This is a genomic window from Commensalibacter papalotli (ex Botero et al. 2024), from assembly GCF_947179115.1.
Classification (GTDB): Bacteria; Pseudomonadota; Alphaproteobacteria; order Acetobacterales; family Acetobacteraceae; genus Commensalibacter; species Commensalibacter papalotli.
The window spans coordinates 57,672-173,014 of record NZ_CAMXCI010000004.1; the positions used below are offsets into that span (position 1 = coordinate 57,672).

Consider the following 115,343-nt stretch of genomic DNA (forward strand, 5'->3'; position numbering starts at 1 on the left):
CTGGCCGTAGAATATCAAATATTCCCTTTTGATCAAGATATGATCAGACAATCCATAGAACAATGCTTCAAAGACTGGGTTAATCACAACCCCAATATGCAAGAACATGAAGAAAAACAAATGATCTTGCATATCAAACACTATCTTGAAACGCATGGAGCCAATCGCTTTATCGATATGACCTTTGCCGATACAGACAGAACTCCCCACCGCGTTGGGTATAAAAAGAAAAATACAAACAGCGTGTTCGATTATTTAATTCTTGCACAAAATTGGGAAAAGGAAGTTTGTAAGGGTTTTAATGCTAAGGAAATCGCAAAAGCATTAAAAAAACAAGATTTATTAGAATGTAAAGAAACGATGCGACCCAGCTATAAATTGACGATCCCAACGATGGGATTAACACGCATTTATCACATCAAAGCCAGTATAATGGAGTATGAATAAACTAATTTAAAACTAACAAAAACCACTGGGGAGCGTGGGGAGGCTGGGGAATTGGCAGAATACCGCCATTCATTCCCTCCCCAGTCAAAATATTCACTGGGGAGCACTGGGGAAGACAAATCAAAAAAATATCATTATAAATCAATATCTTGCAAACCTCTCCCCACGCTCCCCAGCTTCCCCAAGGAAAATAAAAGAAAAATTATTATATTCACTTCATAGTTAACAACTATTATTCAGAGTAATTTTTTTTGAATATAGAGCTTTTTTGAAGTGCTGCACCGTGTCTATCACCATGATCAATTAACCAATCAATGATCATTAAAATATTTTGAAGAGTATTACTATTTAACTCATCTTGTTGATCGAGATAATATTCGATCAAATCAGATATTCTTGCATAAATATTATACTTATCCCAATGTAAGTATTTATCCTCTTTAATTAGAGCTAATATTTGATTAACAAATTTCTCCACAGAGTAATATTCTTTTGCTTGAGAACAAAGATCAAGGAAATAATGTATAATTTGATTCACATGGCCTGCATTATGGATATAATAATCAATAATAGGTAAAAATCTTTCAAACTCTGACCATTGCCCATTCATATACCGCTTTGCTTGTAAATTCTTTTCTGTATGAGGGATAAACATCAAATATTGAGCGATATATGGCTTATAAAATCCACTCAGATTTTGAGGATACAAAGTATTTTTATTCAACTCTGGCAATTGTAAAAATCTATCTAAACATAATTTTATTATTTCATAAGCATTAGTATCTATCTTTGAAGAAAAATAAATATATTCTAAACTGTATGTCTGCAAAAACTCTTGATATATCTCCAAACTACTATCACTATACATTTTTAGATTCAAAATTGGCTCAATAAATCGCTCTTTTGTTTCATTAATGGGTAGTAATCCACATATATTCCCAATTAACGATCCTAAAGATTCCAATAAATCAGTTATATTTTGATCTATATTTTCTTGTGATAGCTTCCTTAACTCCTCATCAGTTGCCCAAGAAGGTTCAACCCTTTCAATTGCCCAAGTTAAAAGGTGATCAACAAATTCTAGAAATGGTTGTTTATAATGCATTAACATTAGCTCAACGGGTAGAGCTTGCAACAATTGTGCTATATTTTTATAATCCCAGTTCTTAGGATTTAATCTCCAATCAAAATCATTTTCTCTCCACTGTGATTCTCTATATCCTTCTGGTATTTTAATCCAAGGATTAGAAGGGTATGGAAGAGATAGAGATGGAATTAGACCATCACTGGATCGATAAAATCTTATGATTTTAATTAAATGTTTTTTATATAATTTTGTAGCATCTTTTTTATATTCTGCATGATATAATTTTATCATTAAATCATCTTCAGATAAAAGCAAAGATCCCCACAAAACGGCATATATTAATTTTGGATTATTTAATTTAAAACATTCCTGAACTGCTAAAATACGAATTGTATTTGTTGGATGATATAGAAAAGGAATTAAGGCGCTCAGTAAGTTATTATACGTTTGAACATCTTGATCATCGGTATGTTTTATCTCAGCTATTATTGCTCTAATTACATAGGATGTTACGTGGAAAGGAATGCCCCCTTGCCCTAAAGTATTAATTTCATATGCACTGATTGGATAGTGCCGTGCGTGTTGAATAACATCTTTTGCCCATTTTATTATCTTCTCTGAAAAACTCTCACGCGCGCAAAGAACATAAGATGCCAGGGCTGCAACTGCACTTTGCTTATTTGCCTGCTTAATATCACCATCTCCATATTGATTAAAAGTATTCTGAATGAAAAGGTCTGTATAATCAATTGTCTGAACATAATGAAATGCTGGATTATCAAATATATTTTCAATTATATTCAATGTTGAAAAATATTGATCTACTAAATTTAAAATAGTTACGCACAAAATATGATTGTTACTTTTTTGTATTTTCTCTTGATTTTCCTCTTTTTGTGCTTCTGGATTAATATAATGTATTAAAAATTGATCTTCTTTTTCTTGTAGTTTATAGTTATTCAAGTCTATAAAACTTGCATAATATTTTGTCTCAATTTCTAACTGCTGTTTACAATTCGTGTCTTCTTTTTGCTCTTCATAATCGAATAATAAATTATCTAATGAATATTGTAATCCTGCTATAATTTTTTGTTGGTAAGTAGAGACTATATATTTAGGTAACAAATTTTCTAACCAACGCTTATGACCTTGTTTATTGTAAAGTTGTTGAATAACTTCAACAACATTCGTAGGATTTTTATAAATAGGAAATGGTAAATATAATGGCGCTAACTGTGTTATATATCTATTTCGATCACAATTTAACAGTTTTACATTCGTTAACAAGGGTAACATATATTCTGAAACAACCTCTTTTTCCAAAGCTAGAACAGAAATAATACATAATATTGCTATTGATTGATGATTAGGTAGAATTTGTTTAACCAAATCATCAAAAGGCACCCCTTTCTCTAATTCTGCAAAAGCCCATTTCGCTAACATCATTAGCATCGAGGATATAAGACCATTTCCAGGTGAGTTAATATACCATTCATATTCATCCCCATTCCCCCAAAAACATTGTTTTCCCCAAGGGAAATCGAGTTCAATTGGGATAGGATGAACCTCTTTCATTTCCTGTATTTCTTTCCATGCAGTAATCGCATGGTTTAATAGTTCAGCAGTCAAAAATAGAGCTTTATCTGGTGCATATGTAAATAATGATGCAAAAGGTTCATACGTAATAGATGGTGGGAAATAGCCTTGCTGTTTTAAAGAAAGTTCTGTTTCAAAAGGATTAAGACCTCCTCTTCTAAAATACCGATCATAATAAGCATGATCTTGTTGTAATAACTCTGAAGGTAAGGGTTCTTTCAAATACGTCAAAGAAATCTCAACCAATAAATCAGGGCTTGTTTGTACTAAAATTTGAGAAAATTTAATTAACTCTTTAATAGTTTCATCTTGATCTATCCCTTTCTTAATCTGATCCTGCATATATTTTTCAATATAAGTTTTGTCATTATATGCCGCTATACAGATAAAGCTTATCAATGAATTTTTGAATTCTTTTGGATTTTTTATAGGTTTGTATTTTTCAATGTTTTTATAATTTTCTATCTCATCCAACCAATAAAAAACAACTCTGTAAATATTATCCAATATAGGATTTTTAATATTTAATAATAAATTCTGCCATATAGAGAATATCTTTAAAATATCGGGATATAGCCTTGCATTAATAGCAGATATATTTTGTAACAAATATTGTAAAAACCTACTCCAAAGATAAATATCAGAAGGAATGGCAATATCATAAGCTACATTTTGTTTGCCTAGTGCTGGATGTGGTCTTGTTTTATCCGCTTGAAACCATGTTAATAAATAGGAAAACAACTGGAAATTATTCGCATATAATATGCCTATATATTCTTTATGACTAACCAACCAAGCTGGGTCTCTAATCGGCCCAAGTAACCAACATCTTAACCACTGACTACGAACTTGTAAAAAACCTGTATTGTGTTTATGAGCAGAGTTTTCCCTTGCTAGCAATTCCTCAGCAAGAAAAATATCCACAAACGCTTTAATACCCGCCTCAGACGATAAAGATAGGTTTGTATCCTTAAACTTTTCTTTTACTGCATTTTTATTTATAAAATATTTGGAAAGATTAGTCTTCTTAAATTGTTCTAACTGTTTTCCCCAACATTCATTTTTAAAAGTATCTTGCGCCATCAACTCAATAACACGTGCGATTGCTGGAGGTTGATTGAATTCAATAATTTTGTCTAACCATTGACCTTTAAATTGCTGTAAAAAATAAAACAAAGACCATTCAAGAAATATATTATGAGAGAAATCAATTGTTCCATCTTTCTCGTTCTCTTTTATAATTTTATCTCTCACTAACCCATCAATATTTATATCATTTAATTGCGTTAATAAAATATCCTCACTCAGATTTTTAATTTTAATTTCAGCAATAATACGTAAGTTCTGTTGTCTATTTCTACGCTCCTGACCACTAGCATCATAACCTGCTCTATCCCACCAACATTCCATTAACTCTAATTCTGATCGAATAGTATTAGTTATTCCCATCTCTGCAACAATACGTATAAAAAATGGGCACCTTACTATTTGATTTACATCATATTTATTATCATTGGTATCATTGGTATCATTGGTATATAATAACTCACGAAGAGAGGGTAATTGCTTTACTAACTCTTCAGATTCATCATTATCAAAAACATCTAATGAAACGTCATCTCGCTGCTGATTTAATAAAAGATTACCAATCCACCGATTAGCTTCATCTATATTAATATCGCGAATAGTCGTCAGAATCTTCCAATCAGATAAACGATCACTTGCCAAAATCTGCCGAATAATATCAAGAACAACATTTCTATTTTCATTGGGAATTTGATCAATTCCATCAATAAACAAAATAGGTGTCCCACATGCTTTGATTTCTATTAAAAGCTCTTCTAAATCACAACAAGGAATTTGATGATGTTGAGCATATTGTGTCCAACTATTGCCTGACAACCGATCATATTTTAAAAAGAAAACACAACCTTGCTGCATATACTCTTCAATAAGTGTTTTAAGTAAAACTGACTTTCCCACACCTGGTGAACCTGTAATTTGAACAAGCCGATTATTTTTTAATTTGTTTTTAATATCAATGATATATTTTTCACGAGAAATAGTCACATTACCAATTGTATTCGTGATTGAACCAACCGCATCTCGCGTGATTTGCATAATCGCATTTATATGCGCTTTAAAGCATGGAGATTCAGTCAATTTATAGTGTTTAGATAACTCATTTATAAAAGACTTACGATCCTGCTTAACTGCAAAAGCTGCTTTTTTACGAATAAGATCAAAAAGAAATGAATATGAATTTTCATCATTAGGAATATGTTTTTTAAGCTCTTCTTGAATTCTTATACGATCTTGATCAGCATCATATTCAAAAACAATCAAATTCCGCAAAAACAGATAAACTGTTTCATTAGAAATCTGATCATCTATTTCCTTTAGAATAATAGTGATATCTTCACGAATTTTTTTTACATTTTTATTGGTATGACCCTTTGGTGCAAAGCGTTTTTCAAAATGAGCATACTCATTACTAGATTTAGCATAATCTATAAGGCTTTGAATATCTTGAAGGCCTGTGCCAGTAATATTTTTAGTTACCGCTCCGTATTTATCTAAATCCTGTTGAAAATTGTCTTGCTGAAATAATTCAAAAGAAGCTTGGATAATAAATCTGAAATCATCATTCGTTTCAGCACTGCTTATTCTTAATGTTTTCTTGACTTGAATACTGGTTGTCCCCACCCGATCAGATGCATCCCTCCATGTAATAACAAGATCATCCAATGGATTATCAAAACTACTTTGCTGAGTTGCCACATGGGTAACTTTACCATCACATCCCAATGCCTTTGTTTGTTGCAATAAAGCCAACAAATAAAGCACACCGATATCACTTTCATAATTAAAACCAGATCCAGATGTGTTTTCTGTGGGAGCTAACATGATAAAATCTAGTCCTTTATCTTATCCAAATGATTTGATAATCATATTACAATATCAAATCAAAATAATAAAACAAAGAATAGTTTATTATCCAATAACATAAGATGGGTTCTATGATGGGTCAATCTATTTTATATCATAAAATATATAATTAAATCAATATGTTAAATGATTTTAATGGTGTCCACGGCGGGATTCGAACCCACGGCCCCAGGATTCATCTCACTACGATTTTCATCGCCATTGTGCTTGGCACAATGTTTGTAAGCTGGACTGTCTCTTTACCCTAGGATAAAATCCCGTAGGCACCACCCGTACAGTCTCTACACCTTCCCTGTAAACAGGGCTTGGCTCGGGATTGGCATGGCAAGATCGCCGAAACGTTCCCCGAATTTGAGCGGATCCACTTTATCGTTTCCCTATAAAGCGCCCAATTAGTTTAGGAATCCTGTGCTCTATCCTGCTGAGCTACGCAGACACATTCTTTCTTGTAACCTGTCTTTATAAATTTGAAAAGAGCTTGCGTTCATCTAATGATATTTTTTTACCTTGAACATACCCAGAAACCGTTAACATAAAATGCTGACATAAAACCTCTGCGGGGGTTGCTGTTTGTTTACACAAATATTCCAGCTTTTGCACATAACGCAATAACAATGACAAGGATTGAGAATTCCAACTATCTAATGCTTTTAAAAAACTGTCCGTTCGTTTAAAAAAAACAGGGGGACTTAACTTAGAAATCGCTAGTTTTGCAGGTGTCCCTTCCTCTAATAAAAAACGAGCCTGTAATAAACGATCTGTGTGCTGTAATAAACTGCGCGTCAAAGCAATCATATTAACCCCTTCTTTAAGGGCTTTATTAAGGGCTTTGTCAGCGATTGCTGTTTGACCACTCATAACTGCATAAACAACATCATCAACAGAATATTCTCCAGCATCTCCAATTGCTTGCTGCACATGAATAAGAGTAATTTCTGAGTCTTGACCTACATATAACAGTAATTTTTCTATTTCATTACGAATAAGGGCCCTATCCGCTCCTAAAATCGCAACTAAATAACGAAAAGCATCTGATCCAATTCTCTTTTTTCCTAATAAAAAACGAACTGTCTCTTCCAAAGAGCGTCCAGTTTCTGCGTAACAAGGGATAGAAGCAATAAGCGGATGTTTTTCAGCTAAGATACGTAATGGTGATTTAGGGGACAGACTGCCAGCCTCGATAATAATTATAGAATCAAAGCTTGATGGATCAATAATATCCGTTGGGTATAGATTACAAAATAATTCTAAAGGCTTATTAAGACTATCTACAGCTTCTCTAACCCAAATAGCACGCTGTCCTCCCATTAAAGAAAGCGCTGTTGCCTCCTCTCTCAATCGTTCGTGACTCTCTTTATTTAGTACACAAATTTGAAAAGGATCATCTAAACGACCTGCAACTTTTTTAACAAGTTGGCTTGCTCTTTCACGAACCAAACCACTATTTTCACCATAAATCAAATAGACACGAAATTTTATAGGGCCTTGTAAAAGACTCATAATATTTCGTGCATCTATTTTCATAATAATAATCCAACACTATTAATTACCAGGTGCATCTTCTGGTTTCATATTATCCATACCTACAGGAATCATCGTATTTCGCCCCGTTGCCATCGCAGGGAAACCATCAGAACCAGCACTTTGCGTTGCAGCACCGTTTGTACCAGGATTCATACTTGGTAACATATAATTGGGCTTTGGTGTATCTGGTGTTGCTGCTTTGGTTTGATAAGTATCGTTATTTCTGAACCATGTTGCAACCTGTTGGGTTACTTCATCGGCTAAATTTTTAGCAACACGCGCTTGTGCTGTTTCGTCATTTAGACTTTGTGCAAAATATTGCTCGTACGTTACCGTATATCCGTCCATTGCCTGTGCATCACCTTGCGCAATAACAACGGGATTGATAGAAATGGTCTTTAGTGCCCAATGTGCCCTACCAATCATTCTTGCACGACCAGAAGAGTTATCATGATGAATATCAATTGCCTCTTCATTTAAGCTTGGAGAAACATCCAATTGGTACGTTTTAGGATCTTCGGGTCCTGCTCCAGCAAGATTTTGTTGCAATGATTGGCGCACTAGCTGTCCATAACGGTCAGACAATACAGGAACATAAATTTTCTGTAATTCGCTATTTACATCCAGATTAGCGCTTTTGCCATACATGGGTTTAAATCCACATCCTGACAACATCACTCCAATCCCTAACAATACGCCAGAGGTCTTTAATAATTGACTAATTCGTTTCATCCGCTTACCACAAAGTTAACGATTTTATTAGGAACATGAATGGTCTTAATAATAGTTTTCCCATCCAAGAATTTCGCAACTGCCTTTTCTGAACGTGCCAGCTCTATAACAGCATCTTTATCCATATCAGGAGCAACCTCAATCGTTGCCCTTAATTTCCCTTTGATTTGCACCGCAATGATAACCCGTGTTGCCGCCAACAATGCATCATCAGCTATTGGCCAAGGGGTTTGTGCAACCAATTCTTGAACACCAAGTAATCGCACCATATCTTCGGCCATATGCGGAACCAAAGGTCCAGATAATAGGCTTAACATATAAGCTGCTTCACGACGGGCAAAATCCATCCCGACTTCTTTGGCTTGCTTTTCAGCATCTGCAACTGCGTTTGTCAGCTCATGCAAGCGGGCAATCGCCACATTCATTGCAAACCCATCCAATGCCTCTGTCACAGCCACAATGGTGCGATGCGTCATACGACGCAAATCATCTGCGCTTTGTGCAATTTGCTCCGGCAAAGAAACATTAACTGGAACATCTTGTGCAATAATAGACACAACACGATATAGACGTTGCAAGAAACGAGAGGTTGCAACAGCGCCCTCTTCTGTCCATTCCATATCCCGTTCTGGTGGATTATCAGACAAAATAAACCAACGCGCGGTATCCGCACCAAAACGTTCTATGATCGCAGAAGGCGCAATCGTATTTTTCTTAGATTTGGACATTTTTTCAATACGTCCAACCATAACTGCTTCGCCAGTATCACGGGTTACAAAACCAGCATCTGTTTTTTTGATTTCATCAGGGGATAACCACTCACCCGCAGCATCTTTATAGCTTTCATGCATTACCATGCCTTGGGTAAACAATGCCTTGAAAGGCTCTTGCATTCCCACTTCATCAATGGTGTTTAAAGCACGGGTAAAAAAACGTGCATAAAGCAAATGAAGAATAGCATGTTCAATCCCACCGATATATTGATCGACTGGCATCCAGCGGTTTACCGCTTCATGATCAATTGGATCGGAGGAATGCGGTGCCGTAAAACGTGCAAAATACCAAGAACTGTCAACGAATGTATCACAGGTATCGGTTTCTCTTTGTGCCTTGCCATGACATTTTGGACAGTCAACATGCTTCCAGGTCGGATGATTATCCAAAGGGTTTCCAGACAAAGAAAAATCAACATCTTCTGGTAAAATCACTGGCAATTGATCTTCTGGAACAGGCACAACACCACAAGTTGGGCAGTGAATTACAGGAATTGGGCAGCCCCAATAACGTTGACGAGATAATCCCCAATCCCGTAAACGCCAATTAACAATCTTTTCACCAATGCCCATTTCTTCCAAACGTGCAATCACTGCTTTCTTGGCTTTGGCAATCGTCAAACCATTTAAGAAATCGGAATTAATTAATACACCATCACCCGCATGTGGCTTGTCTGTAACCACGAATTGTGTTGGATCTTCACCTTGCGGCATCACCACGGTTTTAAAAGCAAGGTTATATTTGCGGGCAAAATCAATATCACGTTGATCGCCTGATGGGCATCCGAAAACAGCACCTGTGCCATAATCCATCAACACAAAATTAGCAATCCAAACAGGGAATTTCTGATTAGGTATAAAAGGATGAATGACTTGCAAGCCTGTATCCACGCCTTTTTTCTCTGCCTTTTCGATAACTTCTTCAGAAGTACCCATGCGGTGGCATTCTGCTATAAACTGACCAAGTTTAGGGTTGCTTTTAGCCAATTTTGCAGCGATTGGATGATCAGGAGAAATCGCTAAAAACGCCATTCCAAATAACGTATCTGGTCGAGTGGTAAAGACTTCAACGGATTGTAAAGCTTCTTCGAAATCAGATGGTGCATGATCCAAAGTAAACAGAACTTTTGCGCCTTCTGAACGTCCTAACCAGCGCTCTTGCATGGTTTTAACGCGTTCTGGCCAATTATCTAATGTTTTTAAACCATCCAACAAAGGCTGGGCAAATTTGGTAATTTTAAAGAACCATTGAAAGAGTTGTTTCTTTTCAATTAACGCACCAGAACGCCAACCTCTTCCATCAATAACTTGCTCATTGGCCAGCACTGTTTGATCTTCTGGATCCCAATTAACCCAACTTTCACGGCGCTCCAACAAGCCTTCCTTCATCAAACGAAGAATTAATTTTTGCTGCTGTCCGTAATATTCAGGTTGGCATGTTGCAAATTCACGATCCCAATTCAACGAAAAGCCCAAACGTTTGAGCTCTGCTCGCATCGCAGCAATATTTTCCATTGTCCATTTTGCTGGTGATACACCACGGCTTTTTGCTGCATTTTCAGCAGGCAATCCAAAAGCATCCCATCCCATAGGATGTAAAACACTATATCCACGGGCACGCTTATACCGAGCAACCACGTCCCCCAGTGTGTAATTCCGCACATGGCCCATATGTAATTGCCCCGAAGGATATGGAAACATCTCTAGGACATAGTATTTGGGCAAATTAGGGTCAGGAACATTGGGAACGTCAAACAAGCGACGCTTTTCCCATTCTTGTTGCCAAAATGGTTCTGTGTGTTGGAAATTATACGAAAAAGAAGAAGAGTCGCTCATAATATTTTAATCAGTATCTGTTAATTATTTTTTATATTTATCGGCACGTAACTCACGCGCACGAACTTGGATCTTGCTGGTAATGTCTGAAGCTGTATTCGCTGTTACTGGCGCATCAACCCACTGACCATTTTCTTGAACTTGTCTATGAACAACAACGCTGATTGAATCAGAACGCAAGCGGCGATCTAAGATTGCACAAATAATCTGAAAACGTTCTTTGTTAGCAGGAACAGGTTGATACCAATCGGTTACAAGAGTTCCCCCTACTGCATCAGCAGACAAAAGAGGCATAAAAGATAATGTATCAACAGCACCTCGCCATAAATACGCATTTACACCACCTTGCAAGTTGTCATCACCCCCCACAGCAGAACGATCTACTCCCACTAAGCGTTGGTCTGGAAATGCCAAGTTGTCTTGTTTTTTATCTTTTGAACAAGCAACAAGGCCTAAAGACAAAGCACTTGCCACTAACAAAAGTCGAGAAAACGACAATGAGGATACAAAATTCATAGGTTATGGCCTCTCCACTATTACCAAATCAGTGATCTGACGTTGATGATTTTTACAAAAAACGTTACAATAATATTGCCGTTCGTTATACAGAATTTAAATCTTTTTTTAAATCTTTATTCTTTATAATATGAGTTTTTTGCTGTTAAAAAAAGTCTTTTTACTGTTTTACTGATCTGATCAGGGTGTAAATCATGTTTTTGAGCAACAGATTGGCAAGTTTGCAAATCTGGAATCACGGAAATAATTTTATTATCTAATAATTGCCCAACCTGAACTTTGATTTTCCCCCAAGGGCTTAATACCAACTCATCATAATGCGTTAATCCTTCGTAATGCTCTGTACGCCAATGCACTGTATGTAACGCTATTTGAGAGAATAAATGATGCCGTATAGAGGTCGCAAATTCAGGTAAAGAAACAATAACTAATTTATGTGTTACTTGATTCGTCGTAAAAATAGGCATTATATAAACAAGCTGCGCCTCTTTTTGGTAAAGTTCTTGCTGTAAAATCTCAATTTGTTCTGGTTGTAGATTTGTAAATTCTGCTTGAGTTATAACAACATTATTATCGATATTATGTTTTCTGCCGTCTGTTACGTGACCAATACATAGTCTTAAAAAATTAGGAAGATTATCATATTCTATTCTTCCTGCTCCATAACCAACACGGTCAATACATAATGGAGGGCACGGGGAAAAACAAACATTTAATGCTTTAATTAATGCTGCACAAGTAGAGGTTAATAACTCTTTTTGCGGACCAGAGGATATAATAGGAGTTTCATCACCCAACAATTGTAATGTCGCAGGCGTTGGTACTGGTAAAGAGCCTTGTGGGTATTTCAACATACCAGATCCTACATTTAAAGGAGACGCATACCATTGATCAATATTTAACCAATCGCACCCTGTACAACACAAAACCACTGTAACAACAGTATTTAAGGCTCTAATTTTATGAAAATAGATTTCCTCTATGGGTAAAGCACGCACCTGTGCCTCTGCCACCGCAAGATAAGTAAAACAATTAATAGCGAGATCTTTCGCTTTTTCAGATAGATTTGCGTTGGAGATCAATGCAATAATCGTACTCAGTAACTGCAAATCTTCAGGAGCAGAATATTTATCTACGAAAATTGGTAGCTCGTAATAAGGAATCGATTCCAAATCAGTATCTTTAGAAGTAAGACTGATATGAGCCTTGGTTGTTTCAATCCCATTGCGCTTAATACGCATTAAATCTAACCGTGCACCAACATCTAATGCTTGCAATGCATCGTGCAAAATTTCTTGTGGCACCCCAGCATCAACCAGAGCACCAATAAACCTGCTGCTGCTCATTCCTGCAAAACAATCTAGATAGCCAATCTTCACCGAATAATTCTTTCGTTACTTTAAATTAACAGTATTTTAATTACTTTAATGATATTAAAAAATCCACTTAGACAATTCAACAGTTCTTTACTAACGATTTATACCTTAGCTGAAAATCTTACTGCCCTTTCAAAAAATGAAAAGAGGATCTTAATTTTTTCCAAAATAAATCACGCTTTACCTTGGTAACTGCACCAAATTGGGGCTCTGGACAATTATAACCAAAATGGGTAGCAAAAGATACTACAGGACCGTTTTTCAAATAGAGATTATAAAGCGCTACAGATTTTGCATTCGCATACGAAGAATTTTTCCATAAACTTACTTGTGCATGCTCTTCAGCAGATTCATATGAATCTGAATTAGGATAATAATATATAGCAGGAGGAGAACCATAATTTGATGTATCTTGCATCCAACCATTAGCATGACATAAAATAGCTGCGTATGCCTGTGATTGATGAGGTATTAGACTGGCCGCATATAAAACATCTTGTGCGGCCAAATACCGATAATGAAAGCGATGATTAGGAATTGGCCAAGAAGCCCCTGTTCGAACTTGTTCTGTGGAAACGCTCCATGGTTTATTGTTAGAGTTATGCACAGGCCCCATCATTTGGCTGATACCATATGCATAATCACCTGGATTTTGATCTGGATAACCAGACGTTCCCATCAGCGCCATACCGTGGCGACGCAAAATTACTGCTGCTTTCCATGCTGCCTTGGCACGATCTGTTGCCCAAAAACTGCGACGCATATCCGTTGTTGCCTTAATATAATCGCGCTCTAGTTGAACATGCTGAGGTATCCCTTTACAATTAGCATCCGCTGAAGTGACAAAATAAGGAATAGCTTCTTGTATACGTCCAGCCCGCATTAATCTACGAGCAAGCAAATGGCGCAATGCCATAGAGCGTCCAGCTAAATTATATCCGTAATATTTATCAGTATCTTGATCGTAATAATTTTCATTGCTGACCTCTTGATCACATACAGCCTGTCTATCTCTGGGGACAGTCGTATGAATATTAACAAATCGCTTTAGCTCATCAGGCGTTAATACATTTTCAGCGAGATAAACGACATCTCCCCAATAACTATCTCGAACTGGCCATAATTCTTCCAAAGCTTGAACAAAATTACCTTGAGACAATGTTAAAACTGCACGTTCCCCTTGTACACGCTGTATATTATCTTTTCGTAAACTTCCGTCATTAAAATGAGCAATCGCTTGGTGGTAAAATTCTTGCCCTTTTTCTTTATCACCTTTTCTCAGGGCAATCTTGGCCAAAACCCAAGCATCAAGTGCCTTTTGATTCTTTTGCCAATCATACTGGGCAAAAACCTGTGCTTTATCCATATCATTATTTTGATATGCAAAAGCCCCCAAAGATCCCAAATCATCATAATGATTTTTCTGATCTATTCCAGCCTTTACAAAAGCTTGTAAGATATTTTGCGTTTGTTCTTTCGAATAAGTTCTATAGTCGATTTCATCCGTTAATACATAAGCCAACAAAATTTTACGTAACAAAGGATTATGAACAGCCTGATCTAACAATAATTTAGCATCAGGATTCTTGGGGTCACTCAACCCTTTTAGAATAATGACAATCGAACTTAAACCACTATTCTCACCCAGTTTAACTTGTTTTAAATATAGCTCTACTGCTCTTTGTAATTGTAATAAACTATCCTCTTTAACACCACCAACATTCCATAGTGTTATACCACCTGAATCATCTTTGGGATTATATGGCGTTGTTATTCGCTTGCCAATTTGATCAAGAATTACACCCGCAGCCTCTCCATAAGCAGCAATTCCAAGATGCAAAGGATCTGGCGCACCATTTGCAACTAAATATGCTGTACCATTAAAGGATTGCACCGCATCTTCAAAATGTCCTAACTCTTTTTCAATACGACCTAATGTGTATTTCGCACAAACTTGCTGTGCAGCATTTTTGTCATTATAAGCCAGCAGAGCAAAAGCTGAGCGTGCTTCTTCCCATTGTTTATCGTGAAATAGTGTTGCTGCCTTTTTATAAGCTTCGTCCGTATTAGGACAAGTCGTTTGTTCTGAAGCTAAAAGATTTACGTTATCAGCTGAAAACAGATTTTGCTTTTCTTGTGCAGTGACGACACCAAGATTTTTTATCTTTTGAGAAAAAGTATCCGTTGAGGGTAAATCTAATAATGTCTGCTTGCGATTATCCAATAACTGCCATGGGAAAAAAGGGCCACATGCAATTACCACCGTAGACGTCAATACAGTCAGCCCCACGCAATAACACAAAACCCTTACTGACTGCTTCATTTAACGATTGTCCTTATATCAAAAAATCTTACCTACCAAGAGCATAGTGACATAAAATAAGACGTGAATATAGTAACAATTAACAAGTATTAATTTCAATCAAGTTAACCTTTAAAATGCTGTTACTTAATCATATTAGATGATAGCTTAAATGCAAGAGCCGGTAATTCTACTCTTACTTGTGACACAAAGATAAATCTGTTTTTATTTCCCAAAACAGATATTACTGGGGGAATATTATCACCGATTTTACAGTATCTAAAGATAGTCATATCGCTATCTTGCACTATGAGTGAATCGCAAACCTCTTAAAATGATACTCTAAATGATGCCATATTAAACCCAGATAAATTGTTCATGATATTCAAGCTGATTAAATCTTAGTCAACTTAAATATACACAAATGAATATCCACTCATAAACTATTAATAGAACGCTCTCAATATCAGGGTTATAAACTGCCCTGATTAGCACTCATAACTTTTTGCAAAGCTATTGTTAAAAGCAAAACAATCACCATCAACAATGCTACAAATATAAATGCATGAGATAAAGAACTGTGATGTGCAATAAACCCAACCATCGCAGGTCCTGCTAAAATACCAATATATCCCAACGTAGAAACAGCAGGCACAGCAACCATTTGTGACATCGTCGTTTGTTTACCAATCTGATTAAACATCACAGGCACAATATTAGAACAACCAGCACCAATTAAAAAATACCCTGTTAATAATATAGATAAATCAATCCCTGTAATGACAAAGTAAAAGCCTAACAAAGCGATAATGCTACCTATGATAACAACACGCAAAGCTCCAAATTTATTGACAATATAATCACCTGTAAGCCTTCCCCCTGTCATTGCTGTTGCAAAGGCCGTAAAACCTATACCTCCCAAAGAATCTGAGATATGTTTTGAATCAACTAAATACACAGCACTCCAATCTAATGCCGTTCCCTCGACTAAAAAAACAACAAAACAAATAATCCCTAAAACCAAAACGATCCCTTTCGGAATAGCAAAAGCAGGCCCTTCAGCAGGATTGGCATAAGGTAAAAAATGTCGAAAGCTAATACCAAAAAGAAAAATAATAATAAATAAAATTAAAAAAGTTGAAGCAATAATATTAACGCCCAAGGCAAGAAACCCTGTCATTAATCCTGCCCCGACTATACCACCTAGACTAAACATGCCATGAAATCCAGACATTAAGGCTTTTTTTTCTTTTTTCTCTACAATAATGGCTTGAACATTAATGGCACAATCCGTCATGCCAACACCCACACCAAAAATTAACAAAAAGAACGCTAAAAGAATTGGATGAGAGATAAAAGACAAAAAGGGCGCAGCAACCACCATGATAATGGTTGAAACGATAATAACATTTTTACACCCATAACGAGATGTCAAAGGTCCTGCCATAGGCATTGAAATAATTGCCCCTGCGCCTAAACAAAGTAATAATGTTCCCAAGACAGCATCATTAATTCCCGTATTCATTTTTGCAAAAGGGACAATGACTGCCCACATAGCGGTAATCATCCCTGCAATCAAGAAAATAACACGGGTGGCAATTTTATCATTCATATAATGTTGAAGCATAACAACTATTCTTCTGTATTTAAGATCTGCAAAACATCTTGATGTAATTGTGCATTAGCACTGGCAATAATAGCACCACCTTGCTCTGGTCTATGTCCCTCAATTGTTGTTACAACTCCACCTGCATGTTCAATAATTGGAATAAGGGCTGCAATATCATGAGGTTGTAAAGAATACTCTACACAAATATCAATATGTCCAGCCGCCAACATCGCCATAGCATAACATTCACCACCGTAACGGGTCATTAAAACTTGTTTTTTAAGTAATCCAAAATTATTTTTTTGATAAATATCTACAGACTCAGGCGAGGTTGTATGTAAAATTGCTTGATTTAAAGGAACAGATTGTCTTGTTTTTATTTGTACCGTTCCTAAACGGCCTGCAAACCAAGATGCCTGTCCATCAGACCAAAATCGATCCCCTGTATAAGGTTGACTCATTATTCCCATGACGGCTTTACTATCATATAGCAACCCAATTAAACATCCCCATACTGGTAATCCACATAGAAAAGGTCGCGTCCCATCAATTGGATCAATAACCCACTCAAACAGGCTATCCCCCTGAGTTCTTCCAAATTCTTCACCCATAATAGAATGTTCTGGATATTGTTGAGAGATCGCTTGTCGTAGCAATTTCTCTGTATCACGGTCAATATTAGTCACAGGATCAAACCGAAATCCCTCTTTGACTTTGGTACTAATATCTATTGTTTGGTTATTTAAATATGATTGTAACGTTTTTTGTTCAGCAACTTTAGCCAAACCATGTAAAAATTCTGGGGATGGTAAGGCAATATTCATAATACCCTCTTATGGCTCATCGTTATGTACAGCAAAAAATATAAGCTGTTGTATTTCTGAACAATAACCAAAATAAAAACCAATTTCCATATAAAATAACGATTATTATTTATTTAAAAAAGCAATCCATTACCAATTTTATACAGTATATCTCTTTGATATTTACGAACTCGTTACTATCTTATTGATTCTTGTCGAACGGAATAAGGTCAAAATAAGGTTTCCCTTGGCGTGCAAAAGAAGGACTATAAAAAGGATCATTATCAAGTAATTTTCCCCATCTTTTCCGCATTACTTTCACTTCCTTTTCAAATCTAACTAATTTTTCCTTGGTATCATCTAACCCTCTACTGAGAGATTCATGGTGTTCAGCAACAAAATCTGGCGTGATAATGATTTTATATCCCAACTGCGTAATTTTTAAACATAAATCAATATCATTAAAAGCAACCTTCAATGTTTTAGCATCAAACCCACCAACTTCTTCAAATACCTTTCGAGGAACCAACATACATGCTGCTGTAACAGCTGATACTTGATGAGGAAGCCATGCACGAGCACCATACCCAGGGTAAAACTCTGATTCATGCGAAAAAGCATGACCTGCCACACCCATCCAACCTAAAACAACCCCACAATGTTGGATCATTCTATTTTGATATAAAAATTTTCCACCAACAGCACCAACATTAGCGTCAATGACCATTTCTCCAAGCATGGTATCTAACCATAACTCATCCTGTACAAATAAATCATTATTTAAAAAAACAATATAGTCAGATGATGTTCTTTTTACCGCTAAATTATTAATTTTTGAATAATTAAATGCATACGGATAATTGATAATTTTTACTTTCTCATTTTTAGAGATTTTCTCTAAATATAAAAGAGTTTCCTGTTCTTTAGAGTTATTGTTAACCAGAACAATTTGTATGTTATGCCGTTTAGTGTACTTTAAAACATGTTCAACACATTTTTGTGTAAAGTGAACCTGATCTTTAAACGGAATAATAATAGCAACAGACTGATTTGGTTCAACAGACGCTGTTATATGATACATACTATGTTTACCATAGCTATCCACCGTTGCCTTTACATTTAAACGGCTTAAATGATCAGATACAGCTTTAATTCCAGCACCTATAACATAAGGCTTTGTCTCTGTAGATGAGGCTGTTGAAGTCGCCGTTTTACGCCAATGATACAATATTTCAGGAACATGAACAATTTGATGGGGCTGCACCAGTTCAATACAACGCAAAAGAAAATCATGATCTTGTGCACCATTATATTGTGTATCTAAATAACCAACTTTCTGAACCAAAGTTCGACGAACCATTGTTAAATGGTTTATATAGTTACAACCTAATAAATATCGATAGTTCCATTCTGGTTTGAACATAGGATCTGATATAATCCCATCATCATCAATCTTATCTTCATCAGAATATAAAATATTTACTTGATTATGAGGGTCGAATGCCAACATTCTTTCTATAGCACAATCAACAAGCACATCATCATGATCAAAAAAAGCAATCCATTCACCTTGTGCTAGATCAAGACAAGCATTCGTTGCCTCAGATATTCCTCTATTTTTCTCAGCAATAATATATTTAACTCGTGAATCTTTTTTTGCTAATTTTTTAATCTCTGCAACAATAATACTATCCCCTCCACCATCATCACAAAGAATAAGCTCTATATTTTTATATGTCTGATTTAACACAGAGTAAACAGCTGCTTGGAAGTCCTTTAAAACTGGTCGATACACAGGACATACAACAGAAACTAACGGTCTTACTTTAAGTGGCGTAGTCTTAATTTTTTTGTGCAACTCTAAATGATGTTGATAAAACCAAGACGCATAGTTCAAAACAGTTCCACCGTCATAAGGGAGAACTTCTTCTACATTTCTTAAAGCATGTTGTATTGCTTCAGTTAGAATATTATCCTTTATTTTTATTTTCTCTAGGTGACGATCTATATCTTTGATCTTATTAGCAACAGAAACTATTTTGTCAATTTGATCATTCAGCGCAACACCAAATAAAGCAGGACTACCTGGTAGTTCAATCATTTCAGGTAATAAATAAAAACGATAAACTTTATCAGTTCCATCTCTTAACTCTGTAGGGATAGAATATGAAAACCCAGAATATAAATCTATACCATGAGCATCATATACATCTTTCCGAGGTTCATCGGCCAATACACTTGCGATCGGGCGATGACCTAAACAAATAAGAACATGACACTTTGTTTCAAAATTTGCGTAACTACAATCTCGTGCAATTGACACCCATCCCCTAAGATTACCATTAATAGGATCATCAACATGCCCAATAACCCGAGGTTGAAATGCTATTTCAAAAGGATGTTCTTTAACTTTTTTCCCATTTACATAAAATTTAATATAATAATCATGTTGATCACGAATCATTATGATATGTTTCTGACCATCAAGGTAATGCGTTGGTAACTTATAAGAAAAACCTACGAACTCTTTATTTATTTTAGATTTTTTAACATCTGAGCGAGATTTATTACATTGTAAAGAGCCAACCAACTTCCTATCAATATAAATAGACAAATTAACAGGCTCATCTACCAATACATCACAAGCCCATCCTTTTATTTCATTCGCATTAACTTCATCTAAAAAACATAATATATTAGATGAAATTTGAACTGGACCATCATAAGTAGATGGAATAGCTGAAAGAGGTTTATAATTTTGACCTAGTTGAGATAACTTGTCCCAAACTTTCTGTGCGGCATCATATGCTGTATAATCAAGGATATCATTTTGATCATAATCTTGAAAAATACTCCATTCTCTTACACTTCCCCCAGGCTGTTTTCTTGCAATACGCCGTTGCCAATGCTCTCTGCTACGAATAATATAATGATGAATACGCCATTTAGCCTGCAAAATAGCATTCGATGCCACAATCCCATCAGATGACCATTGAATAATTTTATTATCTAAATTAACAATAGGCTCTCCTACATCTACAAAATGAGGATTAACAACTTTTTTTGCAAAAGCTGTCTTGAAAAACATTTTAACATGTCTGTTAATGTTTTCCGTATCCGCTCCTCTTAAAGTATACGCTTCAAGAACTAAACGTTCCTTAGAATCCTCCAAATTAGAAGAACCAAAAGTCATCCAGTTTAATGCAAAACCTTTAGAGCCCGACATTTGATTCAAAAGGTCATTTAAATTCTCATCTTTAGGAGGAATTAGAAATTCATCAGCATCTAAAAAACACATCCATTCCGCAGAGTCACGATATTTTTTTATTGCATGAGTGTATGCTGCACCTTGTTTTGTAAGACCTTTAATAGGATGCATACCATCTTTCCATAAGACGTAATCTACAGGAAAATATCGACTGGCATATTTTATTATTTCAGATGTACGATCTGTTGATTCATTGTCATAAATAACAATTTTTTCAAAACCAATTAGAGCGTGATGACATATCCATTCAAGGATGTCATTTTCTTCATTTTTAACAATAAGAACTAGGAGACTTTGAAACATCAGAATTTTATCACAAACAGCTATTAGATAAGCGAATATAACTTTATACTAGGCCAATTCAGTAACATACTTTTGAAATTAAACCAAAACTAATCGTTAATAAACTTAATCAATACTCTTTTTTTCATTTACTTTTCCCACCAATCACTATAGTCACTTTAATGTTTAATACATATATCCTTTTTCACCAAGAACTGTTTCAATAACCAATTATAACTTATTCGTGTTTAATTAAACACTGGAAAGCGCTTTAAAAATTTTAGATTATTATTTCCTTAAAGGATCTAATAATTTTATTTCAGATAATTTTTGTTGATTAGCCACATCCCACATCACAATACGATCTGGTAAACCTCCCCCACTAAGAGATATTACCATCATTTGATCTGATTGTCGAAAGATTTGGGTAATATGCGTTCCATTCGGCTCTTGTAAAACACTTACAGGGCGCATCACCGAAGCGGGTACAGATGATGTCGGTATTGTCGACATTACAGTTGCTGGATGATCATTTTTATGAATAAGTCGACTGACAATAACGAAAATTAAAACTGTTGTTGCCACAACAATTAAAACCCCTAGAAAAATAACTAACGCTAACATTCCTTTATTTTTTTGTGTTAAAGGTTCTGTTGTCTGTTCTGGCAGCATATTCTTCACTTTTTTGGAACTTTCTTTATGTCTGATACAAATAATAAAACTGAGTCTTCTTTTGTAGCCCTAGTTGCAAGAGAAAACAATAATATCCGTCTTGATCGTTTCCTTGCTCAAACTTACCATGACTATTCTAGATCTCGCCTTAAATCGCTAATAGAGCAAGGACTGTGCCAACGCAATCATTTAATAGTACGTGATCCATCAACTTCAGTCAAAGAAAACGATCATATAGAATTACACATTCCTCAAGCTAAACCTTACGCTCTAGAAGCCCAAAAAATTGATTTAGACATTTTGTACGAAGATCACGATTTAATTGTTGTTAACAAATCCGCAGGCCTAGTCGTCCATCCTGCACCAGGCAATGAAGATGGAACCCTAGTTAACGCGCTTTTAGCACATTGTGGAGATACCCTTACAGGAATTGGTGGGGAAAAACGTCCAGGTATTGTGCATAGGTTGGACAAAGATACTTCAGGGATTATTGTCGTTGCCAAAACAGAGCAAGCTTTAACTAAATTATCAGAAGATTTCGCCAACAGAAATATTGACCGTTTATATCTTGCTTTGTGTTGGGGGATCTTAAGCCCCACCAAAGGCAGTATTGAAGGAAATATCGGCCGAGATCCATATGATCGCAAAAGAATGGCCGTGGTTAAAAGAGGTGGAAAATTTGCCAGAACACATTATAAAACCCTTCAACTTATTAATCCTGCTATCAGTTTAATCCAATGTAAACTCGACACAGGGCGGACTCATCAGATACGTGTTCACCTTTCAAAAGAAGGCCACCCTTTAATCGGTGATCCTGTTTATTTAAAACGCGTTCCAGCGATATCTAAACAGCTTTCGGATGAACAAAGAAATATTACGTTGGACTTTCCTCGACAAGCTCTACATGCAACCTTTTTAGGATTTTCCCATCCTATCACAGGGAAATATTTACAATTTGAAACGGAGTTACCTAAAGATATGCAAGATTTAATTAAAAATATAATTGTCAATATATAAAAATTCACAATTGAAAAAATTCATATTCCTTTTACATCTTATTTAATACCTAAATTCAACACGATATGACGATTCGTTCCATAGCGAATCGATTTAACACTTCGAATTCGTTATAAAACCCTTTAAAAATATTAATTTTTTTCGTTAATTTTTTATTAACAAAAACTTTACTTTATGCCATAAGCATATTTAAAATCTAACCTTACAGGGTGCAATTTATTAACAATCAATTTTATTGCATATTTAAATCGTTTTTCTCGATGAAAAGGCAACAAAAAAAGATGTTATTTTTTTGACAGGACCATTTTGGTCTGATATTAAATAGTTGTTAGGTAACAATCACCTAGCAACATAAAAGCAGCAAATAAAGCTGTATTATAAATAAGTATAAAGATCTACAAATCTATTTTGCAATAGCAGAATACAATATCATAAGGAGCATATGTTATGGTGTCGTCAATGTTAAAAATAAGTCCAGATACTAATCTTACTCAATATATGCAATATACACGTAAGTTTCCTCTATTAACTCTTGAGGAAGAATACAAATATGCAAAAAAATGGAAAGATGAAGGCGATATAGAAGCTGCACATCGTTTAGTTTCTGCTCATCTAAGATTAGTAATCAAAATTGCTGCTGGTTATAAAGGTTATGGTCTACCTTTGAACGAGTTGATCAGCGAAGGAAATATTGGGATGTTACAAGCAATACAACGCTTTGATCCTGAAAGAGGTTTTCGCTTTACAACTTACGCAATTTGGTGGATTAAGGCCGCTATACAAGAATACATCTTGCACAGCTGGTCTTTGGTTAAAATTGGCACAACAGCAACTCAAAAGAAGCTTTTCTTTAACCTACGTCGCGTTAAAAGTCAGATTAGAGCTTTGGGTGAAAATGATTTAGATCCAGAGCAACTTGAGGCAATTTCCAAAGCATTAGGCGTTGCCAAAGAAGAGGTTCAAAATATGAATCAACGCTTAAGCGCTCATGATCACAGTCTAAACACACCAATCGGTAATGACAGTGATTATGACGAGTGGCAAAGTATGTTAGTTGATGACAGTGTCAATCAAGAGGAGAGTTATGCTGAAGAACAAGAACTTTCAAATCGTAGAACACTTTTGCATCAAGCAATGCAATCTTTAAAACCCAGAGAACGTGAAATCTTGGTTGAAAGAAGACTAAAAGAAAAACCTGCAACGTTAGAGGAGTTGTCTCAAGTCTATAACATTTCAAGAGAGCGTATCAGACAAATCGAAGTCAGAGCTTTTGAAAAACTTCAAGAGGTAATACAAGCTTCTACTTTTTTTTCTGATAATAGTAGTAGCCATATCCAAAGACATGCTATTGCTTGACTGTAAACTTCACTTTTTACTTCAGACACTTATTAATATCAGAGGATTATATATAAATATAATCCTCTTTTTTTGTTATTTAATGTAAGATCATTGGTAAAAAAAATCGTAAAATTCCTGCTGACCCTATACCGACGACTAATGTTACTAAAAAAGAAAAACGCATCGCGGTAATAATTGTTAAAGTAACCGCGATTAAATCTGATAATTTTCCTGTTACAAAAATTGGGGCAATCAAAGAGATCATAACGCAACCAGGTAAAATTTCTAACACTCTCGTTAACTTGGGATAATCTTTATTCCTAAGTAAAAGGTACCCACTAATCCGTGTTAGGTATGTTACAAATCCCATACCAACAATCGTTAAAAACGAATGTTCATTAATCAGATTATTCAGCATGTTTTACCTCAAAAAAACGCGAGGGCATACATAATACCATAAGCAACCCTGTCATTGTTCCTGCGATAACATACCAGGCACCAGGCACCATTAAATGTACAATGCAAGCAACTAACAAACTACATATCCATGGAATTCCTCGACGCCATCCATTCCACATACCCCGTAATAGTACAATAAAAACTGCGGGAAAGGCCATATCAAACCCATATTGGGTTAAATCCCCCAATAATGGTCCCACAAACATTCCTAAGACTGCAGAAACAATCCAAGTTATATAAAAAGAAACAGCAATCGTAATATAAAAAGGATAACTAAATGGTTCTCTGTATCCTTCTTCCATCCGACGATAACTATCCTGCAAAGAAAGCGCCCATGTTTCATCGCAAAGCAGAAAGAACGATAATAACATTTTACGCACAGGCTGCCTGCGACAAATAGGGATCATTGTTGCTCCCATCAAAATATGACGGCAATTTACCAACAAAGTCATACAAACAATCAAAAGTAAAGGTGGTATTTGTTGCCACAGGCCAATAGCGACAAACTCAGACCCACCTGCAAAATTTAGCCCGCACATTAAAACCAGTTCTAATAAGCTCATCCCTTTAATTTTGGCTTGTGCCCCAAGCATCATCCCAAATGGAATAAAACTGATAATCAAAGGAATAGCTACTTTAAATGCCCTTACGCATTCTTTATATGTATGGTATTTTAATTTCTGTTGTGCAACAGAGGAAACTGACATTTCCTTTTCCTATTTTTAAAGTGAAGAAAAATCTTAGTCAGTTAAATTTAAGATGTAAACCAATTTCCTTTTATTTTAATAGACCTAACATTAATTTCCCCCATTCTGCCACATAACTTGGCGTAACCATTGTTGCCTGGGATCTTTATGATTGCGTTCATGCCACGCCATAATCTTGGTATATCCTTTTACTTCGATCGGGGGATCAATTAATATAATATTTTTGAAATTCTTAACAACCCGCTCTGGCGCCACAGCGATAAAATCGCTTTTTTCCAAAACACATGGCAATAATAAAAAACTGGTAACCGATAAAGCAACCTTTCGACTTAATCCTAATTGTTTTAATGCTTCATCCGTAACCCCGCAAAATTGTCCCCCATGATGAGATACCAATACATGCTCATAAGCACAAAAATTTTCTAAACTTATTTTGCCCAAGCTTACCAAGGGATGATCTTTTCTCATAACACAAACATAACGCTCTTGATATAAAACACGTTGGTATAAAAAATCAGATATATTTTCTGGAGACGTTAAAAGCACATCCAACTCTCCGCGCTCAAGCATTAACTGTACATCAAGTTGATGATAAGAAAGGAAAGCCACATTCACATGAGGCGCTTGTTGTTTTAAAGCCATAACAAAAGGAACTCCTGTAACCAGCATATCATTATCATTGGCGGCAATATTAAACGTCATTTCCATATCAACAGGATTAAACTGTGCTGGTTGCATTAACATATGAATATCTGATAAAATTTTCTTGATAGGCTCTGCCAAACTTAACGCACGATCCGTCGGCACCACTCCATGTGGCGCACGAATAAATAATGGATCCTTGAATTGCTCTCTTAATCGGCCTAACATAATACTGACCGCAGGTTGTGTAAGAGATAATGTCCTGGCTGCACGTGTGACATTACGCTCATCCAGCAACGCGTTCATAACTTTAAGCAAATTAAAATCCAAAGAACTGATATTATCCATTTTTATAATCTTTATATAAATTATTAATTATATTTATATCTAATTTATTCCTATGATGAAAACAATCAATCATTCTTAGATAAAGAGATTCAAATGACAAAATTATATAGTTTAAATACACCCTATCAAATCAAAGGGCTTTCTTTGAAAAACCGTGTTGTTATGCCTCCAATGTGCCAATATCAAGCTCAAAATGGTATTGCCAATCAATGGCACCATATTCATTATGCCTCTCGCGCAGTGGGAGGGGTTGGATTGATTATTGTTGAAATGACCAGCGTTGCTGAAAATGGAAGAATTTCCCCCTATTGCCTGGGATTATGGAACGATGCACAACGTGATGCATTCAAACCTATTATTGATGCAGTGCATGCACAAGATGCAAAGATCGCTATTCAAATTGCACATTCTGGACGCAAAGCTTTGGGTGAAAAAAATGTCGTATCTTCCTCGCCTATAATTTACGATGGCAGTGTCGATGCTGGTGAAGGAAAATGGGAGTATAAAACCCCAAAAGAACTTACAAAATCTGAAATATTAGACCTTGTACAAGCATTCCAAAATACTGCGAAACGCGCAATAGAGGCTGGGTTTGATGCCATTGAACTCCATGGGGCTCATGGATATTTAATTCACCAATTTCATTCTCCTAAAATGAATCTGCGTACAGATGAATATGGACAAGACAAATTTCTGTTTGGTAAGCAAATCATTAAAGCAGTTAAAGATATTATGCCTGCAGAGATGCCTTTAATCATTCGAATTTCTGCTCAAGAATTCAGTAAAAATGGGTATGATGTTACTTATGGTTGTAAAATCGCCAAAGAATATGTCGATGCTGGTATAGACGTGATACATGTGAGTGGCGGTGGAGATGGGCCACTTGATAACAATCATCGCCCCTCTTTTCATGCAGGTTATCAAGTGTATCTTGCCAAAGCAGTTAAACAAACGGTTAATGTTCCCGTTATTGCAGTTGGAAAACTAGAAGATCCTGAATTAGCAGATTACGTTCTAAATTCTGGTGATGCTGACCTGGTTGCTATTGGAAGAGGTTTATTAAAAGATCCTTATTGGGTTTTAAATACGCAATACAAGCATAACCCTCCGAATGAAGCCATTCAGTTTGTTCCAAAAGCTTATCAAACATCATTGTCTCTTGAACTGAATAAGAAATAAATTAATAAGGCCTTAGTTAGTCACTATGGGCATAAGGCCTTTTTACAGTATAATAAAATTACAATATGAAGAAATTAGTAACAACAAGCCAAATATACTAGTATATTTGGTAGCCTGATCAACCGATTGCTTACAAAAACAAAGGCTAATATGTTATAAAAACACGTTTGTTTAAAAATCAATTTATTTTGGTTTAATCAAAACGATGTCTAATATAAAACAGTTCATATTATTATAATTTACAAAAAAAAAGTCCAACTTTGAAATTGAACTCTTTTTAACAGGTAATATTTTAAAATTCATTAAGAATTAAAAGAATATTCTCCTTCAACTTCTTCATCAACTGGAAAGATAAAATCATATCCCAGATTGAAGAGGAATGTATAAACTAAATAGAACAATACAATAGTAATATCCATTAAAAAGGCTGAAATCAAACTGATTCCCAAATACCAAGCAACAATAGGAACAAGAGAGATCGTTAAGCCCGCTTCGAATAAAATCGCATGGAATACACGAATAACGATATTTTTTTGAGTTGTGCCGCGGAAGTAAAGTATCACTTTATCAAAAGATAAATTATAAACAAAATTCCAAATTGTAGAAGCCAAAGATGAAGCAATTGCGACAACACTCATCTCGGTAATAGGTTGGTTAAACAATAATACACCAACGGGTATAAACAAAAACAATCCAATTATCTCATAAACAACCGCATGCCGAACTCTATCTCGGAAGGTACGCATTTAAAAATACTCTTTTTTACATTATTAATTCTTACTTTTAACTAATCTTTTTATAGATTATAGTTTTACATCATTTAGGTTTAATTTTTTTTCTTCTTTTTACTTTGTTATTACTTAACCTAACTATATCTGCTTTATTTTTAGAAGTAAATAACAACAGATAACTCATAGTGCTTCAAATTTGAAACATAAGAGAGAATTATAACATTCAAGCGAATGACAATATATTTAATAACATTTAGAGATTCATGAATTTATATAATGATTTATATTAAAAAAATGCCTTAAATTCAAATATTATAAAACTGTAAAAGCATTTGTTATCGTGAAAATATTCAATTTTATTTTCAAAAAAAATCAATCCGCGGATTATATAAAATATATTAACAAATATATATAATTTATTTTAAAACGTTAAAAATAAATTATCATATAAAGATAATACAAAGAAATTCGCTATTTTTAAAACTTATAATTTCTTTTAAAAACAGACAGTTATATATCTTATATCGTATTCAAACTACATTTTTTGATGTATAAAATACTCTATAAGCATATTTCTTGAATTAAAAGTAATCACTTATTGTATTAATCAATTCCTTAAGATTAAGATCAATATATAATTTATTTTACCATAGATAAGACATTGCATTTTTAAATACAGAAACTTATCTGATTTTAAAAGATTGAATCACGATTATGGAAAAATCCAAGAACACCTCAAAAAAATGGTCTATGATCATTATTTTATCATCAATTACATCTGCCCTTGCTGGCTTTTTATTTGGATACGATACAGTAGTCATATCTGGAGCAGAATTAAAAATCCAAGCGCTTTGGAATTTAAGCCCACAATTACATGGTTTCGTCACAGCATCAGCATTATATGGTACTGTTGTCGGAGCATTGATTGGTATTTGGCCAGCCAATCATTTTGGTCGAAAAATTACACTTTTGATTATTGCCCTTATTTATGTCGTATCTTCATTAGGTACAGCATTCGCACCAGAAGTATATTCGTTTGTTTTTATGCGTTTTCTTGGGGGGCTAGCTATTGGTGCATCAACTGTGGTTGCACCACTTTATATTGCTGAAATTTCTCCACCACAATATCGTGGACGTTTGGCTGGAATGTTTCAATTAAACGTTGTTTTATCTATGGTTATCGCTTATATCGCCAATTCACTCATTGCTGGTATGGGGGAACATGATTGGCGTTGGATGCTTGGGATGGCTGCTATCCCTTCAATAATTTACACAATTTGTTGTTTATTTATTCCTGAAAGCCCAAGATGGTTAATTAGCATTAAAAATAACACCACAGAAGCAACATCTGTATTAAAACGTTTTTATCCAACAGAAACACCCGAACAAATTGAGAATATTGTTGCAACTATCAAAAATGAAACACAATCAAAATCATCTAATGAAAAATTCTGGAGTTGGCGTTTACATCTTCCTATTTTCTTAGCAATCTTAATTGCACTTTTTAATCAAGCTTCTGGTATTAATGCAGTGCTTTACTTTGCACCACGAATTTTTGAACTTACAGGTCTGGGTGAAAAAGCTGCACTTCTACAATCGATCGGCGTTGGTGTGACATTCCTTATTTTTACAGCGGTTGGAGTGGCATTAATCGATCGTTTAGGGAGGAAAACCCTGCTTTATATCGGTGGAGTTGGATATGTAATTTCACTTGCACTAATTGCTTGGGGATTTGCATATCAATATTACGTAATTATCCCTCCTTGTATTTTCTTGTTTATCGCCTCTCATGCTATTGGACAAGGCACGGTTATCTGGGTTCTTATTTCAGAGATTTTCCCCAATCAATTTCGTGCTCAAGGACAAGCTGTCGGCAGCTTTACCCATTGGTTATGTGCCGCTGTTATTACGACTGTTTTCCCAAGCCTAGTAACGAATTTCTCTCCAAGTTATGTCTTTATGTTCTTCTGTTTCATGATGATAATACAACTCTTTTGGATTAAATATATGGTTGTTGAAACCAAAGGAATACCTTTGGAAGAAGTACAAAAGAAACTCGGTATCATTTAAATTATTTACTTTAGCAACTTTTATTATCAGGCACGAAATTTAATTCGTGCCTTTTTTCATTTCGTTCAATAGAGGGAGGATATACTGGGCTCAAGGCTCTTAAAACAGAAAGTATATTTTCTTAAATTTAAAAAATCATTATATTATTATTTAGAAGCACTAGCTTGTATAATTTTTCTTTCTTTCACTGGAAAAATAAAATCATAAGCAATATTGAAAAAGAATGCATAAACTAGATAAAAAATAACAATACCCATATCCATAATAAATGCATCAAGAAAACTAATTTGCAAATACCATGCAATCCCTGGCAAAGTGACTAAGGTTAATCCTACTTCAAAAAGAATAGTATGTATCACTCTGATTTTTAGACTTTTTTTAACATAACCACGTAAAAATATTAAAGTTTTATCAAATCCAAGATTATAAATAAAATTCCAAATCGTAGCTGCCACAGAGGAAAAGATACCAATAACCCCCATATCAGTAACAGAGTGATTAAACACCCATACAGAGCACGGAATGAACAAAATCAAACCAACGACTTCAAACATTAGCGCGTGACGAACTCTGTCCCAAAAGGTACGCATAACCTCTTTTTTTCCTTAATCTTGATGATATTATTTACATTTATAGAGATAACCATATATGCTTTATTTTTAGATGTAAATACACATGAAAAATTGCTGGCGGTTCATTTATGAAACATATAAATTGGGATAACCTTAAAATATTAGTCATCGTAGCAAGGTCAAAGACCCTTAGACGCGCTGCACAAAAAACAGGAATTAGTCCCGCGACACTTGCTAGGCGTATTGATGATTTAGAACACGAGCTTGGTGTAAAACTGATTGAACGTGTTCAGGCAGGCTGTATCCCTACCCCAGCAGGCGAAGATATCATCAAATGGGCAAAGGAGATGGAAGAAATTTCCTTTGAAATTGAACGTGCTGTCGATCAACAAGATTTTCATGAGGTTGAAGGAACGGTCAGAATTAATGCCGATGAATTAATATCTTATTTTTTAACATCTAGATTTGCAGAATTTCATAAATTATATCCTAATATTGAGATTGAAATCATTACATCTCACCGTGCCTATAGCTTAACTCGATTGGAAGCTGACATCGGTATTCGAACTTTTCGACCAGAGCAAGGGGATCTGATTATCCAAAAAATCGGTACCTTATCTTATGGACTCTATTGTGGACAAAATTATTATAAAGAACATCAATCAATCATTGATAACCAAAATTGGAAAAAACTTGATTTTGTTGGTTTTGACGAAGTACGTTTACATTTTGAGACTGAAAAATGGCTGCGCTCATTACCAGATGCCCCGACGCCTTGGATGCGTTGCAGTTATGCCCTAGGAATCTTTGATGGGATTACTCATAATAATGGACTAGGTGTTTTAGATACTTTCGTCGGCACAGAAATTGCTGATCTTTTGCACCCTGTAATTCCACACATTCCTGAACTAGACCAAGAAATCTGGATTTCTGTCCATAGTGGCCTCAGATCCAGCGCCAGAATTAAAGCAGTAAAAAAATATATCAGCGATCTATTTATTAAAAAGTAATTTTTTTCTATTACATAAAAATAGTCATAAATATATCAAATATATTTCAAATAAAAGTTAATATATTGTTCTAAATTTAGAGGTGATTATGCCATTTCAAAAACTAAATCCTGCATCAGAATTGTATGACAAGTATAAAAAAAACACTACTCAATATAAAGATGATCTTAGTAATCTAAGAGAAACTGTTGCTGCTATTATTACCAAAAAACGTTTAGTATCCTATATGAACACGACAAAGTGGCTTAAACTTCAATCTGCAGTTCATCAACTATCTTTTCTTCCTGCCTATATTATAAAATCCATTACTGATAAAGAGAACAACCAAAATATAATCAAAGGACTTGAAAGACTAAAAAAAGAAGCACCATGGTGGCTTGGCGATTGGTCCAATTTTTACGAAGAAGGCATGCCACCTCTTTTTAATATCGAATGGATCAAAGTGCGTCCACAGCTTTCCATATCGAAAGGCGCATTAATTCAACCTGAAATCATAGATGAATCAGACTCTTTCAGAGTAATACTAAATGACCATTATATACCACATGAAGAAGCAAATCATATATTTACAATTTACGGTTACAAATAATTTTGATCTCCAATCAATACTTAATAACCTTATTCAACAACAAGAAAATCTTGAGCTCTTGGATTATTTCTCTATCTTTTGAATCATATCGTCTAACAAACTTACATCTATTTTCAGATCTTTATAAGACTTACTGCTGGGATTTGTAACCTCAATCGTTTGTTTTTCTTCAAAAGCTAGTTGTGCTTGATTCATATAAAATTCCAACACATGACCACTAATCTGATTACTTTCATCCAAGAAGTGAAAATGAAAACCTGGCACAGCAATACGACCAAAAATCTCGGGCGTCCAAAATCCAATTAATCTTCCTGCAATATATTGATGGGTATCTATTTTCTGTGATGCAGCAACCTCTTTTACATCTCTTACATGCCCTTCTGCTGAAGGATAAGGTCGCCTAAAAGTAACCTGTTCAAATACACCTTCTAAAGAAACTGCTAAAAAGATATTATCTGGCTGAGTAAAGCGTTTTAAATTTTCATAAATATTTTTATGGTGCACATGCTCAATCAAATATTCTTGCTCTGGCTTAAAATCAGTCAATTGAATAAAAGGCACTCTAGCTTCAAAATCTAATGTTTTCAATGTTTTTCCTGCTGTTGCTTCATAAGCCGTGCCATCAAATATCGTAAGCTCTCCATTCAAATCAGCGGAACAGCCCAACCCAAAATTACATCCACAACTGGCTTTAGAAAACGCTTGTTCCCCATGTAAATGTCCTGCCATTAAAGCACCGATAGTTGAGAATTGAACAATTTTACTCATCAGATATTCCTTTGACATTATCTTCTTTAATAGATTGATAATAAGATCCTATTGACCAAACACCAATAATTTTATCTGCGAATTCCTTGGCTGTCATGGGGGTAAGCTTATCCTTTGATGGTAAATAAAAATCCCATTTTCCTGTAATTACCCATTTAACACTATAAAATAAGAGATGTAAAATAAAGGATAAAAAACCCAGTACTATAAAAATGCCACCCCAAATCAAATAAAGGGGTACATGATACCAAATAATTGGTAAGTTAAAATCTTTATTATTATCAAAAGCATCACAAAGATTTCTTTTATTTAATCCCATCACTACGGCTACTTGAGCAATCATTTTTTTTGCTTGATAGCCATACACTGCATATCCTCCAACATTAACATATAACTCAGGAGAAAATTCTGCGCATTTTAAAGGTAAATATTTTTTTATTACAAAATAAATCTTATCGTAATAAGGCTGCTGTTCTGACTGTGGTAATGCATAAAATTCTTGTAATTGTGTTTGATATATTTTTACAATTTCAATGAATATATCCGCAAATTTTACAATGCTTAATGGTTCAGGATCATCACACTCAAAATAAGTCAAATAAGGAAACGTCAAATAGGTAATTTCATACGGCAAACCTATTGTCTTGCCTACTATTTGAATTAATTCTGGCGCACTTAACTCATTTAAATCATATCCGTTTTCATTTAATAAGCTCTCTACAGAGAATTGATATCCTGTATAATACTGTAAATAATCTTGGCATATTGTATAAATTTGAGTGCGTAATGTTGGCTGATGTGCTGATTTCATAGGAAAACCACAGTTAGTCATTCTTAATTTTACCATATATAAAGCCAGATAATATCCACATTCCCAAGATAAAAGAAAAATATATAAATAAACCTAACATCAACATAAAGCCAACCTCATAAATTGCTTCTGATGGGCGGGTTACAGTTCCAATATCTTGTATTCCAACCCACATCTTCATCTCATCTTCAGACAAATTATCCATATCCCGAAAACACTCATAGCACGTTGATAAAATCCAAAAGATAAATGGTATCTGAATTATTCCAGCACATCCTATCCCTAGCCCCTGTAAAACATAAAAAAAAGGATTCGCCTTAATTCCCATTTGTTTCAATGAGAAAAAATAAAACAAATTTATTTTTCTTTTAGAAAATTGATCCCTTTTAACAATAGCTACTTGACGAAAACATCCATATCTTATTATGGAAATCGATAATACTAACACCATAAAAAATAAGTATATAAAAATGGTAATAATACAAATTTCTGTTATCAAAAAATATCTATACTGATAAACAAGTAATCGAATAATCAGTGCCATCCATAACCATAAAATTAACGCAATACTCAGACGATTTAAACCAATTGAGATACGGTCTTCTTTTAATCCTAGTTTTCTAAGAAAATAATTCATTATTTTGTACACTATATAGATTAAATATAAAAAAAAAGGATAGCTCAAAAGCTATCCTTTCTAAAAGACATATTATTTTGATGATAAAATATTAAACTACGAAGTCATCAGACTTAATCGTATCTTCTCGCTCTGGACTGGTAGAGATAATGCTGACTTTAACCCCTGTGAGCTCTTCAATACGTTTAATATAGTTATTTGCAGCATCAGGTAGGCCATCACGGCTTCTGACCCCATATGTGCTTTGATCCCAACCAGGCATTGTTTCATAAACAGGTTTTAAACGTTTTTGAGCTTCCAGAGTATATGGAAAACGATTAATTTGCTTACCATCCAACTCGTATCCAACACAGATTTTAAGCTCTTTTAAACCGTCCAAAACGTCCAATTTCATAATGGCTAGACCATCCAAGCCACCCACTTGCACTGCACGTTTAACCAATACTGCATCAAACCACCCACAACGACGAGGGCGACCCGTTACAGTTCCAAATTCAAAGCCTTTTTCGCCCAAATATTGACCCACATCATCAAACAATTCTGTTGGGAAAGGCCCAGCGCCAACACGGGTTGTATAAGCTTTGGCAATCCCAAGTATATATCCCCCGGCACGAGGGCCTGTGCCACTGCCAACACCTGTTTGAGAAGGAACAGTATTAGAGCTGGTCACAAAAGGATAGGTTCCATGATCCACGTCAAGCATAATAGCCTGAGCACCTTCGAACAAAATAAATTTATTCTGTTCCAAAGCAGTAGCCAATATTTCAGGAACATGCGCCATAAAAGGTAATACTTTAGGGGCAATATCAGCCAAATATGCCAAAGTTTCCTCTTTGGTAAATGTTTTTTCACCCAAAGAAGCTAATAACGCATTGTGATGAGCAAGTAACTCGTCCAAACGCCAATCTAATGTTTCTGGTTCTGTTAAATCACATAAACGAATAGCACGGCGTGCTACTTTATCTTCATAAGCAGGACCAATGCCACGACCTGTTGTGCCAATCTTTCTGTCCCCTCTTGCTTTTTCACGAGCTTGATCCAATGCCACATGAGAAGGTAGAATCAAAGGGCAATTCTCAGCAACTTTTAAAAATTCAGGCGTAATTTCAATATTTTGATCTTTAAATCGTGCAATTTCATTCAACAATGCTTGAGGATCAACCACAACACCATTACCAATAATACTGGTCTTTTTACGTACAACGCCAGAAGGAAGCAAAGAAAGTTTATAACTTTCCCCGTCAATCACCAATGTATGCCCAGCGTTATGCCCACCTTGAAAACGCACCACAACATCCGCATGACTGGCAAGCCAATCAACAATCTTACCTTTTCCTTCATCACCCCATTGAGAGCCCACGATGGTAACACTGGACATAAAATTTTTCCTACTAAATATATTAAAAAGTTAAGTTAAACCAACAATAATGCAATATTTAAATTACTCAGCAACCGCTTGTAACTCTTTACCCTGCAAAATGTAATTACAATTTAAACGACAAGCTTCTGCTTGAGCATCCTCATCTGCCGTTAATCCCATAATCAGAATATACCCATCCTGACGCAGACTAGTTAACTCTTGTATTGTATGACCAAAGGGAACAAATACACGTTCACGTATATGTTCATCAAAATTAATTAATGGTAATAATAAATCTGGACGTAAAGTTAGCCCACAAGCTGGCTCACCATTATCGGATAAATAACGACCACCGCGCCCAACTTCACCACTAACCCCATTAATATAGACCGAAAAACATAATCCCGTATGATAGTTCCATCCACGAAACTCCACAGGATCAATCGTTAACTGCAAATCTGGATTATGCGCTTGCACGGCTTCTACTACTGTTAATAAACGATCAAATATTTGTTGTGCTTCTTGGGGTAAATCTAACCCTTTTAACATGTTAATTGCACGATCAGCAGGGCCTGCTGCTTGTAACATGGTTGTTAAAATACCAGACAAAGCGCCACCATATTTTTGAACAGCTGCCACATCTTTACGATCCAATGCACGCATCAAAATTTTAGTTTGCTGTTCATCAAAAGATTCTGTTTGAATAATCGTATTTGCCAATTGAGGCATCATTAAATCAATAGATATAGAAGGAAGAACATCTTCCATCGCTAATGCAGCGGCAATAATTGTAATAATTTCTGCATCAGCCTGAGGACTATCGACGCCAATAAGCTCTATTCCCGCCTGCAATATTTGTCTTGCAGCACTATGTTTTGCACCGCTAACCAATATACATGGCCCAGCATAAGAAAGACGCAATGGACGTGGAGAATTAATTAAACGTGTTGCTGCAATACGAGCAATTTGTGGCGTAATATCAGGACGTAACCCCATCATATAATGGGTTTCTGGGTCCATAACGCGAAATGTTTGTTCAGCAATCCCAGACCCTGCATTTGCCAAAAGGCTTTGTTCAAATTCTAACAAAGGAGGGCTGACACGTTCATATCCATAATCATTAAATGCACTCATGATCCATTGGACTAGACTGGCTTCTGCCTCTGCATCCGAAGGTAAAAGATCACAAAACCCTATTGGTAATAGAGCATTACTCATTTCCAAATCTTCAATCATAGAACCGTGCTTTACCCTTGCCTTATTAAACAATAACTTTTATTGATATTAGTATGTAGATTTAATAAAAGCAAATGCCCAATCCAGCCACGGCAATAATAATTTAATATCCGTCGTTTCAACCGTAGCACCACCCCAAATTCGCAAGCCCAAAGGTGCGTCTCGATAACTGGCCAAATCATAACCAGCCTTTTCGGTAGCAAGTAATTTCGTTATTTTTGAAAATACAATTTTTTGTTCTTTATCGTCTAATCCCACAAACCAAGGATCAACAATTTTTAAACATATTGAAGTATTAGAACGAAACTCTTCTTTACTGGCTAAAAACTCTACCCACGGTGCTTGAGCAACCCACTGAGAGATCTCTTTTAAATTTTGATCACAACGTTTTTTTAAACCTGGTAACCCACCCATAGATTGTGCCCAACGCAATCCATCAAGAGCATCCTCTACACACAACATAGAAGGCGTATTGATGGTATCACCTTCGAAGATTTTATCGTTTAATTTACCTTGCTTTAGAACCCGGAAAATCTTAGGTAATGGACGTAGCTGCTCGGTTTCTTCCAAACGCTTTACAGCCTTAGGAGACAACGCAATCATACCATGTGCGGCCTCTCCACCAAGGGCTTTTTGCCATGACCACGTTACCACATCTAACTTCTCCCATGGTAAATCCATAGCAAAAGCTGCCGAAGTTGCATCGCAAATAACTAAACCATCACGATGTTGAGGAATAAACTCATCATTCGGAATTTTAACCCCAGAGGTAGTCCCATTCCATACCATGACCACGTCATGTGCCCAGTTAATCTGTCTTAAATCAGGTAACTCACCATAATCAGCATGCAATATTCTTGCATCAGATAGTTTTAATTGCTTAACAACGTCTGTAACCCATTCAGCAGAAAAACTATCAAAAGAAAGCATATCTACAGGACGAGAACCCAAGATTGCCCATAATGCCAACTCTACTGCACCCGTATCAGAAGCAGGAACAATTCCGACTTTCCAATCTTTGGGAATCCCTAATATTTCAGAAGAAAGAGTAATAACCTCATTTAACTTTGCACGTCCCTCACCTGAACGATGAGAACGTCCTACTAGTGCATCTTGTAATGCACTAAGATTCCATCCTGGGCGTTTCGCACATGGACCAGAGGAAAAACAAGGGTTGTTCGGTTTTTGATTGGGTTTTGTAGGTAATGAAGACATCGGCATAAGGTTTCACAACATATGGTGCATATTTATATGCAATTTGGTGCGAAAGGGGGGATTTGAACCCCCACGCCTTGCGGCGGTCGATTTTGAGTCGACTACGTCTACCGTTCCGTCACTCTCGCTTTATATATGTTGTCTTAGCAGATATTCCTATCAAAAGACAATGTTCTTTTAAAAAAAAATAAGAAAAATTGCAAGGGATTTATTTTTAATTACTTATTATTTTTTTATGCAAACCAAAAATTAAACAAATCTTCAAATATAAGTTGGTTTGTAGCAATGGTTTATCCCCTAATTTACGTTAAAATCCTACAATTTAAGTAAATTAAATTAACATTCATTATTTTATTTTCTATTTGACTCTCTTTATTAAATTTGATCAGATAATACACATAAATAACATTCTATTTATTACTTAATGAATAGGCCCTATTAATAATATACATCTTAATTTGTTCATCATATTAATTAATATAGGGATTTGTTTTCTTTATAATAAAGCATTAGCTCAAATTTAAACAATAAGGATCAGATAAATGAAAGTAGCCGTTGGTGGCGATCATGCTGGTTTTACCCTTAGACAAGCGGTAATCCAAATTATAAAAGACCTAGGTCATACACCTGTCGATTTTGGATGTTATAGTCTGGAAGAAACGGATTTTCCTGGTTATGCTGAAAAAGCCTGTCAATCAATTATCAATAAAGAATGCGAAAGAGGCATTCTGGTTTGTGGATCTGGGGTTGGCGTCTCAATTGTTGCAAATAAAGTCCCCGGTATCCGAGCCTCTGTATGTCATGATTATTATCTGGCACATCAATCCGTAGAACATGATGATGTTAATGTCATGTGTTTCGGTGGTAAAGTGATAGGAGAATGGTTGGCTGCTGATTTAGTCAAAGCGTTTCTAGATGCAAAATTTAGTGATAACAAAGATATACGCAGACGCGTAACACAAATGAATGATATTGAAGCAAAATATAGCTCTAAAGAATAACAAATATCAACTTTGATATTTTAAACTGAATATTTTCTTCTTTCCATCAAAACAAATGCAAGTATACGTTTAGGTGGATAGAAGAGATTTGTATTTAAGTGCATATCATTAAATATAATTAAAATTGTGTATTCTTTTAATACTATTTTAAAAAATTCATAATATGAATTTATAAAATCTCGGTATATAGATTTTACGTGATATTTAACCCGCACTCATCTCATAAAAATCAACACGATGTTTAAAGAATTTCTCAACTTATATCTTTAACTACACATGAACCATTTTTTTGAGTTTTCTTTATATATATCATTTCATAAACTGCTTCTTATCAAAATCCATGAAATATAAAACAGTTTAGAAATAGTTTTATGACGTCATAATCTTGCAATATTCTAACTAAATTACGTATTAAACAATTTTCCCTGAAAATACACTAACGTTATTTGCACAAGACTTTCGATCTATAATTTTCACCTGTAATTTTAAAAGTATAAAATAAATATATTTTTAATATGTATTTTCAACTTAAAGTATAGTATAATAATATTATATACATACTTACAAGTTTAAAGTAAATATATATATCTACTTTTTAAAAACTAAATATATTTTTAATTATTATTTAATAATAAAAGGAATTTACAATGGAAACACTTTCCGATGCTGATATTTTCGTAAAAAATACAGCTAAAACAGTTGATAATTTATACTATCCTACTTTTCATGTTGCTGCAGAATCTGGTTGGATTAATGATCCAAATGGTTTGATTTATATCAATGGTTACTATCATTTTTTCTTTCAGCACTATCCATACAGTGCTGAATGGGGTCCCATGCATTGGGGACATGTCATCAGTAAAGATTTAGTACATTGGGAACATCTTCCAATTGCGCTTTATCCTGATCAAGATTACGATCGTGGTGGCTGTTATTCTGGTTCTGCTGTGGATAATAACGGGGTATTTACCTTAATTTATACAGGTAATGTATGGTTAGGGGCAGAAGGCGATGATACTCATATTCGCCAAGTACAGTGTATGGCAACCAGTACGGATGGGATTAACTTTATTAAACATGGTCCTGTATTATATCCACCAGAAGGTATTATGCATTTCCGCGATCCTAAAGTATGGCGAGCAAGAGATTCATGGTGGATGGTTGTCGGCGCACGTCCACAAACCAACCTTGGCGAAGTCAGGTTATACCAATCTCCAAACTTAACCGATTGGACATTTGTAAGAATATTAGACCAAGCCACAACATCCCAAGAAGGCTTTATGTGGGAATGCCCAGACTTCTTTAACGTTAATAACAAAGATATCTTAATTACATCCCCCCAAGGCATTGATGCCCAAGGATATGATTATCGCAATCATTTTCAAAGCGGTTACCGTTGTGGTGTATGGGAGAAAGATAGCTCTTATACTGTTCAAGAAGAATTCAAAGAAATTGATCATGGACATGACTTTTATGCGCCACAATCTTTCACAGCAGCAGATGGTCGCCGTATCATGGTTGGTTGGATGAATATGTGGAATTCCACCATGCCGACACAAAAACAAGGTTGGGCTGGTGCATTCACGCTTCCTCGTGAAGTCAATTATAATGAGCATGGGCGTTTACTATGCACACCAATTACTGAGCTAGAACAACTTAGATCAGATTACAATGCTTTGAAACCATTTTCACTAACCAATATGCGTGTAGGTTTAGCAACGCAATATCAAGAGTATAAAATCTCTTTTGATTTAGCTAAAAGCACTGCTGAACGATATGGGTTTACCATTGGAGATGGCGCAAAAATATTTATCGATTCACAATCTAAACGCCTCGTTCTAGAACGCTTAAGCACAGATTTAACGCTGAATACAGAGCGAAGCATTCCTTTGGTTGCATGCTCAAAAATTAATTTGCATATTTTTGTTGATGCTTCTTCTATTGAGATCTTTGTGAATGATGGAGAATATACTTTAACCAGTAATTTCTATCCAAGTGCTGGAAATAATACAGTAACTTTTTATACAGAAAACGGTAAAGCTGTGGTCTCTAGTGTAGAATGTTGGAAACTTGCTAATATTTTTTCTAGCTGTTCAGAATAAATATAGATAATAAATAGCCCCTCTCTTTGATAAAACTTACAATAGAGAGAGGCTATTAATTATAATTTCAATTGAGTTTCCATATATCGTTTTACGAAGATTTAATAGCATCGTGTTTGCTTGAAAAAGAACCAAAATAAATCGTAAAAAACAAGCAAATAAAAATACAAAAAATACCAACCCATCCAAGCAAAGACACATGTTCATTAATCAACGTAATCGCCAAGAAAATAGCAACAACTGGTTTAAATAACGTTAAAGTGGTTGCAATACTTGCTTTCACTTTGCGAAGACCATAACCAAAACAAACATGTCCCAAAAACATAGGGATACATCCTATATAAAGCCCCGTGAATAGATTATGCCATGAAGTTAATAATGGTCTACCTGTTATGAATAACAATGGAAGCAATAAAATTCCTGAAATACCCACACAGCTTGCCACGACAACATTAGAGGGAATATTCTTTTGAATAAGATGCTGTGCAATCCATGAATACAGAGCATAAGCAAACCCTGCAAATATACCTAATACAACACCCACTATCAAATATGGATAGCTTTGCAAATCATGGACAGAATTTTTCGATATTGCCAATAAAATAATACCGATCACTCCTAATCCAGCACCAGCGATTTGATGGTACGTAATACGTAATCGACTTATAACGGCTTCAATAACAATGGACATAATCGGTGTAGAGCCAATTGTAACACTGTTCCCTATAGCAACCCCTGATAAATGCATAGATGTGTAAAATACCAATGGATAAACAGCCAAAGCGATGCTGCTAACAAGAATTAAAAACCAATATTGCCGAATAATATTATAATTTTTTCGAATAGCATTATGGTTAAAAAGAAATTGCAATATTCCACTTAAAACCATAGCAACAGCACCAATAGCCAGGGGACTAACTTGTGGGGCAAAAGCCGCAGCCACCCCTGTCGTCCCCCATAAAGCAGATGCTATCAAAATACACAAAATTCCAGAAAATTGATATTTTTGATCAGAATTCATGATGTATAATCAGTATGTTGTTTATTTATGAATATCAGCTTTCATTTCTTCCAACATCAGCGTCATAGAGGCTTTGGCCCAGTTTAATGGCGTAATCGGACTTGGAGCTTCCCAAAGCTCTCCTTTATCTGCAATAAAATTATAGCTTTCTGGCAAAGCCATTGCTGCTACTGGTTTTGCATTTGCACCGATCATATTCGGCCCAGTAATTTGTGCCAAAGCATGATTCATAGAGCGAAATGCCAATGCTTTGTAATGGGGATTTTTATTTTCTTTATAAACCATCAAAGCAGCCTTTGCATACCAAGAATCAAAAAACCATTGTGCCTCGGTTCCTGGGATAAATTGTTTTTTTCGTTCTGCGTGACTAGCACTGTCCGTATCGGTTTTAATATTATGAAACCAGAAATTAGCAGACTGATAATTATCATTAAAATAACGACGAATACCAATATCGCCCATTAAAGGTGCCACGATATCTAACACTTGTTCTTTTTGTTTAATCGTTAAGCGATGCAAACGAGCAGGATAAATTAAATTCAATAATGCTGCATCAGCCTGACGATAACGGGGATCCGTTTTAGGATAATCAGGGGATTCCCCACCCATTGCTAATTGTTTATCAATTCGTAAATATCCCAAATCAACCAAACGCAATAAATTTTCAGAATTGATAAAATGTTCTAATTTAAGGGTTTTAGCACGGTCTTGCAAAGACTCAACAAAAGGCTTTTCAACATCTGATGGTTTGGCAATCATTTTTTGTAGGTTTTCTAGAGCAGATGTTACCAATGCTACAGAAGACGTATTTAACCGCGCGTCCTCTTCCCATGCACCAGAATCTTCCATTTGATCAAAACGCGCTTTATCCAAATACCCTACTAAATAAATTAATGCATCCAAACGCTTATCTTTATTCCATTCATCAGCTGTAATTTTATGATCTTTGACTTCTTGCAACGTCGTATCCAAGAATAACCCCAAAGCATCATTTTGTTTATGAGTCCAGGGCTGCGGTTTACCCTTTTCTTGTACATCTTCAAATTGTGCGGATGCACTGTTAAAACGTATATGGGGCACATTCATTTGACCATCTTTATCATTAACCAACGCAGGATTAAGAATAATGGATTTCATTCTGTCAATTTGATGAGACGTTGCCATGTAATCCCACAAAGTTAACAAGACTTGATGTGCTTCAGATCTTGTGTCTGCTTGACTATCCAAGGCTAAATACCCCCAAACACTATCTCTTAACCAAATTGCATCATAATTGGTTTCAGATGCCATATCCTGAGAAGCAAAACTGGCCGCTTGTACAAATGTCCCCCAAGGATGTTTCGTCACGGCAATTTGACGTGTTTCTTGAGTCATTTTAATAATGGCATTTAATGATACCTCGTCGTACTGATTTTTTAAAAGGGGAATGACCGATGGAGAATGCACAAACAAAGAATAAGGCTGTACATCGCCTTGGCCTGCAAACATAATTACACTATGCGCTGATGATTTTTGCAATTGTTGTACGTATTTCGAATATACTAAATCTGATGAAACTTGATCAGATTTAGCCATTGCAAAAGAAACAGTTCCTATCAATCCAGAACAAGCCAACAACAATCCAAGTGTTTTACAAGGCAATAAAATTCTTTTATATTCCACCGTTTTTCCCCTTTAATATGTTTGTTTTATTGACAAAATTTACTTTAAATATGCTCTGCCTTTTTAGAAAACAAGTCAATATAAAAGCATGTTATGCCATGATTAATTCCTTGATCTGCCATAAAATTTTAAACTTAATTTAATCTATTATTCGTTATCATTCTTCAATTTTTAAGGGGAAAATCACAAAATATTTAACATGAAATAAAGACCTATCCTTATTTTATATGATAGCGTTAGCAATAAGGTCTTAATTTATAGACCATACATATATAACTAAGGAAAAGATCATGAGCTTTAATAATAAAACAATTATCATCACTGGTGGTGCCAGTGGTATTGGCAAAGCAACCGTCGAACAATTTTGCAAAAAAGGTGCCAATGTTGTTATTGCAGATTTAAATGATAAAGAAGGACAAACCCTATCCGATAACCTTAATAAATCTGGGCATAAAACCCTCTTTGTAAAAATAAACGTAACCAGCGAAAATGAAAACAAGGCATTAATTGAAAAAACTGTAAAACATTTTGGTGGTTTGGATATCGTGTTTGCTAATGCTGGCATTGCTAATGATGGCCCTATTGATAAACTCGATTTTAAACATTGGCAAAAAACAATTGATATTAACTTAACGGCTGTTTATTTATTAGACAAATATGCCATCGAATATTGGTTAAAACAGAATAAACCTGGCGTTATTGTCAATTGTGGCTCTATTCATTCATGGGTAGGAAAACAAGGCGTTACAGCCTATGCTGCCTCCAAAGGTGGTGTCAAATTATTAACTCAAACTTTGGCTATTGACTATGCCGCCAAAAATATCCGCGTTAATGCGGTTTGCCCTGGTTATATTGATACACCATTATTAAGTACACTACCTCCTGATATCAAACAATCCCTTGTAGATTTACACCCCATTGGTCGCTTGGGAAAACCAGAAGAAGTTGCCAATGTTGTTGTATTCCTTGCCAGCGACGAAGCAAGCTTTGTTAATGGAGCGGCCCTTCTTGTCGATGGCGGTTATGTCGCGCAATAAAATAATACATATTTGAATAATACTTCAATTAGGAACGGAAATAACTTATATTTTACTTTCTAATTGAATATAAATTCATCAATATTACTAATAAAACTCTAATTAAAATTACCTTTTTATATTTATCGATTACAATAATATGATTTTTTAAATTATTACTTACTCTTTATTATATATTTAATGCTTTAAGTATAATAAAGGAAACATACATGAAAAAAGCTTTTGGTGCCTCTATTTTCTCTATCACTATCTTGATGTCATTACATAATAATGTTGCCCTTGCAAATGTAGTACAACCACCAGAAACAAGACAAAGTGTTAAGGCTAATGCTGGGAATGGGTTCTACTATCCCGCCAACCGATGGGCATATCAACATATGCAACAACTCTATCCATCTGCCAACATAGATGGCCAACATTATTCAACTGGGTTACCAAAAACACCTCAAAACCTAGACGATCTGATCGTCAAAGACGGAAAAGGAAATCACGTCAAACTCACTCAATATTTGGCTGAAACTTATACAGATGCATTTATCGTAGTAAAAAATGATAAAATTATTTACGAAAAATACCTTAATGGACAAAATAACAGATCCCGTCATCAAATGATGTCTGTGACGAAATCCATCAGCTCCACCGCTATTCAACCTTTGATCGATGAAGGTAAAATAGATCCTAATGCAAAAGTCACCCAATATGTTCCAGAACTTGCAGATTCTGCTTGGGCAGATGCAACCGTTCAACAAGTCAGAGATATGTTGGTCAGCCTTGATTATACTGAAAATTATGACGATCCAAAATCAGGATTTAATAATTACCTAAGGGCAATGGGTTTTGCAGCCCCTGATGCTGAGCAAAATGATACAATCGGTATCCATAAATTCCTGCAAGGAATTAAAAAAGGCAAAGGTGAGCACGGAAAAATATTTAATTATGCAACCCCCAATACTGATGTTCTATGTTGGATCGCTCAAAAAGCCTCTGGGAAAAGTGCTGAAACCTTGATTGATCAAAATCTGTGGTCAAAACTATCAACGATACGGGACGCCTACATCCTTGTTGATCGTCAAGGACAAGCTTTCTGTGGTGCAGGATCTAATGCCACAGCAGTTGATTTAGCCAAATTTGGAATGATTATGGCAAATGATGGTAAATTAGGAAACCAACAAATTGTCAGCAAAAATTATGTTGATGAAGTTATCAAAGGTGGTTCTAAAGAAGCATTCGATAACAGCCATTACGCCCATTTTGAATCAACTAAAGGGTGGACATATAAAGATCAGTGGTGGATCAGAAATAACCCTAATCATGCTTTTGCCGCTGTAGGTATTTACGATCAAATCGTTTATGTTGATCCAACAGCAAAAGTCGTAGTCGTAAAACAAAGTTCCAGAAAAGTAGCTGAAAAAGACGATGACGATACCGCTGTATATACTGTTATTGATACAATTATTAGCAAATTAGATCATAAATAAGCTGTTAAAAGCAAAATACATATATATTATAGATTAATTTATTGTATCTTGATTTATATTTAGAGTGATAAAATATCAAATTTTTATCACTCTTTATTGATTATAAAATATATACAGTGCGTTTAATAAAAACTACAGAACATATTTGGTAAAATTATACGGGTGCAACTATTATGAAGACACCCATTACATCTATATTATTGATATTTTTGTTTCAAATATTTTTTACTGCTGCAGCTGTCTTATATTTATAGTAACGCTTAGGATTTTTATCATCATCCACGACACTATCCATTCCTGAAAAATTAGGATCAGCAGAAATATCTGTATCTATAACCAACTTTCCTTCTTTGTTTTTAGTATAAGCACGCATTTCATAAAAATCACAATAAATACCCAAATTACGAATTTCCCAATTTTGCATTACGAATATATAATTTTCCTTATGGATCTGAGAAAAAAACACTGAAGCAATCTCTACACAAGCTCCATTCTCCTCATATTCATCAACTTTTTCTTTTTAAAGTTTATTATCTTTTTTATATTCTAACATGAAGGCAACCGTCTGACAGCTATCATCAGGGGTTGCATCATTTTCTTTTTCAAAATAGATTTTACCCTCTGAGTATAAATTTGTTTTAAATGGGCCTTGAATAATCTCATTAGGTGAAACTTGAGCATAACCAAGAAAACTATAAATTAAACCAGCCAAAAAAAGTTGAATACACAATTTAACCGTTACAAATTTTATTCTCGCTTTTGACTATTTTTTTCAAAACAGTACAAAATGCAACACTATATTTTGTAAACATAAAGATATAGATCAAACCTTTATAAACAGTATTAAAACTAAAAAATTGTTTCTTATAATTTTTTTCACAACCTTAATAGTTTGATTGATCTATTACTTAAATAATTCATCTTCATCTGTATAAATAACAACTATTTATTCGCCTTATTTTAATCCTTACAAGACTCTCTTATGTCATGTCTATTTAAATCAAAATATCAGAAAACAATTCCTATTCATTCATCACAATTCGATTTATATTACCGCCATAAGTAATGTGAGTATCCATTGTGAATAATATTTTCAATTTCATTAATCAATTTTTTGCTTTATTAGCACCAATTACCGATGCCATTTGGGATTTTCCAACCAATATTGGTTGTTATAAAATGATCCCTATTTTAGGACAATTCTCCTTTCCTGTTCTTTTACTCATTGGTGTTGGAATTTACTTCACCATTCGCACTCGCTTTATTCAACGACACAGCTTTGGTCCTGCAATAAAAATAATGTTAGCCAGACAACCATCTAAACAAGGAGTCAGTGCTATCGGGTCATTTATGCTTGGGTTGGCTATGCGTGCAGGACCAGGGAATATTGTTGGCATTACAGGAGCCATCTCCATTGGCGGGCCAGGCGCACTCTTTTGGATGTGGGTCGCGGCCTTTTTTGGAATGGCATCTGCGTTTACAGAATCAGTATTGGCGCAACTTTTCAAAGAGAAAAAAGGTGACGAATTTGTGGGTGGCTTACCTTTTTATGGAAAACGTTTACTGGGAAATAAACGTTATGTTGGGTTATTTTTATCCTGTGCATTTATAACCTACGCACTGTTTAATATTCCAGCACAAACCTTTAATGTTTTCTCTGCCATCAGCAGTATAGCACAAGCAGCAACAGGTCAGCATTATAGCCATCAATCCACATTATATTATACGATTGCAGTCATCTTGGTCGTGGTATGCACCTTTATTATCTTTGGTGGCATTCGCCGTGTGGTTGCGTATTCTGATGTCCTCGTCCCTATCAAAGCTGTTATTTTTATTGGCATATCGATTATCATCATCGTGATTAATTTTCCTTTAATTCCTTACTTTTTCCGTGAAGTCGTGGTCGGAGCCTTTGCCCCTCATGCCATTTTTGGTGGAGCCATCGGTACTGCCCTTGCGCAAGGTGTAAAAAGAGGTCTGATGTCCAATGAAGCAGGTCAAGGAACCATCACGATGGCAGCAGCTATTGCCAATAACCGTCACCCTTGTGAGCAAGGATTAGTGCAAAGTTTTGGGGTCTTTTTTGACACGATGGTGATTTGTACAATGACGGGCTTTATCGTCATTATGGCACATGTATGGACTGGCTCTGTTGACGGTGTGATGTGGGAGTCCGTTAGAGCTTCAAAAATCTCACTCTATTTGATTTCCGTTAAAACACTGGTGCCAACATCCCTCGCCAAGAGTGTTGAGATCATTATGTGTGCATGTTATGGATTATTTGCATTTACAACATTATTAGGCATGATCTCATTCGCCGAGATTTCAGCCAATTTCATTTCCAAGAAGCATGGCTTTATTATAGTCATTCGCATTTTGGGATCGTTGGTATTTGTTCCCTTTGGAATTTTAACCATCTTGGCTGGTCTAGAGCTGGGTAATTTATGGTATATCTCTGACCTCATGAATATCATTATGGTTTATATCAATATTCCTCTGTTACTCTTGGGATTACCGTTTGTATTAAAAGCATTAGCTGATTATCGCAAAAATAAAGTAACAGCATTTAACTCTGAAGAATATGGGTTTACGACTGAATGTTGGGATGGGAAAAAGGATGTGAAATAACTTAGGGAATATTAACCTCACCTATTATTCAAAATGATAGTATTTCTTCATCGAAATTTATATTATTCAATATATTAATCCAACACTATCAAAGTAGGTTTTAAATGTCAGAAAGAGAAAAAACATTCCGTGAGGAACTGGATAAGTTAATTGAAGAAAGTAACACATTATATCAAGCTATACAGGATGAATACAAAACTGTAGATACTTGTTTTCAAGAAACATTTTTTAGACAACACTACCAACAATGGTATTCTAAAGCTGATATTGTTATTAAAACTATTTTACCTAGCAGATATGACGAATTTATATCATGTTATAAATATCAAGACACAAGAGATAAGACTGAGACCATCAAACTATAGAATACAAGATGACTTACACAATAAATTATTTATAAAAGATACAAGCCACTTAGTTTTTGGAGCTTCTACCTATTCTAAAACTCAACAAGAATTTCCAACAGTATCCCCCTATTTTTACCAACAACTCAGCATATTAAAAGCTGCGAAAGAAATACTATCATCTAAACTACTTGACCTAAAAGCTCTTGTACAAGCAGATTTATTTGATTCTGAAATAGAAGTTGCAAAAGAGCTTGCTAAAAAAGGTTTCTTAAGAGGTGCTGGTGCTATTTGCGGTGTTATTATTGAAAAACATTTACATGCGCTATGTGAAAGGCACGATCTTCCAATTGCCAAGAAAAATCCTGGAATAAATGATTTATGTGCAGTGCTAAGAAGTAATGATATTATAGATGTCCCTCAAGAAAGACACATCATGTCTTGTGCAGATATTCGCAATCTATGCGACCACAACAAAGGAATAGAACCAACTCAAATTCAAATTGATAATCTTCTTATCGACACCAAAAGAGTCATAGATACTATTTACTAAACATAACGATAAAAGGCCATCATAAAAAGCTCACTCAAAATCATATTAAAAGCGAGCTCATATTCAATCTACACACCCAACATCAAACGAATATTCTGTATTGCTGCACCAGAAGCACCTTTACCCAGATTATCAAAAATTGCTGTTAATACCACCATATCTTGACGCGCATTACTATGTACACGCAATTCCATTTTATCAGTCAGTGCCAATTGATCGCCTGATAATTTTTCTGAATCTTCATTAACAAAAGAAACCTTTTCTGCATTGACATAATGGCGTTGCAAGCAATGTTTAATATCATCCATACTGGCCCGATTAGACAAAATATCCAGATGCAACGGAACAGAGACAATCATCCCTTGAGCAAAATTCCCTACAGAAGGAACAAATATAGGTTCACGGCTTAATCCTGCGTAATGCACAATCTCTGGCAAATGTTTATGTTGTAAATTTAAACCATACAGCATAAAAGGCGGTGCATTTTTTTTCACTTCATACGAAGCAATCATTTGCTTGCCCCCACCACTATACCCACTGATGGCATTGATCGTCACAGGATAGTTTTTATCCATGATCTCTGCTTGCACCAAAGGGTGCAGCAACGCAATCGCGCCACTGGAATAACAACCAGGATTAGCAACCAAAGGTGCTTTTTTAATTTTCGCTGCTTGATCTTGATCCAACTCTGCAAATCCATAAACCCATGCTGGATTGGTTCTGAACGCAGTGCTTGCATCTAAAATCTTTGGCTGATGCCCTGACAAAGACTGAATAGCAGCCACAGATTCTCGTGACGCATCATCAGGCAAGCATAAAACCACCAAATCCATTTGTGCCATCATGTCTAAACGGACATTCATATCATGGCGTTTCTCAACGGGAATAGAGCATACTTGCACAGGCAATTTTTCTAGTCGTTGACGAATGCCTAAACCCGTTGTTCCATATTCACCATCAATGAAAATCTTTGGCATTTTTGACATCATGCACCTTTGACTTTAAATAAATTGAATTTTAAATATACACAATAAAAAAGGCGGTGAAAAGTTTGACCTTTCCCCGCCCCTTTGAAATACAAAACTGTAAATCTTAACGTTTGCTGAACTGGAAAGAACGGCGAGCTTTTGCTTTACCGTATTTTTTACGTTCAACAACACGTGGATCACGTGTCAAGAATCCAGCAGCTTTCAATCCACCGCGTAATTCTGGCTCATAGTTACAAAGCGCACGGCTTAAACCATGGCGAACTGCACCAGCTTGACCAGAAAGACCACCACCGCTGACGGTACAATAAATATCGAATTGTCCAAGGCGATTTGCAACTTCGAAAGGTTGGTTAATCAACATGCGCAAAACTGGACGAGCAAAATATACATCAACAGCACGACCGTTTACAGTAATTTCACCTTTACCAGGCTTAATCCATACGCGAGCAACTGCGTCTTTACGACGACCTGTTGCATACGAACGACCAAATTGGTCACGTTTTGGTTCACGAATAACAGTTTCTTGTGCCAAAGGTGTATTTACAACAGCCTCTTTAAGATCTGCCAAACCACCAGTACGTTCTTGTGTTTCTGACATAATTCTTAGGCTCCAACAGCTTTGTTAATAGTGTTTTTGCGATTTAATGCAGCAACATCCAATTGTGTTGGTTGTTGTGCTTCATGAGGATGAGTTTCCCCAGCATAAACATATAAGTGTTTCATTTGTTTACGTTGTAATGGCCCACGGCTGATCATACGTTCAACAGCTTTTACCACAACGTGATCGGGATTTTTACCAGTCAAACGTTGAGTAATGCTACGTTCTTTAATTCCACCAGGAAAGTTAGTGTGATAATAGAACTTTTTTTGCTCAACTTTTTTACCAGTTAACGCAATTTTTTCTGCATTAATAACAATAACATGATCACCACAATCAACATGTGGTGTATATTGTGCTTTGTGCTTGCCACGAAGGCGATTAGCGATAATAACAGCAAGGCGACCTAATACGATGTCTTTTGCATCAATAAGGATCCAATTTTTTGTTACTTCCGCTGGTTTTATCGAAATGGTTGTTTTCATTAACTCTAAATTCCGTTAATTATCAGCATTATGAATTAAACCTTGTTTTAGCGTAAGAAAGGATTTCGTCAAGCAATTTTTAAAAAAATATTAATTTTTATTGTTTTTCAGTGCTTTTTAGCGCGGTATCCTGATACCCTATCTTTAATTTTTCCTTATAAATCAATGTGAAACCCTTATGAATCTGTTCTTTTCCCTTCCACAAAAAATACATGTTATCGGTGCTTCTGGACGATCTGGTTTGGCTTTGATCAAAGAATTACAGAATCATGGCTGTACTGTCATCGCTTTGGTCAGATCTCCAGAAAAGTGGCAACAAACAAATATTGACTGCGAATTTAGGATAATTGATTTAAAAGGACCATTGAGCTTGTTAACAAGCGCTCTACAAGATGCCACACATATTGTTAGTACAGCTCATGCTCGTCATGCATCTATCATTATAAAAGCTGGCCCCAAAGAGGCAACTTATATCTTTTTAGGCAGCACTCGTAAATTTACTAAATGGCCAGATTCGCATGGCAATGGCGTGCTTGTTGGAGAGCAAGCCTTTTTAAACAGTGAGCGCGCAGGCATTTTTTTACATCCCACGATGATTTATGGCAGCCAAGGAGAAAATAATGTTCAACGCCTAGCTAAGATCCTTAAGAAACTGCCTGTTATTCCCTTACCCAATGGTGGCAAAGCCCTTGTCCAACCTATTCACCAATCTGATGTAACGAAAGCAATTTTATCAGCTTTATCCAAAGACTGGAAAGAAGCAAATAGCATTGTAATAGCTGGCGGGTCAGTCATCTCTTATAAAGAATTCATACAAGTTATAATGTATCATGCCGGAATTAAGCCAAAAGCTTTTATTCCCTTACCTATTTCCTTGTTAAAAATAGCAGCATTTTTTACGAAATTTGTTCCATTTATTCCTACTATTGAACCTACAGAAATCCAAAGACTAGTCGAGGATAAAAATTTCGATATTACAGAAATGGAAAATAAGTTGAGCTTTACACCGATTCCTTTTTCAAAAGGAATAGAACAAACAAAGCTATAAAACTTTAAAGGGAAAAAAGATGGGGCGAACGACGGGGATCGAACCCGCGACCACTGGAACCACAAACCAGCGCTCTACCAACTGAGCTACGTCCGCCACAATCTGAGAAACCATTTACTATATTTCTCAGGTTGTCGTCAATTGTTTTTATTAAAAAATATAAACTCAAGATAATTATCATGATAAAAGTTGTCTATCCGCTAAACAGATAGCCCTTATCATTAGATATTTAGCTAAATAAACTATGAAAATTTAAGTATTTTCACTTAAAATTTGTTGATAAGACTTACCACCAGCTAACTGATCTTTAACCATATTTAACCATGCAGTATCACTATCTGTAGCTGAACGTCCATCAATTTTTTGCAGTAACTCTTTAACCGCATAATCACCTAGAATACCATGAGCTTCTTTTGATAAAAGCTGTTGATAGGTCATACCATTACCCAAACCATCTTTCATGGCGTTCAACCATCCACTATCACCATCCGTAGCTGCACGACCTAGTATACTACTCATTAATTGCTTAGCCGCATAATCACCATGATAACCATGCGCATGCTCAGATAATACTGATTGATAGCTTCTACCCTCAGCAAATCTGTCTTGTGACCAAGTAATATCTTGTTCAGAAGGATTAACACCCATATTCGTTAACATATTTACAACAGCTTCACGGACTGATGGACCAAAGGCAAAATCATTACGAATATCAGACATAGTATATTGAGGCGTATATGTAACCGTTGTATTACCTGTATGGCCACTAGAAGCCCACCCTGTTGATCTCGTGACTTGACACAATTTTTCTTGTTGAGCACTAATAGTGTCATTATTTACATCATAACCCAACATTGCTTTATCCATTTGGGCAATACGATTATATGCTTCTTGTGTATAAACAACTTTATGTAAAGCTGAATAAACCGATTCGTGATTTGCTGTAATTGTATTTACAAAAGCAGTCATTTCTTTTGATGTTGCTGGCCGACCCAAAATATCTGGATAAACACTATTCGCTAATGAAATTAAAGCACGAGCTTCGATAATAGCTGCAAAATCAGGAGGACTCATAGCACGTTGCATTGCTGTAGAGTTGCTATTGTCCACACCAACATTTAGAATTTTGTCCTGATTATTACTTGATGTTAAGGCCGTTGTATTCATCTCATTACGCAATAGATTTGTCGTCATATGCGACAAATCTTTTTGATACCAATCATTCCCTGATTTTAATGCTGTAATTTTTTGTGCCTCGGCAGTATTATCGCCGCCTGTTATAAGGCATATGTTCTTCTGATGGTTTGCTATCTACAAGAACGATTGAACCTGCTGTTAAATCTGGTGTTGATTGATGCACCGCAAGTAAAGTAGTATCTGACATTATGCACTCCTAAATAAAATAATCATTACGTTCAAATTATATATTTCATAATTAATCAATCACTTTCTTATTAACAGCACCGCAAAACTATCTTTCTGTAATAATTAAAGACAATTTTGCAACATTTATTCATAAAAAAAGCTGTAAAAAGATAAATATCGCTATCCTTTTACAGCTTCTGAAATACTATATTATTCCTTATAATCCGTATCTAACTATCCATACTAGAAATCAATCCGTGCTGTGACTTTGAAATACCGTCCTGGTTGGCTGTAAAATTGTTGACGCATGCCGCTTGCTGATTGTCCAATTGGTAAAGAGGTTGCATTATAATATTTTTTATCAAACATATTATACATCCCTGCTTGAATTTTCAGAGGTTTATAGAATGCAGGGCGATACCAACCTGTCAAATCAAAAAGCACATATCCTGGCGTATTCCACTGTTTGCTTGGAGTACCAGTACTGGTCATATATTTTGCATTGTCTCGTGCAATCGCAAACGTACTGGATAGATCACTTCCCCAATTTTCTTGTTTATAGCCAAAACCAACAATACCACGGAAAGGTGCAACAGAAGCCAGATTATAATCCATATCGGTATCTCTTCCCTTCGTATAAGCGAAAGATCCCCAGCTGTGCCAATGTTTATCAAATTCCCAATTAACATTTGCTTCTAATCCATAGATCCGCACAGATTTCAGGTTTGTATACCCAAAACATTGCATATAACTACATGGGGTAACCCCCATCATATCGATGAAGTTTTTATAATAATTGTCATAAAACGCAACATTAGCCCCACGTTTTGAATCACCATATTTTAAACCAACTTCCCATCCACGACCATTTTCTGCTTTTAGATTAGGATTGCCACTCGCAGAATAAAAAGGAGCAGTACTATAAGATAAATACTGCTCTGTTGCCGAAGGCGCACGATAAGATTGTGAATAAAGCGCATATGCCGTCAATTTCTTTGCCACTCTTGCCTCTGCCAAAAATTTTGGAGAATAACGAGAACCGCTGGCACCTGATGATGAGCCTGTATAACCTGGGTTATTTTGATAGTCTTTTGTATCGTGAGGATCTCTTTTATAATAATCAAACCGAACACCAGGGGTTAAGTGCAACCAATCATTTTTACCCAAAGAGATCCTATCTTGCAACATGGCACTTAAATCCGTACCATGAACATCTGGCATATCAGCATAATTATTATGTACAAATGGACTGGGGGTTGCACGCCAACCACGTTGCTTTTGACTTGTATCAGATAAATAAGCCTCTCCACCAAATGTAATCGCATGATGCACTGAACCCGTATAGGCATTCACGGTCGCAGAACCCAAAGCACCATAAGTTTGAGTATTCAGCTTCAAATCCTGCCATACATTACTTGCGGGGCGTTTAGAATTATAATTTGTTGTATTCGTCATGGTATTTTGATCTTGCCAATAGGCCGTAAAATGCCCTTCACCGAAAAGATCTTTTGGATTTTCAGCAATATAATCATAATTCGCACTAAACCGAGAGCGTTGGTTTTCTGTATTCGTATGATAATCTTGTCCAACAGCTGTTTGAGAGGTCAATGTATGTTCATGATTATTTAAATCATACCATTCCCCCGTAAGGTCTAAACGATGTCCACCAGAAAAATAATGCCTTATTTTACCCAAAAAGCTACCTTGGACATAATGTGCAGGATTTGCCTTGGTTCGGTTTTTCCCTTGCCCACCTGTTTCGCCTCTATTGCCAGTTTCGCTGCCATTTTGATAACCACCAGATAATAAGAATAACGTATTTTTATATCGTGCAGCAAAAGATTGATTTAAAATTGCAGCCTCTTTTTGCCCAGCATAAGTTGCTTTTGTAGAATTCCCGAATGTTTTTCCTGGTTTTAAAATATCCTCTGGGTTTAAAGTGCGAAACGCCAAAACACCACCCAAGGCCCCTGTTCCAAAAAAGCTGGAATCGGAACTTTTAATGATATCAATACCGCCCATACTATTAAAGTCGAAATAACCTACCCCACCTTGTTGAGTAGGCGAACCGCCTGCATAAGCACCATCATTCGAAAAAGGTTGTCTTATTCCATCAACGGTCACCAACACACGGTTGCGATCCAAACCACGCATATTTAAGCTGGAGCTATCCTCATTAAAATTAACAGAGGCATCAACACGTCGTGAGAAATCTTCCAAGTCATCAATTTGACGGTCAATTAACGTTTCTCTATTAATTGTTGTGGTTAAAACGCGTGATTTTCCAACATTTGTATAGTCTTTATCAGGATCGACTTTGGCTGCATCTAAGATAGGATCAGACTTTCCTTTGACCACAACTGGGCTAAGGTTAACATTGGTTGCTGTGTCGTCAGAACTTGATTGTTGCGTCGTTAAATCAGACGAACTTTGGGTTGTTTGCGCAAATGCACCAATTGATGTTAGGCATAGAAAACTAGATGCCATTAACCAGGATGCTTGTGTTTTTGCTAAGAAATGCGTTTTCATTTTAATCCACAGATTAGTTTATTTATTAATGAGAATGATTATTAGTATCAATGATTAGCTAAATTATATAAAATTGTCAAATTAAATGAGAATAATTATTAAATTCAATATATATTGCAAATCATTCGCATATACTATAAAGGTTATATGTAATTGCGAATCATTCTTATATTATTATGATTCAAACAAAAAAATTATTTACTTTCGGAAAGCTAAATATGTCAGAAGTTATGGAACCCTTATTAACCTCATCTTTACGCAATCGTACAAAAAGCGTTCATGGAAAATTGGACGAGCATCTTATGGGAATGGGCCTGTTTTCTGACAAAGAAAAATATAAGATTTTTTTAACCCTACAATATTATATTCATCGAGATGCTGATCACTTATATTCAAATTCTAACCTATCAGCAATTATTCCCAATTTGCACCTACGCAATCGTTTTGTAAAAGTCAAAGAGGACATGCAAGATTTAGGTGTGACCATTCCATCTCCTATCCAACCTCCTGTAATTACGAATACCTCTTCGGCGATTGGTTCATTATACGTTGTGGAAGGATCAAAATTAGGGGCAAAATATCTATTACACCATGTTGGAATGATTGGCCTTTCTGATGAATATGGTGCCCGACATTTGGGTGCAGATAGTGAAGGACGTGGTACGTCTTGGCGCAGTTTTCAATCCGCAATCGACAGCGCAAAAATAGATATTCCAGTAGCTGTAAAAGCTGCCGAACAAACATTTGAACGTGTTTTTTCTCATCTTCAAAACATCACTGGGTAAGTCTCAACTTTTACTTATCCGCATCAGGGATCTATGCCTCTTATCATAATGAAACTCACCCTGATGCGGTTTTTTATTAGCTTAATAAAGCCTTTAATTCCTTTACTGTTTATTGGAGAACATTCATGACGCCGATTTCTTTTTCACCATGGTCGATGTTTTTAGAAGCCAATATCGTTGTGCAAATCGTTATGGTCATTTTAAGTTTTGGCTGTTTATTAAGCTGGACTATTTGTATTGCTAAATCAATTGAGCTTTTTATTGTACATAGAAATCTTTATACAGAACAGGTAATCTTACAAAAATCTGGAAAACTAGAAGCAGAGCATATACATAATAAAAAATGTGTTGTTGGTGCAATGATAATGGCAGTACTGGATGAATATCAGTCTTCCAAAGGAATTACCCATGATCTGACAGGGCTTAAAGAACGCATTGCCATGACTTTGGAACGCGTCGAAGCCAGCGAAGGACGCCGTTTATTAAAAGGCACAGGGTTGCTTGCTACTATTGGAGCAACTGCACCTTTTGTTGGGTTATTTGGTACAGTTTGGGGAATTATGAATTCTTTTACAGGAATTGTTGCAGCCAAAGCCACCAGCTTAACCGTGGTAGCGCCTGGTATTGCAGAGGCTTTATTGGCCACTGCTTTGGGATTAGTTACAGCTATTCCAGCAGTGATCTTATATAATATATTCTCTCGGAATATTATGCATTGCAGAGCACACATCGCCGATCTCAGTACATTGATCATGCGTATTGTTTCTCGGGACGTCAGCCAAATGACTGCACAACAAGGCAAAGGGCAAGTTATTCAATTTGGTCTGCGTGCTGCAGGAGAATAATGATGATCCGTATGCGTCATAACGATGAAACTCCTAACGAAGTTAATGACATTAACGTAACACCCTTTATTGATGTTGTCCTGGTGTTACTGATTATCTTTATGGTTGCCGCACCATTAAGTACCGTGAATATTCCTGTTAACTTGCCAGGATCAACAGAAAAAACAACACCATCACCGACTAACCCTGTTTTTCTGACATTAAAAACAGATCAAACCTTATCTATAGGTGAAAATAAAATCAACAAAGATCAATTGGCCGCAGCTTTGGACACCGCAACAAAGGGCAATAAAAATGAGGCAATTTTCTTAAGAGCCGATAAAAAAGTTGATTATGAAAGCTTGATCTCTGTCATGGATCAATTACGCTCAGCAGGGTATTTAAAAGTTGCTTTGGTTAATCTGGCCAAAGAAGGAGCTACACCGTGAGCTCTTTTTTTTTAAATTTTTCTTTTTTTATCAATAAGGTGCCTGATTTGTCTTTTAATCAATGGCAAAGAGCATATCAACAATACCAACATAAACAAGACCGTTTACTTTGGGGAAGCTCCTTAATTGGCAGCTCTTTTTTTTTAATAGGGATTGCTTGGGTTGCGTTTCATATGCCTCATACGCATACGATTGCTTTACCCACAGACACGCCACCCGCAATCACACTTGATTTATCAACGGATCTTGCACCTGCATCTCCTCCTATGGCGGCAACACCAGAACCTCAACCCTTGGAAGAACAAACTTCTTCGATGGATGCACCCCCTGCCCCTTCTCCCGAAATTATTTTACCAAAAACTCAAAAACTCAAGAAAATTCAACCTGTCGAGCATAAACAAATTGCAAAAAAACAGGTTAAACCTATTCAACACCAACCTGTTGCACCTGTTTCCCAGACAACAAATACAACACCTTCAAACTCTCAGTTGCAATCAGCATCAACTGAGACATCCAGTAATGCAAATAGTGCGCATGCATCCTCTCATACAAAAGCATCAATGAGTCCTGCGTCATGGCAAGGCAGTGTATTACAAAAACTTGAACGTTTAAAAAACTATCCTTCTGATGCACAAAATAATAGACAAGAAGGTGTTGCAACAATCAAAATCACCATTAATCGTCAAGGGAATGTTCTATCTTCTAAATTGGCAAAAAGCTCTGGATATTCTACATTAGACAAAGAGGCTGTTGCACTGGCTTATCGTGCCAGTCCTCTGCCTGCAGTGCCCGAAAGTATTAAAGGGAACAATATTACAATTAATGTGCCTGTTGATTTTCACATGTAAGTTGTTTTTTCTATTTTTAACTTACATATGTTATTTTTTATAATGATCAAATCTTCAGGATAAAGCTGAACTGGCTATAAATCACTTTGATCGTTTTTGTTATCATTCATAATTATATATTATGATCTGCGCCCCATAGCTATAACTGGCAAAATGACAATAGCTGGCAAACTACTTCAAACAATCTTCCTATTGGGAATATTATACCTACTATTGGTAATAAACCTTATCTTATAATAAAATAAATTAAAAAAAACGGCGCTAGACTTACCTAACGCCGTATATTTTCAACTATCAAAGCTTTGATAAAACTTAATCAAAGATATAATGATTTACCAAGTTTTCTAAACGTTCTTGATCACCACTAACTGGTTGTGGACGAAGGTCATTGCTTTCCACATGTTTAGCAATATCAGCCAATGTCATTTTACCAGCCAACATATCTTTACCAAATTGAGTATTCCATCCAGCATAACGTTTATCTGTATTGGCTTTTAATTGATCATCACTCATTATTTTAGCAGCACATTTCAATGATAATGCCATCGTGTCCATTCCACCAATATGACCATAGAAAATCGAATATTTATCAGTAGATTGACGTCTGACCTTAGAATCAAAATTCAATCCACCCGTTGTAAAGCCACCATTTTTAAGAATTTCATACATAATTAATGTATTTTCTTCGACACTATTTGGAAATTGATCAGTATCCCATCCCAATTGTGGATCACCACGGTTCGCATCCAAAGATCCAAAAATACCCAAAGAAAACGCCATTGCAACTTCATGCTGGAAAGAATGACCAGCAAGCGTTGCATGATTGGCTTCAATATTAACTTTGATTTCTTTTTCTAAACCAAATTGTTTTAAGAACCCATAAATAGTTGCAACGTCATAATCATATTGATGTTTTGTTGGCTCTTGTGGTTTTGGTTCGATCAACAAGGTGCCTTTATAACCAATTTTATGCTTATTTTCCACAACCATTGACATAAAGCGACCCAGTTGCTCACGTTCTTTTTTAAGGTCAGTGTTTAGAAGACTTTCATATCCTTCACGCCCGCCCCAAAGAACATAATTTTCTCCACCAAGTTTATGAGTAACATTCATTGCATTCACAACTTGTGCTGCTGCATAAGCAAAGATTTCTGGATCAGGGTTTGTTGCAGCCCCACCCATATAACGAGGGTTGGTAAAACAATTTGCCGTACCCCATAAAGGTTTAATACCAGTGGCTGTTTGTTTTTCCAACATTATATCCGCAAGCACAGCAGAGTTATGTAAATATTCTTTAATATTTTTCCCTTCAGGAGCCACATCCACATCATGGAAAGCATAAAAAGGAACATTCATTTTTTGAAAAAATTCAAAGGCAACATCTGCTTTTGCTTTGGCATTGGTTAGTGGATCAGAACTTGCTTGCCAAGGATATTGAAAAGAACCCGTTCCAAACATATCCGTACCATTCCAGCAAAAAGTATGCCAGTAACAAATAGCAAAACGAAGATGTTCTGACATTTTCTTGCCCAAGACAATTTCATCAGGATTATAATGACGAAAGGCAAGTGGGTTTTTGCTTTGAGGACCTTCATATTGAACTTTTTGAACTTTGTCATAATAATTTTGCATAATCGATCTCCTAAATGATCAGTGTGCTTATTTTGTAATTCACTATTCATGATGAATAATAAAATTATGAATTAACGATAAAGATAAATGGTTAAAGTTTATTTCCAGATAGCCTCTAGCTCTTCCAAAGATTTACCTTTGGTTTCAGGAACAAATTTAATCATAAAGATAGCTGCAGCAATGCTGATAACGCCATAAATCCAATAAGAGAAACCATGATTAAATGTTTGCACCAAATATGAATTTTTATCCATAATAGGAAACGTCCACGAAACCAGGTAATTAGCAACCCATTGAACGGCAACAGCTATAGAAAGTGCTTTACTACGAATAGAGTTAGGGAAGATTTCAGCCAATAGAACCCAGCAAACAGGACCCCATGAAATCGCAAAAGATGCAATGTAAAGAAGCATAGACATCAGGGCAAGAATTGGAGACATTTTTAAGAAAAATGCACATCCTAAAACAAGCATACCCAAAGCCATACCAAAGGCACCTATAATTTGCAAAGGTTTGCGACCAAATTTATCAACTGTAAAGATTGCAACTGTCGTAAAGGATAGATTAATAATCCCAACAATAATGGTTTGTAATAAAGCAGAGTCAGTACTCGCGCCCAGACTTTTAAAAACTTCTGGAGCATAATATAACACCACATTAATACCCATTAATTGTTGAAACGCAGATAATAAAATCCCAATAACAATAACCCCAGCCCCGTATTTAAATAATTTAGCTCCTGATTCTGACGTATTTGCCAAAGAAGTCATTATTTCTGATAATGCTGCCTTAGCACGTTCTGGATTTAAAATATTCGTCAACACAGATAGGGCGTGATCTTTACGTTGTTTTTCAACCAACCAACGTGGACTTTCTGGTACCGTAAATAACAGGATGAAAAACAAAGTTGCAGGAATAGCAAGTGATAAAAACATATACCGCCAACCAACCGTATGTAACCATGATTGATCACCAGAACTCGCGATAAAATAGTTCACACAATAAACCAATAATTGGCCAAAAATAATTGCAAATTGATTGAATGAAACTAGTTTTCCTCGAATTTCTGTTGGTGCAACTTCGGCAATATACATCGGGGACAACATGGATGCTAATCCCACCCCTATTCCACCAATAATACGGTAAATGACAAACTCAGGAATAAATCCTGATAAGTAAACAGGTAATTGTCCCGTTTCAACCTGGTGGAAACCAAACTCGGGATAGGCCGAACCAATAGCAGCAATAAAAAATAAAAATGCTGCAAATAACAAAGAGTTTCTGCGACCAAATTTATTACTTAAATAACCACCAATCAATCCCCCAATAATACACCCGATTAACGCACTGGCAATACAAAATCCCAAAAGGGAATTGGCTGCTGTTTCGCTGAGATGTTGAGGTTCAATAAAAACTCTGAAAATTGAATCAACGGTTCCAGAAACGACCGCTGTATCATAACCAAATAATAAACCACCCAGTGTTGCCACAAGAGTAATTCTGAACACATAAAGTGTATTATACTGCTTATTCATCGTTAATCCTTTTATTAGCCATGAATAAATCACCAAATAAGGCATAAAAGCCTTTTCTAATGTTCAGAGTAAAAGATGTTATTATTTGAAAAGATGTAAATAAAATCAATTTATTACTGAACTAAATAAATTATACAGTGAAATAATTTATTTTCTCAATTATGAAATTTCATAAGTATTTTATGTTTTTTACTTATATATCAAGATTTTGATCAAATAAATGTGATCACAATTTTTAAATTGTAATTATTATAATAAAATTTATTACAACTTTACTTAAGCGAAAATTTCATCATCATGACCCTATCATTGGAAAAAGAAGCTCGCATTCTATTATTATTTAATGCAAACCAAGTTTATGATCGGCAAATTCTAAAGGGGATTGGCGATTTTCTACAAAACCATCACGTTAATTGGAATATGTATATTTCCGATAGCTTACGGTGGGATATAAATTATCACTCTGTTTTAAATTGTGATGGTATGATTGCTAATTATGATGACCATCATATTGAATCCATTGCCCATAACAGTGATTGCCCAATTATAGGTGTCGGTGCCTCTTTCCATAATAAAGCTGAATATCCTTCTATTCCTTATGTAGCATCTGATAATTATGCCCTTATCAAAACAGCCTTTGACCATTTATGCCATAAAGGGATTAAAAAATTCGCTCTTTACAGTTATCCTCCCAGTCGTCATGCACGTTTTGCCTATGAACGCGAGGTTGCATTTCAACAAATCATGCAACAACAAAGCTATCCTGGATGTGTTTATCAAGGTATAGAAATGAATTTAAATAATTGGCAAGAGGGATTACAAAACCTTGCTGAATGGGTTTCTTCTCTTCCACTGAATACAGGTATTATTGCTGTAAATGACTCACGCGCTCGCCATATTTTACAAGCTTGCAAACAATTAAATAAAAAAATCCCTGATGAATATTGTTTAATTGGAATCGATAATGAAGAGGTTATTAATTATCTTTCAAATAATTATATCTCTACCATTACCCAAGGTACCGAAGATATGGGATATCAAGCTGCCTCTTTGTTGCAACAAATGCTTGAAAATAAACCTGTTTCTGTAACACAAACCTTGATCGCACCTAAACAAATTATAGAGCGTCAATCCACAGACTATCGATCTATTGAAGACCCTTACGTCATTCAAGCAATGCATTATATACGTCAACATGCTTGTCAAAACATCAAAGTCGAACATGTAATCAGTGCCGTTAAATTATCAAGATCAAACCTAGAGACACGATTTAAACAAGAATTAAACCAAACAATGCACGCCATTATTTATGCTGAAAAACTCAAACGTGCTCGATATTTATTAAGTCACACTACGCTCTCTTTGACAAAAATATCAGAGCAATGTGGTTATCCGTCTTTACAATATTTTTATTTCTTATTTAACAAGGAATTTAAACAAACCCCCAAACAATACAGAGAAGATAAATCATATTCTTGGTCAGAAATAAGCTATTAAATAACAAAGATAATTTAATTATTGAAAATAATAAATTTAAAATTATTATAATTGAAGCGAATATTTTTATTATGAAAATTTAGGATCAAAATCATGGAAACAAACCCTGATTTCCAAACCTCTTCTATAGATGCTTTTGATCCATATGAAATGGCAAGAAAAGCCGAAAAAATGATGGTAGCAAAAGTTCAAAAACCATTTTCAAAGGTATTTATTGCCTCCACTTATGGTGGATTTTTTATTGGGTTAGCCTTTGTCTTTTATACTTTGGTTACAACAGGATCCTCCACCATGCCTTATGGTATGGCAAAACTGGTCGGCGGATTATGCTTTAGTATGGGGTTAATCCTCGTGATCGTATGCGGCGCTGATTTATTTACCTCAACGACACTGACCTTTATTGCCAAAGAAAGTAATAAAATTACGTGGTTTCAGCTTTTTAGAAATTGGGGAATTGTTTATTTTGGTAATTTTATTGGCGCATTGTTCTTAGTCTTCCTGGTTTACATGAGTGGCCACCCTTGGGGAGCCGATGGACAAATCGCTGTTAATTATATGAATATTGTCGAATATAAACTGCATCATAGTTTTATAGAAGCCATTGCATTGGGTATTTTGTGTAATGTTATGGTAAGCCTTGGGGTATGGTTATGTTTTAGCTGTCGAACCAGTGCTGACAAAGTATTAGTTTTACTTTTACCAATTGCAATGTTTGTAGCTTGTGGATTTGAACACTGTGTCGCGAACATGTATGAAATCCCTATGGGAATTTTAATCAGAACCACAACAGATCCTGGGTTTTGGGTTGCTCATGGCATTAATGTTGCTCAATATTCAGATATAACATGGGGAGATTTTATTATATGGAATCTAGTCCCTGTGACGATTGGTAATATTATTGGTGGTGCATTACTCATTGGTTGGGGAAATTGGTTACTGTTTTTACGTCGCCATACAAGCAAAAAAAGACATTAATTATAACTCTATAGGCTCTGTTCTATACTTCAGACTTGGATTATATTACCATTATAAAATAAACACAAAAATTAATGGATAATTCATGACGACCCAAAATGATACTAACCCAGAGCCTGTATCCATTGCCATTCCAATAATGAATGGCGAGGATCTATCGATTGCTCTGTCTGTTGGTGATGTATTCTTTATGCTGGGTGCCAATGGTTCTGGCAAGTCGTCGTTATTGTATAAAATATTACGGGATTTAAAAGATAGAAACCGCGTTTTAATGTCTGCCTATCGAATGAATAGTTTTGATAAAGATAAAGTTGATTATTCAGTTGGAAATTACTTTTCTCAAGAAAGCAGTGTTAAGCGAGAATATAACCCCTCTTCTCGTCGATACTCTCTCAACATATATCGCCAAGAAGATGAAAATCTATTTACATTACAACAATTAATACATGCCTCACTCAGCAACGCCATACAGCTGCAACAGAAAGTCAAAACAGGTAAACAGGTTAAAAACACAGATGCCATCACAGAAATAGATCAATTAAATTCTATTCTAAAGAAAAGCGGCTTTGTCATTGAGTTATTCCTTAATAATGAAAATATCTTGATGGCAAGAAATAATGCCTATGCTCCTTGCAGAGAATATTCCATACAACAACTCTCTGATGGGGAACGTGCCGCGATAATTATCAGCAGTAATATCTTATGTGCTGAACCTGGGTCTTTTATTTATCTGGACGAACCTGAACGACATCTACATCGACGGTTAGTTTCTTCATTACTATCAGAACTTATCCAGCTCCGGAAAGATTGTATATTTATTATTTCCACGCATGAAATTGCCTTACCAACCTATGTGCATGATTCAAAAATTTTATTAGTTCGTCAGTGTGAATACGAAAATGATGAGCCTATCCGTTGGGATGTTGATCTCATCAACCAACACGATGAACGATATTCAGCATTAGAAGAAACATTAAAAGTCGACTTGCTGGGTTCCAGAAAAATCATGCTCTTTGTCGAGGGAACCTCTGCCAGTTTAGATATTCAATTGTACCAAACCCTCTTTCCCACTGTTTCGGTTATTTCAAAAGGGTCTTGTGAAATGGTGGAACAGTCTGTCAAAGGATTAAGAAATAATCAAGGAACCCATTGGGTTAAAGCATTTGGAATTATTGATAATGACAACAAAGCCCAAAAAAAAATCGAAAATCTAGCCAAAGCCTATATTTTCAGCCTTAATGTCTATTCCATTGAATCTATTTTTTATCATCCTAAAATCATTCAATGGGTATTAGAATATGCCAAAGAATTTAATGATATTAAAGATATAGAAATGACTTATGCAAAGATAACTCAGCTAATGCAAGACGAGCTATCCAAACAAAAAGATCATCTTTGCGGCCGATCTGTGAATATGAAAGTCAGATCAGAAATTATGGCCAGTCTACCTAAACAAACAGATATTGAACAAAATATTATTTATAAAAAAACCGTCGATATTCCTTCGTTGCTTCATAAAGAATATCAACTGTTCGATAATTATTTAGAAACTAAAAACTATGACGCGTTAATGTCTCACTATCCAATTAGAGAGGCGAATTTATTAAATCCAATTGCCAAAAACTGTGGTTTTGCTGATCGACAACGTTATGAACATAATGTCATTTTAATGATTCAAAAAAACAACGATGCGCAAAAATTTATTCTCTCTTTATTAGGTGGAGCTTCCCAAGCAATTACTGCTGCCATTGTCAGAAATGACAATAACTTATAAAAAAAGCAGTATAAAATACTGCTTTTTACTCTTATTAATGTTGTTTTACACAGGCTTTTAAAATCAACTATTAATTTGATACGACAGAATTACCACCATCGATCATATTTGCTTCAGGCCCACGAACCAATGTAACGGTTGAACTGTTCCCTGTGCCACTTTGTCCAGCACTTAGGAAGAATTCATTCAAAACTGAATAAGAATGATCAAAAATATCAGACTGAATTTCTTCATATTTTTTCCATACCACCGTATTACTAAAACAATAAATTTCTAGTGGAATCGCAGAAAAATCAGGTGCCATTTGACGAACCATACAGGTCATCCCACGATGAACAGAGGGATGCTGCTTTAAATATTCTTCTAAATAAGCACGATATAATCCAAAATTCGTTAAACGACGTCCATTTAACCGAGACACCTCAAGGTCATAATTCTTATCTTGGTTAAATTTATCAATTTCGGCAGCCCTTTGCACAATATAAGGTTTTAACAAAACACTTTTAGAAAGCGTTTCAATTTCTTCCTTGGTCAAAAATCTTATTGAATTCGCATCAATTAATACAGAACGTTTAATACGTCGACCACCGGATTCCTGCATGGCACGCCAATTAATAAATGAATCAGAAACAAGCGCATAAGTTGGAATCATAGTCATCGTATTATCAAAATTTTGAACTTTAACTGTCGTTAATCCAATATCAATAACAGTGCCATCAGCACCGTATTTTTCCATTGTTAACCAATCTCCAATCCTTAACATTTTATTCGCTGATAATTGAATTCCTGCTGCTAACCCTAAAATAGAATCTTTAAACACCAACATAATAACAGCAGCCATCGCACCCAAGCCACCAATTAATTTCCACGGTGACTGGTCAACCACTGTTGAAATCATCACAATACCAAAGAATAAAGACGCTAATAATTTAATTCCCTGAAAGATACCTCCCAAGGGTAAATTACTTGATATTCCTAATCTGTTTGAAAGATGATTAACAACGTTTAAAAATGAGAATATGGATAATAATATATATAATGATATCCATAATTTAGTACAAACAACTACGAAATACAAAATTGGAACGTGATATTGAACCCAAAATGTTGTTTGTGCCAACAGCACAACACCTTGAATAACAAACGCCAGACGATTAAAGAGCTGGTCTTCAGTTAAAACTTGTATCCAAACTTTAGAACTTTTTTTAGAAAACTGGTATAACTTTCTTAATACCAACCTATGTAAAATAAAATGTAAAACAACAGCTGTTATAATAATTATGGATACTGCAAGAATAAATAGCATGACACCACTTGATTGTATGCCAACTTTACTCAACAACCTCTCTATCCAATCCAACCCCTCTTGTTGAATATTATGTACTGCCCCACCTGTCGTTCGTGCATTATTAGCCAATGCTTTTACCATTTGCTCATCGGCCACTACTTTGCCTATTTGCTCGCCTATATTCGACATTAGAAATCCTTGTATCGTTTTATATATAAAGGCTCTTGAATAATCCCCAAAGAGCCATGCTTTTATACAGATTTATATTGTGAACAATAATGATTTCATTATCGTTATTGTAAATAATCGATCTCAATATTTGCTTTAAAGTAACTATGACAAAATAATATGGTGATATTTTGATGCTCTTAATATTATTTTATATTAAAATTGACATCACGCCATCCACGAACACTATTTATAAAAGCAATTTTACTGCTTTCTTGAATATCTTTTTTATAAATAATGCGTTCTTTTATCTTGCCTTTTTGTAACAAATGTTGACGCATTGTGCCATTTAATAAACCACTCTGTAAAGGGGGGGTAAACCATTCACCATCGGAGTTTAAAACAAAATTACCATTAACAAACTCTGTAACCTCCTCTTTTTCATTAAATAACAAATTCTCATGGTCTAAAGTAACTTTGGGATAGAAATCCCTTGTTGTCGTTTTATGATATAAAAAAACATTATCTGTTTGCATAGGTTGCGTGGCCCATGATGCAGTCAAAGAAGATGTTAAGGCCTTGATTGGTTGCGCTTCACAATCAAGCCTTCCTTTATTATCCAATAAAAGCCTTACTTTCCATAGCCCTTCTGAATGCTTTTGTTGTAATGCTTGTAGAGCAACAGCGATAGATACCTCATCAAAAATAAAATCGAAATATTGTGCCGATTCTTTGAGACGTTGAAGATGCTCTATGTATAAAAAATATTTTCCATCCCCTAATAATAACGATTCTAATAAATGCTCTGGAACTTTAGATTGATATAAAACCTGCACTTTGTGCAACACCTCTTCATATTCATTTTTTGGCGTAGAATCCCAAGTAATACCACCCCCAACACCGTAAGTTGCTTGCCCATTTTGAATAACCATCGTGCGAATAGGCACTGAAAAAATTGCTTGTTGATTTGGTGTTATAACCCCCAAGGCGCCACAATAAACCCCTCTGGGACTTTTTTCTAACTGGCGTATGATGTTCATCGTATTTACTTTAGGGGCCCCCGTAATAGACCCACAAGGGAACAACGCTTTAAAAATATCTGTTAAAGCAATTTCTTTTTTTAATTGCGCTGTAATCGTAGAGGTTAATTGCCACACAGTTGGATATTTTTCTGCATCAAACAAAGAGGTTACTTTGACTGTACCTTGTTGTGCAATTTGTCCTAAATCATTTCTTAAAAGATCTGTGATCATCAAATTCTCGGCGTGATTTTTCTCATTATGTAAAACCTGCTGATTGATTTGATCTTGGATATTATTTACCCCTCGAGGAACTGTGCCTTTCATGGGTTTTGTCAGAATGATATCTTTGTTAATTTCAAAAAACAACTCTGGAGATGCAGAAAGAATTTGAAAAGTATCACTTTCCAAATAAGCACTGTAACGTGATTGTTGAGCTTGTAATAAATGCAAATAAAAACGATAAGGATTTTGTTGGAATTGGGCTTGCATTTGCAGTGTATAATTGACCTGATATGTATCGCCTTTGGCAATATGGTCTTTTACCGCATAAATAGCATTTTGATAGTCTTGCCATGAAATATTAGAGTGCCAGTTTGGATAAGAAAGAGCCTCTTTATGAGGCTCTGCTTTTCGCATCGCATCAAAATCTTCAGGATGATCAAAAAGACCAAACCATAATAATGGTAACGAACCCGACCTGTACGTTGTTAAATAAGAGCAAAAAGCTGGAGCAGCCTCATAACTTATAAAACCTGCTGCATAATATCCTTTTTGTACGGCATTCTCAATAGCCTGCATGCAAGGAATAACATCATCCAGTTTATTTGCCTGAATAATTTGATGAGGGTTGGTAAAATAATAAGGACAATCTATAAAATCAAAGCGAAACTTCATTACACAACCAATGAGTAAAATAATCTTAGTAAAATAGGTAAGAACAATGTATTTCGTACGGACTACTTAATCCTTCTTACCTAACACATTAATATTGATTAAAAAGATTATTTTCTTTTAAAAGTAATAATAAACCTGCTGTTTTATGATCTTTGGCAACTTGACCTACAACAACATTATTACTGTTATATACTTGGCCTTTTTTATCAACCTTACCAAGTAAAAAATTATATTGCGTATAAATATTGCCTTTTTTATCTACTTTACCAACGGCATCATTTTTAGCATTATAAACAAAACCATTTTTATAAATTCTGCCTAAATTGGCATTGTTACCATTTAAAATATTACCATTTTTATCAATGGTTCCAATACAAATATCGCTACTATTAAATATATATCCGTATTTATCAACCTTGGTTAAATTCGTATTATACCCAGTTTGTGAACTCTTGGCAGAAGAATTACCAACATAGTTTTGTTGAGCAAAAGCATTATTGCTATTACTTGTACCAAGCATAACCCCAACAGATAAACATGTAACCACATATATTATTTTCATTCTTTAACCCTTTATCATACAATATATACTTATTAATCCTAGTAATAGAATAAATTCTTCTCATAGAGAACTGCAATATGCAGAATAATCAAATAAATTTATTATAATGAATTATTGATTTTCTATTGCAACAAAGATAATCCAGTCTCTTTGTGTTGCGGATCAACACGGCCTTTGTAATCACCATTACTATTATACACATTTCCACTTGAATCTATTCTACCACGATAGGTTCCAGAACTGTTATATACATTCCCACTTGAGTCCAAACGACCTTGATATGTCCCTGAACGATTGTACATTTGTCCGTTTGAATCTATCCGCCCTTGATAGCTACCAGAGTTATTATAAACCTGACCATTCGAACTCATACGCCCTTTATAAGCACCATTTTTATCATACATCTGGCCATTCGAATTCATACTTCCTTGATAAGCACCATTCTGATCGTATGCAGCTCCATTATTTTGAGCATACCCAGAATGAACCATCATCATGGAACTTAAAGCAAAACCAAAAGATAGCAATGTTAATTTCTTAAACATTTTAGAATTCTCCTTGTTTAATGCATATTCTTGTAATTTTAAATTATCTTATCAAATAATCTTTCAACATAGGATATGAAAATTCTGTTCTCGTTCCCTGTCAAACAATGATATAATTATTCTTCTTTGTATTTATCGAACCATGGGCGACTTATGACATTCATCTTTAATCCCTTAAGTATCATCAGCTGTGCACTAGGCCTTATAGTAGCCAGCCCTGCTTTTGCTCAAAGCGAACAATGGCAACATCATACTACAAAAAACTATAGCACTTCTCCCGAAGGTCAACCCGCTTATTATAAAAACCCTGCATTGAAGACTGCAAAAAAGAATATGAATAACCCTTTGCGCCGTCAAGGATGGCATACAGCCCCTGATCCTTATATTGAAAAAGGGGGTGTTTACACCAATGAAACGCATCCAGCTGTTACTCAGCATGGCCAAAGCTTGCATCGTTACAGTAGTGGTTCACCCAACAGTTTTGTATCGCCACCATCCACGGTAACAAGCCCCTATCGCAATGGTTCCAGACAACAAGCGGTGCAAATTGAAAATCCCATACCTGGCAATGTTGCCCCAATTCCTTTGCCTCCTGTTAAACCCTAGAGCCAAACATCTTTAAAATCATTTTTAATCATGTTACATGCTTTGTTATTCCTTTATAGATTTTGTTGAGATTAAATCACCATGCATAAAAGCCCATTTTTACAAGAAGCCCAAGCCAGAGGGTTTATCTTTCAAACCACTGACCTCGAAGGGTTAGATGACATTCTCTTAAAAGGGCCTATTTCTGCCTATATTGGATTTGACCCAACCGCTGACAGCTTGCATGTTGGCTCATTAGTGCAATTAATGTTATTGCGTTTATTACAAAAACATGGTCATCAAGTCATTGCCATGGTGGGTGGAGGCACAGCTCAAATTGGTGATCCTTCTTTCCGCGAAGAGGCCCGCAGCCTTATGACCCAAGAAGTCATTGATCATAACCTTGAAGGGATTGCTCAGAATATTCGGCAAGTCGTTAATTTTCAACAAGGCGGCAAAGATGCCATCATGATTGATAATGCTGAATGGTTAAAAAAACTTTCATATATTGAGTTACTGCGCGACGTTGGTATCCACTTTTCTGTAAACAGAATGCTGTCTTTTGATTCTGTTAAAAGCCGTTTGGATCGTGAGCAAGGATTGTCTTTTCTTGAATTTAACTATTCTATTTTACAATCTTACGATTTCCGCGAACTCAATAAACGCTATGGCACGATTTTACAAATGGGTGGCTCTGATCAATGGGGAAACATCGTTTCTGGTGTTGAATTGGTGCGCCGTATGGAAGGCAAACAAGTTTTTGGTTTAACAGCACCTCTGTTAACCACCAGCTCTGGCGCTAAAATGGGCAAAACTGCCAAAGGTGCTGTTTGGTTAAATGCAGAAAAATGCCCTGTCTTTGATTTCTGGCAATTCTGGCGTAATACAGAAGATGCAGACGTTGGTAAATTCTTAAAATTATTTACTGATTTACCTGTTAAAGAATGCGAGCGTTTAGCAGCATTGCCTGGAGCTGAAATTAATGAAGCAAAAAAGATTTTAGCCACCGAAGTGACGACCATTTGTCATAGCAAAGAAGCCGCAGAGCAAGCCCAAAAAGCTGCTCAAGAAACTTTTGAACAAGGAAAACTGGTGCAAGTTGGGCTTCCAGAAGTGACTTTGTCAAACCAAGAATTAAAAGACGGTATTCCTGTATTTAAAATCTTTGCATCAAGCGGCCTAGTTGCCAGTAATGCCGAAGCAAGGCGTTTAATCCGTGGTGGTGGTGCCAAAATAAATGACGAAAAAATCGATGATGAAGGACTAATGATAACGACTGATCATTTAAAAAATGACGTAATTAAACTATCATCAGGTCGTAAGAATCATATCTTGGTTAAATTCGAATAAATATCATAAAGGAATTAAAAATGAAAATTAGCGCACGCAATGTCCTAGAAGGAAAAATTATAGCCATTAAAAAAGGGGCAACAACCGCTCATGTAAGCCTAGATGTCAATGGCACAACGGTGATGGCTGCTATTACTAATGAAGCAGTGGATGAATTAAAACTTGAGGTTGGCATGAAAGCTGCTGCTGTTGTTAAATCTTCTGATGTTATGATTGCAGTAGACGAGTAATTCTTTAAGTGATTAAAAATAAAAAACCCCAAACAAAAAAGTTTGGGGTTATTTATTTATAGTCTGAATTAAAAGTTAATATTACTAATCTTTATAGATTTTTCCATAATAAGCACATTTTAAAACTTCTTTTAGCTCTTCAACCAATGGATATCGTGGATTAGCTCCTGTGCATTGATCATCAAAAGCATCCAGTGCAAGTTGATCTAATTTCTCGACAAAATCTTTTTCAGGAACTCCAACATCTTTAAGACATTGTGCAATACCAATTTCTTTTTTCAAAGCATGTATCCATAATAACAGCTTTTCAACCTTAGTTTCATCTTTATCAGATGGCGCCGTTAACTCAAGATGATCTGCAATATAGGCATAACGAGTAATGGCTTGAGGATATCCATATTGACTGAATGTTGCCATCTTAGTTGGATTATTGGTTGCATTATAACGAATAACATTACTAATCAAAATCGCATTCGCAACCCCATGAGAAAGATTAAATGCAGCAGCAACTTTGTTTGTTAAAGATTGACAAATTCCTAAGAAGGCTTGAGAAAACGCAATACCTGACATGGTTGCCGCAATATGTACTTTTTCACGTGCAACAGGATCTTTTGCTCCGTCTTTATAGCTTCTAGGCAAGTATGTTTTTAACAAAGAAAGTGCGTGCAAAGCTTGACCATCTGAAAATTCATTTGCAAGCACGGAAACATATGCTTCTAGTGCATGAGTAAGTGCATGAAACCCACCTGACGCACATAAAGGTTTAGGCAAATCCATCACAAGATCTGCATCAACAATAGCCATATGCGGCGTTAATGCATAATCAGCAAGAGGATATTTCTGTCCAGTTTTATCATCTGTAACAATCGCAAAAGGTGTCACTTCTGAACCTGTTCCAGAAGTCGTAGGAACACAAACTAATTTCGCTTTTTTACCTAACTCAGGGAAATGACATACACGTTTTGTCATATCCATATAACGTAAAGCAAGTTCATCAAATTTTGTATCTGGATACTCATACAAAACCCACATCAGCTTGGCAGCATCCATCACGGATCCACCACCTAATGCAATAATTGTATCAGGTTGGAATTGGCGCATCGTTTTAGCACCTTTTTCCACAATACTTAAAACCGGCTCTGCCTCAATATTGTAAAAAGGTTCACAAAGAACACCTTGGCGTTCTAATCTTCCCAAAATATGTTTTGCAAATCCATTCTCGAACAAAGACTTATCTGTTACAATAAAAGCTCTTTTTGCGCCTTGTTTAACAATATTATCCAAAGCAACGGGCAAAGAACCTCTTCGGAAAATAATAGAGCTTGGGATATTTTGACACAGCATATTTTCTGCTCTCTTAGCGATGACTTTATGATTTAATAAATGTTTAGGGCCAACATTCTCTGATACAGAATTTTTTCCCCAAGAACCACATCCCAAAGTTAAAGATGGGGCAATATCAAAATTATAAATATCCCCAATCGCGCCATGTGCAGCAGGTTGGTTCACTAAGATACGACAGGTCTTAATAATGTTACTGAAATAAAGAATACGATCTGCATTTTGCTCTTGATTGGTATAAAGCACAGAAGTATGCCCCATCCCTCCCATTTCAACCAACTTTCTGGCTGTATTAACACCGTCTTCAAAATTCTTAGCTTTAAACATTGCTAAAACAGGAGAGAGCTTTTCATGAGCAAAAGGTTCGGATGGATCTGCATCTTCCACCTCTCCGATTAATATTTTCGTTTTAACGGGAACAGTAATTTTAGCAAGCTCTGCAATCTTATAAGCAGGTTGTCCAACAATATCAGGATTAATAGTGCCTTTTTCAGTTAAAATAATTTTACGAACCGCTTTAATTTCTTTGCTGTATAAAATATGTGCGCCATACTCTTTAAATAATTGGCACACCTCATCATAAACTGACTTCTCAACAATCACCGCCTGCTCAGAAGCACAAATCATCCCATTATCAAATGTCTTGGACATCAAAATTGAAGCAACTGTTCGTTTTAAATCTGCTGTTTCATCAACCACCACAGGGGTGTTCCCAGCACCAACGCCAACCGCAGGGTTACCAGAGCTATAAGCCGCTTTGACCATACCTGTGCCACCTGTGGCAAGAATAATGGCAATATCCTCATGTTTCATTAACGTATTGGAAAGTTCGATAGAAGGTTCGTCAATCCACCCAATAATATCTTTTGGTGCGCCTGCCGCGACTGCTGCATCTCGAATAATTCGTGCTGCTTCTATGGTGCATGCTTTGGCACGAGGGTGTGCTGAAAAAATAATGGCATTACGGGTTTTAAGACAAATTAATGCTTTGAAAATTGCCGTAGATGTAGGGTTTGTTGTTGGAACAATCCCACAAACAATTCCCATTGGCTCTGCCATGGTAATTGTGCCAAACGATTTGTCTTGGGAGATAATACCACATGTTTTTTCATGTCGATATTTATTTAAAACATATTCTGAAGAATATAGATTTTTAATAACTTTGTCTTCGACAACACCCATTCCTGTTTCAAGAACGGCTTGTTGTGCCAAAGATATACGTGCTGTAGCAGCAGCTTTGGCCGCAGCAACAAAGATTTTATCGACTTGTTCTTGGGTATAAGTGGCGAAAACTGCTTGGGCTTTTTTAACCGTAGCAATTAGGTTATTGAGCTCAGACAAATTGGTTACTGACACAGAGAACCTCCTACCTGAAATATATAAAATATTTAATATTCGAATATTTATATTAGATTCGAATATTTATATGCATAGATAGTAATCGATTATTAGTATTTATCAATAGAATAAATCAATTAATATTGAGTTGATTTATTTGATTTTTTTATTTAGTATAATTGTCTTTGACAATGTAAATTTAAACCCGAATTATATATAAATAATTAAATTTTAGCTATCGGATTTTACAAGCTCTCTACACTTTACGATGCAACATTAGAGCAAAATTTCAGAGCTTCTCCTTCTTAATAATCAATTTATTTTTAAGTGAAGTTATTATTTTAAATTCATTCGTGGGATAGCATTTAATTAACGATATATTACTTGTCTAATATTTTGATTACCTCAATATTAATTCTCCCACATTCATATTATGATGGCTTATGCATTATTGTAAGCCTGCTGAGAGTCACACCAACTAATACCAATAAGATACCTCACAAATTATCACGATATCAGTATAAGTCTGGTTTTATTCATTGCTCAAATTTAAAAATAGCCTTCTTTTAAAAAGAAACTTTACCTTTAAAGTTGCTCCATATTACAGCAAGCTGATCACCAACCCCTCGTTTTTCAAGTAATTGATCCCATTGATGATGCTTTTTCAAATCCCGTTTTGCCAATGCTGCTGGTAATGCGGCTGCAATCTTCTTTCGCCCTAGGGCTCTTGCATTACGTCCTGCTTTTAAATAATCCAGAGCTTTAGCTCTTAAAACTGTTCGAATAGCAACGATCGTCTCTGGCGATGCAGGAATACCATCATCCGTACGTTGTAACTGATGTTCATCAATTATATCTTGGGGTAGCGGACAACGTCCAGAAGCTAAAACCTTAGGTAAGTTACGCGCTAGTCTGGTCACTTCGTATGCTACTCCCAAAGACGCTACACCTTGCAAATGTTCAGTCTCTTCAACCCCTAATATCTGTGCAATAGTTGCCTGTATTTTCCCAGAAGAACGCATCAAAAGGGATTCCCAATGTTCCCAATTTTTAATCCCATCCAATTCCTCTTCTTTTGCTTCGATTAGCTCTAGCAGCGACTGAGAAGATAATAACCCTTGAGATATAGCTTCACAAATAAAAGGAGCAATTTCATGTGTTCTATCTTTACCTTCGATCAATTCCCGCCACCATTGCAATCGAATAAAACCTGCCATTGGTCCAGCAACAGACCAAGATGAGGGCAAAGAAACAGCGCGTGTAATCTCAATATTAAACGCAAGCAGACGAAAAATCAGCTCTCGGTGAAATGAAGGAGCAAATAACGCACAGTAAAAATAATCTGGATCATATTTTTGAACATAAATCGCGCATAAAGAAAGTAAAGAAGATGTGTCTTTTTTTGTCATATAATCCTTATATAATAAATTTGAAAAAAATAAAATTTAAACAATTTTCGAATTTAACCTTTATAAAAAGTTCGATACATTTTATATATAAAGAATAATAAGAACCAAAATGGTCTTATATAATAAAAAATTGATATAAAGGAACAAAATAATGACTTTTGAACTTGGACAACTTCCATACCCTGAAAATGCTTTATCACGCGCTGGAATGAGCGAAGAAACATTGCAATATCATCATGGTAAACATCACCAAACCTATGTGAATACATTAAATGATTTAGTTGCAGCAAACCCAGCACTTCAAGGTAAAACCTTAGAAGAATTAATTGTTATGGCTGCTAAAGACGAGGCCTTAACTCCAGTTTTAAACAATGCTGGTCAACATTATAATCATACAATGTTTTGGAATTCTTTGAGCCCAACAGGCGGCCAAATGTCCGAAGCATTCGAAGCTCGTATCGTAAAAGATTTTGGATCTGTTGATAATTTCAAAGCAGAATTCAAAAAAGCTGCAACCACTCAATTTGGTTCAGGATGGGCTTGGTTAGTTCTTGATAAAAATGATAAATTGGTAATTACTAAAACACCAAATGCGAAAAGCCCTCTTTCCGAAGGTCAAGGCAAAGCATTATTAGTAGCTGACGTATGGGAACATGCTTACTACATTGATTTCCGTAATCGTCGCCCAGATTTTATTGACAATTTCTTGAATAAACTTGCTAATTATGATTTTGCTGAACAACAATTAAAAGCATAATTTTTCTATTAAAAACCCGACTAAATGTCGGGTTTTTCTTTATTTTATTTCTCTTGAGTTTTATCTACAACTTCTGACTTATCTAGCTCAATTTCTTTTACAGGTTCTTCTTTTGCAGGTTCTGCTTTTACCGCAGCAGCTTCTTTTTTAGCAACGGGTTTTGCTTTTTTTACATTCTTATTTGCTTCAGTTGCTTGCAGTGCTTTGCTTTCCAAAACAGAACTAATTGTGCTGCGAAGAATTTTTACTCTGACATCATTAGAAAGATCGACTTCCATTTCATCAGAATCTTCTTGATTTTTTACAACGGTTGCAATAATTCCACCAGCGGTCAGAACCTTATCTCCTCTGCGCAAAGATTTCATGCTTTCACGTTGTTGCTTGGCTTTTTTTTGTTGTGGGCGAATAATCATAAAGTAAAAAATAAAAAAGATACCAACAAACGGTGCCAAGCTAATTAAAAAGTTTCCACTTCCGCCAGCACCACCAGCAGCCTGCGCATGAGCCGCAGGAATTAATAGTTCCAGTAAATTCGTCATAAGTTATTTCCTATTTTATCCAACGATGTATAATCACCAAAATCAACAATCTTTATTTCATATTACATATAGCGTCAAACGCCTACTAAAATTTATTGGAAAATAAAATGACAACGGATATTATCCCATTTTTAGAACGCATTGCTACGGCTTTGGAACAATTATCCCCTCCAAAACCACATATTGAAAATATAGAGCAAGCCAATGCGTTTATTTGGACAACACAGAAAAATACCCTGACCTCTGTGCCGGAAGTCAATTATGTTTCCATTAACTTACTCCAAGGTCTAGAATATCAAAAAGAACTTCTCTTTAATAACACGCTGCACTTTGCCAAGGGATTACCAGCCAATAATGTGATGTTATGGGGTGCCAGAGGTATGGGAAAATCTTCGTTGATTAAATCCGTGCATCAAGAAGTCAACCAAAAAATTGATGATCAACATCATCCTGTTAAAATTATCGAAATACCAAGGGATGATATACATTCTTTGCCTGTTTTATTACAGTTGTTAAAACCGCTTCCCCATCGTTTTATTGTTTTTTCTGACGATTTGTCATTTGAGAAAGAAGACAGAGATTACAAAGCACTTAAGTCCGTTTTGGATGGTGGTATTGCAGGGCGGCCAAATAATGTTTTATTTTATGCCACCAGCAATCGCCGTCATTTAATGCCACGTGATATGATAGAGAATGAAACATCTTCAGCCATCAACCCATCCGAAGCCATAGAGGAAAAAGTCTCTTTATCTGATCGCTTTGGATTATGGATTGGATTTCATAATTGCGACAAACCTTTGTATGATGCGATTATCCGTGCCTATGCCAAAGAACGAGCCCTGCCGATTGCTGATGAAGATTTAATTGCTCAGGGTAATGAATGGTCTGTTACCCGAGGTTCCAGAAATGGTCGTGTTGCTTGGCAATTTATCGAGGATTTAACGGCGAGGTTGGCTAAATAAGTTCATCCGTTTAAAGGAGAATATCCATGCCTATATCGATGCAATTTACTTCTATTATTTCGATCATTAGTTACGCCATTGCTCATGTTTGTATTGCATTTGGTGCTAGTTATGCAGGATGGGCTTATTATAAAAAAGTTTATAATGACAAACGGTTGGCTGTATATAACAGAACATTCGATGTTTATCGTGACTATAGCAATATTATCTCTACTTATATCTAACTTATTGATGGCGATGAATCCGTTGATTCCCACTATAGAGAAGCACATCTTAACTTTATTCGATGTCCAAGGTTTGTATGTTGATTGCTATGAGAATTTGCTTTTAATAATCAGTCAATTTCTTGATCTGTTTACTGACCCATCCAAAGATAAAAAAGACTATATGCCACATTTCTTGGACATAAAAAAAGCAATGAGAGAACATCTGGAAAGCATTCGGTTCTATAAATAGGCTAATAACAAAACATCTTAAATTTATTGACAATATATACGATAATAATACTTAGATTAGTATATTTGTTACTGATCTCTTCCAAAGCACAGTTTTGACTGTGCTTTTTTTATTTTTGCATCCGTAAAATTTAATATCGCCAAAAACCAACGCCATAGCTGCGTTTAAATAATCAAAAATTCAACCTTATTTATATAAAAGAGGCCAAAATGACAGAAAAGAAAACCCCTGAAAAAGTTACTATTAAAGCTCCTAAAGTTATTACTACCAAGGCTCCTAAAGTTATTACTACCAAGGCTCCTAAAGTCACAGCCAAATCCCCAAAAGACGGAGAATTCCCAGAGCTTAAGAATCTAAGCTATAAAGAAATGTATAATATCGTTGGAAAATTTTTGCGTAAAGCAATTCCAATCAAAGGAGCAAAATTACAAATTATCAAAGGTTTTAGTAACCGCACAGCAACCCCAAAACCTCCTTATGTTATTTTACAAATTATTGATGAAAATCAATTATCCACCACAGAAACGCGTTATACAGACAAACATAAAATCTTATGGGCTCGATCAGAAATTACGATGCATATGTCTTTTGTGGGAACAGGCAATGTTGCAGCCTTGCAAATGGCCAAATCCTTTACCGTTAGATTTAATGACAGCTGGGCCACCGAGCAATTTGCACAATATAGCGATATCTTTTTTCCGCTTTATAGTGACGATGTAAAGGTGGAAAAATTCTCGATTAACGCCGAAGACCAATATGATGATTCATGCTCGGTAACCAGTTATTTTGAATATCACCCAGAATTTGGTGTTTGTACCGACAGCGGAAAAGAAATCATCATGGATATGAACATCGCAGATAAAGAATAAAGGTGCAGTCATGGAAAAATGGCAATGCCAACAATCGAGCAAGTTTTGTGAAACATTGAAGAATAAAAACCCCAGTGATTTACAACATTGGCAAAATGAACATAGTAAATATTTTACAGAATGCTGTGAATCAAAAAATGATAAAGACCTCAAAGATTATGATAAAGAAGTCAAAATCAACACCAAAGATATATTTGAAAAAGATTTAGAAAATGGGAAATCTAGTGACTTAGAGAAAAGAACGCAATGGAATGCATACTACAGAATGATTATTCCTTTAAAAAGTAAAGGAAACGCAATCATTAAAATGACATTTGAAATGTCTAAAATAGAAAAAGGTGTGACCGATCAAGATATTGAAAAAACAAAACAATTTATTTTAAGCATTAATAAAACATGGAATAATAATTTTACCTTGCTTGTCACTGACACACAAAATCAATGTTGCACTATCAAACTGCCTATTCAATTTGATATTCAATTTGCTTATAAAGGAGAAAAAATTCCAAATGGTGAAAGGAACCCTCATAAAATTGCACTATACAAAAATATACCAATTTCACCAGAAGGTATAGATAGACCACGTTTAGAAAGAGGAAGAACTTTTATTCTGGCAACTGATCCAAACCCATATAATAAAACTTATACTTTTATCCATGAATTTGGCCATGCGCTGGGGTTACCCGATGAGTACGGTTATGATGATTATATAGATTCAATTTTGCAATACCGAAAACCTGATGGTTCTCTTGATTCAACACAATACTCCGCTTTTCACAATGGAAAAAACAGACCGTTAGGTGATCCACAAGAAAGCATTATGGGTGTTTTTAATAGTTGCCGAATAACAGAACGACAAGGCTGGGTTATTGGTATTGCAGCTAATAAAGTTATTGATAATAAGCGTTATCAATGTGATATTATTTTCAATGGAAATAATAATTCATGTAGCCTTTGGAAGAAATAGGGAATGCCGTCCTCATTAAATAAAACTATTAAACTATTCTTTATGATAATACTTTTAACAATTTATCAAAGTAAAGCGCAAAATATCTTAACCAATAGTAATAACTTATTAAGTTTATCAATTAGCTGCCCTAATAACCCACAGTGTATCTACTCAGGGCAGGACTTATTTCCTGTCACAACAAAAATTATCAACAATTCCAATCAAAATTTAGAAATTCCTCTAGAGGCTATAAAATATTTTTTAACAACTTCTTATTTGAAGAATACTCAAACTGGCACAATTGTTGGCAATTTTGTTCCACCAGGTATATTTATACCAGAGTTATTACAACAATTAACACTTCTTCCCGCTCATACTGAAATTATTATGACAGGAAACTATACAAAAAAATATTTAAAGCATATCTTTAACAAAGAAAGTACTAACCAAATAACACTCTATAAATCAATGATTGTTTATATTCATTACCAAGGATCAAAAGAACCCATAGGCACTTATAAAAATGGGAAATTTGAACCTAAACGATTTATATTAAAAGCAGAAAGGATTATTACAAAAAAATAAACAAGATTTACAACCAAAGATTTAGATCGGATTAAAATTAATACAATAAAAGCCCCTGTTACCTCTGTAATCATACAGCAGATAAATGGGGAGCTTTTTTAAATTCTAGCCGATTTTCTCAATGCCACCCATATATGGACGCAACACTTCTGGAACGGTAATGCTGCCATCTGCGTTTTGGTAATTTTCCATCACAGCAACCAACGCACGCCCCACTGCAACGCCAGAGCCATTTAAGGTATGCACGAATTCAGGGGAAACTTTTTTACCTTCCTCTGCTTTTGGACGGAAACGGGCATTCATACGACGGGCTTGAAATGCGTTTGTATTCGAACACGAAGAAATCTCACGCCAAGCCTGTTGCCCTGGCAACCAAACCTCTAAATCCCAAGTTTTCGCTGCACCAAATCCTGTATCTCCAGAACAAAGCAAAATACGACGATACGGCAATCCCAATCTTTCCAGCACCGTTTCCGCACATCTTGTCATGCGTTCATGTTCAGCTTCACTTTCGTCTGGGGTCGTAATGCTGACCATTTCCACTTTGTAAAACTGATGCTGACGAATTAACCCACGCGTATCTTTTCCCGCAGCCCCAGCTTCACTTCTGAAACACGCAGACACAGCAGTCCTACGAATAGGCAGTTCTTCCACAGAAATCAATTCATCCGCTTGCATTGCCGTCAAAGGAACTTCCGCTGTGGGAATCAACCAGCGACCATCGGTTGTACAAAAAGACTGATCGCCAAATTTAGGCAATTTATCCGTATTATACATGGTTTGTTCATTGACCAACAAAGGAACAATATGCTCTTCATAGCCATGCTCACCCGTGTGTAAATCCAACATAAACTGACTTAACGCACGATCCAAACGTGCCAGTGCCCCTTTTAAAATACTAAACCGCGCGCCAGAAAGTTTAGAAGCCACAGTAAAATCCATCATGCCTAGTTTTTCACCAAGGTCAAAATGTTGTAGAGGCGTAAAACCTAAATCTTTGGGCTCCCCCCACTGATGAATAACAATATTATCATTCTCATCCGCACCAACAGGAACTTCCTGTGCTAAACGGTTTGGAAGGCTGGCAAGAATTTCAAAAATCTTCGCATCCAACGCATCTGCTTTGCTTTGAATGGTTTCCAACTCTGTGCGCAATGCGATTGCTTGGGCTTCTAGGTCAGCACTATCTTGTTTATCACGTTTTAACTGTCCAATTTGCTTGGATAAGTTGTTACGATCTGCTTGTTTAGTATGAAGCTCATTTAACAAAACACGGCGTTCTTCGTCATAAGAAAGCAATTCTTGACTGACGGGAGGTAACCCTCGACGTGCTAAATCCTGATCAAAAGCCGTTGGGTCAGCGCGTAGCGCACGAAAATCATGCATTATTCATCCTCCTCTGAGTGTTTTGGCTCTACTAAACGAGCGGAAAATATAGAAACTTCATATAAAATAATTAGCGGAATCGCCAATGAAACTTGAGTAATTACATCAGGCGGGGTCAAAACAGCCGCAATAATAAATGCAATCACATAGGCGTATCTTCTGAACTTTTTTAATTTTTGAGATGTAACAAATCCTACTTTAGCCATCAAGGTCAATAGTACAGGCAATTCAAATGCAATGCCAAAGGCCAAGATCAATCGTGTCACTAAACTAAGGTACTCCGAGACTTTAGCCTGTAATTCAATATGCATTGCTGCATTCCCTGAACCACTTACTTGAAACGATAAAAAGAACTTCCAAGCCAAAGGAAAAACAAAGAAATAAGCAAGGCTAGCCCCAAGCAAGAATAAAATCGGCGTTGCAATTAAAAAAGGAGCAAAAACTTTCTTTTCTTTTTTATATAATCCTGGCGCAATATAAACCCATGCTTGAATAGCAATCATCGGAAAAGATAGAAAAGTAGCGCCAAAAAATGCGACTTTGATATAAGTAAAAAAAGCTTCATACAAAGCAGTATAAATCATTTGTGGTTGTTGGCCATCTGCACGCATTGCACTTTCTAAAGGATGTGCCAAAAACAAATAAATTTCTTGGGAAAAATGATAACAAATCGCAAAAGTCACTAAAAACGTCCCAATACACCACATCAAGCGACGGCGCAGTTCAACGAAATGCTCCATCAAAGGCATGGCTTTGTCGTTTAATCCTTCTGCTTGCTCTTGATCGCTCATAACCATCTCTGTTCTTTGTATTTGGAAATATGCGGTGGAATCATCGCAGGGGATGGTGGGGCTGCTCGCCTTACCTGTACTCTTTGTGCGACAGATGGGGGAAAGAATACTGGGGCTGGATCAGATTTTTCCAATGCTTCGTAATCAATATTTTCTTCTTTTTGCCAATCATCGTGAATGTCCTCAATCGTGCCTGGGATAGGTTTTATTTCCCCTTGAGCAACTTCTGAATAATCCGTGGCGGGAGAGCTCATCGCAGTTTCAGAAAAAGGAGAATCTCGTAATGTATTTTGCAAAGAACCATCCCGATCAATAGCGTTTAAAATGGCCCCTTTAACATTTAAATTTCGAAGTTGTAATAACTGATTTTTGGCTTCTTTTAAGTCAGGATCTTTAATAACCTCATCCACTTGGCTGTGAAATTCACTTGCCATTTTACGACATTTCTTGATCATATCAGAAAGCCACTTTAATATTTTGGGAAAATCTTTTGGGCCAATAAAAACCATACTGACCACACCAATCAATAAGATCTCTGCCCAGGAAAAACCAAACATCGTTTCTTTCGACCCCTTAACCCATCCATTTCATCGTGATGAAATCTCTTACCCTTATTCTTCTATACGGTTTCTGATCAGAAAATCCAAAAGAATTCGATCAATCTTGTGAAGTTTGATAGGGAATATCTGCAAATAGCTCTTCTTTCTTCGGTAAGTCACTCAATTCATTTAATCCTAAATAGCTCAAAAACTCTTGTGTTGTGCCCCACAAGGTTGGACGACCAGGCACTTGTTTGTGTCCACAGGGTTTAACCAAAGCACTTTCTAATAAACTATCCAAAATATTTTGACCCAAACTTACACCACGAATATGTTCTATGTCCGCACGCGTACATGGTTGATGATAAGCAATAATGGATAGAGTCTCCATTGCAGCTCTTGATAATCTCTTAGGTTTATTAATTACTTTTACCAAAAATGGCGCATATTCTTGGGCTGTACGAAACTGCCACCCTCCTGCTATCTGATATAACCGAAAACCTTTATTGGCATAATCTTGTTGTAAACGCCCCAACAATAGTCGCAGCTCAACCGAGAACTCTGTCATATCATCAGCAGAAATTCCATTTTTTTTCAAAAGCTCAATCATTATTTTCTCTGTTACTGGTTCTGATTGAGAAAAAATAAAAGCTTCAAGAATTTCTTTATATTGCGTAGGGATTAGGCTCATGATTCGTTTTCTTTTTCAATTATGGAATTTGTTTCATATTTCCTAAGTTGAATCCGACCAAATTGTTCCTGTTGATTCAATTGTATTTGTCCATCTTTTGCTAATTCTAACCCAGCCAATAACGTTCCACTCCAAGCAGCTTTAACTTGGCGAGAAACCATTTCTGGCGTCGTATCATTTTGTTGCAAAGATGTATAACTAGGCAAAAATGCATCCAATACATGCCAACCAGGCACATGACTTTGCCCCAAAAGCCGTTTTAACCGAGATAATGCATCACGCACTGTCCAAAAGTTAAAAGATCGCAATCGCCACGCTTTCTTTTTTGACTTTCTACGCGCAACCCCTACATAAGCACCCATAAAACGCGAAATATCTAAAACAACGCCAGAAGTATCAATTTCAGTATGGTTTTCATAAAACCCACGAACAAAAACTTCACTGCCCAACAAAGGGCGCTCACTCATCCATTTAGCTGCCTGATTAATACGTTCAAGCTCTTCTAAACGTTCTTGCAAGATATCAACCGCTTGTTCTGTCTCCTCACCTTCGACAGGTTTTTCAGGAAGTAACAAACAAGATTTTAACCATGCCAACCAAGCCGCCATTACCAACCAATCTGCAGCCAATTCTAAACGAATTTTTCGTGCAGATTCAATAATTTCTAAATATTGCTCAACGAGTTGTAAAATAGAAATTTTCGCAAGATCGACTTTTTGTGTTCGCGCCAGTTGTAACAACAGATCCAAAGGCCCTTCAAAGCCATCTAGATGTACAACAAAGGATTCAGTTTCCTGAATCCTTTGTTCCAATTCGATATCAACCAATTCTGACATCAGCTAATAAAATCATTAATATGCAATAGTACAAGCAACACCTTTTGCTTTTAACTGAGCGCAAACGCTGCTGACTTGTGCTTTTGAAGTCAATCCTTTAACACGCAAACGATAAACAGCACTTCCATTTACTTCGGCTTTTTGAATAGAAGGAGAATATTTTCCCAAGATTTCAGGTGCTTTTTTCTTCAATGTTTGCCATTGTTGTTGTGCTGCATCATGAGATTTCAAAGATGCTAATTGCAAGCCAAATTTACCAGATGAAGCCTGATGAGCCTCGGCTTTTTTGGTTGTTTTTTTAGGCTCTACTTTCTTAGGTTCAGATTTTTTAGGCTCTGTTGCACGATGGGTTTGTTGATGTTTAGGATGCGCTGTATGCTTTGGAGTTTCCTCGGCCCCCTCATTACTTCCCCCTATATTAGATGAAGCTGATGGCACCGTTGTTGTATTATTGCTCGAATGCGTTTCAGATGGTGCTGTTGCGGTAGGTGGTGTAGGACGATTATACTGATCTGCCAATGCTTGAGGATTTGCTTGTTCTGGCCCCGATGCTAACCCTGGTTGTCCATTTGGTGCGCCACCATTATTTAAAGCATTCTCACCAATTCCCATACCAATAGTTTCAACATTTCCTGTGCTAACTGGTTTTACCTTGGCGACCTCTGCAGGAGGTTCAAAAACAGGAACTCCTTTATTTGATGAATTCAAGAACATCCACCCACCAATAAAGATCACCAATATTGCGCCAACGCCCCCAGCAGCATAAGCTAAACGGCGTGTTGCATTCCCATCGCTACTTCCACCACCAAAAGCATTCATAAATCCAAAACGTAATGGTTTTCTGCGATCATAATCTTGATCACCGTAGTCTTCTTCATCCTCATCATCATGATATCGGGACGTCATACGTTCACGATCATTATAAACACGTTGATCAGGATGAGGAGAGCGATTATTTCCCCCATCATCCAAAGAATCTTCATCAAAAAAAGATTTTCTTTTTGAAGGGTCTGGTGAATTTGGATCTATCATCTCATTTCCTCTACTGGTTCAACACCTAAAATCATCATTGCAGAACGAATAACACAAGCTGTAGCTTCTACCAACGCCAATCTTGCTTTTGTTCCTGACAAGTCATCTTCTTGAATAAATCGTAATGTAGCATCATCTCGCCCTGCATTCCACAGCGCATGAAAATCTGCTGCTACTTCCATTAAATAATAAGCTATACGGTGTGGCTCTCTAACCAAAGCTGCACTTTCAACAATTCTGGACCACTGAGCCAACCGACGCATTAATGATAGCTCTGCACTACTTTGTAAGTTCGTTAAAGCTTGCTGAGCCAACATAGCGGGCTTAACCGCATCTGCCCCAAGAGTTTCAACCGCTGAGCGCAATACAGAACGACAACGAGCATGCGCATATTGCACATAAAATACAGGATTATCCCGTGTTTGTGCAATCACTTGTTCAAGGTCAAAATTCATTTGTGCATCAGACTTACGGGTAAGCATTGTAAATCGCACAGCATCTTTGCCTACTTCATCAATCAAATCACGCAGCGTAATAAAAGTTCCAGCACGTTTTGACATCTTAACGACTTCGCCATTACGTACTACACGTACAATTTGACAAAGCACCACTTCAAAATCAACAGGATTTTGATCGGTTAACGCTTTAATCGCCGCACGCATTCGGGGTACATAGCCCCCATGATCTGCTCCCCAAATGTCGATTAAGATCTTGGCACCGCGTTCAATTTTATCGTAATGATAGCCAATATCATTGGCAAAATAAGTTGCTGTTCCATCGGACTTACGTAAAGGACGATCAACATCATCCCCATATTCTGTTGATTTAAATAAAGTTTGTGGGCGCTGTTCCCAGTCTTCAATGACTTTACCTTTGGGGGGTTCCAGAACACCCGTATAAAGCAAGCCTTTATCTGTTAAAATCTTTAATGCTTGATCTGCTTTACCTGAACTTAAAATAGAGCGCTCTGATACGAACACTTCCTGATGTACACCTAACGCGTCCAAATCTTGACGAATACTGCTCATCATTTGTTCAAGCACACATTCTTTCACAATATCAAACCAGGTGGGTAAAGGTTGTGCATCTGTACCTTGTAATAAAGCATCACCATGTTTTTTAACTAAAACCCGCCCTACTTCAACCAAATAGTCGCCTTGATATTGCAACCCTGATGCCATATAGGTTTTGAATTTTTCTTCGAATGCCTCGGCTGATAAATCCTGACCCAAAGCTTGTAAATAACGCCAATAAGCAGCCCAAGTTAGCGCCACCACTTGAGTGCCTGCATCATTAATGTAATATTCTTTGGTAACGTCGAACCCTGCTTTTGCCATTAAATTAGCCAAAACATCACCGACCACAGCTCCCCTGCAATGCCCAACATGCATTGGTCCTGTAGGATTGGCAGAAACATATTCAATATTTACCATTGTTCCTTGGCCAATTTGGCTAGCACCAAAAGATTCGCCAGTCTGTAATATCGTCGAAACTAAATTTTGAAAAACAGAAGCCGTAATCTTTAAATTAACAAACCCAGGACCCGCAGGCTCGGCATATTCTATTCCATCGACTTGTTTTAAATAATCCGCCAACTCCTGAGCAAGTTCCTGAGGGCGACGTTTAACCGCTTTGGCAATAATCAAAGCCGCGTTGGTCGCCATATCTCCATGAGCAGGATCTTTGGTCGGGGTCAGCTCAACACGTTCCAATAACGCTTCGGGTAAATCAGGCACGCTCTGCCGCAAGGCCTGTAATACATATTGGCGGAAGAAAACGTACAGATTATGGTCAATCATATAAAAACTATCTTTCTCACAAGCAAGGAAACTTTCTTATCTATTTACCGAACCCTCGGCAAAAAAGCCATTCTAACTTTTAATTTATCGCAGAAAAATTTTAAGCCAATATCGCAAGATCTGTCAGGCGTTGATATTCCTCCATAGCGTAACGATCTGTCATTCCTGCAATATAGTCAACAACAACACGCAATGCACCTGATTTTTGCTTTCTTTCCTGAGCTTTTTCTAATCGTCTTTGCCATTCTGTTGGCAATAAATCCATATTTTCAGATAATATTGTAAAAAGTTCGTAAACTAACTTTTGTCCCTTTCGACTCATTCGATTGACGCGCCAATGATAATAGAGGTTTTTGTACAAAAATTGACGAATCTGTTGATTGGCTTGTCCTACCTCTGGACTGAATTGTACCACTCCCATTTGTGCATAGCGAATATCATCTGAATTTTTAGGATTAAGCTCTTTTAAATTTAATAATGTTTGTTTTTTTAAATCACTAACCAATAAGTCAATCACCCTCCTAATCATTTCATGACGCAACCGATTATCACGATGCTCTATTACCGTAATGTCTTGCATCACTTTTTGAGCCTTGTACAAGGCCTCACCAACTATGGGTAGATCTTTTAACTCATTAAATTGTAATAACCCTGCCCGCAAACCATCATCCAGATCATGACTATGATAGGCTATATCATCCGATATAGACGCAATTTGTGCTTCAATAGAGGCATAGCTGGTTATCTCCAAAGGATAATATTGATCATAAGCTTTTAAATAAGGATCAGGATTTAACACTGGGCCATTATGCTTTGCCAAACCTTCAAGGCTCTCCCATGTTAAATTAAGACCATCGAAAGCTACATAACGTTGTTCTAAACGTGTTACTTGACGCAACGATTGGTCGTTATGACTGAACCCATTATAGTCTTTCATACCTTCTTGTAAGGCATACTCGCCAGCATGACCAAAAGGCGGATGCCCCAAATCATGGGCCAGTGCCAAACATTCTGTTAAATCTTCATTTAATCGTAATGCTCTGGCAATTGAGCGTGCAATTTGTGCAACTTCCAAAGAGTGGGTTAAGCGTGTACGAAAAAAATCACCTTCATGATTTACAAAAACTTGCGTTTTATATTGCAACACACGAAATGCCGTTGAGTGAATAACGCGATCACGATCCCTTTGCCAAGGCGTACGCCCTGATGAAGATTCTGCCTCTGGATATAATCGTCCTCTGGCGGTTGCTTCTTGCACCGCATAAACAGCCAAATCCATGTTCATTACGCTTTCAGTTTTTTACATTATCAAGAAAAAATCATGATGTCATATAATAATCATGATATAATTCTTTGACATAGTAAAATTCTTTGTGCCTATTATTCAATTAAGAAACACTTTTATTTTAAGGTTCGTTTTAATGAAACTTGTTAGCTGGAATATCAACTCTATTCGGCAACGCCATGAACATGTTCAAGCATTTTTAACCAAAGAACAACCAGACTGGTTATTTTTACAAGAAATTAAATGCCAAAATGAACAATTTCCAAAAGAAACCTTTGAAGAAATGGGCTATCAAGTTATCGTACATGGACAAAAAGCCTATAATGGGGTCGCAATTTTAAGCCGACATCCTTATCAACTGAACCATGTTGTCTTGCCAGATCTGAATGAAGAAGAACCTCAAGCACGTTATCTTGAGATTGAAAGCCAAGGTGTTATCTTATGCAATTTATACCTGCCTAATGGAAATTCTGGTGGAGAAGAAGGATTTCAAAGAAAATTACACTTTATCAATGCGTTAATTAAACGTGCAGAGACCCTGTTAATAAACAAGCAAGATTGTATCTTTGCTGGGGATTTCAACATTTGCCCAACCGATCAAGATTTTGCACCCAAGACCTTATCCGAAAATGATGCCTTGATCCGCACCGAAAGTCGTAATGGCTTTTATCGTTTATTGTGGCTTGGACTTACCGATGCGTTACGTGCTTTATATCCCACAGAAACGCTTTATACTTTTTGGGATTACACCAGAGGAGCCTGGCAAAGAAATGCTGGCTTACGCATTGATCACGCATTGCTTTCGCCAAAAATGGCAGAGCAACTCAAAAGCTTTACAATTGAGAAATCAGAACGCGATAAAGAACAACCCTCTGATCATGTGCCTATTATTATCGAGTTCTAATAAAAAAAAGCGCTGTATCTACAGCGCCTTTTACTAATTAAGATGCCTGCCAGTGTGGCGTTGAATCTTTATAAGGCGTTTCAAAATCTGCAATGACGCTCCAAAACTTACGATCATTCAACAAAACAACAGATGGTTTTTTTGTTTCACCACGTAAAGAACGATAAAAAGTCCTATTTAAAGCGCGTCCAAAAATACCAGGGCCCGTTTTGTAAGCAATAAATAAACCTGTATGCAAATAACTATTACGATAAAGACTTAACATACAATCATTTAATATAGGACTATTTGGAACAGAACCGAAGAAATCATTATGAACTACATTATTATGAGTCAATAAAAACACATGCTCGTAACTAGAAGGAATAATAGAGCAGAATTTATCAATAGATTGAATCTTAATATCAGCATCAAGCCACCATCCACCATAATAATTAATGACATGGACGCGTAAAAAATCAGCAGCCTCTGCAGGATGACGCGCAGAAAGGAAGATTTGTCTAGCTTCTACACCATAGTTTTGATAAAGCCACTCTATTGCTTCTGCTTTGTCAAAAATTTTCAAATTAAAATGTGTTAATCCTTTATGATACTCGAAATTTTGAAGAATTTCAGCAGGTGGGTTTTGATCCCAATACATAAATAAATTATTGGGAATAACATTAAAGTCAGCTGCTCCAAAAGTCCTATCCTTGATACAAATCTCTGGATTAGGGTTAAACAAATCCATCATAATGGTTAAATAAATTGTATCTGCTTCTTCACCTGTATGGAACTCTTCAAAGCAATTTCCCATTAACCGAATTGCAGATAACGCATCGCCATTTTCTTTATATCGTTTCCATCCTTCTACAAAATTATATAAAGGAATACAAAGACCTTTCAGCTGGTTCATCTCATCTTCTTTGATAGGAAAATTTCCTTTCAACAGAGCAACAAGTCGAGCCATTAGTAAAAAGTGAGCCAAAGGAAACTGACCTGCACTTTTAGAATGCATATTAAAAGCAACTTTATAAAAAAAAGCTGCCTCAGCATAAAATTGATTAGTTCCTAGAATATTGGCTATATTAAAAGCATGTATTAATTCTGTAATACCGTGCTGTTGATAAAAATCTAATGCTTGAGAGCATATAGACAACATATCAGTATAATCAACATCTGGGTTAAGCTGGTTTTCTTCCATCACTTCTCACCTAAAATCAGAAAAGAACAAGTCCATACACTATTTAAATTGTTCAATAAAATATAGCAATCTAATATAAAAATATATTTGATAGTAATCTTTTATACAGCACTCCAAGTACCACCTTGCTTATATCCTACGGGGTATTGTTCTGTTACCTTATCAAACATTTTTTTATCCATTAATTTTAAAGAAGGGAAATCTTTACTGGCACCTTCCAAACAACGAAAATATGTACGGTTAACCGCACGCATAAACACACCAGGGCCTGTTTTGTAGGAGATGAAAAGCCCTCCATATTCATAACAGTTACGATAAATTGACAACAAACAATCTTTTAAAATCATATTATTAGCTGTTGCACCAAAAAAGTCGTTATGAATAAAATAACCATCAGTTAGCAACAATACATTATCGTAATTTCTAGGAATATATTTCTCTAAAATATCTTCTGAAACGATTTTAAGATCCGCATCAACCCAAAAACCCCCACATAAATCAATAATATGCACTCGCAAAATATCAGCAGCCTCTGCAGGATGACGTGCATTTAAGAAAATAGTACGCGCTTCTTTTCCATAATATTTGTATAACCACTCCACAGCTTTTTCTTTATCAAATACTTCAACAAAGTATTTTTGAAAATTTCTCTGGTGATATTCAATATTTTCTCGCACATCACCCGGCATATTTTGATCCCAGTAGAAAAATATTTTTCTAGGGATTTCTACTTTACGTACTCTACTAGGGAAATTACCTTGTATTAATCCATCATAAATCAAGTTTAAATAAATTGTATCAATTTCTTCACCCGTATGAAAATCCTCATACGTACAACCAATCTTTTTCAATGCCTCTACGACATGAAAATTACCTAATCGATATTGTTTTACAGTAGTAATATATTCAAATAACGGTTCAGAGAGCTCTTTTAAATAGTTTAAATCTTCATCAGAAGGCTCTATATCCGCTTTTATTAAACATAATAATTTCACTTGTAGTAAAATTTCTACTCTTGGATGTCCTTGCGGATCTAGATTACGATATTGAATTGCCTCTTGATAAAATGCTGCTGCTTCTTTAAAAAAACTATGCATATGAAGATGATTTGCAATATTAAAAGCTGTCATTACATCATGACAGCCATGTTGATTAAATAATCCATTTGCGACAGGGCAATCTTTGACTAAGTTCCGCAAATCATCGTTATCTACCATCAAATCCAACCTTAATCCAATAATTTAATATTTTAATTTTTTTTATAGTCTTATATTTCTAATTTTTAACAAATAAAAACAATCAACTATCAATTGAGAAAATTTATAAAACAAAACACATATAATAATCAAAGCTTTTTTGAAGTTATTTAGAATTAAGAATAAATTTAATACAGTCTTATCATAGTATAATCAGTTAAAGAACCTAGTAATAAAGAAAACCACTTTGCTTTCTTGTTATCTTTTCGTATTATACAGTGTTTTGACGAAATAAGGTATAAAATGCGAAAAAAATCTTTTCTTTGGGCTGCACCTGCTTTGATTAGCATGAGTTTGCTCGCTTCTCATTTGTGTGTGGCACAACAACCTGTAACAATGACGTCCCCTTTACCTTTTCCAGTGCCAGCACTGTTACATGCAGATCACAGTTATAATGTTCAACATATTAACACTTATGGAAACTGGAGCATTATAGCAGGGCAACCTTATGCCAGTATATTATGGCAACAACCTAATAGCTCTATTAAACTATTTATTACGCCCTCAGATAATATGATTACTATTGATGTTGTTGCCAAGAAAAAAGAAAATAGAGCTTTTAAACTACCCTTTATTACCTGGAACATCAAAAACGTCTCTGTAGCATTAAATAAAATCAGTGACCACAAAGGATGGGTTCAATTCTCAACTGCTGTTTATACACAAAATATTGATAAACTTGTTTCCGCTCTTGAAAGCGAGTCTCCTATGACTATTAGCCTTTCAACCTTGAGTACTATTCCAGTCAGCACCGATGGGTTACGCTCTACTATGGATGATTTTACCAGACTTATCCGTCAAAACAATCTAATCGCACCAAAGCCATTAGCAATCAATGAAATTAAAGATGATAGTTTTGTGCCTTTAGATGGCATGTCCCCTGAGATTTTTCCACTTTATCAAGAAACCAAATATTACGTGCAACAATGTTTAACTATGACTAACCCTGGGCAGGAAAAAGCAAGAACAAATATCTGCATGAAACGTAATGATTTATTAAAACAAATGAAAAATAAAGGTTGGTGTTGGGGCAGCGGTGATTCTGACCAACATGACAAGGATAAAATCTGGAGAAAATGTATCATGAGCCCCAAAGGGGAAATCGAAAAGATTAAAGAAAATACAAAAGCAGATTTTGAAAAAGCCAAGGCGATGACAAATAATTAATTTTCATCTGTTGTATTATAACAGCATAATCGATATGATTAAACCAGTAAGAGGTAATTTATGATTCACTCCTTTATCAACCGTTGCAACATGGTCGGCCTGTTAACTGCCAGTTTAGTAACTTTTTCAGTTACTTCCTCTGCTGGTGCGATTATGCCGCAGCCATCTTCTGATACACAAATGACCAAATCTAATCCACTTTCATATCCTCAATATGGAGAGTGGCGCTATAATCCACAAAGCAATCCCCCAACATTGATGTGGTGGAATACGCGGATGGATAATGCGGTTCCAGTTTTATATATTTCATTCCTTCCAAATAGAATTATAATTGACGCAATTACACCTGTTTGGCCTGATACCGGAATTATTTTTTATATCAAGGACAAAACCGATAAATTAGGGTTAAACCTAACTTTACATAATAAAACAGAAAAAAATTGTTATTACAGGGCTATTATTTATGGGCCAGATCGTCAAAGTTTCTTAAATGATTTGGTTACCTCTCGTAAAGCAAGATTAATTACCCCATCTTCTTATTCTCAATCTTTATCTTTAAAGCAGGTCTATCAGGCAATGCACGATATGTTATCAATGCATCCCGATCTTCGCCTGACATTGCCTGAACCGACTAAATACTCAAGGTAAATATTTCTAACTAAAGCTTTACGATTTATATTTAAAATCTATTTTATACAGGATATTCATCATGACCGACCAAAAAAATACTCAGGCTACTTCCACAAATAAAACTCAAGAAATTATAGTTGCAGACATTGGTGGAACAAATGCACGCTTTGCAATTGCAAAAGTAGAAAATGGCAAAGTATTATCTATCGACAATGAAAATATTCTTAAAACCGCAGATTATGCAACCTTACAACTGGCATGGGATGCTTTTGGGCAAAAATTAGGGCGCCCTTTACCAAAAGCAGCTTCTATGGCAATCGCTTGTCCTATTCGTGGTGATATTTTAAAATTCTCTAATAGCCCATGGATTATTCGCCCAGCTTTATTAGCTGATCAATTACATTTAGACAAACTCATTTTAATTAATGATTTCGAAGCCGTCGCGCATGCTGCTGCACATTGTGGTAATGACTATCTAAAACATATTTGTGGGCCAAAACGCAAAGAAGCCCCAACAGGGGTCACTTCACTTGTTGGACCAGGCACAGGATTAGGCGTTGCATCTTTGATGTTTGTTGATGATACTTATCACGTTATCCCTAGCGAAGGAGGGCATATTACATATGCTCCTTGTGATAATATTGATATGAGCATTTTACGCTACCTCAAACAACATTACCGCCGAGTTTCTGCTGAACGTATTATTTCTGGCCCTGGCCTTGGCAATATTTACGACGCTCTTGCTGCCAGTGCAGGTTTACCTGTTAGTCATCATAGTGACAGTAATCTTTGGGATGCAGCCCTAAAAGGAACAGATCATCTTGCATCTGCTGCTTTAGAACGATTCTGTTTAAATTTTGGAACTTTCTGTGCTGATGCTGCGCTAATGCAGCTTTCAAATCGCGTTGTCATCAGTGGTGGTATCGGTCAATTAATTGCTGATTATCTTCCTCAGTCAGGGTTTGGTGAGCGTTTTGTTGATAAAGGACGTTTTGAGAGAATGTTAGCTCAAGTCCATGTTGAACTTTTAACCTATCCTCAACCTGGTTTACTGGGTGCTGCTGCAGCTTATGCTGTCAAACATACAAAATAAATATAGCTAGATCTCATGAACGACAATAAAAACGCACAAACAGAGAAAGAAGCAAAAATTAAACGCCGCGAAAAAGAAGCCGCGGCGTTACGCGAAAATCTCAGGAAACGCAAGGAACAACAACGCAATAAAAAAGAACAACAATCTTAAATTCTTTTTTAAAAATTACTTGTTGAAATATGCAAGGTCGTTTATTGAAAAAACTTATCTATTGCACAAAAAATCAAGAGGAATATCCTAAATGCCAATTATGCCTGACAGTTGGATTACTAAAATGGCAAAAGATCATAAAATGATTGAACCTTTTGCTGACAAACAACATCGTGAAGGCATAATTTCTTATGGTGTATCCTCTTATGGATATGATGCACGCGTTGCAGATGAGTTCAAAATCTTTACAGATATTGATAATGCAATCGTTGATCCCAAAAACTTTACACCCAATAGCTTTGTAACGCGCAAAACAGATGTTTGCATCATTCCGCCAAACAGTTTTGCTTTGGCACATACGATTGAGTATTTTCGTGTTCCTCGAGATATCCTAGTCGTTTGCTTGGGAAAATCCACTTATGCAAGATGTGGCATTATTGTTAATGTCACACCACTAGAGCCGGAATGGGAGGGTCAAGTTACAATTGAGATCAGTAATACGACCCCGCTTCCTGCTAAAATTTATGCCAATGAAGGGATTTGTCAATTCCTTTTTTTCCAAGGCAGTGCACCTTGTGATATCAGCTATGCTGATAAAAAAGGAAAATATATGCGCCAAATGGGCGTTTCCACTCCACGTTTATAATAGACTGAAAAGCTGAACATTATGGATCGATTTTTAATTCGTGGGGGAAAACCCCTGCATGGTGATATCGTTATTGGTGGTGCTAAAAATGCTGCTTTGGCGATTATGCCATGTGCATTATTAACCTCTGAAACGCTTTCTTTAAAAAATATGCCTCAAATTGTAGATATTAAAACCATGTGTGATTTAATTCATCAGCATGGGCTTGATATCACCATTGATGACAAAGATCCTCATCATTATTCTTTCAAAGGGGATATTACCAATACTGAAGCCCCTTATAATATCGTATCTAAGATGCGTGCTTCTGTTTTGGTGTTGGGACCATTATTAGCACGCTGTGGTAAAGCCAAAGTTTCTTTACCAGGTGGATGTGCAATTGGAACCCGTCCTGTCAATCTTCACCTAGATGCTTTAACCGCATTAGGCGCAGAAATTGAGATTGATGGCGGATATATTAACGCCACTGCCCCCAAAGGCTTAACAGGCACCCGTTTTGTTTTTCCTTTTGTATCTGTTGGTGCAACTGAAAATACAGTTATGGCGGCCACCCTTGCCAAAGGCCGAACTGAGTTATTAAATGCTGCACGTGAACCTGAAATCTGTGATCTGGTTGATTGTTTAATAGCTATGGGTGCTAAAATCCAAGGTAGAGGCACCAGCCACCTGATTATCGATGGTGTAGATGCTTTACATGGTGCAGAGCACTCCATTCTTTTTGACCGTATTGAATGTGGAACTTATGCTTGTGCTGCTGGGATTACTGGTGGTGAATTACGCCTTATTGGGGCCAAAACTGAATATCTTGGCTCTGTAATGCATGCGTTAGAAGAGTGTGGCGTAGAAGTTTTTCAAGAGGAAAACGCCATTCGTGTTCGCCGCACAGGCAGCTTGCGTGGTATTGATATTATGACAGAGGCCTATCCTGGTTTTCCAACAGATATGCAAGCACAATTCATGGCGCTTCTTTCAATTTCAGAAGGTGCCAGCATGATTACAGAAACCATTTTTGAAAATCGTTTTATGCATGTGCCAGAATTAAACCGTATGGGTGCAAGAATTAATGTCCATGGTTCCTCTGCGATTATTCGTGGTGTTCATTCTTTATCAGGTGCACCTGTTATGGCAACAGATCTTCGCGCATCATTCTCTTTGATCTTGGCAGGGCTTGCCGCAGCTGGAGAAACCAGCCTTAACCGCGTATATCATTTAGATCGTGGTTATGAAGCAGTAGAGAAAAAACTGGCCGCTTGTGGAGCAAGTATTGAGCGTATTAAAAGTTAATTCCTTAATCAATTATAAATAAAAACAAGATTATATTGTTTTGCATCCATATTCTGATTATATTTAATAAACTATTTATTAAATATAATCAGTTTTTTATTATTTTTGATTGCTGGAATATCTATAACTGACATGAACAATAATTCTTTAATCTTGGCTCTTCCAAAAGGAAGAATCCTGAAGGCCTGTATTCCTTTGCTTGAAAAGGCAAACATTATTCCAGAACCTGCATTTTTTGATGCAGACAGCCGTTTGCTGCGCTTTAAAACCAATGATCCAGAGCTGGATATTATTCGTGTTAGATCTTTTGACGTTGCAACATTCGTTGCATTTGGCACAGCCTCGTTTGGTGTTTGTGGCTCTGACGTTTTGATGGAATTTGATTATCCTGATATTTATGCTCCACTAGATTTAAATATTGGACATTGCCGCCTTTCTGTAGCCCAACTGGCTAATACCAAAGACAAAAATTTGGGTGATCCTGCACGTTGGTCTCAAATCCGTGTTGCTACCAAATATCCTAATCTTACTCGTCGGTTCTTTGCCAAAAAAGGCGTTCAAGCTGACATCGTCAATTTACATGGCGCAATGGAACTGGCACCTGTTTTAAAACTTTCTCATTTAATTATTGATTTAGTGGATACGGGCTCTACATTAAAAGCTAATGGATTACAAGAAGTGGAAACAATTGTTGATGTTTCCAGTCGCTTAATTATTAACCGTACGGCCTTAAAAACACAATCTGTACGTATTAACGCTCTGACTGAACGTTTCCGCCAAATTTTATCCCCTCAATCTGCTGCCTAATTTTCTTGAGGTATTTCATGCAAGTTTTATTAACGACACAATCTGATTTCCAAACGATTTTCAACCGCTTATTGGCAACCAGAGCTATGGATACTTCCGCGGTTAAACAACCTGTCACTGAGATTTTAGAGAATATAAGAAAAAATGGGGATACAGCACTTTGTGATTATACAAAACGCTTTGATCGCCTTGATATAACGCCTCAAAAATTGCGCATTACCGATGAGGAAATTCAAGCTGCATGTAAACAAATCCCAGTCGAGCTTATGGATGCGTTAGATATAGCAGCGAAAAGAATTAAATCTTTTCATGAAAAGCAATTACCTTCTAATTTGCATTACGAAGATGAAAGTGGTTTTGAGCTGGGTTATCGTTGGCTTCCCATGGATTCTGCAGGACTTTATGTTCCAGGTGGAACAGCCGCTTATCCATCATCTGTATTGATGAATGCTATTCCTGCCAAAGTTGCGGGCGTAAAAAGATTGGCAATGTGCGTACCTACCCCTGATGGGCAACTTAATCCATTGGTGTTAGCAGCAGCACATAAAGCTGGCATTACCGAAATATACCGTATTGGTGGCGCACAAGCTGTCGCAGCTCTGGCCTATGGCACACAAACAATTGCGCCAGTAGATTATATTGTAGGCCCTGGCAATGCTTATGTTGCCGAAGCCAAGCGTCAAGTTTATGGATTGGTTGGCATTGACAGTGTTGCAGGCCCATCTGAAGTCGTTGTGGTTGCTGACAAGAATAATAATCCTACGCATATCGCCCTGGATTTATTGGCACAATCAGAACACGATAAAATGGCTCAGTCTATTTTTATTACTAATAATCAAGATTTTGCAGACCAAGTTATTCAAGCCGTGAATGAACAGCTTGCTATTCTGGCACGCAAAGAAATCGCGCAAAGCAGCTGGGATCAACATGGTGCTGTTATTATTGTACAATCTTGGGATGAGGCTGCAACTATCGTTAACCAAATTGCACCTGAACATTTAGAGTTAATGGTTGAAGAGACTAATACTCTATTTGAGGATGTTCGTCATGCGGGTGCGATCTTTATTGGCAAATGGTGTCCGGAAGCCATAGGAGATTATGTTGGTGGTCCGAACCATGTTCTGCCAACCAGTGGCGCTGCACGTTTTTCCTCTGGATTATCAATATTTGATTTTATGAAACGCACAACATTTCTTAAATCCAATGAAAAGGGAATCCAAAATGTTGGACCAGCCGCGGTTGCAATTGCCAATACCGAGGGATTAACAGCACATGCGCTTAGTATTTCGCAACGTTTAAAGAGTTTAGGCAAATAAAAGCTAGACTTTTTAAAGAAATAGTCGTTATGTTGTGGCAGTTTTAAATAATTAACCAAAAAATAAGGCAAAATATTACCAAATGTCTAAAGAAGATATGATCGAATTTAATGGAACAGTAACTGAGCTGCTTCCGAATGCTATGTTTCGTGTAACGTTAGACAATGAGCATGTTATTTTGGCACACACCAGTGGTAAAATGCGTAAAAACCGTATTCGTGTTCTGGCTGGGGATCGTGTTAGCGTTGAAATGACCCCTTATGACCTCAGTAAAGGTCGTATTACTTTCCGCTTTAAATAAGTTATATGGGTATGATTTCATCTGCTCAACAGCTGTGTAAGCTGCCTGTTGCATTGGCTTCGGCATCCCCTAGACGTATAGAGTTATTACAGCAAATTAATATTGCACCTTGTACTGTTCTAGCAACTGATATTGATGAAACCCCATTAAAACAAGAACTTCCTCGTGTATATGTAGAGCGCTTGGCTCATGCCAAGTTAGAGGCTGCTAAAACGCAACTTAAGGAATCTGTGCCTTTCATACTGGCTGCGGATACTGTTGCAGCAGCAGGAAGTCGTATTTTAAATAAAACAACTGATCGTCACGTAGCAGAAAAGCATTTACGTTTACTGTCTGGGCGTAGACATAGAGTGCATACAAGTGTTGTTTTATCAGAAACCAAAACAGGGCGTGTTTCAACGCGTTCTGTATATACCGTCGTGCAGTTCTCACGCTTAACAGAAAAACAACTACAAACCTATTTAGATTCGAATGAATGGCAAAGCAAAGCAGGCTCGTATGCTGCTCAGGGAATCGCTGCCAGTTTTATCAAAGCAATTAATGGAAGCCACAGTAATGTGGTGGGTTTACCTTTATTCGAGACCGCACAATTATTTCGTGGATATGGATTAATTCCTTGATGTTTACTCATACATTATAAATGGATCTTGTGCTATTTAAAGTAGTTTATCAATGCAGCATTACAGCATCGCAAAAATAGAAGATTTATTCGTTAAAATTGAGCAAGAAGACCTTTTAAATAAAGAGGGATATGCCGAGATCATGATGCAAGGAGAAGCTTTGCTTCCTGATCTTCATTATGCTTATGGAACGCGTGAGCAAATTCCTATACAACGGCCAATTGGAATGCCTGCACAATCTCCAGGAATTCCCAAATCAATTACTTATCCATCTATGACGATTACCCACATTAAAAATGCTATTCTTTTACCAGGTGGTATTATCATTGCTCAAAACAAAATTCTTATAGATAGTTTCGCTTCAAATTGGGATACGACTTATCACAACTTTCTTAAAAAAATAAATAATACCTGTTGGGGCGTAGAGAATGCTTCACCCAATAAAACCATTCAACATCCAGTATTCTTTTGTGACTATCAACACTCAAACTTCTATGGGCATTTTATGTTGGATAGCTTAACGAGATTATGGGGATTATTTTATCTCAAGAATTTTTATAATTTAAATAACATTCATATATTTCAAACGTTTAATAACCAATATATCAAAGAGTATTTAAATCTATATAATATTAATGATCAAGAAATACACACTTTAGCAGAACCTTTATTAGTTGAAGATCTATACGTAGCAACAAAATCCTTGCAAATCCAAGAATATTGCTCTCCAGCTCTTCCATTGTGTTGGAATACACTTAAACGACCAACCGCAAATAATCACAAAGCTCGATTATATATATCTCGTAGAACTCAAGAAAAAAGACGCTTACAAGAAGAAGATAAAATCGAAGAATTCTTTGCTGCACATAATTATATTATTATTTATCCTGAAACTTTAAGTGTATCACAGCAAATTATTTTATTTAGTAATGCCAGTCATATTATTGGAACATCTGGAACAAATATGTTTGGAATTGCTTTTTCCCCACCAGATTGCAAAATTATGATTTTGGCTTCTGAGGTTTTTGTGCATTACAGTGAATTTTTTCTAAGATATGGTTATGTTGAAAAAATAATTTTATTAACTGGAAAAAGTGAAGCACATACAAATCCCGACTATGCTGGAAATATTAATGCCCCTTGGTCAATAGATTTTGAGAAACTCAAAGAAATGTCTTTGACCTTTAATTTTTTATAAAAGCATAAAATATTAATTTTATTCATTATATCAATAAGTTATACATATTTTAATGTATAAGATGAAAATAACTCATAGAATTTTCGGTATATTTTCTGAAAACCATCTTGTGCGTGCTTTAGCAACAGAAAAAAACAAGCGTTAAATCAAATCCATGATACTTACATTATCCTGAAATATTGTAGATTAATTAATGTGATATATTTCTTTTATCATCAAAAATATATTTATAATGTAAACCTTTTTATAATAAAAGAAAGATTTACAGATGAATATAAATGAATTTATTGCATATTGCCAAGAAGGCCATTCTATATCGCCTGAACAGCCTGAACTCTTAAACTTATTGCATCAATGTGATTGTAACACACAAAGATTTACGATGAAACTCAATAATAATTTTCATACGCAGGATGAAATAGTTGATCTTTTCAGCTAATTAACAGGGAAACTCGTTGACCCTTATTTTGTCTGTTCCCCCCCCCTTTTTTTATACAGATTTTGGTAAAAACATTCATATTGGAAAGAATGTATTTTTTATACAGGCTGTTCATTCCAAGATTGTGGCGGTATTTTTATTACTGCGCCAATATTGCCTCCACCCGTTAAGGTAGTCGTACCGGATATATGCACATCCAATCCCTCTTTGTCCCCATGTAGTCCAGACATAGTTTCCCCAGTGAATTAATAATCATTATGAATACCTTTATAACCAATATTAGGTTGTACATTCGTATAATTACCCCCATGTGCTTAATCCACCACTGACCGTTGTGCTGTCGTATTTAGATGTGTTTTGGGGAGATGTATAATCAAATTCCCCGTATTAATCGTTATAGATCCTTCACTGATCGTGCCATCCGCTGTTTTTTTGGTAATTTGCGCACCATTAAGGCTCAAGCTGCCTGTAACGCTGGCCTGTGGCGTTCCTTTATCCCAATAGACGCACTGGCACCCACACCAAAGTTATTATTTGAGGATATTGTTTTATAACCAGCATTAAAGATGACATCATTGCCACTGATATTGCTGCCCTTTGCATTAATATCATTCTTAGCAGTAATATTAACTTTCTCCCCAGCCTGAACCGTTGATCCAACATCTGTCATGGTTGCCTTGATTGTATGAGATTTGCTGGAAGAATGTCCAACCGTTGCTGAAACTCCAAATAAATTACTATTTACATTTGTTAAAGAACCTTGACCTAATACTCCTGCCTCTCCTAAGCCTGTTTGAGGTAGCGGTAGAGCCAACCTTATTGGTATAACCACTTTTATTTTCAAATGAGCTAGAGTTGAAGGAACCTGATTTATGCCCTTTAATATTACTAAAGCCACTATTGGCAACGCTGTTCAGACCAACATTCACCGCAGACGACAACGCAACATTCCCACTTTGATTTAATGTGTTACCAGAAAGGCTGACATCCCCGATCGTCGAATGAAAAGACGCATCCTTTCCCATTAATATGCTAGCCAAAGCCCCATGCCACCAACGATGCCATCGCGATTATACTTGATCCTAACTTATCCAGATCGGTTGGATCATCATATTTTGACTTTTCGTTTGTAATTTTTAGATATAAAAAACGGGAAAGTTACTTCCCGTTTCAAATAGTTATTGATTATCGTTTGGGGCGTCTGTGACTTTGGTTGCTTCTACATGGGTTTGACTAATCTAAAACGCTCATTTTTTACCAAGTAAAGTTGGGTATTGATATAATACCGAATATACTAAATGACGTTCTATATAAGCTGGATCACGTGCATTCGTGTCCATCGTGCAATACCCCTCAAAGACCGTTTCATAAGTAGATGGATTGTCTTGTGAATAAATACATAATTTTGCTGTTAAAAAAGAATTATTACAGGTCAAAAGGGGATTATTGTTATCAATAGGTCTGACGATTTTTATTTTATAATAGATCAGATTCATGGTCACGGTTTCCCCTTTGGTATCCCAGATAGTGGGTTCTCCAGTGCTGGGATTAGTCGCCGTTGGCACTTACCATGTATAGGTTTTATCATACGCCTTTAATATACCAGAATCCACCATGATAATTATATTGTAATGTGCTTCTGCACCACCATTAACACCAGTACCAACCAATTTATATCCTTGAGCCGTTAAAAATCATCTCTCTTAACTTTTGCAAAAATAGTATAATATACGAATTTCCCTCCTTTTAACCAATCAGAATCATTATTATGTGCTTTAGCAATATATTGAGTAATTTTTTCTGGCACGATCACACGAATGGTATCATCAGTTTTAGAAAGTGGTTTTGCACTATCTAATTTATTATTGATGGGAATGTAAAATACATCAGGATCACAAGCGGTAAGTGTTAAACAAAAACTCAATACAGTAATAAATTAATAGATTTTCATTTTTAATCCCCTGTTTGTGCTGGAGTAGTTTTACTTAGTGCAGCCTTTGCATCTTCTTTCTTTTTTAGACAAGAGATTTCATGGTTAAGCCTGTCAGATCACCTGTAGCAGTATCAATAGCAATATTGCCTCCTGTTAATATACCAACCTGTAAAATACCCTCACAAGAACTTAGGAGAATGTTTTTATGTAGAAATGGTATTTAGGAACCTTTTTTAGGGGAATTGGGTTCGATGCGGACAACTTCGGGGTGTGGTTGGCTGTAAAGAAAGACTTTGTGTTGTCCCATCATATTGGGGTAATCATGCCAAACCGCCGTCGTAATGTGGTCTAAAATGTAAGACGGAGAATTGGCATCTGTACTCATTGATCCTGATCCTTGAAATATCAGTTCATAATTATCAGGATGTTCGGGGCAATACAAAAACCCGTACTAAAATTATTATCAGTCATACATTTGAATAAAGGATTATTTTTTCCATTGGGTCTAACCAAGGTGACTTTATAATCAATATGTTTCATCGTATAGGGCTCTGCCTTGGTATCCCACGCTGTTGGGTTGCCCATACTGTCCGTATAGCTGGGCTCTGTCCATGTCCGTATCACATATTGATTGACACATAATATTCACTTGGACCACAAGCCGTTAATGCTGAACAAAACCCTAATTAGATAATAAATTTATTTTGTAGGTACATTTGGTCCTCCTAGTTTTGGTTGCTTATCTTTCGATTTTGTATCTATTTTTGATCTTTTGGTTTGTCTATTTTGGGTGCTACTTTTGAAGAAATTATTCCTCCAGCTGTTGCATCTAAGCCAACAATACCAGCAATCGCACCAAACCCACCAACAATTACATCATGCGTAATCCTAGAAACGACCTTGTTTATATCCGTTATCTTATCGCAATTTTATTTAGTATCGCTTTTTTGTTCTACTTGCGAAGAGTTATCTGATGGTGTTAATTTACCACCTTGTTCAATATTTTCCTTACTTCAATCATTCGCATCATCTTTGTTTTTAGGATCTTGAGGATTTTTTTGAACTGCTTGATATGTGGTCGGTCGAATATGATCATTCTTTAAACGGACGTCCAAGCGATGGACATAACTCATTCTTTACTGCCGAAGGATCTATTCCACTAGGTCCATGGACATTCTTTGGGGGATGGTATCGCTATGATGATGTTTACAACTTAAATTATGATTGGCAAGGCAAAGCACGCTTTGATTTTACGCAAAAAGATTTCCATATTGGTGCCTCGCGCGTTGTTGCACGGAACTCCATTGGGATCACGACTTTACAAGCCACGTATGAGTTGAAATCATTTAATAGTTATCTTAACTATTCTCGTATTGATGCACAAAGTGCAACTCTTTCCTCTTTGAATTTCAATGCTAGTGAATCTATGCGCGTTTAAAGTGGAGTTTGGTATGTCAGTCTTGGTAAGAAAGTAGGTTTGGTGGTGCAATGGACACCAAAACATGGATGGGAGAGATTACAGCGCCTAATAATCAGCATACCCAATATGTTAAACCAACCCTAGATATTGATGAGTATAAGCCCATTATCCAAGATTTAATGTGGCATACTTCTATTCATGGGGAATATGCCAGTAAAAATCAATATGCCAATGAACAGTTACAAATCGGTGGTCCTTATACGGTTCGTGGATATTTAAAACAAACCATGTTAGGCAATGCAGGGATTTATATGCGCAATGATCTTGCGTGGATTTTACCAGCTCAAGCCATGAAATGTGATGGTTACCAATTTTTCTGTGAAGCCCTTATTCAAGGCACTGAACTATACGGTATATTTGACGTAGGGATGACCAGAGGTGTGTTTACTTATGCCAATATGCCCAAAAACAGAAAAAGGCGGAAATCTTGTTGGCGCTGGATTGGATATCAGAAAAACCACAGGAACACTCTTCTGGAATGCCTCCGCAACCCACACCCTTACAACCGCAGGGCTTCCTTCAGAAAGATGGATTGCTATGTTCAGTGTCGGCATCAGATTATAATACTATCAAACTTATCCACAATTTTGTGGGTAAGTCTGAGAGCAGATAGTGTATTAATTATATACACTCTTCTATAATCAACATTTTATTATCTTCTAAAATACAACAATATTCCTGAATAACTATCAGTTTATAAAAACTAATTATCGTAAAAAATCTGCAAACTCTTTTATTATAGCGTTTGCAGATAGCAATATGCTATTTCATCTAATAATAAATTGATATTTATTATTAAGCTATTTTTCTGTTATTATTTACACTTTCAATAATATAAGAGTGATCTGATACAATTGTTAAGGTAAGTCTGGTATGTATACTACAATGTTTTTTTATATTTAATGGTAAGAAGGCTTTTCCATTTGTCCAACGACAAGGAATGTTTTCTTTAACATCCCATCCTGACAAACAATCGGTTTTTGTGTGTGTTGTAATATCATATGTTTTACCATTTCTTTGCAAGGTAATATCTCCGACTAATACCCCTAAATAACGACGATCATCAATAAAAGATCCAATTACATCACAAGGTCTACTGGTTCTAGACATGATCCATACACCTTGTGTATCAGCAGGAAGAGTGAACGTTAATTTGTTATTTATTTGACTTGTCTTTTGGGTAATCACTTTACCTTTATCGGTAATTAAATATAAATCAGGGTCTTTTGTCATTATAGTTGTTTTAGTATTTAGCTGATCTTTTGAAATACGATTAAAAATATTTTGATAAATAGGTTCAACCACATCACGAGTAACAGTTAACAAAGCAGCAGCATCATCCTCCCAACTTTTAGGATGATTAAAAGAGGTATCAATCACATTCTGATCATGATTAAATATATGACGATTACCTGTGTCTAAATAACTTTCTGTTAATACACCATCAGCTATAATGACTGAATGATTTTCAGTCTCAATGTGATAATAATCATATTGAGTAAAAGAAGTATCGTAAAAAATCGAGTTATCATTTACCAGCATTCTTACTGGTATAAATTTTCCATCAAAAAATAAGCAATGCTCAGGGGTTAATAATAAATCTTTGTTAGGAATATTATCAGCCAAGGCACCTTTTAAAATTCGCACAGGATATTCAGATTCATCATAAGTAGATTTTTTCTCAACAATCTTTTTCTTATGCCCAACCCAAGTGACAGGACGTGGATTTTTAGTTTTAGTTCGATAATCATAAGTCATTACCAAATCACGAATTGTAATGTTTTCCACAGCACAGAACCCATCTGGTGTTTCAATCATCGTGCCTGCAAGGAAACAAACCTCAAATACGACATTTCCATTGGCATCCGAGCCCAGTTCATACCCATAATTACCAATACCAGCAACATTTAACGTAACGGTCGATCCATCTTTTAGGTTAAATATAACATGGTCATTATCTGGGTATGTAACCCCTGTAACATCATTTTGAGTAACACCATCTAAAACAATAGTATTGGAATCTTCTGGATTATTACCAGTAAATCCAGATATAACAGTTGTTGCACTACCTGTTCCTGAAATAACAATCCTTGCCATATCATTCGTAGAAATGAGATCTTGATAACTTCTCATTGTAGGAATACTTGCACTATTTAATAAATCAATAATTCCCCCTGCAGATGTGTTAATATAAATATATCCACCTTGTTTTAAGGTAACAACACCAGAAAGTTTACCGCCTTCACCAATAACGACACTGGCATTTGAATTAATCGTGGCATTCAATAATACGCCATGATAGCCAATAGATAAATTACCGTTTTCTATAATGGTCGTTTGATCAATAACCCCACCTGACACAACATTAATATTGGCACCAGAGCTGACAAAAGTCATATAGGCACTTCCATCATTAGAAATATTTAAAGTAGCCCCAGAATTAACAATTGTGCTGACAGTTAAGCCACTATTTACATTTAATATCCCGCCACTTAGAATGGTTGTGTCTGAAATATATGTATTATTGGCATTAAAGACCCCGCCATTACTAATAAATGTATTATAAACAATTGGAGTAATATTATAATTATAATTACTAATATTAAAAATACCGCCCGAATTAATTGTAGTACTCATGATTAAAGGATTAATGGCATTATCCGCATTAATAACGTCTAAAGTACCCCCATTATTAATGGTTATAAATTCACTATCATTATGTTGAGCATTTTTAATATTCAATAAATGAAGAACTGCATTTGAATTAATTTCCACACGCCGTAAAATCGTATTACTTGCATAAAAAGTATTTGTTGAGTTTATTTGAGCTGATCTTAGATAACCAGCAATTATATTGACAATACCATTATTAAAGATCATATTTTCAATATTAGCACTCGTTGTATTTAATACAGCACCGGAGTTAATTGTAATATTGCTAATATAAGCACCATTCTCTCTATCTTTAGTATAGATGACATTCATAGAACCATTATTTAAAATAATGTCATCCGCATATGCACTATTATATAAGTTAAAATTTCCACCGGAATTAATAGTAACATTGGAGGCACGACCATAATATAGATCAAAATGAGCACCAGTATTGATTGAAGTATTATAAACACTTGTATTTCCTCCTGATGCTGTAACATATTGTGAGGTAATATTTGTATTGTTTAACCCCCCACCCTTATAAGTTTCTTCTCCATTTACTAAAAAAAGATGTACATTAGAGTTCAACCCATTGAGTTGTGAAATTTCTCCACCATCCCAAACTCCTTGTTGCAGAATTAATGTCCCACCATTGCTGCCAAAAATCGTACCATATAAATTCGGCTTTCCACCATTATTCCAAGAACTGCTATAATTTATAATTAAAGACCCACCATTAATTATATTTTTAAATGAAGAACCATCAGTTCCAATCTTTAACGTCCCCGCGGATAAAATAGCGCCACTTAAAGTTGCTCCATTGGTAAGTTCTAATATTGCATTACTATTAAATTTATAATCTGATAATAGGTTTTGAGTTAATGAATAATTACCGTCAAATCCTAAGGTTCCACCTTTACTTCCAAAGGTAATATTTTGAAAAACCGTGGCAGAATTATTGAATAACACCCCACCATCAATCGTAATATTACTTGCTGCCCCTCCAGCACCAATAACAAATGATCCTTGATTAGACAAAACCATATCATGTAAAACAGCACCACTTTGTACAATAAATTTTGCTTTTGAATCTAATGTAATCAAAGAAAAATTATCTGTGCTCCAATTCGCATTACTGTTTAAAGTGATTGACCCATTCTCACCAACAGAGGTTACCCCGACAGATCCTCCAGAGTAAATATTAAGGGTTCCAGAACTATATATATAATTATTATTCGCAAAACCACCATTAGTTACACTTAGGCTTCCTCCTCCACTAATGTAGTTATGATCAGCAGAGCCTCCATTATAAATAATTAAGTCAGCAGAAGTATTGGTTGTATAACCACTAAAACCATATATAAAATTATTCTCAGCCAAAGCACCAGAGGAAACTTTTACAGTTCCACCCATACTGATGTGAGTATTATTTATAGAACCACCGTATACATTTAAATTACCTGAATTATAAATATAGTTATTGTTCGCAGAGCCACTGCTATTGACAGTTAAATTTCCACCAGCACTGATATAGTTATTATTAACTAACCCACCACTATTAATATTCAGCAAACCTTTACTATAAATATAATTATTTTTAGCTACACCTGTATTATTAACAGTCACAGTACCTGATGAAATATAGAGAAACTCACTCGATCCATCATTAATAATAACAGCACCTCGATTTAAAACTGTATTATAATAAGCACTACCCCCATCAGATATAGATACTGTTTGAGAGGTTATATTACTATTTTGTAAAATTTGCCCAGAGGATACGACAAGATCAACCATTTTACTTCCTTAAAAATTTCTTTAATCAAATTATTACATAAAATTATTAAAATTTGTTAGGCAATTCATTCTTGTCAAATAATATTTATTTTATACGACAACAAACATGAAACCCAGTTCCCCATAATCAAGCCATTTATCCTATTGAATTATTTAACATTATTAGTAACCAATGTTGTTTTCAATCTAACGATTGATAGCTTCATCTGTTAATTGTAATTGGTGCCTTAACTGAGCATAATGACAAATATCTGGTGCATTTTAAGGAAATACTTCAAAGGGTATTAACAACTTATTCAAAGCATCCTGCATCTGTGACAACATATTTTCTGATAATAATAAAACACATTACCAAAAGCTTAAATAATTAATTCATCTTCATTGAAATCAAAAATTTTTAAAATTCTTACAACTTGGCTCTTATATTCTTGAATACTTTTGCTATTTATAGAATTTTTAAGATTTTCAATCATATTTTCGCATGGCTAATTTTTTGCTTTTTAATATTAAATTATAATCAATATTTATTATGATTTTTATAAGTTGCGGAGTTTGTCATTATAAATTATCAAATTACTTCTTCAGTTGAAAACCATATATAGCAGTGAATGAAATCTTATTATAAATATATTGTTTCGAATGATAGTCATAATATTCATGCACACTATATAATGCATATTCCAAAAATGGATATAAAATTATATATTAACAGGTGTTTGCAAAAATTATAATTAACTTAGATTTCACATTATTAAATTAATGTCATAAAAGAATATATAATACTGAAAATATTAATGATAGAATTAAAGAAATCCACTAACATGTTATTTAATTATGTAGTGAGTTTTAATGTTTGGGGTAATAAAATAATAAAGCATTATATCGTTACTCAAATAAATACTTGAATATATTTTTATAAATATAAAATGAAATCTTAATATTAAATATGACAAAAATACAATTAATTTGCATGTCTGGTGTTGTTCGAATTGCTGTTATAAAAGAGCAAAACCTGCTTGATTTTGGCGTGTGGTATCCTGGACACTCTGATGGATTTGGCGATATTTATCTGGGCCGTGTTGACAGCTGTTTAACTGCTTTGGGTGGGGCTTTTATAACTTTGGGTAAAAATCTCTCTGGTTTCTTACCTGAGAATGCAGGTGCCAAAGGGCTACATGAGGGAGACTGGATTATTGTACGTGTCACTCGCAGTCATCAAGGAGGGAAAGGATTACGTCTAGATGGACGAAATATCCCACCTTTAACCTTACCAAAAGATAAAACACCAGAGTTATTACAAGCTGGTCCTTCTTTATTTGAAGAATTGGCGCAAAGATGGCATAATGCAGATATTATCAGTGATGAACTCAACATCACCAACCTAATCCCTGCATCCTATAAATCAAGAGTGCACCTTGCCAAAGAGCCTATTGATCCAGAAATCATGGAACAAATTGACGCTTTGGAGACTAATGAAGTAGCCTTGCCCATGGGGATGAGAGCCAGTATTACCCCTACCCCTGCGTTGGTTGCCATTGATATGGATACTGCAACACAAAGCAATGATAATCAAAATAAATTACGTTCACAATTTAATGCCAATCAACTAGCATTGCCTCAATTATTGCATCAACTGAAACTACGCAACCTGTCTGGTGCTATTATTGTCGATTTGGCTGGGCTTCCTATTAAAAAGCGTCGTTTATTTCAAAGAGAATTTGAGCAAGCTTTGCAAAATGATCCCTTGCATCCTAAATTCTTAGGGTTTACCAATTTAGGCTTGGCCGAGATCACACGCCCTCGTAAACGCCCACCGCTACATGAAGTATTTTCATGTGATCATGGACAAGCGATACAAATTCTGGGCAACTTGGAGAGAAAATTTAAGAGCCTTGCCTCCCCCCATCAATACCAGCAAATTACGTTGATCTTAAGTATTCCCTTATATCAAGCATTGCAAAATGACCAATGGGCCGTTAATCATTTTGAAAAACGGTGTACAATTTCTTTGTCCATCGAATCAAACCCATCTTTTACCACTTGTCAATGGGAGTATCAGTATGCTTAAAACCTTAGAAAAATGTCCAATTTGTAAAAAAAAATCAACCTTAGAATACAAACCTTTCTGTTCTAAGCGTTGTGCTGATATTGACCTAAGTCGTTGGTTTTCCGAAGATTATCGTCTGAGCTCTGAACCACGCGATGAAGATGAAGCAGAAGAATTAGCAAATTCTTTAAAAGAAACACTTGATCAGAATCATGATGTAGGGTAAATGCTTTGTATACAGTGATTCACTGAAACCGAAACAGTGAATAATTATGAATGCCCAAGTAGCTCAGTCGGTAGAGCAAGCGACTGAAAATCGCTGTGTCGGTGGTTCGATTCCGCCCTTGGGCACCATTTCTAAATTAATCCTTTTAAAAATATTAATATTGTTAAGCTGATTATCTTATGCAGTAATAATCAATTTAATTATAATTACATCCTCAATTTGTTGATCTTTGAAATGTATAAAGTCTTAATAAGAACATTATATTGACACTTATTGCTTTGGCAAAAGAGCTTAAACTTTCTTTAAAAGAATATTGTCAATATGCAGATCTGTTAAATATACATAATTTCACAAGGTAGATTACAAAGTGCTGAAAAAACAGA

106 protein-coding genes and 3 tRNA genes (1 of these 109 only partly in view) are annotated in these 115,343 nt (G+C 35.8%); 49 read left to right on the forward strand and 60 right to left on the reverse strand.

Annotated features, from left to right (window positions below):
• A protein-coding gene (locus QMN76_RS08210; RefSeq protein WP_282023486.1) for a DUF927 domain-containing protein crosses the window boundary here: on the forward strand, window positions 1-447 show its final stretch. 2,010 nt of this gene lie to the left of the window's left edge; 447 of the gene's 2,457 nt are visible here — the last part of the coding sequence; the start codon falls outside the window, past its left edge; it ends in the stop codon at window positions 445-447.
• A gap of 232 nt (window positions 448-679) precedes the next feature.
• Here the strand turns inward: QMN76_RS08210 and QMN76_RS08215 are convergent, their stop codons facing one another.
• From QMN76_RS08215 to QMN76_RS08265, 11 genes are all read right to left on the reverse strand, one after another.
• A complete protein-coding gene (locus QMN76_RS08215; protein ID WP_282065965.1) occupies window positions 680-5,836 on the reverse strand; it encodes an nSTAND3 domain-containing NTPase in 5,157 nt (1,718 codons plus the stop codon).
• A gap of 702 nt (window positions 5,837-6,538) precedes the next feature.
• Window positions 6,539-7,603 carry a DNA polymerase III subunit delta gene (gene holA / locus QMN76_RS08220; protein ID WP_282023488.1) on the reverse strand — a complete coding sequence of 355 codons (1,065 nt, stop codon included), beginning with the start codon at window positions 7,601-7,603 and terminating at the stop codon, window positions 6,539-6,541.
• A gap of 18 nt (window positions 7,604-7,621) precedes the next feature.
• Window positions 7,622-8,335 (reverse strand): hypothetical protein, encoded by a 714-nt coding sequence (locus tag QMN76_RS08225; RefSeq protein ID WP_051461926.1) that lies wholly within the window; start codon window positions 8,333-8,335, stop codon window positions 7,622-7,624.
• Entirely contained in the window at window positions 8,332-10,944 is a 2,613-nt protein-coding gene (leuS, locus tag QMN76_RS08230; protein ID WP_282023489.1) for a leucine--tRNA ligase, read from the reverse strand. The genes QMN76_RS08225 and leuS overlap by 4 nt, the downstream gene beginning before the upstream one ends.
• Before the next feature lie 24 nt (window positions 10,945-10,968).
• Window positions 10,969-11,460 (reverse strand): DUF3576 domain-containing protein, encoded by a 492-nt coding sequence (locus QMN76_RS08235; RefSeq protein WP_034338282.1) that lies wholly within the window; start codon window positions 11,458-11,460, stop codon window positions 10,969-10,971.
• A gap of 116 nt (window positions 11,461-11,576) precedes the next feature.
• On the reverse strand, window positions 11,577-12,839 hold the full coding sequence (gene larC / locus QMN76_RS08240; protein WP_034338285.1) for a nickel pincer cofactor biosynthesis protein LarC: 1,263 nt from the start codon (window positions 12,837-12,839) through the stop codon (window positions 11,577-11,579).
• 118 nt (window positions 12,840-12,957) lie between these two features.
• Window positions 12,958-15,159: a hypothetical protein gene (locus QMN76_RS08245; protein WP_282023490.1), complete on the reverse strand. Its 2,202-nt coding sequence runs from the start codon at window positions 15,157-15,159 to the stop codon at window positions 12,958-12,960.
• 451 nt (window positions 15,160-15,610) lie between these two features.
• Window positions 15,611-16,765, reverse strand: a complete 1,155-nt coding sequence (locus QMN76_RS08250; RefSeq protein WP_282023491.1) for an MFS transporter — start codon at window positions 16,763-16,765, stop codon at window positions 15,611-15,613.
• A gap of 5 nt (window positions 16,766-16,770) precedes the next feature.
• Window positions 16,771-17,571: an inositol monophosphatase family protein gene (locus tag QMN76_RS08255; protein WP_282065966.1), complete on the reverse strand. Its 801-nt coding sequence runs from the start codon at window positions 17,569-17,571 to the stop codon at window positions 16,771-16,773.
• A gap of 181 nt (window positions 17,572-17,752) precedes the next feature.
• Window positions 17,753-21,121 (reverse strand): glycosyltransferase, encoded by a 3,369-nt coding sequence (locus tag QMN76_RS08260; RefSeq protein WP_282023493.1) that lies wholly within the window; start codon window positions 21,119-21,121, stop codon window positions 17,753-17,755.
• Window positions 21,122-21,388: 267 nt separating this feature from the next.
• Window positions 21,389-21,772 carry a hypothetical protein gene (locus QMN76_RS08265; protein ID WP_051461929.1) on the reverse strand — a complete coding sequence of 128 codons (384 nt, stop codon included), beginning with the start codon at window positions 21,770-21,772 and terminating at the stop codon, window positions 21,389-21,391.
• Window positions 21,773-21,799: 27 nt separating this feature from the next.
• Between QMN76_RS08265 and QMN76_RS08270 the strand changes: the two genes are divergently transcribed.
• Window positions 21,800-22,789, forward strand: coding sequence for an RluA family pseudouridine synthase (locus tag QMN76_RS08270; protein WP_282023494.1), 990 nt, complete (start codon window positions 21,800-21,802; stop codon window positions 22,787-22,789).
• Window positions 22,790-23,236: 447 nt separating this feature from the next.
• Window positions 23,237-24,145, forward strand: a complete 909-nt coding sequence (gene rpoH, locus QMN76_RS08275; RefSeq protein WP_282023495.1) for an RNA polymerase sigma factor RpoH — start codon at window positions 23,237-23,239, stop codon at window positions 24,143-24,145.
• 79 nt (window positions 24,146-24,224) lie between these two features.
• On the opposite strand, the gene QMN76_RS08280 is transcribed toward rpoH, so the two are convergent.
• The 3 genes from QMN76_RS08280 to QMN76_RS08290 all read right to left on the reverse strand — a co-directional run bounded on the left by QMN76_RS08280 (window position 24,225) and on the right by QMN76_RS08290 (window position 26,283).
• A complete protein-coding gene (locus QMN76_RS08280) occupies window positions 24,225-24,545 on the reverse strand; it encodes an AzlD family protein (protein ID WP_200867609.1) in 321 nt (106 codons plus the stop codon).
• On the reverse strand, window positions 24,535-25,293 hold the full coding sequence (locus QMN76_RS08285; RefSeq protein WP_282023496.1) for an AzlC family ABC transporter permease: 759 nt from the start codon (window positions 25,291-25,293) through the stop codon (window positions 24,535-24,537). The genes QMN76_RS08280 and QMN76_RS08285 overlap by 11 nt, the downstream gene beginning before the upstream one ends.
• A 90-nt stretch (window positions 25,294-25,383) precedes the next feature.
• Window positions 25,384-26,283, reverse strand: coding sequence for a LysR family transcriptional regulator (locus QMN76_RS08290; protein WP_282023497.1), 900 nt, complete (start codon window positions 26,281-26,283; stop codon window positions 25,384-25,386).
• Between the two features lie 93 nt (window positions 26,284-26,376).
• On the opposite strand from QMN76_RS08290, the gene QMN76_RS08295 reads away from it, so the two are divergent.
• The gene (locus QMN76_RS08295; protein WP_282023498.1) at window positions 26,377-27,462 is read left to right on the forward strand and encodes an NADH:flavin oxidoreductase/NADH oxidase; all 1,086 of its coding nucleotides are present in this window, start codon (window positions 26,377-26,379) and stop codon (window positions 27,460-27,462) included.
• A gap of 302 nt (window positions 27,463-27,764) precedes the next feature.
• On the opposite strand, the gene QMN76_RS08300 is transcribed toward QMN76_RS08295, so the two are convergent.
• Window positions 27,765-28,208, reverse strand: a complete 444-nt coding sequence (locus QMN76_RS08300; protein ID WP_034338311.1) for a PACE efflux transporter — start codon at window positions 28,206-28,208, stop codon at window positions 27,765-27,767.
• Between the two features lie 699 nt (window positions 28,209-28,907).
• Between QMN76_RS08300 and QMN76_RS08305 the strand changes: the two genes are divergently transcribed.
• Window positions 28,908-30,263, forward strand: a complete 1,356-nt coding sequence (locus tag QMN76_RS08305) for a sugar porter family MFS transporter (protein ID WP_282023499.1) — start codon at window positions 28,908-28,910, stop codon at window positions 30,261-30,263.
• A gap of 146 nt (window positions 30,264-30,409) precedes the next feature.
• On the opposite strand, the gene QMN76_RS08310 is transcribed toward QMN76_RS08305, so the two are convergent.
• The gene (locus QMN76_RS08310; protein ID WP_282023500.1) at window positions 30,410-30,853 is read right to left on the reverse strand and encodes a PACE efflux transporter; all 444 of its coding nucleotides are present in this window, start codon (window positions 30,851-30,853) and stop codon (window positions 30,410-30,412) included.
• A 110-nt stretch (window positions 30,854-30,963) separates the two neighbouring features.
• On the opposite strand from QMN76_RS08310, the gene QMN76_RS08315 reads away from it, so the two are divergent.
• Together QMN76_RS08315 and QMN76_RS08320 are read left to right on the forward strand one after the other, a co-directional pair.
• Entirely contained in the window at window positions 30,964-31,845 is an 882-nt protein-coding gene (locus QMN76_RS08315; RefSeq protein ID WP_282023501.1) for a LysR family transcriptional regulator, read from the forward strand.
• An 88-nt stretch (window positions 31,846-31,933) separates the two neighbouring features.
• A complete protein-coding gene (locus QMN76_RS08320) occupies window positions 31,934-32,434 on the forward strand; it encodes a DUF6678 family protein (RefSeq protein WP_034338318.1) in 501 nt (166 codons plus the stop codon).
• 63 nt (window positions 32,435-32,497) lie between these two features.
• Here QMN76_RS08320 and QMN76_RS08325 read toward each other — a convergent pair whose 3' ends face one another.
• The 7 genes from QMN76_RS08325 to QMN76_RS08355 form a co-directional block, all read right to left on the reverse strand.
• The gene (locus QMN76_RS08325; protein ID WP_282023502.1) at window positions 32,498-33,202 is read right to left on the reverse strand and encodes an acetolactate decarboxylase; all 705 of its coding nucleotides are present in this window, start codon (window positions 33,200-33,202) and stop codon (window positions 32,498-32,500) included.
• Window positions 33,195-34,049 carry a hypothetical protein gene (locus tag QMN76_RS08330; protein WP_282023503.1) on the reverse strand — a complete coding sequence of 285 codons (855 nt, stop codon included), beginning with the start codon at window positions 34,047-34,049 and terminating at the stop codon, window positions 33,195-33,197. Before QMN76_RS08330 ends, QMN76_RS08325 begins: the two co-directional genes overlap by 8 nt.
• A complete protein-coding gene (locus tag QMN76_RS08335) occupies window positions 34,027-34,650 on the reverse strand; it encodes a hypothetical protein (protein WP_282023504.1) in 624 nt (207 codons plus the stop codon). The genes QMN76_RS08330 and QMN76_RS08335 overlap by 23 nt, the downstream gene beginning before the upstream one ends.
• Window positions 34,651-34,741: 91 nt before the next feature.
• On the reverse strand, window positions 34,742-36,028 hold the full coding sequence (locus tag QMN76_RS08340; protein ID WP_282023505.1) for an adenylosuccinate synthase: 1,287 nt from the start codon (window positions 36,026-36,028) through the stop codon (window positions 34,742-34,744).
• Window positions 36,029-36,091: 63 nt separating this feature from the next.
• Window positions 36,092-37,228, reverse strand: a complete 1,137-nt coding sequence (locus tag QMN76_RS08345; RefSeq protein WP_408869465.1) for an ATP phosphoribosyltransferase regulatory subunit — start codon at window positions 37,226-37,228, stop codon at window positions 36,092-36,094.
• 66 nt (window positions 37,229-37,294) lie between these two features.
• Window positions 37,295-38,461 (reverse strand): phosphoserine transaminase, encoded by a 1,167-nt coding sequence (locus tag QMN76_RS08350; protein ID WP_408869466.1) that lies wholly within the window; start codon window positions 38,459-38,461, stop codon window positions 37,295-37,297.
• A 44-nt stretch (window positions 38,462-38,505) separates the two neighbouring features.
• Window positions 38,506-38,589 (reverse strand) — tRNA-Leu (locus tag QMN76_RS08355).
• 414 nt (window positions 38,590-39,003) lie between these two features.
• Here QMN76_RS08355 and rpiB point away from each other — a divergent pair.
• Together rpiB and QMN76_RS08365 are read left to right on the forward strand one after the other, a co-directional pair.
• Window positions 39,004-39,462 carry a ribose 5-phosphate isomerase B gene (gene rpiB, locus QMN76_RS08360; RefSeq protein ID WP_034338333.1) on the forward strand — a complete coding sequence of 153 codons (459 nt, stop codon included), beginning with the start codon at window positions 39,004-39,006 and terminating at the stop codon, window positions 39,460-39,462.
• Between the two features lie 647 nt (window positions 39,463-40,109).
• Window positions 40,110-41,564, forward strand: coding sequence for a glycoside hydrolase family 32 protein (locus tag QMN76_RS08365; protein WP_282023508.1), 1,455 nt, complete (start codon window positions 40,110-40,112; stop codon window positions 41,562-41,564).
• A 91-nt stretch (window positions 41,565-41,655) separates the two neighbouring features.
• Here the strand turns inward: QMN76_RS08365 and QMN76_RS08370 are convergent, their stop codons facing one another.
• Complete coding sequence (locus tag QMN76_RS08370; protein ID WP_282065968.1) at window positions 41,656-42,585, reverse strand: DMT family transporter; 930 nt, start codon at window positions 42,583-42,585, stop codon at window positions 41,656-41,658.
• 21 nt (window positions 42,586-42,606) lie between these two features.
• Window positions 42,607-44,247, reverse strand: a complete 1,641-nt coding sequence (locus QMN76_RS08375) for a hypothetical protein (RefSeq protein WP_282023510.1) — start codon at window positions 44,245-44,247, stop codon at window positions 42,607-42,609.
• 290 nt (window positions 44,248-44,537) lie between these two features.
• Between QMN76_RS08375 and QMN76_RS08380 the strand changes: the two genes are divergently transcribed.
• Both QMN76_RS08380 and QMN76_RS08385 read left to right on the forward strand, forming a co-directional pair.
• Entirely contained in the window at window positions 44,538-45,284 is a 747-nt protein-coding gene (locus tag QMN76_RS08380) for an SDR family NAD(P)-dependent oxidoreductase (RefSeq protein ID WP_282023511.1), read from the forward strand.
• Between the two features lie 209 nt (window positions 45,285-45,493).
• On the forward strand, window positions 45,494-46,762 hold the full coding sequence (locus QMN76_RS08385) for a serine hydrolase domain-containing protein (RefSeq protein ID WP_282023512.1): 1,269 nt from the start codon (window positions 45,494-45,496) through the stop codon (window positions 46,760-46,762).
• Window positions 46,763-46,976: 214 nt separating this feature from the next.
• Here the strand turns inward: QMN76_RS08385 and QMN76_RS08390 are convergent, their stop codons facing one another.
• On the reverse strand, window positions 46,977-47,228 hold the full coding sequence (locus QMN76_RS08390; RefSeq protein WP_152534168.1) for a hypothetical protein: 252 nt from the start codon (window positions 47,226-47,228) through the stop codon (window positions 46,977-46,979).
• A 54-nt stretch (window positions 47,229-47,282) separates the two neighbouring features.
• Window positions 47,283-47,492, reverse strand: coding sequence for a hypothetical protein (locus QMN76_RS08395; protein ID WP_034338350.1), 210 nt, complete (start codon window positions 47,490-47,492; stop codon window positions 47,283-47,285).
• Window positions 47,493-47,842: 350 nt separating this feature from the next.
• On the opposite strand from QMN76_RS08395, the gene QMN76_RS08400 reads away from it, so the two are divergent.
• Window positions 47,843-49,390, forward strand: a complete 1,548-nt coding sequence (locus tag QMN76_RS08400) for an alanine/glycine:cation symporter family protein (RefSeq protein ID WP_282023513.1) — start codon at window positions 47,843-47,845, stop codon at window positions 49,388-49,390.
• 297 nt (window positions 49,391-49,687) lie between these two features.
• On the forward strand, window positions 49,688-50,287 hold the full coding sequence (locus tag QMN76_RS08405; protein WP_282023514.1) for a hypothetical protein: 600 nt from the start codon (window positions 49,688-49,690) through the stop codon (window positions 50,285-50,287).
• Between the two features lie 68 nt (window positions 50,288-50,355).
• On the opposite strand, the gene argC is transcribed toward QMN76_RS08405, so the two are convergent.
• The 3 genes from argC to rplM form a co-directional block, all read right to left on the reverse strand.
• Window positions 50,356-51,273: an N-acetyl-gamma-glutamyl-phosphate reductase gene (argC, locus tag QMN76_RS08410; protein ID WP_282023515.1), complete on the reverse strand. Its 918-nt coding sequence runs from the start codon at window positions 51,271-51,273 to the stop codon at window positions 50,356-50,358.
• 106 nt (window positions 51,274-51,379) lie between these two features.
• Window positions 51,380-51,874, reverse strand: a complete 495-nt coding sequence (rpsI, locus tag QMN76_RS08415) for a 30S ribosomal protein S9 (protein ID WP_034338361.1) — start codon at window positions 51,872-51,874, stop codon at window positions 51,380-51,382.
• A gap of 5 nt (window positions 51,875-51,879) precedes the next feature.
• Window positions 51,880-52,359, reverse strand: a complete 480-nt coding sequence (rplM, locus tag QMN76_RS08420) for a 50S ribosomal protein L13 (protein WP_034338364.1) — start codon at window positions 52,357-52,359, stop codon at window positions 51,880-51,882.
• A gap of 178 nt (window positions 52,360-52,537) precedes the next feature.
• Between rplM and QMN76_RS08425 the strand changes: the two genes are divergently transcribed.
• Window positions 52,538-53,407: an SDR family oxidoreductase gene (locus QMN76_RS08425; protein WP_282023516.1), complete on the forward strand. Its 870-nt coding sequence runs from the start codon at window positions 52,538-52,540 to the stop codon at window positions 53,405-53,407.
• Between the two features lie 20 nt (window positions 53,408-53,427).
• Here the strand turns inward: QMN76_RS08425 and QMN76_RS08430 are convergent.
• The 3 genes from QMN76_RS08430 to QMN76_RS08440 form a co-directional block, all read right to left on the reverse strand.
• Window positions 53,428-53,503: transfer RNA gene (locus tag QMN76_RS08430), tRNA-His, on the reverse strand.
• 156 nt (window positions 53,504-53,659) lie between these two features.
• Window positions 53,660-54,601 carry a hypothetical protein gene (locus QMN76_RS08435; RefSeq protein WP_282023517.1) on the reverse strand — a complete coding sequence of 314 codons (942 nt, stop codon included), beginning with the start codon at window positions 54,599-54,601 and terminating at the stop codon, window positions 53,660-53,662.
• 414 nt (window positions 54,602-55,015) lie between these two features.
• On the reverse strand, window positions 55,016-57,301 hold the full coding sequence (locus tag QMN76_RS08440) for a TonB-dependent hemoglobin/transferrin/lactoferrin family receptor (RefSeq protein ID WP_282023518.1): 2,286 nt from the start codon (window positions 57,299-57,301) through the stop codon (window positions 55,016-55,018).
• Window positions 57,302-57,519: 218 nt separating this feature from the next.
• On the opposite strand from QMN76_RS08440, the gene QMN76_RS08445 reads away from it, so the two are divergent.
• The 4 genes from QMN76_RS08445 (at window position 57,520) to QMN76_RS08460 (ending at window position 60,207) form a co-directional block, all read left to right on the forward strand.
• Window positions 57,520-58,086, forward strand: coding sequence for a biliverdin-producing heme oxygenase (locus QMN76_RS08445; RefSeq protein WP_034339181.1), 567 nt, complete (start codon window positions 57,520-57,522; stop codon window positions 58,084-58,086).
• A gap of 125 nt (window positions 58,087-58,211) precedes the next feature.
• A complete protein-coding gene (exbB, locus tag QMN76_RS08450; protein ID WP_282023519.1) occupies window positions 58,212-58,931 on the forward strand; it encodes a tonB-system energizer ExbB in 720 nt (239 codons plus the stop codon).
• Between the two features lie 2 nt (window positions 58,932-58,933).
• Window positions 58,934-59,359, forward strand: a complete 426-nt coding sequence (exbD, locus tag QMN76_RS08455; RefSeq protein WP_034338382.1) for a TonB system transport protein ExbD — start codon at window positions 58,934-58,936, stop codon at window positions 59,357-59,359.
• The gene (locus tag QMN76_RS08460) at window positions 59,356-60,207 is read left to right on the forward strand and encodes a TonB family protein (protein ID WP_282023520.1); all 852 of its coding nucleotides are present in this window, start codon (window positions 59,356-59,358) and stop codon (window positions 60,205-60,207) included. The genes exbD and QMN76_RS08460 overlap by 4 nt, the downstream gene beginning before the upstream one ends.
• 312 nt (window positions 60,208-60,519) lie before the next feature.
• Here the strand turns inward: QMN76_RS08460 and xylA are convergent, their stop codons facing one another.
• Together xylA and xylE are read right to left on the reverse strand one after the other, a co-directional pair.
• Window positions 60,520-61,839 carry a xylose isomerase gene (xylA, locus tag QMN76_RS08465; protein WP_034338385.1) on the reverse strand — a complete coding sequence of 440 codons (1,320 nt, stop codon included), beginning with the start codon at window positions 61,837-61,839 and terminating at the stop codon, window positions 60,520-60,522.
• Window positions 61,840-61,937: 98 nt separating this feature from the next.
• Window positions 61,938-63,374, reverse strand: a complete 1,437-nt coding sequence (gene xylE / locus QMN76_RS08470; RefSeq protein ID WP_034338388.1) for a D-xylose transporter XylE — start codon at window positions 63,372-63,374, stop codon at window positions 61,938-61,940.
• Window positions 63,375-63,671: 297 nt separating this feature from the next.
• On the opposite strand from xylE, the gene QMN76_RS08475 reads away from it, so the two are divergent.
• The 3 genes from QMN76_RS08475 (at window position 63,672) to QMN76_RS08485 (ending at window position 67,620) form a co-directional block, all read left to right on the forward strand.
• Complete coding sequence (locus QMN76_RS08475) at window positions 63,672-64,871, forward strand: XylR family transcriptional regulator (RefSeq protein WP_034338390.1); 1,200 nt, start codon at window positions 63,672-63,674, stop codon at window positions 64,869-64,871.
• A gap of 93 nt (window positions 64,872-64,964) precedes the next feature.
• Window positions 64,965-65,846: a formate transporter FocA gene (focA, locus tag QMN76_RS08480; RefSeq protein ID WP_282023521.1), complete on the forward strand. Its 882-nt coding sequence runs from the start codon at window positions 64,965-64,967 to the stop codon at window positions 65,844-65,846.
• Window positions 65,847-65,931: 85 nt separating this feature from the next.
• Window positions 65,932-67,620: an AAA family ATPase gene (locus QMN76_RS08485; RefSeq protein WP_282023522.1), complete on the forward strand. Its 1,689-nt coding sequence runs from the start codon at window positions 65,932-65,934 to the stop codon at window positions 67,618-67,620.
• 70 nt (window positions 67,621-67,690) lie between these two features.
• Here QMN76_RS08485 and QMN76_RS08490 read toward each other — a convergent pair whose 3' ends face one another.
• The 4 genes from QMN76_RS08490 to QMN76_RS08505 all read right to left on the reverse strand — a co-directional run bounded on the left by QMN76_RS08490 (window position 67,691) and on the right by QMN76_RS08505 (window position 72,099).
• Window positions 67,691-69,097: a mechanosensitive ion channel family protein gene (locus QMN76_RS08490; protein WP_282023523.1), complete on the reverse strand. Its 1,407-nt coding sequence runs from the start codon at window positions 69,095-69,097 to the stop codon at window positions 67,691-67,693.
• 185 nt (window positions 69,098-69,282) lie between these two features.
• Complete coding sequence (gene pabB / locus QMN76_RS08495) at window positions 69,283-70,992, reverse strand: aminodeoxychorismate synthase component I (RefSeq protein WP_282023524.1); 1,710 nt, start codon at window positions 70,990-70,992, stop codon at window positions 69,283-69,285.
• A gap of 88 nt (window positions 70,993-71,080) precedes the next feature.
• On the reverse strand, window positions 71,081-71,554 hold the full coding sequence (locus tag QMN76_RS08500) for a 5-fold beta-flower protein (RefSeq protein ID WP_282023525.1): 474 nt from the start codon (window positions 71,552-71,554) through the stop codon (window positions 71,081-71,083).
• A 122-nt stretch (window positions 71,555-71,676) separates the two neighbouring features.
• Window positions 71,677-72,099 (reverse strand): hypothetical protein, encoded by a 423-nt coding sequence (locus QMN76_RS08505; RefSeq protein ID WP_282023526.1) that lies wholly within the window; start codon window positions 72,097-72,099, stop codon window positions 71,677-71,679.
• A gap of 153 nt (window positions 72,100-72,252) precedes the next feature.
• Between QMN76_RS08505 and QMN76_RS08510 the strand changes: the two genes are divergently transcribed.
• The 3 genes from QMN76_RS08510 (at window position 72,253) to QMN76_RS08520 (ending at window position 74,264) form a co-directional block, all read left to right on the forward strand.
• Window positions 72,253-72,705, forward strand: coding sequence for a hypothetical protein (locus tag QMN76_RS08510; RefSeq protein ID WP_034338398.1), 453 nt, complete (start codon window positions 72,253-72,255; stop codon window positions 72,703-72,705).
• Between the two features lie 81 nt (window positions 72,706-72,786).
• Entirely contained in the window at window positions 72,787-74,034 is a 1,248-nt protein-coding gene (gene tyrS / locus QMN76_RS08515) for a tyrosine--tRNA ligase (protein ID WP_282023527.1), read from the forward strand.
• Between the two features lie 20 nt (window positions 74,035-74,054).
• Complete coding sequence (locus tag QMN76_RS08520) at window positions 74,055-74,264, forward strand: TOBE domain-containing protein (protein WP_034338403.1); 210 nt, start codon at window positions 74,055-74,057, stop codon at window positions 74,262-74,264.
• An 84-nt stretch (window positions 74,265-74,348) separates the two neighbouring features.
• On the opposite strand, the gene adhE is transcribed toward QMN76_RS08520, so the two are convergent.
• Window positions 74,349-76,961: a bifunctional acetaldehyde-CoA/alcohol dehydrogenase gene (gene adhE, locus QMN76_RS08525; protein ID WP_282023528.1), complete on the reverse strand. Its 2,613-nt coding sequence runs from the start codon at window positions 76,959-76,961 to the stop codon at window positions 74,349-74,351.
• A gap of 548 nt (window positions 76,962-77,509) precedes the next feature.
• On the reverse strand, window positions 77,510-78,352 hold the full coding sequence (locus QMN76_RS08530) for a squalene/phytoene synthase family protein (protein ID WP_051461938.1): 843 nt from the start codon (window positions 78,350-78,352) through the stop codon (window positions 77,510-77,512).
• Between the two features lie 151 nt (window positions 78,353-78,503).
• Between QMN76_RS08530 and QMN76_RS08535 the strand changes: the two genes are divergently transcribed.
• Window positions 78,504-79,109: a superoxide dismutase gene (locus QMN76_RS08535; RefSeq protein WP_282023529.1), complete on the forward strand. Its 606-nt coding sequence runs from the start codon at window positions 78,504-78,506 to the stop codon at window positions 79,107-79,109.
• Window positions 79,110-79,153: 44 nt separating this feature from the next.
• On the opposite strand, the gene yajC is transcribed toward QMN76_RS08535, so the two are convergent.
• A complete protein-coding gene (gene yajC, locus QMN76_RS08540) occupies window positions 79,154-79,648 on the reverse strand; it encodes a preprotein translocase subunit YajC (RefSeq protein ID WP_084051534.1) in 495 nt (164 codons plus the stop codon).
• A 107-nt stretch (window positions 79,649-79,755) separates the two neighbouring features.
• On the opposite strand from yajC, the gene QMN76_RS08545 reads away from it, so the two are divergent.
• From QMN76_RS08545 to QMN76_RS08565, 5 genes are all read left to right on the forward strand, one after another.
• A complete protein-coding gene (locus QMN76_RS08545; protein WP_282023530.1) occupies window positions 79,756-80,610 on the forward strand; it encodes an ATP-binding protein in 855 nt (284 codons plus the stop codon).
• A gap of 26 nt (window positions 80,611-80,636) precedes the next feature.
• Window positions 80,637-80,834 (forward strand): hypothetical protein, encoded by a 198-nt coding sequence (locus tag QMN76_RS08550; protein WP_282023531.1) that lies wholly within the window; start codon window positions 80,637-80,639, stop codon window positions 80,832-80,834.
• Between the two features lie 441 nt (window positions 80,835-81,275).
• Complete coding sequence (locus tag QMN76_RS08555) at window positions 81,276-81,935, forward strand: phage neck terminator protein (protein WP_282065970.1); 660 nt, start codon at window positions 81,276-81,278, stop codon at window positions 81,933-81,935.
• A gap of 10 nt (window positions 81,936-81,945) precedes the next feature.
• Complete coding sequence (locus tag QMN76_RS08560) at window positions 81,946-82,902, forward strand: zinc metalloprotease (protein WP_282023533.1); 957 nt, start codon at window positions 81,946-81,948, stop codon at window positions 82,900-82,902.
• Window positions 82,903-82,905: 3 nt separating this feature from the next.
• Window positions 82,906-83,469 carry a hypothetical protein gene (locus QMN76_RS08565; RefSeq protein WP_282023534.1) on the forward strand — a complete coding sequence of 188 codons (564 nt, stop codon included), beginning with the start codon at window positions 82,906-82,908 and terminating at the stop codon, window positions 83,467-83,469.
• Between the two features lie 105 nt (window positions 83,470-83,574).
• Here QMN76_RS08565 and serS read toward each other — a convergent pair whose 3' ends face one another.
• The 8 genes from serS to QMN76_RS08605 form a co-directional block, all read right to left on the reverse strand.
• Entirely contained in the window at window positions 83,575-84,855 is a 1,281-nt protein-coding gene (serS, locus tag QMN76_RS08570) for a serine--tRNA ligase (protein ID WP_282023535.1), read from the reverse strand.
• Window positions 84,855-85,652, reverse strand: coding sequence for a twin-arginine translocase subunit TatC (tatC, locus tag QMN76_RS08575; protein WP_034338416.1), 798 nt, complete (start codon window positions 85,650-85,652; stop codon window positions 84,855-84,857). Before tatC ends, serS begins: the two co-directional genes overlap by 1 nt.
• Window positions 85,643-86,203 carry a Sec-independent protein translocase protein TatB gene (gene tatB, locus QMN76_RS08580; RefSeq protein WP_051461939.1) on the reverse strand — a complete coding sequence of 187 codons (561 nt, stop codon included), beginning with the start codon at window positions 86,201-86,203 and terminating at the stop codon, window positions 85,643-85,645. Before tatB ends, tatC begins: the two co-directional genes overlap by 10 nt.
• Before the next feature lie 100 nt (window positions 86,204-86,303).
• Complete coding sequence (gene scpB / locus QMN76_RS08585; RefSeq protein ID WP_034338417.1) at window positions 86,304-86,876, reverse strand: SMC-Scp complex subunit ScpB; 573 nt, start codon at window positions 86,874-86,876, stop codon at window positions 86,304-86,306.
• Window positions 86,873-87,712, reverse strand: a complete 840-nt coding sequence (locus QMN76_RS08590; RefSeq protein ID WP_282023536.1) for a segregation and condensation protein A — start codon at window positions 87,710-87,712, stop codon at window positions 86,873-86,875. The genes scpB and QMN76_RS08590 overlap by 4 nt, the downstream gene beginning before the upstream one ends.
• A 15-nt stretch (window positions 87,713-87,727) precedes the next feature.
• On the reverse strand, window positions 87,728-88,744 hold the full coding sequence (locus QMN76_RS08595) for an SPOR domain-containing protein (protein ID WP_282023537.1): 1,017 nt from the start codon (window positions 88,742-88,744) through the stop codon (window positions 87,728-87,730).
• The gene (gene argS / locus QMN76_RS08600; protein ID WP_034338423.1) at window positions 88,741-90,543 is read right to left on the reverse strand and encodes an arginine--tRNA ligase; all 1,803 of its coding nucleotides are present in this window, start codon (window positions 90,541-90,543) and stop codon (window positions 88,741-88,743) included. The genes QMN76_RS08595 and argS overlap by 4 nt, the downstream gene beginning before the upstream one ends.
• Before the next feature lie 100 nt (window positions 90,544-90,643).
• Window positions 90,644-91,822 (reverse strand): deoxyguanosinetriphosphate triphosphohydrolase, encoded by a 1,179-nt coding sequence (locus QMN76_RS08605; RefSeq protein WP_282023538.1) that lies wholly within the window; start codon window positions 91,820-91,822, stop codon window positions 90,644-90,646.
• A gap of 142 nt (window positions 91,823-91,964) precedes the next feature.
• Between QMN76_RS08605 and xth the strand changes: the two genes are divergently transcribed.
• Entirely contained in the window at window positions 91,965-92,732 is a 768-nt protein-coding gene (gene xth / locus QMN76_RS08610; protein WP_282023539.1) for an exodeoxyribonuclease III, read from the forward strand.
• A 37-nt stretch (window positions 92,733-92,769) separates the two neighbouring features.
• On the opposite strand, the gene QMN76_RS08615 is transcribed toward xth, so the two are convergent.
• Both QMN76_RS08615 and QMN76_RS08620 read right to left on the reverse strand, forming a co-directional pair.
• The gene (locus QMN76_RS08615; RefSeq protein ID WP_152534173.1) at window positions 92,770-93,918 is read right to left on the reverse strand and encodes a glycosyltransferase family 32 protein; all 1,149 of its coding nucleotides are present in this window, start codon (window positions 93,916-93,918) and stop codon (window positions 92,770-92,772) included.
• Window positions 93,919-94,016: 98 nt separating this feature from the next.
• On the reverse strand, window positions 94,017-95,132 hold the full coding sequence (locus QMN76_RS08620; protein WP_282023540.1) for a capsular polysaccharide synthesis protein: 1,116 nt from the start codon (window positions 95,130-95,132) through the stop codon (window positions 94,017-94,019).
• 282 nt (window positions 95,133-95,414) lie between these two features.
• On the opposite strand from QMN76_RS08620, the gene QMN76_RS08625 reads away from it, so the two are divergent.
• The 12 genes from QMN76_RS08625 (at window position 95,415) to QMN76_RS08680 (ending at window position 104,822) form a co-directional block, all read left to right on the forward strand.
• A complete protein-coding gene (locus QMN76_RS08625; RefSeq protein WP_282023541.1) occupies window positions 95,415-96,338 on the forward strand; it encodes a hypothetical protein in 924 nt (307 codons plus the stop codon).
• A gap of 60 nt (window positions 96,339-96,398) precedes the next feature.
• Window positions 96,399-96,986: a hypothetical protein gene (locus QMN76_RS08630; protein WP_034338432.1), complete on the forward strand. Its 588-nt coding sequence runs from the start codon at window positions 96,399-96,401 to the stop codon at window positions 96,984-96,986.
• A 61-nt stretch (window positions 96,987-97,047) separates the two neighbouring features.
• On the forward strand, window positions 97,048-98,061 hold the full coding sequence (glk, locus tag QMN76_RS08635) for a glucokinase (protein WP_051461942.1): 1,014 nt from the start codon (window positions 97,048-97,050) through the stop codon (window positions 98,059-98,061).
• A gap of 15 nt (window positions 98,062-98,076) precedes the next feature.
• On the forward strand, window positions 98,077-98,211 hold the full coding sequence (locus QMN76_RS08640; RefSeq protein ID WP_255343276.1) for a hypothetical protein: 135 nt from the start codon (window positions 98,077-98,079) through the stop codon (window positions 98,209-98,211).
• Between the two features lie 91 nt (window positions 98,212-98,302).
• Window positions 98,303-98,857 (forward strand): dCTP deaminase, encoded by a 555-nt coding sequence (gene dcd, locus QMN76_RS08645; protein WP_034338435.1) that lies wholly within the window; start codon window positions 98,303-98,305, stop codon window positions 98,855-98,857.
• A 21-nt stretch (window positions 98,858-98,878) separates the two neighbouring features.
• Complete coding sequence (murA, locus tag QMN76_RS08650) at window positions 98,879-100,141, forward strand: UDP-N-acetylglucosamine 1-carboxyvinyltransferase (protein ID WP_034338438.1); 1,263 nt, start codon at window positions 98,879-98,881, stop codon at window positions 100,139-100,141.
• Between the two features lie 132 nt (window positions 100,142-100,273).
• Window positions 100,274-100,948, forward strand: coding sequence for an ATP phosphoribosyltransferase (gene hisG, locus QMN76_RS08655; RefSeq protein ID WP_282023542.1), 675 nt, complete (start codon window positions 100,274-100,276; stop codon window positions 100,946-100,948).
• Window positions 100,949-100,965: 17 nt separating this feature from the next.
• Window positions 100,966-102,264, forward strand: a complete 1,299-nt coding sequence (gene hisD, locus QMN76_RS08660) for a histidinol dehydrogenase (protein WP_282023543.1) — start codon at window positions 100,966-100,968, stop codon at window positions 102,262-102,264.
• An 82-nt stretch (window positions 102,265-102,346) separates the two neighbouring features.
• Window positions 102,347-102,565, forward strand: coding sequence for a translation initiation factor IF-1 (gene infA / locus QMN76_RS08665; protein ID WP_034338445.1), 219 nt, complete (start codon window positions 102,347-102,349; stop codon window positions 102,563-102,565).
• A gap of 11 nt (window positions 102,566-102,576) precedes the next feature.
• The gene (locus QMN76_RS08670; RefSeq protein ID WP_034339214.1) at window positions 102,577-103,185 is read left to right on the forward strand and encodes a Maf family protein; all 609 of its coding nucleotides are present in this window, start codon (window positions 102,577-102,579) and stop codon (window positions 103,183-103,185) included.
• A 52-nt stretch (window positions 103,186-103,237) separates the two neighbouring features.
• A complete protein-coding gene (locus QMN76_RS08675; protein ID WP_034338448.1) occupies window positions 103,238-104,383 on the forward strand; it encodes a glycosyltransferase family 61 protein in 1,146 nt (381 codons plus the stop codon).
• A 268-nt stretch (window positions 104,384-104,651) separates the two neighbouring features.
• A complete protein-coding gene (locus QMN76_RS08680; protein WP_282023544.1) occupies window positions 104,652-104,822 on the forward strand; it encodes a hypothetical protein in 171 nt (56 codons plus the stop codon).
• Between the two features lie 98 nt (window positions 104,823-104,920).
• On the opposite strand, the gene QMN76_RS08685 is transcribed toward QMN76_RS08680, so the two are convergent.
• The 7 genes from QMN76_RS08685 to QMN76_RS08715 form a co-directional block, all read right to left on the reverse strand.
• Window positions 104,921-105,052, reverse strand: a complete 132-nt coding sequence (locus tag QMN76_RS08685) for a hypothetical protein (RefSeq protein ID WP_282023545.1) — start codon at window positions 105,050-105,052, stop codon at window positions 104,921-104,923.
• 84 nt (window positions 105,053-105,136) lie between these two features.
• On the reverse strand, window positions 105,137-105,283 hold the full coding sequence (locus tag QMN76_RS08690; protein ID WP_282023546.1) for a hypothetical protein: 147 nt from the start codon (window positions 105,281-105,283) through the stop codon (window positions 105,137-105,139).
• Window positions 105,280-105,654 carry a hemagglutinin repeat-containing protein gene (locus QMN76_RS08695; RefSeq protein WP_282023547.1) on the reverse strand — a complete coding sequence of 125 codons (375 nt, stop codon included), beginning with the start codon at window positions 105,652-105,654 and terminating at the stop codon, window positions 105,280-105,282. Before QMN76_RS08695 ends, QMN76_RS08690 begins: the two co-directional genes overlap by 4 nt.
• Before the next feature lie 415 nt (window positions 105,655-106,069).
• Complete coding sequence (locus QMN76_RS08700) at window positions 106,070-106,387, reverse strand: hypothetical protein (RefSeq protein ID WP_282023548.1); 318 nt, start codon at window positions 106,385-106,387, stop codon at window positions 106,070-106,072.
• Between the two features lie 122 nt (window positions 106,388-106,509).
• Window positions 106,510-106,746: a hypothetical protein gene (locus QMN76_RS08705; protein ID WP_282023549.1), complete on the reverse strand. Its 237-nt coding sequence runs from the start codon at window positions 106,744-106,746 to the stop codon at window positions 106,510-106,512.
• Between the two features lie 229 nt (window positions 106,747-106,975).
• Complete coding sequence (locus QMN76_RS08710; protein ID WP_282023550.1) at window positions 106,976-107,197, reverse strand: hypothetical protein; 222 nt, start codon at window positions 107,195-107,197, stop codon at window positions 106,976-106,978.
• The gene (locus QMN76_RS08715; protein WP_282023551.1) at window positions 107,161-107,379 is read right to left on the reverse strand and encodes a hypothetical protein; all 219 of its coding nucleotides are present in this window, start codon (window positions 107,377-107,379) and stop codon (window positions 107,161-107,163) included. The genes QMN76_RS08710 and QMN76_RS08715 overlap by 37 nt, the downstream gene beginning before the upstream one ends.
• Window positions 107,380-107,541: 162 nt before the next feature.
• Here QMN76_RS08715 and QMN76_RS08720 point away from each other — a divergent pair, with 162 nt between their 5' ends.
• The 3 genes from QMN76_RS08720 to QMN76_RS08730 are packed head-to-tail and all read left to right on the forward strand — an operon-like array spanning window position 107,542 to window position 108,876.
• Window positions 107,542-107,805 carry a hypothetical protein gene (locus tag QMN76_RS08720; RefSeq protein WP_282023552.1) on the forward strand — a complete coding sequence of 88 codons (264 nt, stop codon included), beginning with the start codon at window positions 107,542-107,544 and terminating at the stop codon, window positions 107,803-107,805.
• Window positions 107,806-107,827: 22 nt separating this feature from the next.
• Window positions 107,828-108,193 (forward strand): ShlB/FhaC/HecB family hemolysin secretion/activation protein, encoded by a 366-nt coding sequence (locus QMN76_RS08725; protein ID WP_328517256.1) that lies wholly within the window; start codon window positions 107,828-107,830, stop codon window positions 108,191-108,193.
• A gap of 50 nt (window positions 108,194-108,243) precedes the next feature.
• Window positions 108,244-108,876: a ShlB/FhaC/HecB family hemolysin secretion/activation protein gene (locus QMN76_RS08730; RefSeq protein WP_282023553.1), complete on the forward strand. Its 633-nt coding sequence runs from the start codon at window positions 108,244-108,246 to the stop codon at window positions 108,874-108,876.
• 154 nt (window positions 108,877-109,030) lie between these two features.
• On the opposite strand, the gene QMN76_RS08735 is transcribed toward QMN76_RS08730, so the two are convergent.
• Entirely contained in the window at window positions 109,031-112,687 is a 3,657-nt protein-coding gene (locus QMN76_RS08735; RefSeq protein WP_282065971.1) for a Hint domain-containing protein, read from the reverse strand.
• 946 nt (window positions 112,688-113,633) lie between these two features.
• On the opposite strand from QMN76_RS08735, the gene QMN76_RS08740 reads away from it, so the two are divergent.
• From QMN76_RS08740 to QMN76_RS08750, 3 genes are all read left to right on the forward strand, one after another.
• Window positions 113,634-114,755: a ribonuclease E/G gene (locus tag QMN76_RS08740; protein WP_282023555.1), complete on the forward strand. Its 1,122-nt coding sequence runs from the start codon at window positions 113,634-113,636 to the stop codon at window positions 114,753-114,755.
• Window positions 114,748-114,960, forward strand: coding sequence for a DNA gyrase inhibitor YacG (locus tag QMN76_RS08745; protein WP_282023556.1), 213 nt, complete (start codon window positions 114,748-114,750; stop codon window positions 114,958-114,960). Before QMN76_RS08740 ends, QMN76_RS08745 begins: the two co-directional genes overlap by 8 nt.
• Before the next feature lie 52 nt (window positions 114,961-115,012).
• Window positions 115,013-115,088: transfer RNA gene (locus QMN76_RS08750), tRNA-Phe, on the forward strand.
• The last annotated feature ends 255 nt before the right edge of the window (window positions 115,089-115,343 follow it).

Coding starts and splice junctions, on each gene's coding strand:
- holA (WP_282023488.1), bottom strand. CDS start 7,603: ATGAAAATAGATGCACGAAATATTATGAGTCTTTTACAAGGCCCTATA.
- QMN76_RS08225 (WP_051461926.1), bottom strand. CDS start 8,335: ATGAAACGAATTAGTCAATTATTAAAGACCTCTGGCGTATTGTTAGGG.
- leuS (WP_282023489.1), bottom strand. CDS start 10,944: ATGAGCGACTCTTCTTCTTTTTCGTATAATTTCCAACACACAGAACCA.
- QMN76_RS08235 (WP_034338282.1), bottom strand. CDS start 11,460: ATGAATTTTGTATCCTCATTGTCGTTTTCTCGACTTTTGTTAGTGGCA.
- QMN76_RS08245 (WP_282023490.1), bottom strand. CDS start 15,159: ATGAAGCAGTCAGTAAGGGTTTTGTGTTATTGCGTGGGGCTGACTGTA.
- QMN76_RS08250 (WP_282023491.1), bottom strand. CDS start 16,765: ATGCTTCAACATTATATGAATGATAAAATTGCCACCCGTGTTATTTTC.
- QMN76_RS08255 (WP_282065966.1), bottom strand. CDS start 17,571: ATGAATATTGCCTTACCATCCCCAGAATTTTTACATGGTTTGGCTAAA.
- QMN76_RS08260 (WP_282023493.1), bottom strand. CDS start 21,121: ATGTTTCAAAGTCTCCTAGTTCTTATTGTTAAAAATGAAGAAAATGAC.
- QMN76_RS08265 (WP_051461929.1), bottom strand. CDS start 21,772: ATGCTGCCAGAACAGACAACAGAACCTTTAACACAAAAAAATAAAGGA.
- QMN76_RS08270 (WP_282023494.1), top strand. CDS start 21,800: ATGTCTGATACAAATAATAAAACTGAGTCTTCTTTTGTAGCCCTAGTT.
- rpoH (WP_282023495.1), top strand. CDS start 23,237: ATGGTGTCGTCAATGTTAAAAATAAGTCCAGATACTAATCTTACTCAA.
- QMN76_RS08280 (WP_200867609.1), bottom strand. CDS start 24,545: ATGCTGAATAATCTGATTAATGAACATTCGTTTTTAACGATTGTTGGT.
- QMN76_RS08285 (WP_282023496.1), bottom strand. CDS start 25,293: ATGTCAGTTTCCTCTGTTGCACAACAGAAATTAAAATACCATACATAT.
- QMN76_RS08290 (WP_282023497.1), bottom strand. CDS start 26,283: ATGGATAATATCAGTTCTTTGGATTTTAATTTGCTTAAAGTTATGAAC.
- QMN76_RS08295 (WP_282023498.1), top strand. CDS start 26,377: ATGACAAAATTATATAGTTTAAATACACCCTATCAAATCAAAGGGCTT.
- QMN76_RS08300 (WP_034338311.1), bottom strand. CDS start 28,208: ATGCGTACCTTCCGAGATAGAGTTCGGCATGCGGTTGTTTATGAGATA.
- QMN76_RS08305 (WP_282023499.1), top strand. CDS start 28,908: ATGGAAAAATCCAAGAACACCTCAAAAAAATGGTCTATGATCATTATT.
- QMN76_RS08310 (WP_282023500.1), bottom strand. CDS start 30,853: ATGCGTACCTTTTGGGACAGAGTTCGTCACGCGCTAATGTTTGAAGTC.
- QMN76_RS08315 (WP_282023501.1), top strand. CDS start 30,964: ATGAAACATATAAATTGGGATAACCTTAAAATATTAGTCATCGTAGCA.
- QMN76_RS08320 (WP_034338318.1), top strand. CDS start 31,934: ATGCCATTTCAAAAACTAAATCCTGCATCAGAATTGTATGACAAGTAT.
- QMN76_RS08325 (WP_282023502.1), bottom strand. CDS start 33,202: ATGAGTAAAATTGTTCAATTCTCAACTATCGGTGCTTTAATGGCAGGA.
- QMN76_RS08330 (WP_282023503.1), bottom strand. CDS start 34,049: ATGGTAAAATTAAGAATGACTAACTGTGGTTTTCCTATGAAATCAGCA.
- QMN76_RS08335 (WP_282023504.1), bottom strand. CDS start 34,650: ATGAATTATTTTCTTAGAAAACTAGGATTAAAAGAAGACCGTATCTCA.
- QMN76_RS08340 (WP_282023505.1), bottom strand. CDS start 36,028: ATGTCCAGTGTTACCATCGTGGGCTCTCAATGGGGTGATGAAGGAAAA.
- QMN76_RS08345 (WP_408869465.1), bottom strand. CDS start 37,228: ATGAGTAATGCTCTATTACCAATAGGGTTTTGTGATCTTTTACCTTCG.
- QMN76_RS08350 (WP_408869466.1), bottom strand. CDS start 38,461: ATGTCTTCATTACCTACAAAACCCAATCAAAAACCGAACAACCCTTGT.
- rpiB (WP_034338333.1), top strand. CDS start 39,004: ATGAAAGTAGCCGTTGGTGGCGATCATGCTGGTTTTACCCTTAGACAA.
- QMN76_RS08365 (WP_282023508.1), top strand. CDS start 40,110: ATGGAAACACTTTCCGATGCTGATATTTTCGTAAAAAATACAGCTAAA.
- QMN76_RS08370 (WP_282065968.1), bottom strand. CDS start 42,585: ATGAATTCTGATCAAAAATATCAATTTTCTGGAATTTTGTGTATTTTG.
- QMN76_RS08380 (WP_282023511.1), top strand. CDS start 44,538: ATGAGCTTTAATAATAAAACAATTATCATCACTGGTGGTGCCAGTGGT.
- QMN76_RS08385 (WP_282023512.1), top strand. CDS start 45,494: ATGAAAAAAGCTTTTGGTGCCTCTATTTTCTCTATCACTATCTTGATG.
- QMN76_RS08405 (WP_282023514.1), top strand. CDS start 49,688: ATGACGAATTTATATCATGTTATAAATATCAAGACACAAGAGATAAGA.
- argC (WP_282023515.1), bottom strand. CDS start 51,273: ATGTCAAAAATGCCAAAGATTTTCATTGATGGTGAATATGGAACAACG.
- rpsI (WP_034338361.1), bottom strand. CDS start 51,874: ATGTCAGAAACACAAGAACGTACTGGTGGTTTGGCAGATCTTAAAGAG.
- rplM (WP_034338364.1), bottom strand. CDS start 52,359: ATGAAAACAACCATTTCGATAAAACCAGCGGAAGTAACAAAAAATTGG.
- QMN76_RS08425 (WP_282023516.1), top strand. CDS start 52,538: ATGAATCTGTTCTTTTCCCTTCCACAAAAAATACATGTTATCGGTGCT.
- QMN76_RS08435 (WP_282023517.1), bottom strand. CDS start 54,601: ATGACGACAAATCTATTGCGTAATGAGATGAATACAACGGCCTTAACA.
- QMN76_RS08440 (WP_282023518.1), bottom strand. CDS start 57,301: ATGAAAACGCATTTCTTAGCAAAAACACAAGCATCCTGGTTAATGGCA.
- QMN76_RS08445 (WP_034339181.1), top strand. CDS start 57,520: ATGTCAGAAGTTATGGAACCCTTATTAACCTCATCTTTACGCAATCGT.
- exbB (WP_282023519.1), top strand. CDS start 58,212: ATGACGCCGATTTCTTTTTCACCATGGTCGATGTTTTTAGAAGCCAAT.
- exbD (WP_034338382.1), top strand. CDS start 58,934: ATGATCCGTATGCGTCATAACGATGAAACTCCTAACGAAGTTAATGAC.
- xylA (WP_034338385.1), bottom strand. CDS start 61,839: ATGCAAAATTATTATGACAAAGTTCAAAAAGTTCAATATGAAGGTCCT.
- xylE (WP_034338388.1), bottom strand. CDS start 63,374: ATGAATAAGCAGTATAATACACTTTATGTGTTCAGAATTACTCTTGTG.
- QMN76_RS08475 (WP_034338390.1), top strand. CDS start 63,672: ATGACCCTATCATTGGAAAAAGAAGCTCGCATTCTATTATTATTTAAT.
- focA (WP_282023521.1), top strand. CDS start 64,965: ATGGAAACAAACCCTGATTTCCAAACCTCTTCTATAGATGCTTTTGAT.
- QMN76_RS08485 (WP_282023522.1), top strand. CDS start 65,932: ATGACGACCCAAAATGATACTAACCCAGAGCCTGTATCCATTGCCATT.
- QMN76_RS08490 (WP_282023523.1), bottom strand. CDS start 69,097: ATGTCGAATATAGGCGAGCAAATAGGCAAAGTAGTGGCCGATGAGCAA.
- pabB (WP_282023524.1), bottom strand. CDS start 70,992: ATGAAGTTTCGCTTTGATTTTATAGATTGTCCTTATTATTTTACCAAC.
- QMN76_RS08500 (WP_282023525.1), bottom strand. CDS start 71,554: ATGAAAATAATATATGTGGTTACATGTTTATCTGTTGGGGTTATGCTT.
- QMN76_RS08505 (WP_282023526.1), bottom strand. CDS start 72,099: ATGTTTAAGAAATTAACATTGCTATCTTTTGGTTTTGCTTTAAGTTCC.
- QMN76_RS08510 (WP_034338398.1), top strand. CDS start 72,253: ATGACATTCATCTTTAATCCCTTAAGTATCATCAGCTGTGCACTAGGC.
- tyrS (WP_282023527.1), top strand. CDS start 72,787: ATGCATAAAAGCCCATTTTTACAAGAAGCCCAAGCCAGAGGGTTTATC.
- QMN76_RS08520 (WP_034338403.1), top strand. CDS start 74,055: ATGAAAATTAGCGCACGCAATGTCCTAGAAGGAAAAATTATAGCCATT.
- QMN76_RS08530 (WP_051461938.1), bottom strand. CDS start 78,352: ATGACAAAAAAAGACACATCTTCTTTACTTTCTTTATGCGCGATTTAT.
- QMN76_RS08535 (WP_282023529.1), top strand. CDS start 78,504: ATGACTTTTGAACTTGGACAACTTCCATACCCTGAAAATGCTTTATCA.
- yajC (WP_084051534.1), bottom strand. CDS start 79,648: ATGACGAATTTACTGGAACTATTAATTCCTGCGGCTCATGCGCAGGCT.
- QMN76_RS08545 (WP_282023530.1), top strand. CDS start 79,756: ATGACAACGGATATTATCCCATTTTTAGAACGCATTGCTACGGCTTTG.
- QMN76_RS08550 (WP_282023531.1), top strand. CDS start 80,637: ATGCCTATATCGATGCAATTTACTTCTATTATTTCGATCATTAGTTAC.
- QMN76_RS08555 (WP_282065970.1), top strand. CDS start 81,276: ATGACAGAAAAGAAAACCCCTGAAAAAGTTACTATTAAAGCTCCTAAA.
- QMN76_RS08560 (WP_282023533.1), top strand. CDS start 81,946: ATGGAAAAATGGCAATGCCAACAATCGAGCAAGTTTTGTGAAACATTG.
- QMN76_RS08565 (WP_282023534.1), top strand. CDS start 82,906: ATGCCGTCCTCATTAAATAAAACTATTAAACTATTCTTTATGATAATA.
- serS (WP_282023535.1), bottom strand. CDS start 84,855: ATGCATGATTTTCGTGCGCTACGCGCTGACCCAACGGCTTTTGATCAG.
- tatC (WP_034338416.1), bottom strand. CDS start 85,652: ATGGTTATGAGCGATCAAGAGCAAGCAGAAGGATTAAACGACAAAGCC.
- tatB (WP_051461939.1), bottom strand. CDS start 86,203: ATGTTTGGTTTTTCCTGGGCAGAGATCTTATTGATTGGTGTGGTCAGT.
- scpB (WP_034338417.1), bottom strand. CDS start 86,876: ATGAGCCTAATCCCTACGCAATATAAAGAAATTCTTGAAGCTTTTATT.
- QMN76_RS08590 (WP_282023536.1), bottom strand. CDS start 87,712: ATGTCAGAATTGGTTGATATCGAATTGGAACAAAGGATTCAGGAAACT.
- QMN76_RS08595 (WP_282023537.1), bottom strand. CDS start 88,744: ATGATAGATCCAAATTCACCAGACCCTTCAAAAAGAAAATCTTTTTTT.
- argS (WP_034338423.1), bottom strand. CDS start 90,543: ATGATTGACCATAATCTGTACGTTTTCTTCCGCCAATATGTATTACAG.
- QMN76_RS08605 (WP_282023538.1), bottom strand. CDS start 91,822: ATGGATTTGGCTGTTTATGCGGTGCAAGAAGCAACCGCCAGAGGACGA.
- xth (WP_282023539.1), top strand. CDS start 91,965: ATGAAACTTGTTAGCTGGAATATCAACTCTATTCGGCAACGCCATGAA.
- QMN76_RS08620 (WP_282023540.1), bottom strand. CDS start 95,132: ATGGTAGATAACGATGATTTGCGGAACTTAGTCAAAGATTGCCCTGTC.
- QMN76_RS08625 (WP_282023541.1), top strand. CDS start 95,415: ATGCGAAAAAAATCTTTTCTTTGGGCTGCACCTGCTTTGATTAGCATG.
- QMN76_RS08630 (WP_034338432.1), top strand. CDS start 96,399: ATGATTCACTCCTTTATCAACCGTTGCAACATGGTCGGCCTGTTAACT.
- glk (WP_051461942.1), top strand. CDS start 97,048: ATGACCGACCAAAAAAATACTCAGGCTACTTCCACAAATAAAACTCAA.
- QMN76_RS08640 (WP_255343276.1), top strand. CDS start 98,077: ATGAACGACAATAAAAACGCACAAACAGAGAAAGAAGCAAAAATTAAA.
- dcd (WP_034338435.1), top strand. CDS start 98,303: ATGCCAATTATGCCTGACAGTTGGATTACTAAAATGGCAAAAGATCAT.
- murA (WP_034338438.1), top strand. CDS start 98,879: ATGGATCGATTTTTAATTCGTGGGGGAAAACCCCTGCATGGTGATATC.
- hisG (WP_282023542.1), top strand. CDS start 100,274: ATGAACAATAATTCTTTAATCTTGGCTCTTCCAAAAGGAAGAATCCTG.
- hisD (WP_282023543.1), top strand. CDS start 100,966: ATGCAAGTTTTATTAACGACACAATCTGATTTCCAAACGATTTTCAAC.
- infA (WP_034338445.1), top strand. CDS start 102,347: ATGTCTAAAGAAGATATGATCGAATTTAATGGAACAGTAACTGAGCTG.
- QMN76_RS08670 (WP_034339214.1), top strand. CDS start 102,577: ATGATTTCATCTGCTCAACAGCTGTGTAAGCTGCCTGTTGCATTGGCT.
- QMN76_RS08675 (WP_034338448.1), top strand. CDS start 103,238: ATGCAGCATTACAGCATCGCAAAAATAGAAGATTTATTCGTTAAAATT.
- QMN76_RS08680 (WP_282023544.1), top strand. CDS start 104,652: ATGAATATAAATGAATTTATTGCATATTGCCAAGAAGGCCATTCTATA.
- QMN76_RS08685 (WP_282023545.1), bottom strand. CDS start 105,052: ATGTCTGGACTACATGGGGACAAAGAGGGATTGGATGTGCATATATCC.
- QMN76_RS08725 (WP_328517256.1), top strand. CDS start 107,828: ATGTGGTCGGTCGAATATGATCATTCTTTAAACGGACGTCCAAGCGAT.
- QMN76_RS08730 (WP_282023553.1), top strand. CDS start 108,244: ATGGACACCAAAACATGGATGGGAGAGATTACAGCGCCTAATAATCAG.
- QMN76_RS08735 (WP_282065971.1), bottom strand. CDS start 112,687: ATGGTTGATCTTGTCGTATCCTCTGGGCAAATTTTACAAAATAGTAAT.
- QMN76_RS08740 (WP_282023555.1), top strand. CDS start 113,634: ATGACAAAAATACAATTAATTTGCATGTCTGGTGTTGTTCGAATTGCT.
- QMN76_RS08745 (WP_282023556.1), top strand. CDS start 114,748: ATGCTTAAAACCTTAGAAAAATGTCCAATTTGTAAAAAAAAATCAACC.